The sequence below is a fragment of the Microbacterium sp. ARD31 genome, from assembly GCF_031844425.1.
Window position 1 is genome coordinate 170,699 of sequence record NZ_JAUZVE010000007.1, and the last position, 111,894, is coordinate 282,592.

General features: G+C 69.7%; 114 protein-coding genes, 4 tRNA genes and 1 pseudogene (1 of these 119 running past the window's edge). 57 read left to right on the forward strand and 62 right to left on the reverse strand.

Going from position 1 to position 111,894, the window contains the following annotated elements; genetic code table 11:
- A protein-coding gene (locus Q9S36_RS19665) for a proline/glycine betaine ABC transporter permease (RefSeq protein ID WP_311286591.1) crosses the window boundary here: on the reverse strand, positions 1-124 show its 5' end (the start). The gene continues 857 nt to the left of window position 1, outside the view; only the first 124 of its 981 coding nucleotides appear in the window; the start codon lies at positions 122-124; the stop codon falls past the left edge of the window.
- Positions 124-1,422: a glycine betaine/L-proline ABC transporter ATP-binding protein gene (locus tag Q9S36_RS19670; protein WP_217529007.1), complete on the reverse strand. Its 1,299-nt coding sequence runs from the start codon at positions 1,420-1,422 to the stop codon at positions 124-126. The genes Q9S36_RS19665 and Q9S36_RS19670 overlap by 1 nt, the downstream gene beginning before the upstream one ends.
- Before the next feature lie 365 nt (positions 1,423-1,787).
- Between Q9S36_RS19670 and Q9S36_RS19675 the strand changes: the two genes are divergently transcribed.
- The 5 genes from Q9S36_RS19675 to Q9S36_RS19695 all read left to right on the forward strand — a co-directional run bounded on the left by Q9S36_RS19675 (position 1,788) and on the right by Q9S36_RS19695 (position 6,995).
- Complete coding sequence (locus tag Q9S36_RS19675; RefSeq protein WP_311286592.1) at positions 1,788-2,957, forward strand: aminotransferase class I/II-fold pyridoxal phosphate-dependent enzyme; 1,170 nt, start codon at positions 1,788-1,790, stop codon at positions 2,955-2,957.
- An 85-nt stretch (positions 2,958-3,042) separates the two neighbouring features.
- Positions 3,043-3,426: a GntR family transcriptional regulator gene (locus Q9S36_RS19680; RefSeq protein ID WP_064002872.1), complete on the forward strand. Its 384-nt coding sequence runs from the start codon at positions 3,043-3,045 to the stop codon at positions 3,424-3,426.
- Positions 3,423-4,319 (forward strand): ABC transporter ATP-binding protein, encoded by an 897-nt coding sequence (locus tag Q9S36_RS19685; RefSeq protein WP_311286593.1) that lies wholly within the window; start codon positions 3,423-3,425, stop codon positions 4,317-4,319. Before Q9S36_RS19680 ends, Q9S36_RS19685 begins: the two co-directional genes overlap by 4 nt.
- Positions 4,316-5,011 carry a hypothetical protein gene (locus Q9S36_RS19690; protein ID WP_253035077.1) on the forward strand — a complete coding sequence of 232 codons (696 nt, stop codon included), beginning with the start codon at positions 4,316-4,318 and terminating at the stop codon, positions 5,009-5,011. The genes Q9S36_RS19685 and Q9S36_RS19690 overlap by 4 nt, the downstream gene beginning before the upstream one ends.
- Before the next feature lie 91 nt (positions 5,012-5,102).
- On the forward strand, positions 5,103-6,995 hold the full coding sequence (locus tag Q9S36_RS19695) for an amylosucrase (protein WP_311286594.1): 1,893 nt from the start codon (positions 5,103-5,105) through the stop codon (positions 6,993-6,995).
- A 344-nt stretch (positions 6,996-7,339) separates the two neighbouring features.
- Here the strand turns inward: Q9S36_RS19695 and Q9S36_RS19700 are convergent, their stop codons facing one another.
- Both Q9S36_RS19700 and Q9S36_RS19705 read right to left on the reverse strand, forming a co-directional pair.
- Positions 7,340-7,570 (reverse strand): integrase core domain-containing protein, encoded by a 231-nt coding sequence (locus Q9S36_RS19700; RefSeq protein WP_311286595.1) that lies wholly within the window; start codon positions 7,568-7,570, stop codon positions 7,340-7,342.
- Between the two features lie 117 nt (positions 7,571-7,687).
- Positions 7,688-8,482, reverse strand: a complete 795-nt coding sequence (locus tag Q9S36_RS19705) for a hypothetical protein (RefSeq protein ID WP_311286596.1) — start codon at positions 8,480-8,482, stop codon at positions 7,688-7,690.
- A gap of 352 nt (positions 8,483-8,834) precedes the next feature.
- On the opposite strand from Q9S36_RS19705, the gene Q9S36_RS19710 reads away from it, so the two are divergent.
- Positions 8,835-9,785 carry an L-lactate dehydrogenase gene (locus Q9S36_RS19710; RefSeq protein WP_311286597.1) on the forward strand — a complete coding sequence of 317 codons (951 nt, stop codon included), beginning with the start codon at positions 8,835-8,837 and terminating at the stop codon, positions 9,783-9,785.
- A 140-nt stretch (positions 9,786-9,925) separates the two neighbouring features.
- Here Q9S36_RS19710 and Q9S36_RS19715 read toward each other — a convergent pair whose 3' ends face one another.
- Positions 9,926-10,504: a hypothetical protein gene (locus tag Q9S36_RS19715; protein WP_311286598.1), complete on the reverse strand. Its 579-nt coding sequence runs from the start codon at positions 10,502-10,504 to the stop codon at positions 9,926-9,928.
- A gap of 88 nt (positions 10,505-10,592) precedes the next feature.
- Positions 10,593-12,200 carry an L-lactate permease gene (locus Q9S36_RS19720; protein WP_311286599.1) on the reverse strand — a complete coding sequence of 536 codons (1,608 nt, stop codon included), beginning with the start codon at positions 12,198-12,200 and terminating at the stop codon, positions 10,593-10,595.
- Between the two features lie 291 nt (positions 12,201-12,491).
- Here Q9S36_RS19720 and Q9S36_RS51640 point away from each other — a divergent pair, with 291 nt between their 5' ends.
- Positions 12,492-12,764 (forward strand): hypothetical protein, encoded by a 273-nt coding sequence (locus Q9S36_RS51640; protein WP_396653799.1) that lies wholly within the window; start codon positions 12,492-12,494, stop codon positions 12,762-12,764.
- A 96-nt stretch (positions 12,765-12,860) separates the two neighbouring features.
- On the opposite strand, the gene Q9S36_RS19730 is transcribed toward Q9S36_RS51640, so the two are convergent.
- From Q9S36_RS19730 to Q9S36_RS19780, 11 genes are all read right to left on the reverse strand, one after another.
- Complete coding sequence (locus Q9S36_RS19730) at positions 12,861-13,142, reverse strand: hypothetical protein (protein WP_311286600.1); 282 nt, start codon at positions 13,140-13,142, stop codon at positions 12,861-12,863.
- A 132-nt stretch (positions 13,143-13,274) separates the two neighbouring features.
- The gene (locus Q9S36_RS19735; protein ID WP_311286601.1) at positions 13,275-13,565 is read right to left on the reverse strand and encodes a chorismate mutase; all 291 of its coding nucleotides are present in this window, start codon (positions 13,563-13,565) and stop codon (positions 13,275-13,277) included.
- 137 nt (positions 13,566-13,702) lie between these two features.
- On the reverse strand, positions 13,703-14,446 hold the full coding sequence (locus tag Q9S36_RS19740; protein ID WP_311286602.1) for a helix-hairpin-helix domain-containing protein: 744 nt from the start codon (positions 14,444-14,446) through the stop codon (positions 13,703-13,705).
- The gene (locus tag Q9S36_RS19745; protein ID WP_311286603.1) at positions 14,443-14,949 is read right to left on the reverse strand and encodes a hypothetical protein; all 507 of its coding nucleotides are present in this window, start codon (positions 14,947-14,949) and stop codon (positions 14,443-14,445) included. The genes Q9S36_RS19740 and Q9S36_RS19745 overlap by 4 nt, the downstream gene beginning before the upstream one ends.
- The gene (locus tag Q9S36_RS19750; protein WP_311286604.1) at positions 14,946-15,683 is read right to left on the reverse strand and encodes a 4Fe-4S single cluster domain-containing protein; all 738 of its coding nucleotides are present in this window, start codon (positions 15,681-15,683) and stop codon (positions 14,946-14,948) included. The genes Q9S36_RS19745 and Q9S36_RS19750 overlap by 4 nt, the downstream gene beginning before the upstream one ends.
- Positions 15,680-15,886, reverse strand: a complete 207-nt coding sequence (locus Q9S36_RS19755) for a DUF2997 domain-containing protein (protein WP_064002863.1) — start codon at positions 15,884-15,886, stop codon at positions 15,680-15,682. The genes Q9S36_RS19750 and Q9S36_RS19755 overlap by 4 nt, the downstream gene beginning before the upstream one ends.
- A gap of 11 nt (positions 15,887-15,897) precedes the next feature.
- Positions 15,898-17,517 (reverse strand): AAA family ATPase, encoded by a 1,620-nt coding sequence (locus tag Q9S36_RS19760; protein ID WP_311286606.1) that lies wholly within the window; start codon positions 17,515-17,517, stop codon positions 15,898-15,900.
- A 22-nt stretch (positions 17,518-17,539) separates the two neighbouring features.
- Positions 17,540-18,298: a hypothetical protein gene (locus Q9S36_RS19765; RefSeq protein ID WP_311286607.1), complete on the reverse strand. Its 759-nt coding sequence runs from the start codon at positions 18,296-18,298 to the stop codon at positions 17,540-17,542.
- Positions 18,295-19,107 (reverse strand): hypothetical protein, encoded by an 813-nt coding sequence (locus tag Q9S36_RS19770; protein ID WP_311286608.1) that lies wholly within the window; start codon positions 19,105-19,107, stop codon positions 18,295-18,297. The genes Q9S36_RS19765 and Q9S36_RS19770 overlap by 4 nt, the downstream gene beginning before the upstream one ends.
- Before the next feature lie 37 nt (positions 19,108-19,144).
- Positions 19,145-20,257 (reverse strand): beta-propeller fold lactonase family protein, encoded by a 1,113-nt coding sequence (locus Q9S36_RS19775; RefSeq protein WP_311286609.1) that lies wholly within the window; start codon positions 20,255-20,257, stop codon positions 19,145-19,147.
- Between the two features lie 3 nt (positions 20,258-20,260).
- A complete protein-coding gene (locus tag Q9S36_RS19780; protein ID WP_253035092.1) occupies positions 20,261-21,547 on the reverse strand; it encodes an adenylosuccinate synthase in 1,287 nt (428 codons plus the stop codon).
- A 193-nt stretch (positions 21,548-21,740) separates the two neighbouring features.
- On the opposite strand from Q9S36_RS19780, the gene Q9S36_RS19785 reads away from it, so the two are divergent.
- From Q9S36_RS19785 to Q9S36_RS19800, 4 genes are all read left to right on the forward strand, one after another.
- Positions 21,741-22,724, forward strand: coding sequence for an ATP-binding cassette domain-containing protein (locus Q9S36_RS19785; protein WP_311286610.1), 984 nt, complete (start codon positions 21,741-21,743; stop codon positions 22,722-22,724).
- The gene (locus Q9S36_RS19790) at positions 22,721-23,440 is read left to right on the forward strand and encodes a methionine ABC transporter permease (RefSeq protein WP_311286611.1); all 720 of its coding nucleotides are present in this window, start codon (positions 22,721-22,723) and stop codon (positions 23,438-23,440) included. The genes Q9S36_RS19785 and Q9S36_RS19790 overlap by 4 nt, the downstream gene beginning before the upstream one ends.
- A 65-nt stretch (positions 23,441-23,505) precedes the next feature.
- Positions 23,506-24,333, forward strand: coding sequence for a MetQ/NlpA family ABC transporter substrate-binding protein (locus Q9S36_RS19795; protein WP_217528982.1), 828 nt, complete (start codon positions 23,506-23,508; stop codon positions 24,331-24,333).
- Positions 24,334-24,386: 53 nt separating this feature from the next.
- Complete coding sequence (locus Q9S36_RS19800) at positions 24,387-25,094, forward strand: Pr6Pr family membrane protein (RefSeq protein WP_311286612.1); 708 nt, start codon at positions 24,387-24,389, stop codon at positions 25,092-25,094.
- A gap of 21 nt (positions 25,095-25,115) precedes the next feature.
- Here Q9S36_RS19800 and Q9S36_RS19805 read toward each other — a convergent pair whose 3' ends face one another.
- Genes Q9S36_RS19805 through Q9S36_RS19815 form a run of 3 tightly spaced genes read right to left on the reverse strand, consistent with a single transcriptional unit; the run spans position 25,116 to position 26,762 of the window.
- A complete protein-coding gene (locus tag Q9S36_RS19805; RefSeq protein WP_311286613.1) occupies positions 25,116-25,382 on the reverse strand; it encodes a hypothetical protein in 267 nt (88 codons plus the stop codon).
- Positions 25,382-26,056 (reverse strand): glycohydrolase toxin TNT-related protein, encoded by a 675-nt coding sequence (locus tag Q9S36_RS19810; protein WP_311286614.1) that lies wholly within the window; start codon positions 26,054-26,056, stop codon positions 25,382-25,384. Before Q9S36_RS19810 ends, Q9S36_RS19805 begins: the two co-directional genes overlap by 1 nt.
- 1 nt (position 26,057) lies before the next feature.
- Positions 26,058-26,762, reverse strand: a complete 705-nt coding sequence (locus Q9S36_RS19815; RefSeq protein WP_311286615.1) for a hypothetical protein — start codon at positions 26,760-26,762, stop codon at positions 26,058-26,060.
- A gap of 399 nt (positions 26,763-27,161) precedes the next feature.
- On the opposite strand from Q9S36_RS19815, the gene argG reads away from it, so the two are divergent.
- The 4 genes from argG (at position 27,162) to Q9S36_RS19835 (ending at position 31,967) form a co-directional block, all read left to right on the forward strand.
- The gene (gene argG / locus Q9S36_RS19820; protein ID WP_217528967.1) at positions 27,162-28,604 is read left to right on the forward strand and encodes an argininosuccinate synthase; all 1,443 of its coding nucleotides are present in this window, start codon (positions 27,162-27,164) and stop codon (positions 28,602-28,604) included.
- Between the two features lie 152 nt (positions 28,605-28,756).
- On the forward strand, positions 28,757-29,368 hold the full coding sequence (locus Q9S36_RS19825; protein ID WP_311286616.1) for a helix-turn-helix domain-containing protein: 612 nt from the start codon (positions 28,757-28,759) through the stop codon (positions 29,366-29,368).
- Complete coding sequence (locus Q9S36_RS19830; RefSeq protein WP_311286617.1) at positions 29,365-30,075, forward strand: hypothetical protein; 711 nt, start codon at positions 29,365-29,367, stop codon at positions 30,073-30,075. Before Q9S36_RS19825 ends, Q9S36_RS19830 begins: the two co-directional genes overlap by 4 nt.
- Positions 30,072-31,967, forward strand: a complete 1,896-nt coding sequence (locus Q9S36_RS19835; protein WP_311286618.1) for a YhgE/Pip domain-containing protein — start codon at positions 30,072-30,074, stop codon at positions 31,965-31,967. Before Q9S36_RS19830 ends, Q9S36_RS19835 begins: the two co-directional genes overlap by 4 nt.
- Before the next feature lie 3 nt (positions 31,968-31,970).
- On the opposite strand, the gene mnhG is transcribed toward Q9S36_RS19835, so the two are convergent.
- From mnhG to Q9S36_RS19870, 7 genes are all read right to left on the reverse strand, one after another.
- Positions 31,971-32,327, reverse strand: coding sequence for a monovalent cation/H(+) antiporter subunit G (mnhG, locus tag Q9S36_RS19840; RefSeq protein WP_217528957.1), 357 nt, complete (start codon positions 32,325-32,327; stop codon positions 31,971-31,973).
- The gene (locus Q9S36_RS19845; protein WP_217528955.1) at positions 32,324-32,596 is read right to left on the reverse strand and encodes a monovalent cation/H+ antiporter complex subunit F; all 273 of its coding nucleotides are present in this window, start codon (positions 32,594-32,596) and stop codon (positions 32,324-32,326) included. The genes mnhG and Q9S36_RS19845 overlap by 4 nt, the downstream gene beginning before the upstream one ends.
- Positions 32,593-33,192 (reverse strand): Na+/H+ antiporter subunit E, encoded by a 600-nt coding sequence (locus tag Q9S36_RS19850; protein WP_311286620.1) that lies wholly within the window; start codon positions 33,190-33,192, stop codon positions 32,593-32,595. Before Q9S36_RS19850 ends, Q9S36_RS19845 begins: the two co-directional genes overlap by 4 nt.
- Positions 33,182-34,753 carry a Na+/H+ antiporter subunit D gene (locus Q9S36_RS19855; protein WP_311286621.1) on the reverse strand — a complete coding sequence of 524 codons (1,572 nt, stop codon included), beginning with the start codon at positions 34,751-34,753 and terminating at the stop codon, positions 33,182-33,184. Before Q9S36_RS19855 ends, Q9S36_RS19850 begins: the two co-directional genes overlap by 11 nt.
- Complete coding sequence (locus Q9S36_RS19860) at positions 34,750-35,271, reverse strand: Na(+)/H(+) antiporter subunit C (RefSeq protein ID WP_311286622.1); 522 nt, start codon at positions 35,269-35,271, stop codon at positions 34,750-34,752. Before Q9S36_RS19860 ends, Q9S36_RS19855 begins: the two co-directional genes overlap by 4 nt.
- Positions 35,268-38,183, reverse strand: coding sequence for a Na+/H+ antiporter subunit A (locus Q9S36_RS19865; RefSeq protein WP_311286623.1), 2,916 nt, complete (start codon positions 38,181-38,183; stop codon positions 35,268-35,270). Before Q9S36_RS19865 ends, Q9S36_RS19860 begins: the two co-directional genes overlap by 4 nt.
- Positions 38,184-38,266: 83 nt before the next feature.
- Positions 38,267-39,307, reverse strand: a complete 1,041-nt coding sequence (locus Q9S36_RS19870) for a LacI family DNA-binding transcriptional regulator (protein WP_253035707.1) — start codon at positions 39,305-39,307, stop codon at positions 38,267-38,269.
- A 65-nt stretch (positions 39,308-39,372) separates the two neighbouring features.
- Here Q9S36_RS19870 and Q9S36_RS19875 point away from each other — a divergent pair, with 65 nt between their 5' ends.
- Positions 39,373-40,587, forward strand: coding sequence for an MFS transporter (locus Q9S36_RS19875; protein WP_253035708.1), 1,215 nt, complete (start codon positions 39,373-39,375; stop codon positions 40,585-40,587).
- Between the two features lie 6 nt (positions 40,588-40,593).
- Here the strand turns inward: Q9S36_RS19875 and nucS are convergent, their stop codons facing one another.
- Positions 40,594-41,280: an endonuclease NucS gene (nucS, locus tag Q9S36_RS19880; protein ID WP_311286625.1), complete on the reverse strand. Its 687-nt coding sequence runs from the start codon at positions 41,278-41,280 to the stop codon at positions 40,594-40,596.
- Between the two features lie 300 nt (positions 41,281-41,580).
- Between nucS and Q9S36_RS19885 the strand changes: the two genes are divergently transcribed.
- A complete protein-coding gene (locus Q9S36_RS19885) occupies positions 41,581-42,258 on the forward strand; it encodes an HAD hydrolase-like protein (RefSeq protein WP_064002833.1) in 678 nt (225 codons plus the stop codon).
- Positions 42,259-42,262: 4 nt separating this feature from the next.
- On the opposite strand, the gene Q9S36_RS19890 is transcribed toward Q9S36_RS19885, so the two are convergent.
- Positions 42,263-42,469, reverse strand: a complete 207-nt coding sequence (locus tag Q9S36_RS19890; RefSeq protein WP_064002832.1) for a cold-shock protein — start codon at positions 42,467-42,469, stop codon at positions 42,263-42,265.
- A gap of 175 nt (positions 42,470-42,644) precedes the next feature.
- On the opposite strand from Q9S36_RS19890, the gene Q9S36_RS19895 reads away from it, so the two are divergent.
- From Q9S36_RS19895 to Q9S36_RS19905, 3 genes are all read left to right on the forward strand, one after another.
- Positions 42,645-44,291, forward strand: a complete 1,647-nt coding sequence (locus tag Q9S36_RS19895) for an FAD-dependent oxidoreductase (protein ID WP_311286626.1) — start codon at positions 42,645-42,647, stop codon at positions 44,289-44,291.
- Positions 44,292-44,293: 2 nt separating this feature from the next.
- Positions 44,294-44,560 (forward strand): metal-sensitive transcriptional regulator, encoded by a 267-nt coding sequence (locus tag Q9S36_RS19900; protein ID WP_311286627.1) that lies wholly within the window; start codon positions 44,294-44,296, stop codon positions 44,558-44,560.
- A gap of 73 nt (positions 44,561-44,633) precedes the next feature.
- Complete coding sequence (locus Q9S36_RS19905) at positions 44,634-45,029, forward strand: VOC family protein (RefSeq protein ID WP_311286628.1); 396 nt, start codon at positions 44,634-44,636, stop codon at positions 45,027-45,029.
- Between the two features lie 65 nt (positions 45,030-45,094).
- Here Q9S36_RS19905 and Q9S36_RS19910 read toward each other — a convergent pair whose 3' ends face one another.
- Positions 45,095-45,685, reverse strand: a complete 591-nt coding sequence (locus tag Q9S36_RS19910; protein ID WP_311286629.1) for a GNAT family N-acetyltransferase — start codon at positions 45,683-45,685, stop codon at positions 45,095-45,097.
- 332 nt (positions 45,686-46,017) lie between these two features.
- Positions 46,018-46,101, reverse strand: a tRNA-Leu gene (locus Q9S36_RS19915).
- 143 nt (positions 46,102-46,244) lie between these two features.
- Between Q9S36_RS19915 and Q9S36_RS19920 the strand changes: the two genes are divergently transcribed.
- The 7 genes from Q9S36_RS19920 to pknB all read left to right on the forward strand — a co-directional run bounded on the left by Q9S36_RS19920 (position 46,245) and on the right by pknB (position 55,181).
- Positions 46,245-46,979 (forward strand): DUF3662 and FHA domain-containing protein, encoded by a 735-nt coding sequence (locus tag Q9S36_RS19920; protein ID WP_064002828.1) that lies wholly within the window; start codon positions 46,245-46,247, stop codon positions 46,977-46,979.
- Positions 46,976-47,512 (forward strand): FHA domain-containing protein, encoded by a 537-nt coding sequence (locus Q9S36_RS19925; protein WP_311286631.1) that lies wholly within the window; start codon positions 46,976-46,978, stop codon positions 47,510-47,512. Before Q9S36_RS19920 ends, Q9S36_RS19925 begins: the two co-directional genes overlap by 4 nt.
- Positions 47,513-47,524: 12 nt before the next feature.
- Entirely contained in the window at positions 47,525-48,754 is a 1,230-nt protein-coding gene (locus Q9S36_RS19930; RefSeq protein WP_311286632.1) for a protein phosphatase 2C domain-containing protein, read from the forward strand.
- Positions 48,751-50,127, forward strand: a complete 1,377-nt coding sequence (locus Q9S36_RS19935) for an FtsW/RodA/SpoVE family cell cycle protein (protein WP_311286633.1) — start codon at positions 48,751-48,753, stop codon at positions 50,125-50,127. Before Q9S36_RS19930 ends, Q9S36_RS19935 begins: the two co-directional genes overlap by 4 nt.
- A complete protein-coding gene (locus tag Q9S36_RS19940) occupies positions 50,124-51,578 on the forward strand; it encodes a penicillin-binding transpeptidase domain-containing protein (protein WP_311286634.1) in 1,455 nt (484 codons plus the stop codon). The genes Q9S36_RS19935 and Q9S36_RS19940 overlap by 4 nt, the downstream gene beginning before the upstream one ends.
- Positions 51,575-53,395 (forward strand): protein kinase domain-containing protein, encoded by a 1,821-nt coding sequence (locus Q9S36_RS19945; RefSeq protein ID WP_311286635.1) that lies wholly within the window; start codon positions 51,575-51,577, stop codon positions 53,393-53,395. The genes Q9S36_RS19940 and Q9S36_RS19945 overlap by 4 nt, the downstream gene beginning before the upstream one ends.
- Positions 53,396-53,483: 88 nt before the next feature.
- A complete protein-coding gene (gene pknB / locus Q9S36_RS19950; protein WP_311286687.1) occupies positions 53,484-55,181 on the forward strand; it encodes a Stk1 family PASTA domain-containing Ser/Thr kinase in 1,698 nt (565 codons plus the stop codon).
- Between the two features lie 9 nt (positions 55,182-55,190).
- On the opposite strand, the gene Q9S36_RS19955 is transcribed toward pknB, so the two are convergent.
- From Q9S36_RS19955 to Q9S36_RS19965, 3 genes are read right to left on the reverse strand one after another with little or no spacing between them, the layout of a single operon-like run.
- Positions 55,191-55,829: a glutamine amidotransferase-related protein gene (locus Q9S36_RS19955; RefSeq protein ID WP_311286636.1), complete on the reverse strand. Its 639-nt coding sequence runs from the start codon at positions 55,827-55,829 to the stop codon at positions 55,191-55,193.
- A complete protein-coding gene (locus Q9S36_RS19960; RefSeq protein ID WP_311286638.1) occupies positions 55,826-55,993 on the reverse strand; it encodes a hypothetical protein in 168 nt (55 codons plus the stop codon). Before Q9S36_RS19960 ends, Q9S36_RS19955 begins: the two co-directional genes overlap by 4 nt.
- The gene (locus tag Q9S36_RS19965) at positions 55,993-56,790 is read right to left on the reverse strand and encodes a class E sortase (protein WP_311286639.1); all 798 of its coding nucleotides are present in this window, start codon (positions 56,788-56,790) and stop codon (positions 55,993-55,995) included. The genes Q9S36_RS19960 and Q9S36_RS19965 overlap by 1 nt, the downstream gene beginning before the upstream one ends.
- A gap of 55 nt (positions 56,791-56,845) precedes the next feature.
- On the opposite strand from Q9S36_RS19965, the gene Q9S36_RS19970 reads away from it, so the two are divergent.
- Positions 56,846-57,082, forward strand: a complete 237-nt coding sequence (locus tag Q9S36_RS19970; RefSeq protein WP_253035455.1) for a cell division protein CrgA — start codon at positions 56,846-56,848, stop codon at positions 57,080-57,082.
- Positions 57,083-57,160: 78 nt separating this feature from the next.
- Here Q9S36_RS19970 and Q9S36_RS19975 read toward each other — a convergent pair whose 3' ends face one another.
- Together Q9S36_RS19975 and Q9S36_RS19980 are read right to left on the reverse strand one after the other, a co-directional pair.
- Positions 57,161-58,036 carry a rhomboid family intramembrane serine protease gene (locus Q9S36_RS19975; RefSeq protein ID WP_311286640.1) on the reverse strand — a complete coding sequence of 292 codons (876 nt, stop codon included), beginning with the start codon at positions 58,034-58,036 and terminating at the stop codon, positions 57,161-57,163.
- A 7-nt stretch (positions 58,037-58,043) separates the two neighbouring features.
- The gene (locus Q9S36_RS19980) at positions 58,044-58,601 is read right to left on the reverse strand and encodes a peptidylprolyl isomerase (protein ID WP_311286641.1); all 558 of its coding nucleotides are present in this window, start codon (positions 58,599-58,601) and stop codon (positions 58,044-58,046) included.
- Between the two features lie 100 nt (positions 58,602-58,701).
- Between Q9S36_RS19980 and Q9S36_RS19985 the strand changes: the two genes are divergently transcribed.
- On the forward strand, positions 58,702-59,271 hold the full coding sequence (locus Q9S36_RS19985; protein ID WP_253035458.1) for a DNA helicase: 570 nt from the start codon (positions 58,702-58,704) through the stop codon (positions 59,269-59,271).
- Positions 59,264-59,761, forward strand: a complete 498-nt coding sequence (locus tag Q9S36_RS19990) for an aminoacyl-tRNA deacylase (protein WP_253035459.1) — start codon at positions 59,264-59,266, stop codon at positions 59,759-59,761. The genes Q9S36_RS19985 and Q9S36_RS19990 overlap by 8 nt, the downstream gene beginning before the upstream one ends.
- Here Q9S36_RS19990 and Q9S36_RS19995 read toward each other — a convergent pair.
- The 8 genes from Q9S36_RS19995 to Q9S36_RS20030 form a co-directional block, all read right to left on the reverse strand.
- A complete protein-coding gene (locus Q9S36_RS19995; protein ID WP_311286642.1) occupies positions 59,752-60,177 on the reverse strand; it encodes an NUDIX hydrolase in 426 nt (141 codons plus the stop codon). The two genes, Q9S36_RS19990 and Q9S36_RS19995, sit on opposite strands and share 10 nt — an antisense overlap.
- 235 nt (positions 60,178-60,412) lie before the next feature.
- On the reverse strand, positions 60,413-61,540 hold the full coding sequence (gene sfnG, locus Q9S36_RS20000; RefSeq protein WP_311286643.1) for a dimethylsulfone monooxygenase SfnG: 1,128 nt from the start codon (positions 61,538-61,540) through the stop codon (positions 60,413-60,415).
- 164 nt (positions 61,541-61,704) lie between these two features.
- A tRNA-Ala gene (locus tag Q9S36_RS20005) sits at positions 61,705-61,781 on the reverse strand.
- A 150-nt stretch (positions 61,782-61,931) separates the two neighbouring features.
- Positions 61,932-62,630: an HNH endonuclease gene (locus Q9S36_RS20010; protein ID WP_311286644.1), complete on the reverse strand. Its 699-nt coding sequence runs from the start codon at positions 62,628-62,630 to the stop codon at positions 61,932-61,934.
- Positions 62,631-62,979: 349 nt separating this feature from the next.
- Positions 62,980-63,663: a hypothetical protein gene (locus tag Q9S36_RS20015; RefSeq protein ID WP_311286645.1), complete on the reverse strand. Its 684-nt coding sequence runs from the start codon at positions 63,661-63,663 to the stop codon at positions 62,980-62,982.
- A 598-nt stretch (positions 63,664-64,261) separates the two neighbouring features.
- The gene (locus Q9S36_RS20020; protein ID WP_311286688.1) at positions 64,262-64,699 is read right to left on the reverse strand and encodes a helix-turn-helix domain-containing protein; all 438 of its coding nucleotides are present in this window, start codon (positions 64,697-64,699) and stop codon (positions 64,262-64,264) included.
- 35 nt (positions 64,700-64,734) lie between these two features.
- Positions 64,735-65,292, reverse strand: a complete 558-nt coding sequence (locus Q9S36_RS20025; RefSeq protein ID WP_311286646.1) for a hypothetical protein — start codon at positions 65,290-65,292, stop codon at positions 64,735-64,737.
- Between the two features lie 55 nt (positions 65,293-65,347).
- Positions 65,348-65,725, reverse strand: a complete 378-nt coding sequence (locus tag Q9S36_RS20030; RefSeq protein WP_311286647.1) for a hypothetical protein — start codon at positions 65,723-65,725, stop codon at positions 65,348-65,350.
- A gap of 187 nt (positions 65,726-65,912) precedes the next feature.
- Between Q9S36_RS20030 and xerC the strand changes: the two genes are divergently transcribed.
- The 3 genes from xerC (at position 65,913) to Q9S36_RS20045 (ending at position 68,715) form a co-directional block, all read left to right on the forward strand.
- Entirely contained in the window at positions 65,913-67,181 is a 1,269-nt protein-coding gene (gene xerC, locus Q9S36_RS20035; RefSeq protein ID WP_311286648.1) for a tyrosine-type recombinase/integrase, read from the forward strand.
- Positions 67,182-67,433: 252 nt separating this feature from the next.
- Positions 67,434-67,769: a hypothetical protein gene (locus tag Q9S36_RS20040; RefSeq protein ID WP_311286649.1), complete on the forward strand. Its 336-nt coding sequence runs from the start codon at positions 67,434-67,436 to the stop codon at positions 67,767-67,769.
- A gap of 1 nt (position 67,770) precedes the next feature.
- Positions 67,771-68,715 carry a hypothetical protein gene (locus tag Q9S36_RS20045; protein ID WP_311286650.1) on the forward strand — a complete coding sequence of 315 codons (945 nt, stop codon included), beginning with the start codon at positions 67,771-67,773 and terminating at the stop codon, positions 68,713-68,715.
- A gap of 149 nt (positions 68,716-68,864) precedes the next feature.
- Here Q9S36_RS20045 and Q9S36_RS20050 read toward each other — a convergent pair.
- Positions 68,865-68,937 (reverse strand) — tRNA-Ala (locus tag Q9S36_RS20050).
- A gap of 14 nt (positions 68,938-68,951) precedes the next feature.
- Positions 68,952-69,025: transfer RNA gene (locus Q9S36_RS20055), tRNA-Ile, on the reverse strand.
- 114 nt (positions 69,026-69,139) lie between these two features.
- Here Q9S36_RS20055 and Q9S36_RS20060 point away from each other — a divergent pair.
- Entirely contained in the window at positions 69,140-69,865 is a 726-nt protein-coding gene (locus Q9S36_RS20060; protein ID WP_311286651.1) for a VIT family protein, read from the forward strand.
- Positions 69,866-69,886: 21 nt separating this feature from the next.
- Here the strand turns inward: Q9S36_RS20060 and Q9S36_RS20065 are convergent, their stop codons facing one another.
- The 7 genes from Q9S36_RS20065 to dnaA all read right to left on the reverse strand — a co-directional run bounded on the left by Q9S36_RS20065 (position 69,887) and on the right by dnaA (position 79,768).
- Positions 69,887-70,294 (reverse strand): DUF3566 domain-containing protein, encoded by a 408-nt coding sequence (locus tag Q9S36_RS20065; RefSeq protein ID WP_064002812.1) that lies wholly within the window; start codon positions 70,292-70,294, stop codon positions 69,887-69,889.
- Entirely contained in the window at positions 70,291-72,849 is a 2,559-nt protein-coding gene (gene gyrA / locus Q9S36_RS20070) for a DNA gyrase subunit A (protein WP_253035462.1), read from the reverse strand. Before gyrA ends, Q9S36_RS20065 begins: the two co-directional genes overlap by 4 nt.
- Positions 72,850-72,900: 51 nt before the next feature.
- Positions 72,901-74,943, reverse strand: a complete 2,043-nt coding sequence (gene gyrB, locus Q9S36_RS20075; protein WP_311286652.1) for a DNA topoisomerase (ATP-hydrolyzing) subunit B — start codon at positions 74,941-74,943, stop codon at positions 72,901-72,903.
- Between the two features lie 123 nt (positions 74,944-75,066).
- Entirely contained in the window at positions 75,067-75,561 is a 495-nt protein-coding gene (locus tag Q9S36_RS20080; protein WP_064002810.1) for a DUF721 domain-containing protein, read from the reverse strand.
- Positions 75,548-76,714, reverse strand: coding sequence for a DNA replication/repair protein RecF (recF, locus tag Q9S36_RS20085; RefSeq protein WP_311286653.1), 1,167 nt, complete (start codon positions 76,712-76,714; stop codon positions 75,548-75,550). Before recF ends, Q9S36_RS20080 begins: the two co-directional genes overlap by 14 nt.
- A gap of 55 nt (positions 76,715-76,769) precedes the next feature.
- On the reverse strand, positions 76,770-77,912 hold the full coding sequence (dnaN, locus tag Q9S36_RS20090) for a DNA polymerase III subunit beta (protein WP_217528892.1): 1,143 nt from the start codon (positions 77,910-77,912) through the stop codon (positions 76,770-76,772).
- A gap of 431 nt (positions 77,913-78,343) precedes the next feature.
- A complete protein-coding gene (gene dnaA / locus Q9S36_RS20095) occupies positions 78,344-79,768 on the reverse strand; it encodes a chromosomal replication initiator protein DnaA (RefSeq protein WP_311286654.1) in 1,425 nt (474 codons plus the stop codon).
- Positions 79,769-80,071: 303 nt separating this feature from the next.
- Here dnaA and rpmH point away from each other — a divergent pair, with 303 nt between their 5' ends.
- From rpmH to Q9S36_RS20145, 10 genes are all read left to right on the forward strand, one after another.
- Complete coding sequence (gene rpmH / locus Q9S36_RS20100) at positions 80,072-80,209, forward strand: 50S ribosomal protein L34 (protein WP_064002918.1); 138 nt, start codon at positions 80,072-80,074, stop codon at positions 80,207-80,209.
- 9 nt (positions 80,210-80,218) lie between these two features.
- Entirely contained in the window at positions 80,219-80,557 is a 339-nt protein-coding gene (gene rnpA, locus Q9S36_RS20105; protein WP_217528887.1) for a ribonuclease P protein component, read from the forward strand.
- Positions 80,554-80,910, forward strand: coding sequence for a membrane protein insertion efficiency factor YidD (yidD, locus tag Q9S36_RS20110; RefSeq protein ID WP_082886155.1), 357 nt, complete (start codon positions 80,554-80,556; stop codon positions 80,908-80,910). The genes rnpA and yidD overlap by 4 nt, the downstream gene beginning before the upstream one ends.
- Before the next feature lie 6 nt (positions 80,911-80,916).
- Complete coding sequence (yidC, locus tag Q9S36_RS20115) at positions 80,917-82,011, forward strand: membrane protein insertase YidC (RefSeq protein ID WP_311286689.1); 1,095 nt, start codon at positions 80,917-80,919, stop codon at positions 82,009-82,011.
- 20 nt (positions 82,012-82,031) lie between these two features.
- A complete protein-coding gene (locus Q9S36_RS20120; protein WP_311286655.1) occupies positions 82,032-82,535 on the forward strand; it encodes a R3H domain-containing nucleic acid-binding protein in 504 nt (167 codons plus the stop codon).
- Positions 82,528-83,172 carry a 16S rRNA (guanine(527)-N(7))-methyltransferase RsmG gene (gene rsmG, locus Q9S36_RS20125; protein ID WP_311286657.1) on the forward strand — a complete coding sequence of 215 codons (645 nt, stop codon included), beginning with the start codon at positions 82,528-82,530 and terminating at the stop codon, positions 83,170-83,172. Before Q9S36_RS20120 ends, rsmG begins: the two co-directional genes overlap by 8 nt.
- 175 nt (positions 83,173-83,347) lie before the next feature.
- The gene (locus tag Q9S36_RS20130; RefSeq protein ID WP_311286658.1) at positions 83,348-84,277 is read left to right on the forward strand and encodes a ParA family protein; all 930 of its coding nucleotides are present in this window, start codon (positions 83,348-83,350) and stop codon (positions 84,275-84,277) included.
- Positions 84,277-85,263 carry a ParB/RepB/Spo0J family partition protein gene (locus Q9S36_RS20135; protein ID WP_311286659.1) on the forward strand — a complete coding sequence of 329 codons (987 nt, stop codon included), beginning with the start codon at positions 84,277-84,279 and terminating at the stop codon, positions 85,261-85,263. Before Q9S36_RS20130 ends, Q9S36_RS20135 begins: the two co-directional genes overlap by 1 nt.
- Before the next feature lie 39 nt (positions 85,264-85,302).
- Positions 85,303-85,638 (forward strand): tryptophan synthase subunit alpha, encoded by a 336-nt coding sequence (locus Q9S36_RS20140; RefSeq protein WP_311286660.1) that lies wholly within the window; start codon positions 85,303-85,305, stop codon positions 85,636-85,638.
- Between the two features lie 23 nt (positions 85,639-85,661).
- Positions 85,662-86,690: a hypothetical protein gene (locus Q9S36_RS20145; protein ID WP_311286661.1), complete on the forward strand. Its 1,029-nt coding sequence runs from the start codon at positions 85,662-85,664 to the stop codon at positions 86,688-86,690.
- A 10-nt stretch (positions 86,691-86,700) separates the two neighbouring features.
- Here the strand turns inward: Q9S36_RS20145 and trxA are convergent, their stop codons facing one another.
- From trxA to Q9S36_RS20165, 4 genes are all read right to left on the reverse strand, one after another.
- Complete coding sequence (gene trxA / locus Q9S36_RS20150; protein WP_064002800.1) at positions 86,701-87,024, reverse strand: thioredoxin; 324 nt, start codon at positions 87,022-87,024, stop codon at positions 86,701-86,703.
- Positions 87,025-87,098: 74 nt separating this feature from the next.
- Positions 87,099-88,079, reverse strand: coding sequence for a thioredoxin-disulfide reductase (trxB, locus tag Q9S36_RS20155; RefSeq protein WP_061018795.1), 981 nt, complete (start codon positions 88,077-88,079; stop codon positions 87,099-87,101).
- An 85-nt stretch (positions 88,080-88,164) separates the two neighbouring features.
- Positions 88,165-89,784: a murein biosynthesis integral membrane protein MurJ gene (gene murJ, locus Q9S36_RS20160; RefSeq protein WP_311286662.1), complete on the reverse strand. Its 1,620-nt coding sequence runs from the start codon at positions 89,782-89,784 to the stop codon at positions 88,165-88,167.
- Positions 89,784-91,853, reverse strand: a complete 2,070-nt coding sequence (locus Q9S36_RS20165) for a DUF6049 family protein (protein ID WP_311286663.1) — start codon at positions 91,851-91,853, stop codon at positions 89,784-89,786. The genes murJ and Q9S36_RS20165 overlap by 1 nt, the downstream gene beginning before the upstream one ends.
- A gap of 107 nt (positions 91,854-91,960) precedes the next feature.
- Here Q9S36_RS20165 and Q9S36_RS20170 point away from each other — a divergent pair, with 107 nt between their 5' ends.
- Positions 91,961-93,484 (forward strand): methyltransferase, encoded by a 1,524-nt coding sequence (locus Q9S36_RS20170; RefSeq protein ID WP_311286664.1) that lies wholly within the window; start codon positions 91,961-91,963, stop codon positions 93,482-93,484.
- A 38-nt stretch (positions 93,485-93,522) separates the two neighbouring features.
- The gene (locus Q9S36_RS20175; RefSeq protein WP_311286665.1) at positions 93,523-94,950 is read left to right on the forward strand and encodes a CCA tRNA nucleotidyltransferase; all 1,428 of its coding nucleotides are present in this window, start codon (positions 93,523-93,525) and stop codon (positions 94,948-94,950) included.
- A 21-nt stretch (positions 94,951-94,971) separates the two neighbouring features.
- On the opposite strand, the gene Q9S36_RS20180 is transcribed toward Q9S36_RS20175, so the two are convergent.
- Positions 94,972-95,367, reverse strand: a complete 396-nt coding sequence (locus Q9S36_RS20180; RefSeq protein WP_253036012.1) for a DUF6992 family protein — start codon at positions 95,365-95,367, stop codon at positions 94,972-94,974.
- A gap of 187 nt (positions 95,368-95,554) precedes the next feature.
- Here Q9S36_RS20180 and Q9S36_RS20185 point away from each other — a divergent pair, with 187 nt between their 5' ends.
- The 8 genes from Q9S36_RS20185 to Q9S36_RS20220 all read left to right on the forward strand — a co-directional run bounded on the left by Q9S36_RS20185 (position 95,555) and on the right by Q9S36_RS20220 (position 104,855).
- On the forward strand, positions 95,555-96,868 hold the full coding sequence (locus Q9S36_RS20185) for a GAF domain-containing protein (protein ID WP_311286666.1): 1,314 nt from the start codon (positions 95,555-95,557) through the stop codon (positions 96,866-96,868).
- 169 nt (positions 96,869-97,037) lie between these two features.
- Positions 97,038-98,585, forward strand: coding sequence for an aldehyde dehydrogenase family protein (locus Q9S36_RS20190; RefSeq protein ID WP_311286667.1), 1,548 nt, complete (start codon positions 97,038-97,040; stop codon positions 98,583-98,585).
- A gap of 11 nt (positions 98,586-98,596) precedes the next feature.
- The gene (locus Q9S36_RS20195; RefSeq protein WP_217528859.1) at positions 98,597-98,983 is read left to right on the forward strand and encodes a DUF779 domain-containing protein; all 387 of its coding nucleotides are present in this window, start codon (positions 98,597-98,599) and stop codon (positions 98,981-98,983) included.
- A gap of 66 nt (positions 98,984-99,049) precedes the next feature.
- On the forward strand, positions 99,050-100,027 hold the full coding sequence (locus Q9S36_RS20200; protein WP_311286668.1) for a glycosyltransferase family 2 protein: 978 nt from the start codon (positions 99,050-99,052) through the stop codon (positions 100,025-100,027).
- Positions 100,024-101,376: a polysialyltransferase family glycosyltransferase gene (locus tag Q9S36_RS20205; protein WP_311286669.1), complete on the forward strand. Its 1,353-nt coding sequence runs from the start codon at positions 100,024-100,026 to the stop codon at positions 101,374-101,376. Before Q9S36_RS20200 ends, Q9S36_RS20205 begins: the two co-directional genes overlap by 4 nt.
- A 1-nt stretch (position 101,377) precedes the next feature.
- Positions 101,378-102,541, forward strand: a complete 1,164-nt coding sequence (locus tag Q9S36_RS20210) for an acylneuraminate cytidylyltransferase (RefSeq protein ID WP_311286670.1) — start codon at positions 101,378-101,380, stop codon at positions 102,539-102,541.
- Between the two features lie 104 nt (positions 102,542-102,645).
- Positions 102,646-103,518, forward strand: coding sequence for an N-acetylneuraminate synthase family protein (locus Q9S36_RS20215; RefSeq protein ID WP_311286671.1), 873 nt, complete (start codon positions 102,646-102,648; stop codon positions 103,516-103,518).
- Complete coding sequence (locus Q9S36_RS20220; RefSeq protein ID WP_311286672.1) at positions 103,515-104,855, forward strand: DUF6716 putative glycosyltransferase; 1,341 nt, start codon at positions 103,515-103,517, stop codon at positions 104,853-104,855. The genes Q9S36_RS20215 and Q9S36_RS20220 overlap by 4 nt, the downstream gene beginning before the upstream one ends.
- 77 nt (positions 104,856-104,932) lie before the next feature.
- Here Q9S36_RS20220 and Q9S36_RS20225 read toward each other — a convergent pair whose 3' ends face one another.
- Positions 104,933-105,841 (reverse strand): LysR family transcriptional regulator, encoded by a 909-nt coding sequence (locus tag Q9S36_RS20225; RefSeq protein WP_311286673.1) that lies wholly within the window; start codon positions 105,839-105,841, stop codon positions 104,933-104,935.
- Between the two features lie 144 nt (positions 105,842-105,985).
- On the opposite strand from Q9S36_RS20225, the pseudogene Q9S36_RS20230 reads away from it, so the two are divergent.
- Positions 105,986-107,368, forward strand: a pseudogene (locus tag Q9S36_RS20230) (MFS transporter).
- Entirely contained in the window at positions 107,365-108,111 is a 747-nt protein-coding gene (locus tag Q9S36_RS20235) for a 3-hydroxybutyrate dehydrogenase (protein ID WP_311286674.1), read from the forward strand. Before Q9S36_RS20230 ends, Q9S36_RS20235 begins: the two are co-directional and overlap by 4 nt.
- A gap of 87 nt (positions 108,112-108,198) precedes the next feature.
- Here Q9S36_RS20235 and Q9S36_RS20240 read toward each other — a convergent pair whose 3' ends face one another.
- The 3 genes from Q9S36_RS20240 to Q9S36_RS20250 all read right to left on the reverse strand — a co-directional run bounded on the left by Q9S36_RS20240 (position 108,199) and on the right by Q9S36_RS20250 (position 110,840).
- Positions 108,199-109,317 (reverse strand): hypothetical protein, encoded by a 1,119-nt coding sequence (locus tag Q9S36_RS20240; protein WP_311286675.1) that lies wholly within the window; start codon positions 109,315-109,317, stop codon positions 108,199-108,201.
- 88 nt (positions 109,318-109,405) lie between these two features.
- Positions 109,406-110,293: a hypothetical protein gene (locus Q9S36_RS20245; protein ID WP_311286676.1), complete on the reverse strand. Its 888-nt coding sequence runs from the start codon at positions 110,291-110,293 to the stop codon at positions 109,406-109,408.
- Between the two features lie 91 nt (positions 110,294-110,384).
- Positions 110,385-110,840 carry a VOC family protein gene (locus tag Q9S36_RS20250; protein ID WP_311286677.1) on the reverse strand — a complete coding sequence of 152 codons (456 nt, stop codon included), beginning with the start codon at positions 110,838-110,840 and terminating at the stop codon, positions 110,385-110,387.
- Between the two features lie 90 nt (positions 110,841-110,930).
- On the opposite strand from Q9S36_RS20250, the gene Q9S36_RS20255 reads away from it, so the two are divergent.
- Entirely contained in the window at positions 110,931-111,878 is a 948-nt protein-coding gene (locus Q9S36_RS20255; protein WP_311286678.1) for a WYL domain-containing protein, read from the forward strand.
- Positions 111,879-111,894 lie beyond the last annotated feature (16 nt).

The window sequence follows — 111,894 nt, forward strand, 5'->3', positions numbered from 1 at the left end:
CGAGCGTGTCGACCAGCCAGCCGACCACCGTCGAGATGAACGAGAGCAGCCATCCGAGCGTGTCGCGGATCCAGTCGACGGCGGCGTCGGCCCATTCGCCGACGGGGATGCGGAAACCATCCATCAGCGCACCACCTCCGCGTCGGATGCCGGGCCTTCGCCGGCGGCACCTGCGAGGGCTGCGTCGATCTCGGCGCCCGGCACCGGGTCGAGGATGACAGGGATCTCGGTCGTCTCGGTCGTCGAGGGGCCGAGCGCGGTGAGCAGCGTGATGCGCGGGATGACGCCGACGAGGCGACCCTCGGCATCCGTCACCGCCAGCGGCAGCGGCGACTCGGCGGCGGGGACGAACAGGTCCATGAGGACGTCGTCGCGGCCGACCGCCTGCGGCACGGGGCGCAGCAGCGACGAGATGGTCGTCTCGCCGCGGCGGACGAGCTTGAGCGCGTCGCGGTCGGTGATCATGCCGAGGAGCTTGCGGCTGCGGTCGGTCACGTAGACGGCGGCCATGCGGGCGTCGCGCATCGTGCGCAGGGCGGTGCGGGGACCGGCGGCCACGGTCACCGAGACCGAGCCGGGACGCTCCATGACGTTCGCCGCCGTGAGCACGCGCGCACGGTCGACGTCCTGCACGAACTGCTCGACGTAGTCGTTGGCGGGGTCGGTGAGGATGTCCTCGGGGGTGCCGATCTGCACGATGCGCCCGTCGCGCATGACCGCGATCCGGTCACCGAGGAACATCGCCTCGTTCAGGTCGTGCGTGATGAAGATGATCGTCTTCTGCAGGGTCTGCTGCAGTTCGAGCAGCTGCTCCTGCATCTCGCGGCGGATCAGCGGGTCGAGCGCGCTGAACGCCTCATCCATCAGCAGGATGTCGGTGTCGGCGGCGAGCGCGCGGGCGATGCCGACGCGCTGCTGCATGCCGCCCGACAGAGCGGACGGCAGCTTGTCCCCCCAGCCCTCGAGGCCGACGAGGGCGAGGATCTCCTCGGCCTTGGCGAGGCGCTCGGCTTTGGGGGCGCCCTGCAGCTCGAGCGGGTAGGCGACGTTGGCGGCGACGGTGCGGTGCGGCAGCAGGGCGAAGTGCTGGAACACCATCGCGATGCGCTCACGACGGATGCCGCGGAGCTTCGCGGCCGGGATGCCGGTGATCGGCTCGCCGTGGACCAGCACCTCCCCGCCGGTCGCGTCGTGCAGGCCGTTGAGCATGCGGATGATGGTGGACTTGCCCGACCCCGACAGGCCCATGATCACGAAGATCTCGCCCTTCTCGACGCGGAAGCTCGCGTCGATCACGGCGGCGGTGCCCGCATCGCGGACGGCGTCCCGGCGTTCTCCCGCCTGCAGGCGCTTGACGGCCTGGGCGGGATTGCGTCCGAAGACTTTGAACAGATTCTTCGCTTCGACAGCGGCAGTTGTCACGTGCTTCCCTCGGCGGGCGCGCACGCGTCCGCATAGGTAGCGCCCGGGTGGCGATCACCGGCATCCGCACGAGCGAAAACGTCACTCGAGTGCAGCGCTCCGACGACGAACATCGGGCTCGTCATCCAGACCGCCGACCATACGCCCGCTCGTCATCGACACCTCAGGATGTCGGTTCGAAGGGGCGCGGACTGGTCGTCGAGGGCGCGAGGCCCTTCTTCGACGGTAACGAAGATCGTTGACCGGGATCAAATCGATCCATCGGGTTGCATGAATCGCCGACGGTCGGTATCACGCGCGCGCCGGGGCGACGACACGGCGTCGGGGATCCGCCAGAATCAGGAGAGCCCGAGAAGAGGAGCGCCATGAGCGGGTTCGCACGACGGATCGACGGCACGACGATCGAGCAGTTGCGCTCGACGGGGGCCACCAAGTGGTCGGCGGATGACGGGACGCTCGGCGCGTTCGTCGCCGAGATGGACTTCGGGATCGACCCGACGATCACGGCCGCCCTGCACCGCGCGGTGGATGCCGGGTCGTTCGGCTACATGCCGCGGGGGATCTCGGCGGATCTCTCGGCGGCGACCGCCGAATTCGTCGCGCGTCGGTACGGGTGGCAGGTGGCGGCATCCGACGTGCAGCCGATCCCCGACGTCATCATGGGTCTCGAGCTCGCGATGGAGCACTGCTCCGCCGCCGGATCGAAGATCATCGTGCCGACGCCCTCGTACATGCCGTTCCTCTTCGTGCCGCCGATGCGCGGGCGCGAGGTCATCGAGGTGCCGCTCGCCGTCCGCGACGGTCGGTACGAGTTCGACCTCGACGCGCTGCAGCGCGCCTTCGACGACGGCGGTGGCCTCCTTCTGCTCTGCAACCCCTACAACCCGGTGGGGCGCGTGATCTCGCGGGACGAGCTCGTCGCGATCTCAGAGGTCGTCGAGCGCAACGGCGGCCGCGTGTTCTCGGACGAGATCTGGGCGCCCCTCGTCTACGGCGGCGCCACCCACACCCCCTATGCGACCGTCTCCCCCGCCGCGGCGCAGCACACGATCACGGCGATGAGTGCGTCGAAGGCGTGGAACCTGCCGGGGCTCAAGTGCGCGCAGCTCGTGCTCACGAGCGACGCCGACCGCGAGACCTGGGCGAAGCTCGGCCCCTTCGCCGGTCACGGCACCAGCAACCTCGGCGCCATCGCGAACGCGACGGCCTACCGCGAGGGCGACCCGTGGCTCGCCGACCTCGTGCCCTACCTCGAACAGAACCGCGACACCCTCCTCGACCTGCTCGCCGAGGAGATCCCCGGCGCCTGGATGCCGAAGCCCGAGGGGACCTACGTCGGCTGGATCGACTTCCGCGCCGTCGGGCTCGGCGACCGCCCCGCCGACTTCTTCACCCGCGAGGCCCGCGTCACCCTCACCGAGGGGTCGATGTGCGGCGTGGCCGGCACGGGCTTCACCCGCCTGATCTTCGCGACGCCGAGGCCGATCCTCGAGCAGATCGTGCGCCGGCTCGGGCAGGCCGTCCGCTCCGCCTGATTCCGGCCGCAGACCCCTCTTGACACTCCTCGGGTTCAGTGGTTACCTACTCATGTAACTAACCAACGAACAACGCGGAGTCGGAATGGTCGATGAAGGACGCCCGCTCTTCCTGCAGATCGCGGAGAGCATCGAGGACTCGATCATCGACGGCAGCCTGTCCGAACAGGACCAGGCCCCGTCGACGAACGAGCTCGCCGCCTTCCATCGCATCAACCCAGCCACCGCGGCGAAGGGGATCACGATGCTCACGGACAAGGGTGTGCTGGTCAAGCGACGCGGCATCGGCATGTTCGTCGCCGACGGTGCGCGCGAGCTCCTGCTCACCGAGCGGCGCTCGGCCTTCGCCGACCGCTACCTCGACCCGCTGATCGCCGAAGCCCGCAAGCTCGGCCTCGGCCCCGACGACCTCGCGCGCCTGCTGGCGGAGCGCGCCACCGCATCCGGAACGAAAGGAACCGCACGATGACCGCCGTCATCGAGGTGAAGAACCTCACCAAGCGCTACCGCGACACCACCGCCGTGGACGACATCTCGTTCACCATCGAGCGCGACTCGATCTACGGACTGCTCGGCCGCAACGGCGCCGGCAAGACCACCGTCATGTCGATCCTCACGGCGCAGAACTTCCCGACCGCGGGCGAGGTCCGCGTGTTCGGCGAGTCGCCGTACGAGAACGCCGCCGTGCTCAGCCGCATGTGCTTCGTGCGGGAGAGCCAGAAGTACCCCGACGACGCGACGCCGCTGCACGCGTTCCGCATCGCGCGGCTGTTCTACCCGCACTGGGACCAGGCGCTCGCGAACAAGCTCATCCGCGAGTTCCGGCTGCCCGTGAAGGCGCGCATCAAGAAGCTGTCCCGCGGTCAGCTCTCGGCCGTCGGGGTCATCATCGGCATCGCGGCCCGCGCCGAGGTCACCTTCTTCGACGAGCCGTACCTGGGGTTGGATGCCGTCGCCCGCCAGATCTTCTATGACCGGCTGCTCGAGGACTACGCGGAGCACCCGCGCACCATCATCCTGTCGAGCCACCTGATCGACGAGGTCTCGAATCTGCTCGAGAAGGTCATCGTGATCGACGGCGGGCGGATCGTGATGGACGAGGACACCGAGTCCGTGCGCGGCCGGGCCGCCACGGTCGTCGGCGATTCGGCGGCCGTCGATGCGTTCGTCGCCGGCCGCGAGGTGATCCACCGCGAGACCCTCGGCCGCGTCACGAGCGCCACGGTGATCGGCGAGCTGACCGCTGCGGATCGCGCCGAACTGGCGGCATCCGGCCTCGACGTCACCCCCGTCTCGCTGCAGCAGCTCATCGTGCGGCAGACCCAGAACGCCGCCACCACCGACGAAGGAGCACTCCGATGAACCGCACCCTCAACGTCGTGCGCATGCAGCTGGTCAACCGCGCCACCTACATCTGGGTGCCGTTGATCATCCTCGGCGGCACGCTCCTCATCAGTCTCGCGATCTTCGGGCTCATCTCGAGCAGCGGGGCCGACGCGCAGATGTTCGGCGGCGGCGCGCAGGCACCGCTGTGGTACTTCGGCGTCGTCGGCGTGCAGGCCCTCACCCTGACGTTCCCGTTCTCGCAGGCCATGAGCGTCACCCGGCGCGAGTTCTACCTCGGCACCCTGCTGACCGCCGCCCTGACGTCGTTCGTCCTCGCCGCCCTCTTCATCGTGGGCGGGCTCATCGAGCAGGCGACCGGTGGCTGGGGCATCGGCGGCTACATGTTCTACCTGCCGTGGGTCTGGTCGCAGGGCCCCGTCGTCGCGGGACTGTTCTTCTTCGGGCTCGCGATGCTGTTCTTCGTCGTCGGGTTCTGCGCGGCGACCGTCTACAAGCGGTGGGGCAACCTCGTCCTCACGGTCGTGCTCGTCTCGCTGGGCTTCGTGCTCATCGCCGCGATGTGGCTCGTGGGGCAGCTTCGGGCGTGGGGCGATCTGTTCGCCTTCTTCGGCTCGCTGACACCCATCGCGGTGACCGGTGGGATGGTGCTGGTCGGCGCCCTGCTGGCCGCCCTCTCGTACGGGATGCTGCGACGCGCCATCGCGTGATGGAGCCCTCGTGACCGGCGCGGCCGGGGATCGCACTCGCGGTCCCCGGCCGCACTACGATGCGGAACACCGACCCGACGCTGGGAGCACCATGGCACGTTTGAGCCCCGATCCGACGACCGACTTCGAGGCCGCAAGGGCTGCGGTCAGGTCCGAACTCGGCGGACCGGATGCGTCGTTCGACGCCCGCCTGCAGGAGTCCCTGCCCGTGCTGCACGACCTGTTCCGGCAGCTCTACGGCGAGCGCGAGGACGGCCGCGAGGCGCTGGCCGCCGTCGTCGCATCGGCCGCCGCGAGCTGGCGCGACCGGCCCGACGACCTGAAGGCGCTCGACCGTCGGCGCACGGCCGACCCGGGGTGGTACTTGTCGGAGCGGATGCTGGGCGGCGTCTGCTACGTCGACCGGTACGCGGGGTCGCTCCGCGGCATCCGGGATCGCATCCCCTACTTCCGCGAACTCGGGCTCACCTATCTGCACCTCATGCCGCTGTTCGCCTCGCCCGAAGGCAACAACGACGGCGGGTACGCGGTGTCGAGCTACCGCGCCGTCGACGAGAAGCTCGGCACGATGGACGACCTCGCCGAGCTCGCCGCCGACCTGCGCGAGGCGGGGATCTCGCTCGTCGTGGACTTCATCTTCAACCACACGAGCAACGAGCACGAGTGGGCGCGGAAGGCTGTCGCGGGTGAGCCGGGGTACGAGGACTTCTACCTGATCTTCCCCGACCGGACGATGCCCGACCGGTACGAGGAGACCGTCCGCGAGATCTTCCCCGACGACCACCCGGGCGCGTTCGTGCAGCTCGATGACGGCCGGTGGATCTGGGCGACGTTCTACCACTTCCAGTGGGACCTCAACCATGCGAACCCGGCGGTGTTCCGCGCGATGGCCGGCGAGATGCTGTTCCTCGCCAACCAGGGCGTCGAGGTGCTGCGGATGGATGCCGTCGCCTTCATCTGGAAGCGGCTCGGCACGACGTGCGAGTCGCTGCCCGAAGCGCACCTGCTGCTGCGCGCCTTCAACCAGGTGCTCTCGCTCGGTGCGCCGTCGGTGCTGTTCAAGTCCGAGGCGATCGTGCACCCCGACGAGGTCATCACCTACATCTCGACCGACGAGTGCCAGCTCTCCTACAACCCGCTGCAGATGGCGCTCGGGTGGGAGGCGCTCGCCACCCGCGACGGCCGCCTCCTGCAGAAGGCGCTCGACGAGCGTCACGCCCTGCCCGCCGGCACTGCGTGGGTGAACTACGTCCGCAGTCACGACGACATCGGCTGGACCTTCGCCGACGAGGATGCCGCGGCCCTCGGCATCGACGGCTACTCCCACCGCCGGTTCCTCAACGACTTCTACGTGGGCCGCTTCCCCGGCACGTTCTCGCGCGGGGTGCCCTTCCAGGAGAACCCGAAGACCGGCGACGCCCGGGTGACGGGGACGACGGCGTCGCTCGCCGGCGTCGAGGCGGGTGACCCCGGCGGCGAGGACCGCGTCATCCTCGCGCATGCGCTCGCGCTGTCGACCGGCGGCATCCCCCTGCTCTACCTCGGTGACGAGCTGGGGCAGCTCAACGACTACAGCTACCGCGACGACCCCGCCCACGCGGGCGACAGCCGGTGGGTGCACCGACCGGCGGCCGACCCGGTCGCGTTCGCGGCGCGACACGACCCGACGACGGTGGCGGGTCGCATCCACGCCCGGCTGACGGCGCTGATTCAGGCGCGGCGGCGGACGCCGGAGTTCGCGGACATCCCGCTGACGCCGTTCCACACCCCGCATCCGTCCGTCGTCGGCTTCCAGCGCATCGGCGAGGGCGTCGTGCTCGTGCTCGCGAACGTCGGCGATGACGCGGTCGTCGTCGAGGCCGAGACGCTCTCGGGGTTCCGGGCCGACGCCACCGACGTCGTCACCGGCGAGGATGTCGACCTGTCGGGCGGGCTCGAGCTGCCGGCGCACGGGTTCCGCTGGCTGCGGGTGCGGCCGGTCTGACGCGGTTTGCGTCATCGGATGCAACGGATGCCGCGCGGCGCGCCGCGGCATCCGTTCATTCACCGGCGTGTCGCCTCGGATCCATTGCATCCGTGAACGCCGGCGGCGCAGCCGCGGGTTCAGCTATCGGGCGTCCGGGAAGTCGCGATAGTTGCTCCTTACGAATGATGGCCTCCGTGGCGTTCAATCGCACGCCCTGCGCCACGAAAGTTGCGCAAGTGTAGAGCGAACGCCGACCTCCAGAAGATCACAGGTAGACGCGCAGGGAGACTCGCGTTTCGACCGCGCCCAACCTTCTTCCGGGGGATCCTGACCCCGTTTCCCGGACGGTTCTTGTGTGTTGATCATGCCGCGATTTCGGTGGTGGTGTGAAGGGCTTCGTAATCGGCGGGGCTGAGGTCTCCGAGGCTGGTGTGCCGGCGGTGCGGGTTGTAAAAGCCCTCGATCCACTCGAACATCGCCGACGCGAGCTGGGTCTTGGAGTCCCAGGTCGTGCGGTCCAGAAGCTCGCGCTGCATTGTGGACCACAAGCTCTCGATGAGCGCGTTGTCCACGGACGACGCGACTCTGCCCATCGATCCGAGCAGCCGGCTTGCCGGAGCCGGTGGCCGAACAGCCAGCTGGTGTATTGGGCTCCGCGGTCCGCATGAACAACGGTTCCGGGCTCGGGACCGCGCCGCCACCGGGCCATCTCAAGCGCGCCGACGACGATCTCTGCGGTGATCCGGTCGCTCGGGAGCCACGACCGTCTCGAAGTCCTCGGCGGTGGTGATGCGCGGACCGCAGGGCGCGACGCGCTGTCGGCGCTCCCCCTCGGACTCGCCCTCGGCAGCCGGGATCTGGGTCAGCAGTCCGTCGGGGCCCTCCTCGAGGGTGACGCCGATCGGGCCCCAGCTCGTCTCGGCGAACATCACCGGGTCGAAGACCCGGTGAGCCCAGCGCATGGTCGCCGCCGGGTACTCATTCGCGCGGGTGATCGCCATCGCCCCACGGCTGATCTCATGGTTGTTGGCGACACTGGTCAGTCGCTGTTCGTCGACGCCCTCGAGCACACCGAGCAGCGCGTAGTCGTCGATGCGATCGGCGCCGGCCATCTCCTTGAGCTCCCACCGGAAGAATGAGCCGAGCACCGGCACGTCCGTCTTGCCCTTAGAGAGGTAGGCGACGTCGTCCCGAGCGAAGGCCTCGGGATCGATCAGGCCGCCGGCGTGCCACTCGCCGGGGGCTTCGACGCCGGCGCGGTGGCCGTCGGTGTTGGCCGTGAACTCCACCTTCCCGTCCCGGACGATGCGGTGGTCGTTGTTCTCGGGCTGACCGCCGAGCGCCGCGATCAGATCGTGCGGGTTCGCGCAGAAGGAGTCGGTGCGGAACGACAGCGGGATCTCGTCCGCCTTGCCGTTGCCGTTCGGGTCCTCCGTCGCGAACGCCTCGAGCGCATCGCGGTACTCGTCGATGGTCGTGGGCATCGGGATGCCGAGCTCGTCCACCCAGGCCTTGTTGACGAACAGGAAGTTCGGGTATTCGAGGAGTGGATCGAAGAGATGACTGCACCCTGGACGGCGCGGGTGGAGGCCGCGTTGCGCGGGAGACCTGAGGTGGAAGGAAACAGGATCTTCGTCCGGTGGCCGGTCACGGACGATTCGGAAACCATCCTCGCTACGGGAGGCATCTTCGTGATGCTGTCGGGGTCCCGCGCTGAGTAGATCTACGCCGCCTGACAATACTGCGGCGAGAACGCGGCGATGCGACTTCCGCGCGAGCTCGCCTCATCCGTTCGGTTTAGAGCTTCCCGCACGTCCGCTTGTTGTACGGTCGCTCGAGCTGCGACACACTGATGGCATGGGCGCGATCGAGAACTCAAAGGTCACCATCGTCGGCGCAGGCAGTGTCGGGTCCAGCGCGGCCTACGCCTGCTTGATTCGCGGATCCGCCCGCCACATAGCCCTCTATGACATCGCTGCAGAACGTGTAGACGCAGAAGTGCTGGACCTGGCGCACGGATCCCAGTTCACGGGCGCCAGTGACATCTCAGGCGGAAGTGACCTGTCGGTGGTGGCCGGTTCCCATGTTGTAGTCATCACCGCCGGCGCGAAGCAGAAGCCCGGGCAGACGCGAATCGAGCTCGCTGCGGTCAACGCCCGCATCGTCGCTGACCTAATGCCTCAGCTCCTGAGCGTGGCTCCGGATGCCATCTACGTCATCGTTTCGAACCCGTGTGACGTCCTCACTGTTCTGGCTCAGGAGCAATCCGGGCTGCCCGCGGAGCGGATTTTCGCATCGGGCACAGTGTTGGACACGTCCCGCTTGCGGTGGAAGCTGGCGCGACGGGCAGGCGTGTCCACCTCAAGCGTGCACGCGTACATCGTCGGCGAGCACGGCGACACCGAGTTCCCTCTCTGGTCCACCGCCACTATCGGTACTGTTCCGATCCTGAATTGGGTCGGCCCGGACGGGCATCGGTTCACGCCGGACGCGCTGGATGCGGTCGCCGTCGATGTGCGCGACGCGGCGTACACCGTCATTAAAGGCAAAGGGGCTACCAACTACGCGATCGGCCTTTCGGTCGCGCGCATCGTCGAGGCGATCCTTCAAGATGAACACGCCGTCATGCCGGTCAGCACCGTCCTCCCGGGCTTGCACGGAGTGGGCGGTGTTGCTTTGTCTGTCCCATCCATCGTGAGCGTCAAAGGTGCTCGTCCCGTCGATCAGACGGTCTTCTCTCCGAGCGAGCTGGCACTGTTCCGCCGTTCAGCGGACGCGCTGCGCGCGGTGACGGACTCCCTCCGCTGAGGGGGAGGGTGCTCTCAACCGCGCGATCACGCCTCAAAGGGTGTGGCTGAGAAGGGTTATCCGCACCTTGGCCTGACTTCCCGCGGTCGATGCGACATGCTTGCAACGCCTCGCCCCACCGCCGCTTGGTTGCGCTGCTTCTACCGCGGGCCGCCGCCGTAGGCCAGCGTGACTGTCCATCTGTCTCGCGACAGGTCGACGAGTCGGTAGTGGACCCTGCGGTCGGGAGCCCAGCCCGTACTGCTGACAGGGTCGAGGATCACGTGCTCGAGCTGTACTCGAAGTCCGCGGCCGTCAGCTTCTCTTACGGCTAAAGCTCTTGTCCAGTGCTCTCTCATTGCGCGTTCGCTGGTGTCGGGCAGCAAGTGCGAGTGTCGTCGGATCTCAGCGATGTCCGCGTCATCCAGTTGGTTGGGACGAACGTCGAGGCCTATCGGGACGGCGAGGTCCGCGAGCGCCACCACGGTGACGTCTCCCCGGCTGGCCGCCTTGATGGAGACAGGGATCTCGTCCCCGCCGACCGCCGCATACAGGTGTGACCGGTAGCCGAAGGGTCCCGGCGGTTGGCGTCGCAGTTTGATGTCACGGTGCGTGACCCCGAAACGCCGGGCGATCAGCTCACGGGTCAAGAAGTGGCGGCGCTCGTGCTCGGTGCGCTTCTCATCGTGTCCGAGAATCACGTCGATACCGTCGGGGCCGGCGAGAGGTGTCGAGTTCATGGTCCTCCAGTCCGCCGCTTACCGGCGGATGTTCGGTCTATTGGAGTTGCGTTGCGGTGTTGTGTTCCCCGAGGTGGGTGATCGACGGTCACCGCATGAGTGAGAGCAAGAACACCCAGACACACACCCATGCCAGCATGCCGAGGCTGTACTTGATAGAGGCGCGGAGGATCTCGCCCTCACGTCCACTCAGACCCACCGCACCTGCGGCGATAGCGATGGACTGGGGAGACACCACCTTCGCGACGGTGCCGCCGGCGGTGTTGGCTGCGACGAGGAGAGTCGGATCGACCCCGATTCGCTGCGCGGTGACAGTCTGGAGGTGAGCGAAGAGGGTGTTGTTGTTGACGACGGAACCGGTCACGAAAACACCGAACCACCCGATGATGGGGGCCAACAGCGGGAACAGCAGTCCCACCGCGGCCAGGGCGTTCCCGATCGTGGCCGACCCGCCGGAGAAGTTGGCGATGTTCGCGATGACGAGGATGAGCGCGATCAACACGATCGGCTTCCCGAGGTCACGCACGGTCCCCGCCAGTTGACGGCCCAAGTCGCGCGTGCTCACCCGCGGCATTGTCAGGAAGGACACGATCACGGCGATGAGGATCGCTGTGCCGGTGGCGTTGACGGGTGTGAAAGCCCAGGTCGCCGCAACGGGGGCATCGGCCCCAGATGGGACCACCACACCGGTGATCCCCGGGATCGGGACCGCGAAGGTGAGCCTGGCGAGCGGTCCATCAGCAGCGAACAGCGCCTTGAACCAGGGAATGCTCCACACGAAGATGAGACCGGTGAGGATGTAGAACGGGCTCCAAGCGACGACGACGTCACCGAAGTCCTGCCGCACCCGCTCGGGGATCTCGCTTCCGCCTTCGCGGTACACCCGGCGAGGCTGCCAGACGCGCGAGACCCCGAAAACGACCACCATTCCGATCAGCCCAGGGACGATGTCAGCAAGCTCCGGACCGAGGAAAAGCAGGATGACTGCCTGAGAGGCGGCGTAGGCAACAGCCACCGAAAGAGTAATGGGGAGTGTCTCTCTCACTCCGCGCAGGCCGTCGAGGATCATGACGAGGATGAACGGCACACTGAACGTCAGCAGTTGCAGAACCAGCACCATGTCCACGGACAGGTCACCGAGGGGAACCTCACCGATCTGCGCTCCGACGATGACCGGGATACCAATGGCCCCGTATGCGCCAGCAGCAACGTTGGCCACGAGCGACAGCATGGCCGCCTTGACGGGACCGAATCCGAGCTGCACGAGGAGTGCCGCACAGATCGCGATGGGCACACCGAATCCCGCCGCACCCTCGAGGAACGCTCCAAAGCAGAAGGTGATGAGCAGGACCTGGATCCGCTGGTCAGGGGAGATTCCGGAGATGCTCGCGCGAATGACATCGAACCGACCGCTGGCCACGGTGATTCGGTATAGCCACACCGCCATCAAGATGATGTAGGCAATCGGCCAGATCGCGGTGAGGATGCCGAGTAGCCCTGCGCCGGCAATCGATCCGAGCGGCATCCCGAACGGCCATAGGGCCACCACTATTTCGAGGATGACGGCGATCGTCGCAGCGAGCAGGCCGCTGAGCTTGAAGACGAGCAGCCCGATCAGGAAGACGACGATGGGGAGAACTGCGATGAGGGCGGACAGCCAGAGCTGTCCGGTCGGGTCAAGGGTCTGAGTCCACATCAGTGGCTCCTCTGCGTTTGAGGTCCGGGCCATGCTATCGACGCTCAAGCGCCTGGGGCGAGCCCAGAATGCCGCTGCGGACAGTTCTCCTGCACGGAGGCGGGAAGAGTCAGGACGTTCGCGCTCGCCCAGTACTTCGACCCGCCCATCCGAGTCTCGCTATCGACTGGTGATGTGTGGGGCCGGGCGACGAAGGATCCCCGCGGAAGTCTCGGTGGACAGCAGTTGGTGCAGACACGCTAGGGTCCTGGACACCGCGCAGTTGCCGGGGGTACTTGCGAGAGAGGGCACGTGCTGATGCTCGACGAGCCGGTCAACGGCCTGGATCCTGAAGGCGTGCAATGGGTGCGCCAGCTCGTCCGATCGCTAGCCGACGGCGGCATGACCGTTCTGATCTCGAGCCACCTCATGGCTGAGATGGCCCTCTCAGCCGATCACCTCGTCATCATGGGACGTGACCGGTATCCTCGACTCGTCGCATCCCGACGGCAACCAGGGGCGCCGACCAGGACATCGGACAGCCGCGACACGGAGGACGACAAGGTCGCACGCGGGCACTCGTAGCCGCCGACCACATCACTCATCTGCGACGAAGTGGATATCCCCGGCCGCATCATCAACTCTCGATACCACGGGTCGAGAGCGCGTCCATCTGACCCGTCAGTCTGCGGGGCTGTCGTAAAGCGGCCTCTCGAGCGCCGCTTCGATCAGCGCGATCGAGTAAATGTCAGTCCAGCTCGAACCGGCGAGCAGCTTGCGGATCGTCGCCTCGTCTACACCCGACTTGCGTTCCAGCGCTCGCACGCTCAGCTCCAGAGCGTTCAGAGACGCTCTCAAGTTGACTGCAAGCTTCCTGGCCGCTTCGGCGGCGATGTGTGGACTCTGCTTGTCTGGCCACCCCGGCGCTAGCTCGTTCGGGCGGTCCCTCGACGTACGGGTCATGCAGCCCTCGCTGGAGAACGAAGTCCGGACGATCGGCGCGATCTCCTGGCGCAACTCGGTCGACCTGACGCAGATAGAGCGACCCGGAGCATGTTTGAGTGTTCAAAAGCGCACGATGTTGGACGTCTTACATCAGCGCTCCTCGGCGGCCTCGGTGTGGTGGCGGATCACCTCGGCGACGACGAAGTTGAACCACTTCTCGGCGAACTCGGGGTCGAGGTCGGCCTCGAGGGCGAGACGGCGCAGACGCGCGGTCTGCTGCTCCTCGCGGGAGGGGTCGGATGCCGGCATCCCGTGCTCGGCCTTGAGGACGCCGACCTGCTTCGTGCAGCGGAATCGCTCGGCGAGCATGAAGACGAGGGCGGCGTCGATGTTGTCGATGCTGGATCGCAGGGTCCGCAGCTGGGCGTTCGGGTCGGTCATCATTCCTCCGGCGTCGAGCGTATCGCGGGCGGCGCAGCGGCTCAGCCGTGCAGGAAGTCCTTGCGCGCCGGGACGTGCTCGGGCTCGAGCCACACCTTCACGACCGCACCGACCTCGGACGTCGGCGTCTCCGGCGATCAGAGGTCTACGCGTCGACCGAAGCGACGCTCTCCCCGCGGCCTCGGCGAGCACGTCGCCGCCGCTCGTAAGCGGACGATCTCGTGCGGCTGCAGCCCCGCCGTCTCGCCGAACTGCTCGAGCGATACGAACCCGTTCTCCTTCGTCCGCGCCCGCACGGCCCGTCGCGCCTTGCTCCGGTTCATCCCGGGCAGCTCGGCGAGCTCGTCCGCGGACGCGGTCTGCACATCCACCGGCTCGACCGCCTCCCGCGGCTGCAGCAGATCCGCCGACGTCGCCCCGACGGACTCCGCCGCACGGGTCGTCTCGCGCTCGGGCGCGGGCTTCGACGCCCGCTTCGAGCCCCGGCGACTTCTCCGCGACGGACGAGCGGATGCCGCCGCGGCAGGCTCCGCCGCGCGCCGCCACACGGCGGGTCGGTTCTTGTCTTTCCCGGCGACGCGACGCTCCCACAGAGTCCGCAGCCACGCCGGGTTGAGCGCGAGTGCGACCACGATGCCGGCGAGGTGCACGATCGCGGCGACGATGTCGGTGAACCCGCCCCAGACCTCGACGCCGATCGTGAACCCCAGGACGCCGCTCGCGAGGGCCGCGACGTACGCGGCGCCGCGCTGCGAGACGGCACCGACGATGAGGAAGCCGATCCACGCGAACCCCGGCCCGAAGAACACCGGCACGAGCCAGGTGCTGACCCCCAGCATCCAGCCCCACCCGGGCACCGCCTCGCGGGTCGGACTGCTCACGCGTTCTCCCGCACGTTCAGCACCATCGTGACGGTGTCGTCCTCGTCGCGGGTTTCGGAGACGAGCTCGAACCCGGCCTGATCGGCGCGGGCGCGGATGCGCTCGGCGACCGCCTGCTGCACGTGCCGCGCGTAGGCGGCATCCAGTCGCGTCATGAGCTCGGCCGCGTCCGCCTCGGTCACCTCGTGCCCGTCGAGGCGCGACAGGTGCGCGCCCCAGACGTCGTCCTCGGTGCGGGACATGACGAGCTCGAGCCCGTCGATCGTGGCGGTCAGCTCGCCGTCGACCAGCGACGTGTCATCGGCGCCGAGGTCGGCGAGGGCCGCCGCGAGCAGGTTCGCATCCTTCATCCGCGTCTGCACGGCGATCGGCACGGCCGCGGGCGGCGCCCCCGGCTCGGTCGTCGCGTCCCGGTTCTGCGCGACCGCCCCGAGCACACCGGTGCCGCCGAGGGCGGCCGCGGCGGCGAGGGCGGCGGGGACGAGGATCAACGAGATGCTCATCGGGAGGGTTCCTTCCTGAGGGATGCCGCGCGGTCGCCGCGCACACCCAGATCGTCCAGCAGGGCGGCGAGCGCCGCATCCGTCGCCCACCCGTTCACGGCGACGGTGCCGTCGGCGGCGATGCGCACTTCGAGGGCGTCGCCGCCGCCGTCGCGCGCGATCCGCTCGACCTCGGCCGCGTAGCGCGGGGTGAGGGCGCGGATCGCCTGGTTGCGCGACCCGATCCACGGCCGCCGCGTGTCGGGGAGGTCGGCGAGGTAGGGCCCGTCGCACAGCAGGTCGGTCGCCGCGAGCAGTCGCGCGATGTCCGGGCGGTTCCGGCTCCACTCCTTCAGCCGGTCGAACGTGTAGCCCGAGAACGCCATGACGCCGAGGCCGGCGCCGCGGAACGCCTCGGCGACGACGGCGAGCGCGTCGGCCTGGTCGAAGGGCTCGCCGCCGAGGAGCGTGATCCCCTCCGCGCCGGCCGCGACGGCGGCATCCACCCATTCCGCGGCCCGTTCGGCCGGAACGTCCAGGCGGGCGCCGCGTGTCGCCCAGAGGTGCGGGTTGAAGCAGCCGGGGCACCGCACGGCGCAGCCCTGCACCCAGACCGCCGCCCGCACACCCGGACCCTCCGCCGCCGTCGCGGGCACGAACCGCGACCAGCGCAGCTCCGGCTGCCCGGGCGGGGGCGGCGTCGTGCCGAGCAGGCTCGCCCGCCCGCCGACGCCGCGCGATTCGACGAGGGTCATCGGCCCCGGTCCTCCTGCCGCAGCTCGTCCTCGGCCGTGGCGGCGACCCGCGTGTAGTCCTCGGTGAACTGCGACGAGGCCGTCTCGGCGTCGAGCAGCGCCTCGAGCTGCTCGATGTAGTCGAGGCACTCGGGCCCCGTCATACCGAACGTCTCGGCAGCGACAGATCCGTCGGCCCGCAGCTGCACGACGAGCTTCTTCATCCCGGTCCTCCTCAGTAGTCCACGGTCCGGCCGCCGCGACGCGACGACAGGATGCCGTCGGCATCGTCCGCGCCCGCGGGGGCGTCGTGCGCGTCGAGGTCTTCGGCCCCGGTCGCGCGGACGGCGCGCTGCGCGGCCCAGGCGCGGATGCGCTGGACCTCTTCGGCCTGGGTCACCGCGAGGGGGATCATCGTCTCGACGACCCGGTTCACGACGTCCGCCGTGATCGCCTGCCGGCCGCCGAAACCCTCGTACAGGGCGGCCACGACGGCCTGCTCGATCTCGGCGCCCGAGTGGTTCTCGCTCGCCGCGACGAGCGACGAGACGGCACCCCGGTCCTCGGCGACCGCGCGCAGGCCGTTCGCGGGCGTCGCGTGGGCGGCGAGCTGCAGCGACCAGATCGCCTCGCGCTCGACGGCCGTGGGCAGGTCGACGAAGAAGATCTCGTCGAACCGTCCCTTTCGCATGAACTCCGGCGGCAGGGCGTCGATGTTGTTGGCCGTCGCGACGACGAAGACCGGATGCCGCTTCTCCTGCATCCAGGTCAGGAAGGTCCCGAACACGCGGGCCGTCGTCCCGGAGTCGCCCTGCCCCGTCGTGTTCGAGAAGCCCTTCTCGATCTCGTCGACCCACAGGATGCAGGGCGCCACCGCCTCGGCGGTCGCGATCGCGGTGCGGAGGTTCTGCTCGCTCGAGCCGACGAGACCCGAGAAGATGCGTCCGATGTCGAGGCGCAGCAGCGGCAGCCCCCACGAGGCCGCCGTCGCCTTCGCCGTCAGCGACTTGCCGCAGCCCGGAACACCCGTGATGAGCACGCCCTTCGGAGCGGGCAGGCCGTACTCGTGGGCGCTCGGCAACCATGATCCGTTGCGGCGCTCGAGCCAGCGCTTGAGGTTGTTCAGGCCGCCGACGTCGTCGAGGTCGATGTTCGCGGTGACGAACTCCAGCACCCCGGACTTGCGCACCACCTGACGCTTCTCGTCGAGGACGACCCCGATGTCGTCTGCGCGGAGGCGTCCGTCGTTGACCATCGCGCGCGCGAAGGCGTTCTCGGCTTCGGCCATCGTGAGTCCGAGCGCCGCCTGGACGAGAGCCTCGCGGGCCGCGTCATCGGCGGCGACGCGGATCTCGCGGGCGTTGTTGTCGATCATCGTGTCGAGCAGGTCGCGGATCTCGTCGGCCGTCGGCAGGGGGAAGTCGAACAGGTGCGTGAGCTCGTCGAGCTCGGGCGGGATCACCCGCACGGGCGCCGTGATGACGAGCGTGCGCGAGACGTCGCCGTGCCGGAACTCGAGGGCGGTCTCGCGCACCGTGCGCACGATCGCCGGATCGCCCTGCCGGTGCTCGCCGCCGAAGTAGGCGTGCAGGTCGCAGAAGATGAACACGCTCGGGTCGGTCACGCCGGCGGCGTGCTGCAGCGCGCGGGCGGGGTTCGTCGTGTTCGAGACGCTCTTGCCGTCGGGGCCGATGAGCCCGAGCGCCGAAGTCCACGTCCACACCGCGCGGCGGTTGCGCTGCGCGTGGGCGGCGTCGGTGATCGCGGCGATCGCGCGGACCTCTTCGCCCGTCTCGAGGTACAGCAGCGGCAATCGCGCCTTGAAGGCGGCGTCCAGCGTGGCGTCGAAGGTCACGTCCGTCCCTTTCGTTCGGTGGTCATGGTGTGTCGGATGCCGGTTCGTCCAGCGTGATCGTCCATCGCCCGGCGCCCTCGTCGGTGTCGACCCGCAGGATCACGCGCCCCTGCGCGGGCCAGGATGCGCGGGTGTCGACGTCGTCGACGCCCTTCACGAGGTCGATGACCTCGCCCGGGAAGGCGGCGTCCACGGTGAAGAAGCCGTCCCCCTCGAAGGCGAAGCGGGCACTCAGCGCGTCGCCGTCGTACGACAGCAACGCCGGACCGTCGCCCGTCGCGGACCCGCCCTCGATGGGTGTCGGCGTCTCTCGACTCACGCTCGCGGTCCAGTCCGTGAGGCGCGGCGCGAACCAGAGCCGGCCGCCGGTCGCGGCCGACACGACGGCGATCTTCCGGCTCTCGCTCACCAGCCCGATGTAGTCGGGGCGTTCGTCGTCGAGACCCACGGTGGCGTCGACCTGCTGGTAGACGTTCAGGTAGTCGTCCGTGCCGCTCGTGAGCGGGCCCACGACCCAGACGTCGTCGCCCGGCGGCAGCTCGACGAAGCCGCTCGCGGCCGTGCCGCTCAGCTCGTCGCCCTCGAGCCGCGCCTCCTGCGCGTCGGGGTCGTCCCACGGTTCGTACTCGTAGCGGTTCGGGTCGGTGAGGACGAGGTCCCCCGTCCGCGGATTGACCCCGACGAAGGGCACGAGGATGAAGGCGAGCACGACCGCGACGGCCGACCCGGCCAGCCAGGTGATGGTCGAGAAGCGCCGGATCCGGGCATCCGCGGTACTCACGGCGTCGCCCCGGGTGACGGTGACGGTGACAGCGTCGGTGTCGGTGTCGGTGTCGGCGGGAACTCGAGCTTCCAGCCCACGTCGTCCCAGGATTCGACCGAGAAGACGACGAGCGGCGCGTCGGGCCACGCGATCGACTGGTCGAGGGGCGCCTCGCCGTCGAACGTCCTCTCACTGCCGTGGGGCGTCACGATCTGGATCGCGATGCTCCCCTCGCCGCGCGCGCTCAGCCGGGCGGTCGACGCCTCGCCGGCGTGGGTGAAGACGGCCGACTCGAACCCGGAAGCGACGTCGTTCGTCCACCCGAGCCCGCCCGTGGTCACCCGCGCGCGCCACGCCTCGTCGCTGAACCCGTCGACCCACAGCTCGACGTCGGGCTGCTCGACGAGCACGACGACGCGGCCGTCGGCGAGGGAGGAGAATCGCGGCGGCTCGCCGTACTCACCCTCGGTCACGATCCGGCCGCCGGGGCCTGTGACCCGCACACCGCCGAGGTAGGTCGAGTCCTGGGGCGTCAGGACGACGGGAGCGTCGACGTCGAGACCGCTGAGACGGATGACCGCACCGTCGGAACCCTCGTACACCCCGCCGCCGCGGTCGTCCGCGACGATCGGGTCCGGGCTCGTCCACGGCTCGCTCGCGTAGTCCTCGTCGACACCGACCGCACCCACGTCGAAGCCGCCCTCGTCCGCGTAGACGAGGGCGACGATGCCCGCCACGACCAGGCCCGCGATCCAGACGAAAGCGGTGAAACCGCCCAGCCGCGCGATCGCCGTCCGGCTCGCGCCCGTCTGCCCGCCCGCGCTCATGTTCCCCTCCGCCCCGACACGTTACCGGGCACGGGAGTCAGGACGAGATGGCTAGGAGCGCCGTCGGCGACGGTGCTATTGTCCGGTGCCGGACGCGGCCGGGGACCCCCGTGCGATCCTCGATCGCGAGCGAGACGACCTCGTCGGCCCGCTCACCCGCGACGAGCAGCGTGTCGCGCGCGACCACGTGGTGACGCGGCCAGACCGTGCCCGCCTCGGCGAGCGCGATCGGCTGCAGGGCCTCGCCGCCGCCGCGCACCTTGACGGTCGCGATCGTGTCGCTGCCGCGCAGCCCCGCGTAGAGGAAGACACCGTCGGCGGACATCGCGAGCTCCGCGCCCCTGTCGCCCGGGAACGCGCCGAGCTGCGCCCCGCCCACCAGGCGCCATTCGCCGGCGGCATCCGCCGCGAGCGCGAACACCTCGCCCGAGTACTCCGTCACGACGTACACGTGGCTGCTCGGGTGCGCCCGCAGGTGGCGCGGGCCGGTGCCGGTCGGCAGGGCGAGGCGCTGCACCTCGCGGCCGCCGCGCCAGAAGCGCACGAGATCGAGGCCGAGGTCCGTCGTCGCGATCACTCCGCCGGGCAGCGCGGCCGCCTGGTGCGCGTGCGACGGCCGGCCCGGCGCGGGTCTGGCCGCATCCGTCTCGTCGTCGGTGTGCGGGATGAGGTGGGCGTACTCCGCGCCGGCGGCGGCACGCAGCGCGCGGGCCGCCGCGGTGAGATCGGATGCCGGTCCGCCCTCGGCGGCGGCCGTCCACGCGCGGGCGGACCCGGGCCGCCCGTCGGGAGCGAGCGCGACGCGCACCACCGCACCGTCGCCGTAGCAGGAGACGATCAGCGCGTCCTCGAGCGCGAGCACGTGGCAGGGGCTCTCGCCCACGGCCACCTCGGGTCCGAGCGGAGCGAACGTGCGCTCCCCCGTCTGACGGTAGGCGCGAACGGTGCCGCGGCCCTCGAGCGTCGCGTAGACGACGTCGAGGGACGGGTGCCGCGCGATCCACGATGGCGACTCGGCCGCGACGACGTCGCCGCCGAAGCCGAGGGGCCCGCTCGCCAACGGCGATGCGGCGCTCCCGGCATCCAGCAGTCCGATGCCCGTCGCCGACCCGCCCATGTCGGCGGAGTACCCGCCGAGCAGGAACCGCACGGGTCAGTCGAGCAGGTCGTGGCGCACGATGACCGCGTCGCGCGCGGGCCCGACGCCGATGACCGAGATGCGCGTGCCGCTCATCTTCTCGAGGGCGAGCACGTAGTCCTGCGCGGTCTGCGGCAGGTCCTCGAAGGTGCGGGCGGTCGAGATGTCCTCGCTCCAGCCGGGGAAGTTCTCGAGGATCGGCGTCGCGTGGTGGAAGTCGGTCTGGTTGACCGGCACCTCGTCGAAACGCTGTCCGTCGACGTCGTAGGCGACGCAGACGGGGATCTCCTTCAGGCCCGTGAGGATGTCGAGCTTGGTGAGCACGAGGTCGGTGATGCCGTTGATCCGCGTCGCGTAGCGCGTGATCGGGGCGTCGTACCAGCCGACGCGGCGGGGCCGGCCGGTCGTCGTGCCGAACTCGAACCCGCGGGAGCGCAGGAAGTCGCCGTCCTCGTCGAACAGCTCGGTCGGGAACGGACCCGAGCCGACACGCGTCGTGTACGCCTTCACGATGCCGACGATGCGGTCGAGGCGGTTCGGCCCGACGCCCGATCCGGTCGATGCGCCGCCCGCCGTCGCGGAGGACGACGTGACGAACGGATACGTGCCGTGGTCGATGTCGAGCATCGTCGCCTGGCCGCCCTCGAAGACGACGACGTCGCCGGCATCGAGCGCGTCGCTCAGCAGCAGACCGGTGTCGCACACCATGGGCCGCAGGCGCTCGGCGTACGAGAGCAGGTCGTCGACGACCTCGTCGACGGTGATGGCGCGGCGGTTGAAGACCTTCACCAGCAGGTGGTTCTTCTGGTCGAGGGCGCCCTCGACCTTCTGGCGCAGGATGTTCTCGTCGAACAGGTCCTGCACCCGGATGCCGGTGCGGTTGATCTTGTCGGCGTAGGTGGGGCCGATGCCGCGACCGGTCGTGCCGATCATGCGCTTGCCGAGGAAGCGCTCGGTGACCTTGTCGAGCGTGCGGTGGTACTGCGTGATGATGTGCGCGTTGGCGCTCACCTTCAGCCGCGAGACGTCGACGCCGCGGGCCTGCAGGGCGCCGAGCTCGGCGAAGAGCACCTCGAGGTCGATGACGACACCGTTGCCGATGACGGCGTTGACGCCCGGCGACAGGATGCCGCTGGGCAGCAGGTGCAGGGCGTACTTCTCGTCGCCGATCACCACGGTGTGGCCGGCGTTGTTGCCGCCGTTGAACTTGACGACCCAGTCGGTGCGCTCACCCAGGAGGTCGGTGGCTTTGCCCTTGCCCTCGTCTCCCCATTGAACGCCGACGATCACGATGCCTGGCATGGGCTCTCCCCCGTTATCGGACGGTTACACCCCATCCTATCGGGCCGGGTCCGCGGCCCGAACCGCGGCATCCGCCCCGCAACGCGACGTCACACGATTTGTCGTCGTCGGCACGGGTTGGGTTGCATCGAGGGGACTGCGCGCGGAAACCGCGCCATCGTTCCCCCACCCCCACCATCCGAGAGGACGGCCGTTGATCGCGCTCGATCGGGTCTCGAAGCACTACGGCGGTGTCCCCGCCGTAGATGACGTCTCGCTGACCATCCCCACCGGCGAGGTGTTCGGCATCGTCGGTCAGAGCGGCGCCGGCAAGAGCACCCTCGCCCGCATCGTCAACCTCCTCGAACGGCCCGACCACGGCACCGTGACCGTGGACGACGTCGAGCTCACGGCACTGGGCGAGACGGAGCTGCGTGCGGCCCGCCGCCGGATCGGCATGGTCTTCCAGCGGTTCAACCTGCTCAGCAGCCGCACCGTGCGCGGCAACGTCGAGCTCGCCCTCGAGCTCGACGGCGGCTCCCGCGCCGCCCGTCGCGACCGCGCGCAGGAGATGCTCGACCTCGTCGGCCTCGGCTACCGCGGCGACGCGTCGATCCACGAGCTGTCGGGCGGTCAGCAGCAGCGCGTCGGCATCGCCCGCGCCCTCGCCTCGCGGCCGAGCGTGCTGCTCTCGGACGAGGCGACCAGCGCCCTCGACCCCGAGACGACGGACTCGATCCTCGAGCTGTACCGCCGCATCAACGAGGAGCTCGGACTCACGGTCCTCCTCATCACGCACGAGATGGACGTCGTGAAGTCCACCTGCCACTCGGCCGCCCTCCTCGAGCAGGGGCGCGTCGTCGAGCAGGGGCGCCTCGTCGACGTCATCCGCACGCCCGGCTCCCGCCTCACCTCGCAGCTGTTCCCGCTCGGCCCTGTGCCCGACGGCGTACCCGCCGACGCGACCGTCATCGACATCACCTTCGCGGGCGGCACCGCCGACCGGCCCGTCATCGCACGGCTCGCACGCGACCACGACGCCGACGTATCGATCCTCGGCGCCGTCGTCGAGCGCATCGCCGGAACCCAGGCCGGCCGCACCCGCCTCGAGGTGCCCGGCCACGTCGCCGCGGCCGTCATCGCGGACCTCCGCGCGCAGGGCCTGCTCATCGAGGTCCTCCAGGGGGTGGCCGCATGAACCAGCAGCTGATCGACGTCCTGCTGAAGGCCACCGGCGAGACGCTCTACATGGTCGGCGTGGCCCTGCTCGTCACGATCGTCATCGGGCTGCCGCTCGGCGTCGTGCTCGTCGGCACCGAGGCCGGCCGGTTCCTCGAGCGTCCGTTCGGGTCGCGCGCCGCGGGTGTCGCCATCAACCGGGCGCTCGACTTCATCGTCAACTTCGGCCGGTCGGTGCCGTTCATCATCCTGATGGTCGCCCTCATCCCCGTCACGCGCGCCCTCGTGGGCACCTTCATCGGATCGACCGCGGCCATCGTCCCGCTGTCGGCCGTCGCGATCCCGTTCTTCGCCCGCATGGTCGAGATCGCGGTCAAGGAGGTCGATCCCGGTCTGCTCGAGGTCGCCTCGTCCCTGGGCGCGAGCCGGTGGCAGCTGGTGACCAAGGTGCTGCTGCCCGAGGCCGCCCCCGCCGCACTCCTCGGCCTGTCGACCACGGTCACCTCGATCATCAACTTTTCGGCGATGGTCGGCACGGTCGCCGGCGGCGGACTCGGCGACGTCGCGATCCGCTACGGCTATCAGCAGTACAGCTGGATCCACATCGTCGCGGTCATCGTCATCATCTTCGCGATCGTCATGGTGCTGCAGAGCCTCGCCGCCTGGGGCGCCCGGCGCCTCGGCCGACGCAGCACCCGCCGCAGCGCGCGAGTCGCCGCGGCATCCACCGTCTAATCCGCCCCTCCCTCCTCCGGCCGTCCCGACGCCGGTCCCCCGCACCACCGACGAAAGGCATCACGATGTCCCGCACCCTCCGTTCCGCCCTCCTGGCCACCGCCGCCGCCACCGCGCTCCTGCTCAGCGGCTGCGCCTCGACGCCCTCCGCCGGTGGTGAGGGCGACGGCGACGGCCTCGGCACGCTCAAGGTCGGCGCGCTGCAGACGCCGGCCGGCGACATCCTCAACCACATCGCCGAGACGAGTGCGAAGGAGGCGGGACTCACCATCGAGTTCGTGCCCTTCACCGACTACAACACGCCCAACACCGCGCTGGCCGACGGGTCGATCGACGCGAACCTGTTCCAGAACGCGACCTTCCTCGAGACCTTCAACGAGCAGGCCGGCGGCGAACTGGTCAGCCTCGGCGAGGCATACCTGCCGAGCGCAGCGTTCTACTCCGACAAGGTGTCGAGCCTCGACGACCTCGCCGACGGCGCGAGCATCGCGATCCCCAACGACCCGACCAACGAGGGACGGGCGCTCAAGCTGCTGGCATCCGAGGGCCTCATCGAGGTCACCGACGACGTCGTCGACCTGAGCGGTGTCACCGCCAACCCCAAGGACTTCGAGTTCCGCGAGATCGAGAACGCGACGCTGCCGCAGGCGCTGCCCGATGTGGATGCCGCCTTCGTCACCATCTCGTTCGCCCTGCCCGCCGGCCTCACGAGCGACAAGGCGATCCTGCTCGAGGGCGAGGACAGCCCGTACTACAACGTCCTCGCGACGCGCCCCGAACTGAAGGACGACGCCCGCGTGCAGAAGCTCTACGAGCTGCTGACCTCGCAGGAGACCGCGGACTTCGAGAACGAGACCTGGGGCGGCCTCGTCGTCCCCGTCGTCAAGGGCTGATCTCTCCCGTTGCGCGCGGTCCGCACCGCCGGGCCGCGCGCTAGGGTTCGGTCATGCGTACCCGAACGTGGCCGACGGTGTGGTCGGTCGTCAGGCTGCTCGCCGCCGCGGTCCTCATGACCGCCGTCGTCGGGCAGTTCGTCACCACGGTCCGCTTGGCGATCGCAAACGACCGCGACGTGACGACCACGATCGCGAACTTCTTCAGCTTCTTCACGGTCCTGTCGAACCTCGTCGGGGCCATCGCCCTGCTGGCGGCGGTCATCTGGTTCTTCATGCGACCGCCGCACGAAGACCGCGAACCCCGGGGGATCGCCGTCGCCCTGGCCGCAGCCACGACCTACCTCACGATCACCGGCGTGGTCTACAACCTGCTGCTGCGTGGGTTGCCCACGGCCGACGACCACGTCGCCTGGGCCAACGAGATCCTCCACGTCGTCGCGCCGCTGTTCCTCGTGATCGACCTGCTCGTCGCGCCCACCCAGCGCGCTTTGCGGCGGCGGTCGGTCCTCGTCATCCTCGCCGTCCCGATCCTCTGGATCGTCTACACCCTGATCCGCGGACCGTTCGTGACCGACCCGGTGCGCGGCGTCGCGTTCTGGTACCCGTACCCGTTCCTGAACCCGAACGGGGTCGCCGGGTGGGGCGGTGTCTGGGCGTACGTCGCCGGGATCGCCGTCACCTTCGTCGTCGTCGGCACGATCGTCGTCGCCGTCGGGCGCCTGCGCACCCGCGGGGCGCGTTCCGCCCTCACCGTCTGAGGCGGTCGGGCGCCGCTCCGATCAGCTGCGCCAGGCCGCGAGCTTGCGCCGCAGGGGTGTCACCTGGCGCAACTTGACGAGGACGTACTCGAGCGCTGCGGATTCCGTGTCGAAGGTCTGCAGCGTACGGCCCATGACCCCGCCCCGCTCGTCCGACACCCACGCCTGCCACTGTCCGTCGGTGCGGGTGAGCAGCACGGCATTCATGTGGACGTCGCCGACGCCGTAGAGCACCGGCGCGTCGAGGGACTCCTCGCGGACGATCTCCATCAGTTCCTCGACGCTCATCAGTGGACCTCCCGGATCATGCCCAGGGTACCGAACACGTCGACACTCGTCGGCAGCAGGTCCTGCGTCGCGCCGCCGGGCGTGTTCCACTCCGGAATCGCCGCCGCTTCGCCACGGGCGACTTTCTTCAGGTCGTCCAACGTCATCCCGTAGGTGCTGAGGGCCTCATCCACGATCTCGCGACGGGCGGGGCTGAGATCGTCGTACGCGGCCTGCACGTCGGCGGGCGACCTCGTCCATTCGTACTGGTGATACGCCGCCTGGTTCTCGTAGTACGGCAGGGACCGACTCTCGTACGAGAACGGACCGTCCTCAGGGATCGGGGACACGAATCGGCCGTCCGGCGGCCCGTAGCGGTCGAATCGATCACCGGCGGCGGGGACGTGATCGTACCGGATCGGGTTGCCGTCGGCATCCAGCGTGAAGCCGTTGTGCGGCGCCGGGCTCCAGTCGATGTTGCCGTCCGGACCGAGCGTCTCGGGACGCGGGACGAGGCGGTCCGAGCCTCCCGGAGCATTCACGTCGATGTGATCCTCGCCCGTCACCCGACGGACGATGCCGTCGAAGTGGTCGTCGAGATTGTGGAACAGCATGTGCAGGCGGCCCCGCAGGTCCGTGATGCCGTGGAGCGCGGCCTCCCGCATCTCCCGAATGACGGGCTTGATACCGGACACGTCAGTCCCCTCCGAAGTTGAGAGCGGAGAACTCCGCGAAGAACGTGGTGGTGAGCGTCTCCACGTCCGACCCCTGGAGCTTCATCGTGCTGCGCGCCTCTTCGAGCGCCGCCAGATCGGTGTAGAACTCGTCGGAGTCGCCGACCTGCCCCTCGACGAGCGGTGCGTTCAGGATCGCGTCGATGACGGCGGGCAGCTGCTCCATCATCGGCTCGATGAGCGTCGGCGCCACCTGATTCAGGAGCTGTTCGACGGCGATGTCGACGGCGGCGTTGAGAAGCTTCTTCTTGATGATGAGCATCGGGCCGGCACCCGCCGCCGTCAGCGGGTTCGTCAGCATCGGGATGAGCATCATCAGTGTCGTCGTGACATCCGCGATCACCTTGATCTTGAGCGCAACGATCGCGCCCGCTCCCACATCCATCGCCGTCGCCGCCGGGGACATCAGGTCGATGAGCTTCTGCAGGTTCTGCGAGCGGTTGGCCGTCCACGCCGCCAGTGTGGACGGTCCGGTCTGGCCCCTCATGGCCGCCGCGATGTCGCCGTTCATGCGGCTGTCGACGGACTGGATGACGCCCTCGAGATCGTAGCCGAAGGTGCGCAGCAGATGGGCACCCTTGGACACCTCGTCCTCGTCGATGTCGGGCCACTCGAAGCCGAGCTTCTCGAGCACCCAGACGAGTTCATTCGGGAGCATCATTCCCATGCGACCACCTCCGACCACAGAACGTAACGGGTGCGGGGCACGCCGCGCCATGGGGACCGCTCCCCCTTGCGTCAGCGCCGCGAGGACTCGCACACGATCAGGTGGGTCGGGAGCGGGGTGTCCTCGGTGAGTCCGTCCGGCTCCTCCACGGCGAGGAGGACCTTCTACATCATGAGCTCGCCGAGGGCACGGAAGTCCTGCCGCACGGTCGTCAGCGGCGGCGACAGTCAGTGCGATGTGAGCATTCACATAAGGCGCACCGACCCGCCGAGCGGAGATCCTCGCCGACACACCGGCCCCCGGCATCCGTTCCCCCGCGTGTCGCCCCGCATCTCCGCCGCAACCGCCCGCGCGTAACCGCGCCGGGGGCCGGACCGCCCGCTCGATAGGATGGAGGCCATGTCGAAGGTCCTCCAGTCCCTGCCCGTCGGCGAGCGCGTCGGCATCGCCTTCTCGGGGGGTCTCGACACCTCGGTCGCGGTCGCCTGGATGCGCGACAAGGGCGCCGTCCCGTTCACCTACACCGGCGACCTCGGCCAGTACGACGAGGACGACATCGCATCGATCCCCGGGCGCGCGCTCCAGTACGGCGCCGAGGGTTCCCGCCTCATCGACTGCAAGCCGATGATGGTCGAAGAGGGCCTCGTCGCCCTCTCGTGCGGCGCGTTCCACATCCGCTCCGGCGGGCGCACCTACTTCAACACGACGCCGATCGGCCGCGCCGTGACGGGCACGATGCTCGTCCGCGCCATGAAGGAGGACGGCGTCGACATCTGGGGCGACGGCTCCACCTACAAAGGCAACGACATCGAGCGGTTCTACCGCTACGGATTGCTGGCGAATCCGGCCCTGCGCATCTACAAGCCGTGGCTGGATGCCGACTTCGTCACCGAGCTCGGCGGCCGCACCGAGATGAGCGAGTGGCTCGTCGCGCACGGCTTCCCCTACCGCGACTCCGTCGAGAAGGCCTACTCCACCGACGCGAACATCTGGGGCGCGACCCACGAGGCGAAGACGCTCGAGCACCTCGACGTGTCGCTCGAGATCGTCGAGCCGATCATGGGCGTCCGCTTCTGGGACCCCGAGGTCGAGATCGCGACCGAGGACGTGTCGATCACGTTCGAGGCGGGTCGCCCCGTCGCGATCAACGGTGTCGAGTACGCGGATGCCGTGGCCCTGGTCATGGAGGCGAACGCGATCGGCGGGCGCCACGGCCTCGGGATGAGCGACCAGATCGAGAACCGCATCATCGAGGCGAAGTCCCGCGGCATCTACGAGGCCCCGGGCATGGCGCTGCTGTTCATCGCGTACGAGCGCCTGGTCAACGGCATCCTCAACGAGGACACCCTCGCCACGTACCACGAGCAGGGCCGGCGTCTCGGCCGGCTCATGTACGAGGGCCGCTGGCTCGAGCCGCAGTCGTTCATGCTGCGCGAGTCGATCCAGCGCTGGGTGGGGTCCGCGATTAGCGGCACGGTCACCCTGCGTCTGCGCCGCGGCGAGGACTACACGATCCTGAACACCGAGAGCCGCAACCTGTCGTACTCGCCCGAGAAGCTCTCGATGGAGCGCGTCGGCGACGCCGCCTTCGGCCCGACCGACCGCATCGGCCAGCTGACGATGCGCAACCTCGACATCGCCGACTCGCGTGCCCGCCTCGAGCACTTCGTGTCGCTCGGCCTCATCGGCGGTGCGACCGGCGAGCTCGTGGGCGACCTCGAGCGCGGCGGCGCGGCGGCGATCACGGGTCACGCGCAGCCCTTCGATGAGCAGCGCGAGGGTCTCGCCGAGGCCTTCGACGAGGCCGGCGAGTCCGCCTCGTTCGACTTCGGCGCCGACTGAACCTCAGCCGCGGGGCGCGCGGTACGCGACCCGGGCACGGGTCTCGCCCGGGCGGCGGACGAGCCACGTCCCGGTAGTAGTTGACGAGCGAGCCGCTGTGGGTTCGCTGAATTATCTTGCACACATGTGTGCAGGATAATTACACTGGCTCCGTGACCGACTCCCCTACTCCCCGCCGCATCCGCCGTGACGCCGTCGCCAACCGCGCCGGCCTGCTCACGGCTGCGGCACAGACCCTGGCGGCCGACCCGAACGCCTCCGTCGACACGATCGCGCGTGCCGCGGGCCTCAGCCGCCGCGCCCTCTACAGCCACTTCGACGATCGCGACGCGCTCATCCGCGAGATGATCCACGCCGGCGCCGAGCGCTTCAACGCCATCGCCGACACGGTCGACGACGACGGCCCCGCGCCGCTCGCCCTCGCCCGGCTGGCCCTCGCCCTCTGGGACGGCGCCGCGCACGTGCAGTTCGCCGCCGCCCTCACCCTCGACGACTCCCACGTCGGCGAGACCGCCGCCATCCTCACGCCGGTCCGCCGCCGCGTGCTCGAGATCGTCGACCGCGGCCGCTGCGAGGGCACCCTCCGCGGCGACCTGCACGTCACGACGGTCGCGCGCCTCGTCGAAGAGGCGGCACGCACCGTCATCACGCGGCTGGATTCGAATCGGCCGGATGCCGCCGGTGTGGCCGTCCGCGCGATCCTCGGTGTTGCGGGGCTCGGGTGGCGCGAGGCCGACGCCGTGCTCGCGGAGGCTCGCGCATGAGGATCGCCCTCGACGCCGTCGCGAAGGGCAAGGACGGCGGCATCCTGCCCCCCACCTCGCTCGTCCTCGAGACGGGACGGGTCACCCTCGCCACCGCCGAGACGGAGCAGCGCCCCTCGGTGCTCGGTCTCATCGCGACGGGACGGATGCGTCCGGATGCCGGCACGGTGACCCTCGGCGGACACCGCGGCGCCCGTCGGCTCCGCCGCGTCGCCGCGCTCGTCGACGCCCCCGAGGTCAACGACCCGGCCCCCGATGTCGCCGTCGTCGGTGTCGTCGAGGAGGAGCTCATGTTCGCGGGGCGTCGCGCCGATCCCCTGTCGGCTCGGCACTGGCTCGACGACCACGGCTGGCGCGACCTCGCCCGCACACCGTTCGGCCAGGTCCCGGCGGACGACCGCATCCGCATGCTGCTCGAACTCGCGGCGCTCCGCCGCGGCATCGAGGCTCTCGTCCTCGTCTCGCCCGACCGCCACGGCGGCGATCCCGTGCACTGGCAGCGGATCGCCGAGGAGTTCGCCGCCCGCGGCTTCGCCGTGCTCGTCATCGCCGGGACGGCCGCGGCGAGCGCGCTCACTCCGAGCGCGCCCGCGGCGCCCGCGCACGTCGGTCGGCCGCGGATCCGCGCCGGCGCCGCGCTGCGCCGCGCGCGCCGCCGGCCGGCATCCGTCACCGCTCGCCCTTCGACCGGAGGCATCCGTCCGTGAAGATCCCCGCCCTGTTCGCCGCCGAGCTGCGGCGGCTCACCTCCACGCGCATGCGGGTGATCGCCCTCATCGCCCTGATCCTCGTGCCCGTCCTCTACGGCGGGCTGTACCTGTGGGCGAACCAGGACCCGTACGGCAACCTGTCGCAGGTGCCGGTCGCGCTGGTCGTCAGCGACGAGGGCGCGACGCTCAACGGTAGCGCCCGAAACCTCGGCGACGAGGTCGCGGACTCGCTGCTCGAGGACGGCAGCTTCGACTGGCACGAAGTGGATGCCGCCGGTGCCCGCCGCGGCCTCGATGACGGCGCGTTCGACTTCGCCGTGACCCTGCCCGCCGACTTCACCGCAGCCGTCGCCTCGATCTCGTCGGCGGACCCGCGTCAGGCCGAGATCGACCTGACGACGAACGACGCCAACAACTACCTCGCCTCGACGATCGGCACGCAGGCGGTCGAACGCATCCGCACCACCGTGAGCGAGAAGGTCGTCCGCGAAGCCGGCCTGACGATGCTCGACGCGCTGAACACCGTGCGCGTGAAGCTCCTCGACGCCGCCGACGGCGCCGGCACCCTGACCGACGGCCTCACGACGGCCGGCGACGGTGCCGACACCCTCGCCGACGGCGCGGGCACCCTGGCCGCGGGCACGACGAAGCTCGAGGGCGGGGCGACGAAACTCGCGTCGGGTGTCGACACGCTCGCCGACGGCCTGCGCTCGCTCTCCTCCGGGGCCGCGCAGGTCTCGGGCGGCACCGCGAAACTCCGCAGCGTCGCCGACCGCGTCGGATCGGCCGCCGACCGGGTGAGTTCCGCCGTCCCCACCCTCCGCAGCGACCTCACGAGCGCGCTGACCGACCAGGGACTCGACGACGCGCAGATCGCGAAGGTGCTGGACGTCCTCGACCCCATCGGCACCCGCGTCGACGACCTCGACACCCGGGTGCGGCAGGCCGTCTCGCAGATCGACGCGCTCGACGACGGCGCGTCCCAGGTGGCCGCCGGCAGCTCAACGCTCGCGAAGGGGGCGGCGACGGCGGCGACGGGGGCGCACACCCTCGCCGACGGCATCGCGACGGCGGATGCCGGGGCCCACGAACTCGACACCGGCGCGCACTCGCTGGCCACCGGCATCCATCGGCTCGAGGACGGTGCGGGCACGCTCCGCGACGCCCTGCGGGCGGGCGCCGAAAAGCTGCCCGACGACAGCGCCGAGACCCGCGCCGCGCAGGCGGCGACCCTCGCCGACCCGGTGGGTGTCGCCGAGGACTCGCTCACCCAGGCGCAGAACTACGGCGCCGGACTCGCCCCGTTCTTCGCCGCCCTCGCCGGGTGGATCGGCATCTACGCGCTGTTCCTCATCGTGAAGCCCGTGTCCCGTCGCGCGGTGACCGCACTCCGCTCCCCCGTCCGCGTCGCGATCGCGGGTTGGCTGACGCCGGCCGCCCTCGGCGCGGTGCAGATGGTGACGCTGTTCGGCGTGCTGTCGATCGCGCTCGGCTTCTCGTTCACGCATCCGCTGCCGACCCTCGGCATCCTGCTGCTCGCGTCGGCCACCTTCGCGGCCATCATCCTCGCGCTGAACGTGTGGCTGGGGTCGGTCGGGCAGTTCCTGGGCCTCGTGTTGATGGTGCTGCAGCTCGTGACCGCCGGCGGCACGTTCCCGTGGCAGACGCTGCCGGCGCCGCTGGCGGCCCTGCACCACGTGCTGCCGATGGGGTACGTCGTCGACGCGATGCGGCAGGTCATGTACGGCGGTGTCGCGGGCCGCGCCTGGGCGGATGCCGCGGTGCTCGCGACGTGGCTCGTCGGCGCCCTGCTGCTCGCCGTCGCCGGGGTCACGCGCATGACGTTCCGGCGGACGATGCGCGACCTGCAGCCGAGCCTGATCGGCTGAGACTCAGCCGCCCGCGCCGGGCGGGGTCTCCTTAGCGTCGGCGAGCTCGTCGACGTGCAGGGTCCGCCGGTCGATGGTGCCGTTGCGGTACGCCTGGCGCCCGACCATGTGGGCCGACAGCGGCGCCGTCGCGAACTGGATGACGAGCACGGGCACGAGGAAGGCGACGACCGCCCACGACTGCAGCTCGATCCCCACCGCGATGGCGATCAGCAGGAGCCCGAGCACCTGCGGCTTGGTCGCCGCGTGCAGGCGGGTCGGCACGTCGCGGAGGCGCAGCAGTCCGATCGCGGCCGTCAGGCACAGGAGCGCCCCCGCGAGGATGAGGACGAGCGACACGACGTGCAGGATCTCGGTCATCGCTCGGCTCCGTCCCGGCGGGCGACGAACCGCGCGATCGAGACCGACCCGAACACGCCGACGGCCGCGACGATCAGCAGCACGGGAAGCGTCCGCGTGTGGTGGTTGATCGCCATCTCGGCGCCGAGCGCGCAGATGAGGAGCGTCAGCAGGACGTCGGAGGCGACGGCGCGGTCGAGGATCGAGGGCCCGACGATGATCCGCCAGACGGTGAGCAGGGCGGCGACACCGAAGACGGCGCAGATGACGACGATGAGGGCGGTGGTCACGAGCGCTCCTCCTTCACGCGGGTGCGGATCTCGGCGCCGCCGGCGCCCGACGCGCGGATCGCCTCGAGCTGGACGGGCGAGCCGACGGCCCGCACGATCCGCGCCTCCCAGCGCTGCACCATCCGCCGCTGCGCGTCGACCTCGGCATCCGTCGCGGCGCCGAGGACGTGCAGGTAGAGGATGCGGCGGTCGCGGTCGGTCTCGAGGACGAGCGAACCGGGGATGAGGGATGCCGTGACCCCGACGTGCGCCATGATCAGGTCGTCGTCGGTCACGAGCGGCACCGCGACGACCGAGGCGCCGGGCTGCCGGCCGGGCCGGACGACCTGCCACGCCACGACGAGCGAGCCCTTCACGACGGCGCCGAGGAACTGCACGAGGAAGACGAGCAGCCACCACGGGTTGAGGCGTCCGGAGAGCTCGACCGGAGGCAGACGGAAGACGCTCGTCACGAACACGGCGACGACGGTCCCGGTCAGGAGGGCGAGTACGGTGAACTGACCCCACAGCAGCATCCAGAGTGCGATGAGCCAGAGGAAGAACGGCAGCTGCCGCCAGATGCCGGTCAGCGCGCTGCGCTTGACGTCAGTTCCCATCGTTCACCTCGTCCTGCAACTGGGTGAGGCTCACGGGGTAGGGAAGCGCCGCGCCGATGCTCGCGCAGAGGTTGTAGAGCGGCCCGGCGAAGAGGGTCAGCGCCACGGTGACGGCCACCATGCCCGCCGTAGAGGCGGTCATGATGCGCGGGATGACGCGGCGCTCGGTCTGCACACCGGCGGCGGGGGCGTCGCCCAGGTACGAGATGCGGTCGACGACACCGGACTCTTCGGTGTGGTCCTCCTCCTCGCGCCAGAACGCGAGGTTCCACGCGCGCATCAGCGCCAGGAGCGTCAGGAGCGAGGTCACGATCCCCGCGACGATGAGGGCGTACATGATCGGCGTGCCGACCTCGGCGGCCGCGTTGAACAGCGCGTACTTGCCGATGAAGCCCGAGAACGGCGGCAGACCGCCGAGGTTGATGGCGGGGATGAAGTAGAGGACGGCGAGCACCGGCGCCGCCTTCATGAGCCCCTTCACCTTGAGGATCGACGTGGACCCCGCCCGGCGCTCCACGAGCCCGACCGCGAGGAACAGGGTGGTCTGCACGACGATGTGGTGGACCATGTAGTAGATCGTGGCGCCGAGGGATTCCGGTGTCGCGATCGCAAGGCCGAAGACCATGTAACCGATGTGGCTGACGAGTGTGAACGACAGGATGCGTTTGAGCTCGGCCTGCGCGACGGCGCCGAGGATGCCGACCACCATCGTCGCGAGCGCCACGATCAGCAGCAGCTGGTTGACGTCGTTCTCTCGGAAGATCTGCGTCTCGGTGCGGATCATCGCGTAGACGCCGACCTTCGTCAGCAGGCCCGCGAACACCGCCGTGACCGGCGCCGGCGCGGTCGGGTACGAGTCGGGCAACCAGAACGACAGCGGGAAGACCGCCGCCTTGATGCTGAAGGCGAGCAGCAGCATCAGGTGAAGGACGAGCTGCACCTCGTCGGGGAGCTCCCCCATCCGGTCCGCCAGCTGGGCCATGTTCACGGTGCCGAGCGCGCCGTAGATGGCGGCGATCGCGGCGAGGAAGAGGATCGACGAGACGAGCGACACGACGATGTAGACGGCGCCGGTGCGGATGCGGGACTCGGTGGACCCGAGCGTGATGAGCACGTACGACGCGACTAGCAGGATCTCGAAGCCGACGTAGAGGTTGAAGAGGTCGCCCGCGATGAACGCGTTGAAGATGCCCGCCGCGAGGATCAGGTACGACGGGTGGAAGATCGAGACCGGGGTCTCCTCGTCGCCATCGGCCGCACCCTGGCCGACCGAGAAGAGCAGGACCGCGAGCAGCACGATGCTCGAGACGAGCACGAGCAGCGCCGCGAGGCGGTCGACGTACAGCACGATGCCGAACGGGATCGGCCATCCGCCGACCGACACCGCCAGCGGCATCCCGCTCACATCCACGTAGTACAGCAGCACGGCCGCGACGGCGGCGGCGACCGTGAGGGTCACGATCGAGACGCCCACCTGCACGCGGCGGCGGCGGCCGAAAATCAGCGCGATCCCCGCGCCGAGCAGCGGCAGGGTGACCAGGAGCGGGACGAGCGCGGTCATCGCGGGCCTCCCGGGGTGTCCGTCGGGGCGTCGTCGCGCAGTTCGGCGATGTCCTGCGCGTGGAGGATCACGATGGGCGAGGTCTCCGTCCCGATGAAGTCGGTCGTGGCGTCGTCGTCCTCGTCCGTGATCTCGTCGTCCATCGTCTCCTCGTCGCGGGCGCCGCGCTCGCGCACCTCGCGGTCGGCCTCGTCGTCGGTGACGGTGTCGGCCTGACCGAGCTGCCAGGAGCGGTAGATGAGGGCGAGCAGGAAGGACGAGATCGCGAACGTGATGACGATGGCGGTCAACGAGAGCGCCTGCGGCAGCGGGTCGCTGAAGGACTCCCCCTCGCCGGCGCTGCCGTAGAAGGGTGCGACACCCGGGACGCCCATGACGACGAGCAGGAAGAGGTTGGCGGCGTTGCCGAGCAGCAGGAAGCCGATGAGGACGCGCGTGAGGCTGCGCTCGAGCATCGCGTACACCCCGGCGGCGAACAGCACCCCCATGATGATGACGAGGACGAGCGAAACGGTCATGCGGTCACCCGCTCCCGCTGCGCCTGCGTCTGCCGGTCGACCTCGGCGCCGAGCGACCGCAGCACGTCGAGGACGAGCCCGATGACGACGAGGTAGACGCCGACGTCGAAGATCGTCGAGGTCACGAACTCGACCTCGCCGAGGAGCGGCAGTTCGGCCTTCCAGTAGGTGCTGGTCAGCGGTGCGGCGCCGAAGAACAGGGGCACGATCGCGCACGAGAGCGCGAGGACCATGCCCGCGCCGAGCAGGCGACCGGCATCGGTGGGCGCGGCGGCACCGAGCTCCCAGCGTCCGCCCGCCACGTAGCGCATCACGAGGGCCATGCCCGCGACGAGGCCGCCCGCGAAGCCGCCGCCGGGCAGGTTGTGACCGGCGAAGAGCAGGTAGACCGACACGACGATGATCGAGTGGAAGAGGATGCGGACGATCACCTCGAGCAGCAGCGATCGGTTCTCGGGCTTGACCTTCAGCCCGCCGACGAGCCAGGCCTGCCGGGTCGAGCCGGGCGCCGTCGAGCGCGGGCGCGGGCCATCGGCCGTCTCGACGAGCGGACGGCGGCTGCGACCCGTGCTGGTCGGCATCGACGGCAGGACGCGGCTGTCGGAGCGGTTCGTGACGAAGACGAGCGAGGCGACACCCGTCGCGGCGAGGATGAGCACCGAGAGCTCCCCCATCGTGTCCCAGCCGCGGAGGTCGACGAGGGTGACGTTGACCACGTTCTTGCCCTGTCCGATCTCGTAGGCCAGGTCGGGGAACGGACCCGAGACGGGGTCGGCGACGCGGGCCCCCGTGGCGATGAGGGCGATCGCCGCCATCGTGACGCCGACACCGATGCCGATGACGGCCCGGACCACCGGCAGCACCGAGGCGTTGTGGTCGCCGAGACGGGCGGGGATGCGGCGCAGCACCAGGGCGAAGGCGATGAGGGTCACGATCTCGACCAGGATCTGCGTGAGCGCGAGGTCGGGGGCACCGCTCGTCGCGAACAGCAGCACCATGCCGAGCCCCGTCACCGAGACGAGCACGACCCCGGTGTAGCGCTTACGGGCGCGGATCGCGACGAAACCGGCGAGGATCATGACCGGTGCCGCCAGCAGCTGGGCCGGGCTCTGCCACGCGTCGACCGCGATGCGCCATTCCGTACCGGCGAGCAGCGCCGTGGCCTCCGCCGCGACGAACACGACGAAGATCGTGCCCACGTAGAACGGCAGCGAGCCGCGCTGGGTGAGCGAGGTGGTCCAGACCGAGATGCGGGCGATGCCGCGCAGGGACAGGTTGTAGACGTCGTTCGCCGTGAACGGCATGACACGCGCCTTCAGCGGGCGCCGCTGGGTGAACCAGAACAGCAGCGCTCCGAGCGCGATCGAGCCGAGCGACAGGAACAGCGCCGGCTCCCACCCGTGCCAGAGTGCGAGGTGGGACTCCTTGCCGCCCTCTTCGAGCGGGATGCCGTCGGCGTACCCGGCGATCGCCGCGTCGACCAGCGGCGCCGCGACGCCGGCGACCATCGTGAGACCGCTCAGCACGACGGGGGCCACGAGGAAGCCGATCGGCGGGTCGGGCCACTCGGTGCGCTCGAGCGGGGCGCCGGCGGCATCCTTCTTCGTCCAGAACGCACCCCACACGAAACGGATGCCGTACGCCGCCGTCAGAGCCGAACCGAGGAGGATGCCGATGAGCGGGATGAGGGCCGCCGGCTCGGTGCCGCCCTCGAGGAACGAGGTGAGCGCGGCCTCTTTCGCGACGAAGCCGACGGTCGGGGCGACCCCCGCCATCGAGGCGATCGCGATGATCGAGAAGGTTGCGAGGGTGGGCGCCTGCCGACCGACACCCGAGAGCTCCGCGATGTCACGGGTGCTGAGCTGGCGGTCGATGACGCCGACGACGAGGAACAGCGCCGACTTGAAGAGGGCGTGCCCGACGAGCAGGGCGAGACCGGCGAGTGCGCTGTTGCGTTCGCCGTACCCGAGGACGACGGTCATCATGCCGAGCTGGCTGACGGTGCCGAAGGCGAGGATGCGCTTGAGGTCGGACTCCCGTAGCGCCTGGAAGCCGCCGAGCAGCATCGTGAAGACACCGAGTCCGATGACGATGGGACGCCAGGGGTCGGTGTCGGCGAAGGCCGGGGCGAAGCGGGCGATGAGGTAGATGCCCGCCTTCACCATGGCGGCGGCGTGCAGGTAGGCGCTCACCGGGGTCGGCGCGGCCATGGCGCCGGGCAGCCAGAAGTGGAACGGGAAGATGGCCGACTTGCTGAGCGCACCCACGAGCAGCATCACGATCGCGGCATCCAAGGCGACGGCCTGGCCGCCCTCGAAGATCGGGCCGGTCTCGAGCATCGTCGCGATGCTCGTCGTGCCGTAGAGGACGACGAGCATGACGACGCCGATGAGCATGACGAGCCCGCCGAGGGTCGTCACCAGGAGGGCCTGCAGCGCGGCACGACGGCTCGCGCCGCGCCGGTGGTAGAAGCCGATGAGCAGGTACGAGAGGACGCTCGTGACCTCCCAGAGCATGATGAGCACGACGATGTCGTCGGTCAGCACGAGCCCGTACATCGCCCCGGCGAAGGCGAGCAGCACCGCCGAGAACGTCGCGAGGCCCTCGGTCTTGCCGGCGAAGTACCAGCGGCAGTAGATCATCACGAGCGCGCCGACGCCGCTGACGATGAGGGACATCACCCACGACAGGACGTCCATCCGCATCGACACCTGCACCGCGAGATCCGGGATCCAGGTGTATGTCTCGAACGGGATATCCCCGGCGAGCACGGCGGGGCTCTGCCAGGCCGTGTGCACGAAGGCGGCGATCGGGACGATGGCCGCGACGAGGAAGGTGCGTGACCCGAGGCGCGCGACGAGTGCCGGAAGGAGGATGGGCACGAGCGCGAACGCGGCGAGGAGGATCAGCAACCTGGCCTCCTCTGTGCACTCGCGGGGGTCGAGGACTCCAGTCTACCGGCTGACGACCAGCCGGCGCCCGGCGGGTTCCCAGGTCAGGCGGGTACCGGACCGGTCGTGTTCCCGCGTCGGAATGTGCAGGTGAGGGTGAGTGATGCCGGGTCCCGCCCCTCGAGCATCGCGACGACGGCCTCGCCCGCGGCGCGCCCCTTCGCGATCGCGTCCTGCACGAGCGTCGTCAGGGCGTACGGCGCGAGCCCGTCGACCGTGATGCCGTCGAAACCCGTCACGCTGAGGTCCTCGGGGACACGCAAACCTGCCTCCTCGGCTGCGCGGATGACGCCGGCGGCGAGCAGGTCGCTCTGCGCGATGATCGCCGTGGGCCGCTCCCCCTGCAGCAGGACGCGACCGGCGGCGAGTCCCTCGTCGATCGAGCTCGCCCCGACGGCGTAGGCGGGCGCGTCGGGGTAGACCTGCCGCGCGCCGCGCAGGCGGTCGCGGGTGACCTCGACGGCGATTCGGCTGGGGTCGTCGATGAAGCCGCGGGGGCGCGTGGCATCCTTCGTCAGCGTGACGAGGGCCACCCGCTCGTGTCCGAGCGAGCGCACGTGCTCGGCGGCGGTGCGCTGGGCTTCGACATTGTCGAGCAGGATCTGCGGCACGTCGGGTCCGGCGTCGCCCTCGACGACGACGACAGGGATGCCGCGGCGCCCGAGGACGTCGACCGAGGACTGCAGGATCTCGTTGCACCCGAGCAGGATCGCGGCGTCGACCGGCGCCGTCGTGAGCGTGGGCGCCGACTCAACGGGTCCCTCGTCGTGGAGGAGCAGGACGCCGGCGCCGATGGGGGCGAGCGCATCGGTGAGACCGTCCATCATCGCTGCGGTGACGGGGTCGCGGAACGCGGACGCGAGGCGCTCGCGGAAGAGCACGGCGACGACGCCGGCACGTCCGGTGCGCAGGGACGCGGCCCGCGGATCGGGGCCTGTGTACCCGAGGGCCTCGGCCGCTTGCAGCACTTTGGCGCGGGTGGCGTCCGACACGGACACCTTGCCGCTGAAGACGACGGATGCCGTCGATGCCGACACCCCGGCTTCACGCGCGACGTCGGAGATCGTCGCTCGGCGGCTGCTCATCTTTCGATCGTAGCCGCACGGATCCGATTCTCGAATCGATTCGGAGATCCCGCTAGAGTGACGCCATGACGTTGCAGCTCACCGCCTCCCGCCTGTGGACCTGGCGCCTCGCCGTGTTCGCGATCTTCACCGCGAGCGGTCTGAGCATCGCGACGTGGGCGTCGCGGGTGCCCTCGATCAAGGCCGCCCTCGGCATCGAGAACTCGACGATCGGCCTGCTCCTTCTCGGCATGGGCGTCGCGTCGATCCTCGGCCTGTCGGTGTCCTCCGTCATCGCCGCCCGCATGGGGACGCGTCGCGGGATGCTGACGGTCATGCTGGTCCTTGCCGTGGGGCTGTTCCTCATCGGCCTCGGCACCGACGTCGCGCCCTCGCTCCTGCTCGTCCTCATCGGGCTCGCCCTCTTCGGGTTCGGAAACGGCGCGCTCGACGTGCTCATGAACGTCGACGGTGCGGCGATCGAGGTCGAGGTGGGCAAGACGATCCTGCCGCTGTTCCACGCCTTCTTCAGCCTGGGCACCGTCATCGGCGCCGGCATCGGCGCGCTGGTGGCCGGTGCACGCATCGGCGTCTTCCCGCACACCGCCGTGATCGCCGTCGCGATCGTCGTCCTCGCGGTCGTCGCCTTCGCGTACGTGCCGCAGCGCGACTTCGGCGCCCCGGACGCGGCACCCAGCGGGTGGCGTTCGCGGCTGGCGGCCGCGCTGTCGGCGTGGCGCGAACCGCGCACCTACGTGCTGGGCGTGGTCATGCTCGGTATGGCATTCGCCGAGGGCGGCGCGAACGACTGGATGGCCCTCGGCGTGAGCGAGGACCACGAGGGCGGGGTCGCGCTCGGCGCCGCGGCGCTCACGGTCTTCTCCGTGGCGATGACCGTCGTGCGGGTCTTCGGCGGCCCGCTCGTCGACCGCTTCGGCCGCGTCGCGACGCTGCGGGTGCTGGCGGTCACGGCCGTGGTCGGCATCCTGCTGTTCATCCTGGCGCCGAACCTGCCGCTCGTCTTCGTCGGCGCGGCGCTGTGGGGCGTAGGCGCCTCACTCGGCTTCCCGCTCGGGATGTCGGCCGCCGCGGACGACCCCGAGCACGCGGCTGCGCGGGTGAGCGCCGCCGCGACCATCGGCTACGTCGCATTCCTGTGCGGCCCGCCGATCCTGGGTGTCATCAGCACGCACATCGGCCTGCTCAACACGCTGTTCATCATCGCCGCGCTGGTCGCGGCGTCGGGGTTCGCCTCGGGCGCCGCCAAGCCCCTGCCGGGCACCCGCGGCACCAGCCACTGAGGGGCGTCAGAACAGACGCGGAGCTCCCGACTCGATGCCCTTCATCTCGTCGTAGTCGAGGGTGACGCAGCGGATGCCGCGGTCCGCCGCCAGAACCTTCGCCTGCGGCTTGATCTCCTGAGCGGCGAAGACCCCGGTGACCGGCGCGAGGTGCGGGTCGCGCCCGAGCAGTTCGAGGTAACGGGTGAGCTGCTCGACGCCGTCGATGTCGCCGCGCCGCTTGACCTCCACCGCCACGGTGCCGCCCTCGGGGTTGCGCAGCAGCAGGTCGACCGGTCCGATGGCGGTGGGGAACTCCCGGCGCACGAGCGTCAGGTTGTCGCCGATGACGCCGACCTGCTCCGCGAGCAGCCGCTGCAGATCGGCCTCGACACCGTCCTTGACGAGGCCCGGGTCGGTGCCGAGCTCGTGCGACGAGTCGTGCAGCACCTCGTAGATCCGGATGGTCAGCTCATCGCCCGACTTGGCGTGCGTCACGCGCCACTTCTCGACGACGTCGACGTCGTCCTCGCCGGGCTCGATGACCGTCAGCGTGCACGGCGGGCTCATCCAGTTGAGCGGTTGGTGCTGGATGTCGCGGTGGAACGCGACCGTGCCGTCGGCCTTCACCATGATGAGGCGGGTGGCGGGCGGCAGGTGGGTGTTGAGGCGACCGGTGTAGTCGACGGAGCAGCGGGCGATGACGAGACGCACGGCGACGAGCCTACCCGCGGGCCCGTTCGGGATCGTCCGGGAATGGGCTCCGACGCCCCGTCCGCGGCTGACGGCTCGTACCGTGGACGGCGAGCAGGTGCGCCGGTGGCGGTCCGTCTCCGGGGGGAGAACGAGATCACCACGTCACCGGGCGCCGTCGCTGCACGCGGATTCGGGCTCGCGTGCCGCTCACCGCGGTGGTGCCGTGTCGGTGACCCGGGGTCCGACTCGGCACCTCCGCGGCTCCCGGCCGATCGCGGACCACGTCGGACGCTCCGACCCGCCCCGTAGGCTGGGGTCATGACGACACGCTCCCCCTGGTCCTGCATCCTCTGGGACGTGGACGGCACCATCGTCGATGCATCGGACGGCATCCTCAGCCGGCTCGACCGCTGCCTGAGTCACTTCGGGTACCCCGCCCCGACGCGCGCGGAACTGGTCCACTGGATCGGACCGCCCATGTACGACTCGTTCCAGAAGAACGTGGGGATGACCCCGGCGCAGGCGTCCGAGGCGGTCACCTACTACCGCGCACTCGGCAAGCAGGACGGGTACACGGCCCGCACGCGGCTCTACCCGGGTGTCGGGGAGCTCATCGCGGACATCTCGGCCGCCGGCATCCCGCAGGCGACGGCGAGCTCGAAGCCGGAGGTCCAGGTCGTCGCGCTGATGGAGCACTACGGTCTGGCCGAGCACATGCAGGCGATGGCGGGCGCGACCCCGGACGAGAAGACCCTCGCCTCGAAGGCGGACATCGTGGCGGAGTCACTGCGGCGGCTGCGCTCGATGGGGGTCGACACGAGCCGACCGATCCTCATCGGGGACCGCCATCACGACATCGACGGGGGCGCGGCGAACGGCGTGCCCGTGATCTTCGTGCGGTGGGGCTTCAGTTGGCCCCACGAGTCAGAAGGAGCGCAGGCGGCGGTCGACACGATGGTCGAACTCCGCCGCCTGCTCCTCACTGAAGAGGTGTGAAACCTCAGAGGGGACGGATGTTCTCCGCCTGAAGACCCTTGGGGCCCTGTGCGATGTCGAACTCAACTCGCTGGTTCTCTTCCAGCGAGCGGTAGCCCGACGATTCGATGGCCGAGTAGTGGGCGAAGACGTCGGCGCCGCCTTCATCGGGAGCGATGAACCCGAAGCCCTTCTCCGAGTTGAACCACTTGACGGTACCGCTGACGCTCATGAACTGCCTTACTGATTGTTGCCGGCGACACGTCCGCCGGTCGTTCCCCAACCTAGCCCTCGCAGCCTGTGCAGTCACCCCCCACGTGCGAAGGTGACACAAACGTTGCCGGGCGTACACCCGGCGTCTGCCCATCCGGCGACCGCAGCGATACCCCCCGGGGTATCATCGGGACATGCGGACCATCATCATCGGAGGTGTCGCGGCAGGGATGTCGGCGGCCACCCGCCTGCGCCGTCTCGACGAACAGCGGGATATCGTCGTCTTCGAGCGCGGCGCGCACGTCTCCTTCGCGAACTGCGGACTCCCTTATTACATCGGCGGCGTGATCGCCGACCGGTCGTCGTTGCTGCTGCAGACCCCCGCATCGCTCGCCGCGCGCTTCGCGCTGCGCGTGCACGTGCGGCACGAGGTGACGGCGATCGACGCCGCGTCCAAGGTCGTCACGGTGCGCGACCTCGATGCCGGCACCGAACGGGACGAGCCGTTCGACGACCTCGTGCTCGCCATGGGAGCGGCGGCGACCAGCGGCATCCCGGGCGAGGGCGTTCCGGTCGCGACCCTGCGCAGCGTCGACGACGTCGATGCGATCACCGAGGTCCTCGCGGGGCTGCGGACGCCGCGGACGGTCGTGGCCGGTGGCGGGTTCATCGGCGTGGAAGCCGTCGAGAACCTCGCGCACCGCGGCGCGCAGGTCACCCTCGTGCAGCGCGGGGCGCAGGTGCTGAGCGCCCTCGACCCCGAGATGGCCTCGCCTGTCCACCGTGCGCTGTCGACCGCCGGAGTGGACGTCCGCACCCGGACCACCATCGAGCGCCTCGAGGCCGGCGCCGTCGTCCTGTCCGACGGCAGCCGCGTGCCCGCCGATCTCGTCGTCGACGCGCGCGGGGTGCGTCCCGACGTCCGGATCGCCGAGGCCGCGGGCATCGCACTCGGCCCGACCGGCGGCATCGCCGTCGACGACCGGCACCGCACGAACATCCCGGGCGTGTGGGCCGTGGGCGATGCGGTCGAGAAGACCGACCACCTCGACGGCGCCGCGACCCTCGTCACCATGGCGGGCCTCGCCAACCGGCACGGCCGAGCCGCGGCCGACGACATCGCCGGCGTCGCCACCGCACCCGCGACCCCCGCGCTCGGGACGACGATCGTCGGCATCCTCGGCCTCACGGTCGGGCTCGTCGGCTGGAGCGAGCGCCGGCTCGTCGCGGCGGGCCGGGCACGCCGCGTCGTGCACACCCACCCCTTCTCGCATGCGACGTACTACCCGGGTGCCGAGCAGATGGCGATGAAGCTGCTCGTCGACCCCGAGACCGACCTGATCCTGGGGGCGCAGATCGTCGGCGGAGCCGGCGTCGACAAGCGGCTCGACGTCCTCGCCGTCGCCATGACGGCCGGGCTCACGGCATCCGCTCTGTCCCAGCTCGAACTCGCGTACGCACCGCAGTACGGATCGGCGAAGGACGCGATCAACATGGCGGGGTACGTCGCCGAGAACCTCGCGACGGGAGCCGACCGCACGATCCAGTGGCACGAAGTGGATGCCGCCCGCGCGGTCGGCGCCGTCGTGGTCGACGTCCGCACAGCTGAGGAGAACGAGGCCGGTGCGATCCCCGGCGCCGTCCTCCTGCCGCTCGACGAGATCCGCGAGCGTCATTCGGAGCTGCCCGACGCGCCCCTCATCGTGCACTGCAGGGTCGGACAGCGCGGGCACACCGCGAGCCGCCTGCTGCAGCAGCTGGGGCACGATGTCCGCAACCTCGACGGCGGCTGGCTCACGTGGACCGACGGCCTCGAGGCCGCGGCGCGCGAGGAGGTCTGACGGTGTCGACGGCGCTCCGGGACGACGAGGCCGTTCGCCGCATCGCGAACCGCCTCAAGCGCGCGCAGGGTCAGCTCGCCGCCGTGATCGCCGCCGTGGAGGACGGCGGCGACTGCCGCGCGGTGGTCACACAGCTCTCTGCCGTGTCGAGCGCGATCGATCGGGCCGGGTTCGCGGTCATCGTCGCCGCCATGCAGCAGTGCCTCGGCGAGGACGACGCCGAGCTGCAGATGGCGGACCTCGAGAAGCTCTTCCTCTCGCTGAGCTGATCGGCGCGTCATCAAGGGACGGGCACCGGCATCCGCTCTGGTCACGCGGGTGACGGCGGTCTACGGTGAGCGGATGACCGGACTCACCCCGTATCTGACGTTCCCCGGCACGGCGCGCGACGCACTGACCTTCTATCAGGGGGTGTTCGGCGGCGACCTCGTGCTGAACACGTTCGCCGAGTTCGAGCGCGTCGACGGCCCCGGCGGTTTCATCGCCCACGGGATGCTGACCGGCCCGGTCGCGCTCTTCGCCTCGGACGGTGGGCCCGGGGACGAAGCGCTGGAGCTGCGCGGAGTGATGTTCGCCCTGCTGGGGGCTGCGGAGCCGGCCGTCCTCGAGACGTGGTTCGCCCGGCTGGCCGACGGAGGCCGGATCGTCGACGATCTGCAGCTGCGCGCCTGGGGCGACCACGACGGAACGGTCACCGACCGCTTCGGGGTCACCTGGCTCATCGGCTACCAGGGCTGATCCGGACGACGGGACGGAAGGCGCCGGGCCGTCTGGCAGCAGGAAGCTGGGCAGGCTTCGCAGGATCATCGGACTGGCCCAGGGGGAAGGATCTTCACGCGGCGGCTGTTCAGCGGCAGCACGCCCCACCGATACGTCGGATTGTCCTGCGGGAACCCGATGCTGACGCCTTCGAGTTGGGCGAACCGCATGTTGAGAAGCTCGCCCCGGTCGAGTGCGTGGAATCCGCTGCGTGTGTAGAACTCATATAGGCCGGGCTGTGAGTCGTCGAAGATCACCGTCACAACGGACGCGTCTGAGCCGCGGGCGTCGTCGATTCCCGCAGCGATGAGTTTCGCGCCGAGGCCGCGCCGTCGATGGGCGGGCGCTACGGCGACTTCATGGATCATCAGCATCTCGTCGGCGATGACTGACGCGACACGCATCTGCCCTCTGTAGCGCCACCGAAGCACATCCTCGGGGTTGCGGGAGGCGAACATGGCCGCCTGGATCGTGCCGTCCTCGTCTTCGGCGACCCGCAGAATGGATGGAATCCCGATCTCCGCATCCAACGAGCGAGGCGGGATCGGGTAGCCGGTCTGATCGGCGAGGTTCTCGGCGAAGAATGACCGAACTCGCTCCCGATCTTTCTCACTGCCCACTCGACGAAACTGCATCCCATTCCCTTCATCCGCAGAATCGGCCCCGGCGCGTGACCCATACTCAAGGGTCCGAAGCCTAGTCAGCGCCGCTCGGTGGCCCGCTCATGGAAAGCACAACCGCCTGCGGTCCGTCCCCCCGCCGAGTAAGTCCATGGCGTACGGGGCCGGTAACGGGGGCGACATCAGGGAACGGATCATGGCGCGAGTCGTGGTTCACTGCGCCGTGTGCAGCCTCAGGGTCCTCTTGTGGAACCTGTGCCGCGACCGTCTCGATTGTTGGCATCGCCCAGAAACGACGAAGCCGGTCGGGGTTCTCACCACCGACCGGCTCCGTGTCGCACTGTCTGTGCGCGAGGGGGGAGTTGAACCCCCACGCCCTTTCGGGCACTGGCACCTGAAGCCAGCGCGTCTGCCTATTCCGCCACTCGCGCGAACCCGTGTCGCCACGGGATCAACTTTCCGAGGATATCATGGCGCGAGCCCGCCGGAGAAACGGCCGCAGCTGTGTTCCCCAGACCCTGCCAGGGTCGACAACTAGCATGTGAGCACCGGTCCAGACTGCCTGAGGAGCCCCGTGGGACTACTTGACAGCTTCGAGAAGGGAATCGAGCGCGCCGTGAACGGCGCGTTCGCGAAGACCTTCCGCAGCGGTGTGCAGCCTGTAGAGATCGCCTCCGCACTGCGTGCCGAACTCGATGCGAAGGCCGCCGTCGTCTCGCGCGACCGCATCCTCGTGCCGAACACGCTCGTCGTCCGGCTCGCCCCCGCCGACCACGAACGCATGGGCGCCCTCGGCCGCACACTGCACGACGAACTCGTCCAGCTGGTCGAGGGCCACGCCAAGGCGCAGAAGTACAGCTTCGCAGGCCCCGTCTCGCTCGCGATCAACCCCGACGAGTCCCTGACGACCGGCACCGTCCGCGTCGACTCGCGCTCCGCCTCAGCCGAGGAGGTCTCGTGGCACGGCGTCGTCGAGATCGACGGCACGCAGCACCGCCTCACCGGCAGCCGCACCGTGATCGGCCGAGGGACGGATGCCGACATCACGATCCCCGACGCCGGCACCAGCCGTCGCCACGTCGAGATCCTGTGGGACGGTCGCCGTGCGATGGTCCGCGACCTCGGCTCGACCAACGGCACCCAGCTGAACGGGCAGAAGGTCTCGGAGGCCGCCCTCGAGCCGGACTCCGTCGTCACGATCGGCCGCACGCGCATCACGTTCCGCGTCGTCGCGCAGGCGGCATCCCGCATCCCCCCGCGGCCGCAGGATCCCGCGACCCGCTTGTTCGACCTCGGAGGCCAGGCATGAGCGAACTGACACTCCTGCTGCTGCAGATCGGATTCCTGATCCTGCTGTGGTTCTTCGTCTTCGCAGTGGTCTACTCGCTGCGCGCCGACCTGTTCGGCGTCAAGGTGCGCAAGATGCCCGAGCCGGCACCGGCCGCCGCGGGCCCCGTCGCGACGGCCCCGGCCAACGCCGAGACCTCCATCGTCTCGCCGGTCATGACGCGCCCGGCGGCACCCTCGGGCCCCCAGAAGGCGACGGTCAACACCGTGTCCCGCATCGTCATCACGAGCGGACCGAAGGCCGGACTCGAACTGCCCCTCGGTGACGAGCCCCTGACGATCGGCCGCTCCAGCGAGTCGGGCCTCGTCATCCGCGACGACTACACCTCGAGCCACCACGCCCGCCTCGTCCTCTGGGGTGAGCAGTGGATGGTGCAGGACCTGGACTCGACGAACGGCACCTGGCACGACGGCGAGCGCGTGGCATCCCCCGTCCCCGTCATCATCGGCGCTCCGATCAAGGTCGGCGCCACGACGTTCGAGCTGCGGAAGTAACGGCCCGCACCGATGGTCTTCGAGGGCTCGAGCGCCGCCATCTCGCATACCGGGAAGGTCCGCTCCAACAACCAGGACTCGGGCTTCTCGGGCTCGAACCTGTTCGTCGTCGCCGACGGCATGGGCGGGCACGCCGGCGGTGACATCGCCTCGAGCATCGCCGTCCACCACCTCGAGGGCCTCGACCACGGGTTCCCGACGCCGGCCGAAGCCGAGCGCGAGCTCCGCGAATCGATCGTCGACGCCGCCCACGTCCTCGTCGACACGGTCGCCGAGCGCCCCGAGCTCGCCGGAATGGGCACGACGGTCAGCGCCGTGCTCATGGTCGACGACTACGCCGTCATCGCCCACATTGGCGACTCCCGCGTCTACCTCTTCCGCGACGGCGTGCTGACGCAGATCACGACCGATCACACCTTCGTCCAGCGCCTCGTCGACTCGGGCCGGATCACCCCCGAAGAAGCGCGCTACCACCCGCGCCGGTCCGTCCTCATGCGCGTGCTCGGCGACATGGGCACCGATCCCGAGGTCGACGCGTTCATCATGCAGACCCAGCCGGGCGACCGGTGGCTCATTTGCTCCGACGGCCTGTGCGGCGTCGTCGACGACGCGCAGACCGCCAAGGTCCTGCGCCAGGACCTCGCCCCGGGTCGCACCGCCGACATGCTCCTGAAGCTGGCGCTGGATGCCGGTGCCCCCGACAACGTCACGATCGTCCTCGTCGACGTGGGCGGGCGGCATCCGATGTTCAGCGGCACCGCGACCGTCGTCGGGTCCGCGGCCACGCCGAAGGGCATCGAGGTCCCCGTGGCGCGCCCCGCCCGCACGGGCTGGTTCCAGACCGGACGCCAGGCGGCGAACGAGCCCAGCCACTTCGAGCCCGCGGCCGAGTACCTCGAGGAGCTCATCGAAGAGGACCGGCGCCGCGCGCGCCGGCGCCGCGTCTGGTGGTTCGTCGGCTTCATCGCGATCGTCGCGGTGCTCGCCGCGGGGGTCTTCGCCGGGTACGCCTGGACCCAGACGCGCTACTTCGTCGGCCCCGACGACGACAGCGTCGTGATCTACCGCGGCATCCAGCAGGACATCGGTCCGATCTCGCTGTCGACGCCGTACGAGGACACCGACATCCTCCTCGCGGACCTGCCCGCGTATCAGCGGCTGTCCGTGGAGCAGACCATCTCCGCCCGATCCCTCGCCGACGCCGAGGCGATCGTCGACAACCTCCGCCAGGGGACCCCATGACAGCCGCGGTAGAAACCGACACGACGGTCATCAAGGCACTCCGGAAGCTCCGGATGCCGGCGACGCAGCGCAACCGCGAGCTCGGCCTGCTCGTGTTCGCCATCATCGTCTCGACGGTCGCCGTGCTGCTCGTCCAGCTGGGCACCCGCGACGAGATCGACCCGACGTTCCTCTCGTACTGCGGATGGCTGGCGGGGCTGTCGCTGGCGCTGCACATCGTGACGCGCATCTGTGCCCGCGACGCCGACCCGTTCGTCCTGCCGATCGCGACGCTCCTCACGGGCATCGGCGTCGCGATGATCTACCGCCTCGACATCGCCGAGGACCGCGTCGGCTGGTCCTCGCTCGGGTTCCGCCAGCTCGTCTGGGCGGCGATCGCGATCGCGGGCGCCATCCTCATCGTCATCTTCCTGCGCAACTACCGGGTGCTCTTCCGGTACACGTACGTGTTCGGCCTCAGCGGCATCCTGCTACTGCTGCTCCCCTTCGTTCCGGGACTCGGCATCGAGGCGGGCGCCGACGTCTGGGTGTCGGTCGCCGGTGTCTTCTCGTTCCAGCCCGGTGAGCTCGCGAAGATCTGCCTCGCGATCTTCTTCGCCGGCTACCTCGTCCGCACCCGCGAGGCCCTCACCTCGGTCGGCACGCGCTTCCTCGGGATCACCTGGCCGCACGCCCGCCAGCTCGGGCCGCTGCTGATCGTGTGGGGTGTCTCGCTCGGGATCATCGTCCTTCAGCGCGACCTGGGTACCGGCATCCTCATCTTCGGCATGTTCATCGCGATGCTCTACGTCGCGACGGGCAAGGCGAGCTGGGCGATCCTCGGCGTCCTCCTGGCCGTCGCGGGCGCCCTGGCCGCCTCGCAGGTCCTGCCCTACGTCGCCTCCCGGTTCTCGAACTGGCTCGACGCCTTCAACCCGGACTACATCAACGGCAGCAGCTACCAGCTCGTCTCGGGCATCTTCGGCCTCGCCCACGGCGGACTCATCGGCACTGGCTGGGGCTTGGGCCGACCCGACCTGACGCCGCTCGCCCACAACGACTACATCCTCCCGAGCCTCGGTGAGGAACTCGGCCTGGTCGGCGTCTTCGCGATCCTGGCCCTGTACATGGTCTTCGTCAGCCGCGGCATCCGGATCGGCATCGCGGGTCAGGACGACTTCGGAAAGCTGCTCGCGACGGGGCTGTCGTTCACCATCGCGCTGCAGGTGTTCATCATGGTCGGCGGCGTCACCCGTCTCATCCCGCTGACGGGTCTGACGATGCCGTTCCTCGCGGCCGGCGGTTCCTCCCTCATCGCGAACTTCCTCATCATCGCGATCCTGTTGAGGATCTCGGATGCCGTCCGCTCCAGGCCCCGGGTGGTGATCGGATGACCAAGCAACTCCGTCGACTGAGCGTCGTGGTGCTCCTCATGTTCCTCAGCCTGTTCGCGGCGACGAGCGTGATCCAGGTGGCCCTTGCCGGTCAACTGAACGAGAACCCCGACAACCGGCGCACGCTGTACGACTCGTACGCGGTGCAGCGCGGCACGATCTTCGCCGGCAGCACGGCGATCGCGTCGTCCGTGCCGAGCGACGACGTCTACAGCTGGATCCGCACGTACCCGGATGCCGAGATGTGGGCGCCCGTGACCGGGTTCATCAATCCCGTCCTGCGCTCCTCGACCGGGCTCGAGTACGCGATGAACGCGGCCCTCGCCGGCACCGGCAGCCAGCAGTTCCTGACCCGACTCGACCAGATCGTGAGCGGCCAGCCGCCGCGCGGGTCGAACGTGCTCCTCTCGCTCGACCCCGCGGTGCAGAAGGTGGCGTACGACGCGCTGGACGGACTCGAGGGCGCGGTCGTCGCGATGGAGCCCGACACGGGCCGCATCCTCGCGATGGCCACCAGCCCCAGCTTCGACACCAACAAGCTCGCCTCGCACAACAGCTCGGCGGTCAACGCCGCCGATCAGGAGCTGCAGGCGGATCCGCTGCGACCGCTCACCAACCGGGTGACCCGCGAGACGGAGCCCCCCGGATCGACCTTCAAGCTCGTCGTCGCGTCGGCCGCCCTCGCCTCGGGGAAGTACACCCCCGACTCCGAGTTCGACAACCCGGCGACCTTCACGCTCCCGGGAACCAACAACGTCCTGCACAACTTCGACCGCGGCACGTGCGGACCGGGGGAGAAGACGACGCTCGAGACCGCGCTGCGGCTCAGCTGCAACATCCCCATGGCCGAGCTCGCGCTCGAGCTCGGCACCGACGCCATCCGCGAGCAGGCGCAGAAGTTCGGCTTCAACTCGGCCTTCGAGATCCCCCTCGACGTCGCCGCGTCGAGCTACCCCGAGGGCTTCGACGCGCCGCAGACCGCGCTCAGCGGCATCGGTCAGACCGACGTGCGCGCCACCCCGCTGCAGATGGCGATGGTCGCCGCCGGCATCGCGAACGACGGCGTTGTCATGAACCCGCGGATGGTCGACCGCGTCGTCGCGGCCGATCTGACGGTGCAGGAGGAGCCCGCGAACACGCAGTTCGGCGAAGCGCTGACCCCCGAGGTGGCCGAGACGATGACGACCCTGATGATCGGCAACGTCCAAAACGGTGCGGCGTCGGGTGCGAGAATAGACGGCGTCGACGTCGCCGGGAAGACCGGAACGGCGGAGCACAATCCGGGGGACCCGTACACGCTCTGGTTCACCGGTTTCGCGCCCGCAGAGGACCCGGAAGTGGTCGTCACGGTGATGGTGGAGAACGGTGGTGGGCTCGGCCAGAACGGCACGAGCAACGGGATCGCGGCCCCGATCGCGAAGAAAGTGATTGAGGCGGTGCTGAGCGAATGAGACCGACGCAGGGTGTGAGCTTCGGCGGACGGTACGAACTGGACTCGCGGATCGCGATCGGCGGCATGGGCGAGGTCTGGGAGGCCACCGACCACGTCATCGGCCGCACGGTCGCCATCAAGATCCTCAAAGACGAGTACATGGGCGACCCGGGCTTCCTCGAGCGCTTCCGCGCCGAGGCCCGTCACGCCGCGCTCGTGAACCACGAGGGCATCGCCAGCGTCTTCGACTACGGCGAGGAGAACGGCTCCGCCTTCCTCGTCATGGAGCTCGTCCCCGGCGAGGCGCTGTCGACGATCCTCGAGCGCGAGGGCGCCCTCTCGACCGACAAGACGCTCGACATCGTGGCGCAGACCGCGTCGGCGCTGCAAGCGGCCCACGCCGCGGGGCTCGTCCACCGCGACATCAAGCCCGGCAACCTGCTGATCACCCCCGACGGCCGCGTCAAGATCACCGACTTCGGCATCGCCCGCATCGCCGACCAGGTGCCGCTGACCGCGACCGGCCAGGTCATGGGAACCGTCCAGTACCTCTCGCCCGAGCAGGCGTCGGGGCACGCGGCATCCCCCTCCACCGACATCTATTCGCTCGGCATCGTCGCCTATGAACTGCTCGCGGGTCGTCGTCCGTTCACGGGTGAGTCGCAGGTCGCCATCGCGATGGCGCAGATCAACGACACCCCGCCGCCGCTGCCCGACACGGTCGCCGAGCCCGTGCAGCGCTTCGTGATGAGCATGATCGCGAAGAAGCCCGAGGACCGTCCCGCCTCGGCCTCCGCCGTCGCGCGTGCCGCCGGCGCGCTGCGTCGTGGGGACGTCGCCGGTGCCGCGGCCATCGTCCCCGCGATCGGCGGCGCCGCCGACGCGGACGCGTTCACGCAGCTGCTCACCCCGACCACGGGATCGGATGCCACGACCCGCCTCCTGCCCGCCGGCGCCGCCGCTGCGGCCGGGGCCGGTGCGGCCGCCGCCGTCGGTACGGGCACGGCCGCGCTGTCGACCGACCAGGCCTCGCCCGCGGGGACGCAGCGCAAGAAGAAGCGCAGCCCGTGGACGTGGCCGCTCGTCGCGCTCATCGTGCTGCTGACCATCGTCCTCGTGGGCTTCCTGATCACGCTGTTCATGCCGCAGGGCAACACCGCGGCTCCGAGCGACACCCCCTCGAATCCTCCGTCGAGCGCGAGCGTCCCGCCCTCCTCACCCGCGCCGACGCCCACCGAGACCGAGCCGACGACCGCGAACCCCGCGACCCTGGGGCTCGAGGGGAAGACGTGCGAGGAAGCCACCGCGATCCTCAACGACAACGGTTTCGACAACGTCGTCTGCGAGCGCGGTGCCGAGGCGGACACCGACGCGGAGGCCGGTCAGGTCTACAGCGTCGACCCGACCGGCAACGTGCGCTTCGACCGCGAGATCACGCTGCTGTACTACGCCGACGCCGCGGCGCTCGGAGTGCCCGCTGCCCCCCGCATCGAGGGTGGCAACGGCGACGGCACCGTCACCGCCGGATCGACGGTCCAGGTCATGTGGGACAGCTACACCTGCCCCGCGGGCGCTCCCACGGCGTCGAGCTACACGATGACGCTCTCGGGTGGCATCTTCGACACGAACGGCGAGTCGACGGCGAGCTTCGGCATCGACCAGCGCCCGGCGAAGATCGTCGTCGACGAGAACAGCCAGGCCCTCTCGGTGACCTACACCGTCACGTGCACGGGCGAGAGCACCGAGCGCGAGTCGGGGAGCTCCCCCGAGGCGTCCGCGTCGATCGTGCCCGCGCCCGAGGAGACCCCGCCGGCCGACGGCGAGGGCGACGGCTGACCACGACCGCTTTCAGCGGGCTTTCGAGCGGGGTCGGATAGGCTGTCCGGGTTCCATTCCGGGGAGTGATGTGTCCGTTCAGCAACGCGTGCTTTCGGGCCGCTACCGCGTCGATGACCTCATCGGCCGAGGCGGCATGGCTTCGGTGTACCGCGGGCAGGACCTCACCCTCGGGCGCGACGTCGCCATCAAGATCCTCGAGCCCGATCTCGCCGCCGACGGCGCGTTCCGCACGCGGTTCCGCCTCGAGGCGCAGTCCGCGTCGCGCATGTCGCACCCTGCGATCGTCCGGGTCTTCGACGCCGGTGAGGAGACGAGGACGGATGCCGCGGGTCAGCCGCATCCCGAACCGTACATCGTCATGGAGCTCGTCTCGGGGCGCCTGCTGAAGGACATCATCAGCGAGGGTCCCGTCCCGATCGAGGACGCCCTGCGCTACACCGACGGCATCCTCGAAGCCCTCGAGTACTCCCACCGGGCCGGCGTCGTCCACCGCGACATCAAGCCCGGCAACGTGATGGTGACGGATGCCGGTCAGGTGAAGGTCATGGACTTCGGCATCGCGCGCGCCGTGTCGGACTCGTCGTCGACGGTCGCCGAGACCACCGCGATCATCGGAACCGCGTCGTACTTCTCGCCCGAGATGGCCAAGGGCGACCCTGTGGACGCCCGCGCCGACATCTACTCGGCCGGCATCGTCCTCTACGAACTGCTGACGGGGCAGCCGCCGTTCCGCGGCGAGAACCCGATCGCGGTCGCGTATCAGCACGTGTCCGAGGCGCCCGTCCCGCCGTCCGAGGTGGTCGAGACCGTGCCGCGGTCGCTCGACGCCCTCGTGCTGCGCGCGCTCGCGAAGGACCCGTTCCAGCGGCCGCAGACCGCCGTCGCCTTCCGCGACGCCCTCGCCGCCGCGACCGGCCGCAAGGCGCCGAGCAAGCGACGCGTCGAGCACCTCAGCAACGAGCTGTACGGACCCGACCCGAAGCAGGCGGCCGAGACGGCGCGGTCGCTGCGCCAACTGACGAGCGACGACACGATGCGCCGCACGCAGGCCGGGCCACCCGTCGCGTGGGTGTGGGCCGGCATCGCGATGCTCGCCGTGCTGCTCGTGTCGGTCTTCATCTGGGTGAACACGATCCGCCCGGAGGAGGGGACCGTCACCCCGAACGCGCTCACCGTCCCCGACGTCGTGACGATGACCTGGGACCGCGCGCAGGAGGTCCTCGGCAAGGACCAGCTCGAGCCGCTGCAGGTCGGCGAGACGAGCGCCGACGTCCCCGAGGGCGCCGTGGTGCGCACCGACCCCGCGGCCGGCACCACCGTCGCACCGGGAGACCAGGTCACCGTGTACGTCTCGGAGGGTGTCGAGATGGCCGCCATCCCCACCCTCGCCAATCTGACGGTCGACGAGGTGACGACCGCCCTCGAGCAGGAGGGCCTCACGCTCGGTTCGATCACGCGACGCAACGACCCCGCCCTGGCGGCCGATGTCGTGATCAGCGGATCCGTGGACGGCGCGCCCGTGACCGCTGGCGAAGAGGTCCCCCTCGACACTGCCGTCGACCTCGTCGTCGCCACCGGCACCGTCACCGTCGAGGACTTCGCGCTGAACTACACGGTCGACAAGGCCGCCGAGATCCTCAGCTCGGACGAGTACCGCCTCGAGCCCGTCGTCCAGGAGGATGCTTCGTGCCCGGCCACCGACCCGCGGATGGTCAAAGTCCAGTCGGCGATCGGCGAGGTGCCCGTGGGCTCTGAGATCGTCCTCACGACCTGCAGCGGCTGACCCGGTCGATCACACCACGCTCCGGTGCGGCGAGAGCCCGGCGCCTCGCGCCGCGGCATCCGTCACTCCGACGCCCTCCAGCCACGTGCCCAGCAGCTGGTAGCCGCCCTCGCTCAGCACGCTCTCGGGATGGAACTGCACACCCTCGATCGGCAGCGACCGATGGGCGAGGCCCATGACCGTTCCGGACGCGGTCCACGCCGTCACGCGCAGCTCCGCCGGAACACTGCTCCGCTCGACTGTGAGCGAGTGGTACCGCGTCGCGGTGAAGGGATCCGGCAACCCGGCGAACACGCCCGCCCCCTCGTGGTGCACGGCCGACGTCCGCCCGTGCATGAGATCGGGTGCGTGAGAGACCACGCCGCCGAACGCCGCGGCGATGGCCTGGTGTCCGAGGCAGACGCCCAGCAGGGGTGTCGCCGTCCTCGCACACCGGCGGACGACCTCGATCGATGCGCCCGCGTCCTCCGGCGTGCCGGGGCCGGGAGAGATCACGACGCCGTCGGCATCGTCCATCCGGGAGAGGACGTCGGCGGCATCCGATTCGACCATCTCGACGTCGGCACCCAACTCGGCGAGGTACCCGATCAGGGTGTGGACGAAACTGTCGTGGTTGTCGACGACGAGGACACGGATGCCGCTGGTCACCCGCCGCCGCCGACGGTGGACTCCTCGTTCGGCCACAGCGTCTGGAAGACCCATGGAAACGCGTAGTAGAAGAGCAGGTACAGGATGATCGCGGCCAGCACGATCAGGATCAGCACCCGCACCCACCACGGACCGGGCAGCACACGCCAGAGAGCCGCGTACATCAGGCGCCCACCCCGCCGGTCAGCGACGCCGGCGGTCCGTCGGCGGTCGGGGTGAACTCGTCGAACACGGCGTAGGCGATGATGCGCTCCAGGGAGTTCAGTTTCGGCGCGCAGCTGGTGAGCGTCAGGTATCGGCCGTTGGCCTCGACGTCCGGCTGATTGGGGACGGGGAGCAGCACCTGCACCTGCGTCTCCTGCACGTACTCGAGCGAGCGGAACCGGTAGGTGTACCAGCCCGCCTTCGTCTGGATGACGATCGCGTCGCCGATGACCAAGCGGTCGATGGGGTCGAAGGGGGCCCCGGAGGTCCAGCGATGCGCGGCGTACGCGGTGTTCCCGACCGCGCCGGGCATCGCGGTGTCGGGGTAGTGCCCGATCTCCCCGCGATCGAGGATGTCGGGCCGCGTGATGCCGGAGGCGATCTTGAACTGCCAGTTCGCCCCGAACCGCGGCACCTTCATGATCCCGAACACGTCACCGTGCGACTGGTCGCCGAGGACGGGAATCGCCGCCGGGGACCCGGGCTCGGCCGTCGCGTCGGGCGCGGGTGTCTCGGACGGTGCCGGCTCCTCCTGCGCCTCGTTCGCCCATTCGTCGGCGAGCGCCTGCGCCGCCGCGTGCTGCTCGCTCTGCACGATGGCGTCACCGATCCAGGTGTGCCAGGAGACGTAGAGCAGCGTCAGCACGCCGAACGTGAGGAGGATCTCGCCGAGGACGCTCGCAACCGTGGCGCGACGACGAGGACGCAGGCGACGGGAACGTCGGGTGGGATGCTCCGTGGGCGAGGAGTCGGTCACGATCGGAGTTTAGCCAGCGAAGGCTGAATCCGGGCTGGCAGGTAGACTTCCCTCCATGGCACGTGGAGACAAGGACGACGACCGACTCGTCCAGACCGAGGGCGAAGCCGCCCCCAACCCCGTCTGGTTCAAGCCGATCATGCTCGGGCTGATGCTCATCGGTCTGATCTGGATCATCGTCTTCTACCTGAGCGGCCAGGCCTTCCCGATCCCCGAGATCGGACCGTGGAACCTCGCGATCGGCTTCGGCATCGCGTTCATCGGGTTCCTCATGACAACGCGCTGGCGCTGAGCCTGCGGCATCCCTCTGCCCCGGCGGGAATTACACCCGTGTGATTCATCCCCACCTGGGGATGAACCTGTGGATAACTCAGAGGTAAAGCAGACCGGGTACCGTGACCGCCAGGGCGACGAGGCCGAGGCCGATCACGACGAGCAGGAGCGCCTGCAGCTTCTGACGGTTCTGCGCGCGGGTGCGTGCGAACACGAACCCAACCAGCAGGCCGACGAGGCCACCACCGATGTGGGACTGCCACGAGACCCCGGCGCCAACGAACGAGAACACCAGGTTGATCCCGAGCAGGATCGCGATCGGCAGGATGTTCGCACCGACGTGGCGGCCGATGATGAGCATCGCCGTCAGCAGTCCCCACACGGCACCGGACGCGCCGACGACCGCCGAGCCCGGCGCGATGAGCGCCACGAGGACCGACCCGCCGATCGCACTCAGAACATAGAGGGCGAGGAAGCGGGCTTTGCCGAGCAGGGGCTCGAGGCTGCGTCCGAGCGCCCACAGCGCGAGCATGTTGAGGGCGACGTGGAACGGCAGCGGTGTCGAGTGCACGAGGGCCACCGTCACCATCCGCCAGGGCTCGAAGGGCGCACCGGTGCCCGGCACGACATACGGCGGGGCGAAGGCGAGTGCACCCGTGACCGCACCGCCGACGACGGGGATCAGCTGCACCAGGTAGACCGCGACCGTGACGATCATGATGGCGTAGGTGACGATGGGGCGGTCGCTGCGCATCTTGCGTGCGAACCGCCCCGGCATCCGCCTCACCTCGGCCGACCGCGCGCCCTTCTGCTGCTCCGCCAGGCACTCCGGGCAGATGACCCCCACCGGAAGCGGGGTCTGGCACTCGGGGCAGATGGTGCGGAGGCATCGCTGGCAGAGCACGAAGCTCTGACGGTCGGGATGCCGGTAGCAGAAGTTGTCCGGATTGGTCCGGGGGTCGGCCGAGGTCACGAAGGGATCAGGCCTCGGCGATGTCGATCGACGAGATGACGACGGGCTCGAGCGGACGGTCCTGCGCCCCGGTCGGGACGGCGCTGATGGCGTCGACCACCTTGCGGGAGGCGTCATCGGCGACCTCGCCGAAGATCGTGTGCTTGCCGTTGAGCCACGGGGTCGGGTCGGTCGTGATGAAGAACTGCGACCCGTTGGTGCCCTCGGCCTTGCCCGTGATGGCGTTGCGGCGCAGGCCCGCGTTCGCCATGGCGAGGAGGTAGGGCTTGCTGAAGGTCAGCTCGGGGCTGATCTCGTCGTCGAAGTTGTAGCCCGGTCCGCCGACGCCCTGACCGAGCGGGTCGCCGCCCTGGATCATGAAGCCCGGGATGATGCGGTGGAAGATGACGTCGGTGTAGAGGGGACCCTCGCCCGGCTTGCCGGTGGCGGGGTGCGTCCACGCCTGGGATCCGTCGGCGAGGCCGATGAAGTTCTTGACGGTGCGCGGCGCCTGGTCGCCGAACAGGTTGACGACGATGTCGCCGTGGGTGGTGTGCAGGGTTGCGACAGCGGAGTGAATCGGCATACCCATCATCCTCTCACTTGCAACCCCCCTCACAGCCTGAATGCGTCTGGCAGTATGGACCCACTACGTCCCCGGATGAACCCCGAAAAGGGAGGGCCCCGTGAGCCTCAACCGCAAGACCAAGAAGGAACTCCGCAAGCTGCAGAAGCAGGCTGCGAATCTCTGGGAGTCCCAGCAGGTGCTGGTCGGCCAGGCCGGTGAGGTCGCCCGCGAGGCGGGTCGCCAGCTCGGCAAGTACAACCACGACCACGTGGTGCCCGCCGCCAAGCACTCCTACGAGCGGTACGCCGCTCCCTACGTCGACCGCGGTGTCGAGACCGGACGCAAGGTGCTCAACGGCGCCCTCGTCCCCGCCGCGGGAGCCGTCGTCGGTACCGCCCTGTCGGTGTGGGACGTCGCCAACGACAAGCGTCTCCGTCTGGCGAAGGGCAAGGGGCTCGGCGGCTTCGACGCCGACGACTTCCGCAAGAAGGCGAAGAAGGCCGGCAAGAAGGCGACGAAGAAGCTCAGCGTCCCCGAGAAGAAGAGCGGCCCGAGCGCCGGCGGCGTCCTCGCCCTCATCCTCGGCATTGCCGCGGCCGCCGGTGTGCTCTACGCCGCGTGGCAGACGCTGCGTGCCGACGACGAGCTGTGGGTGGCGGACGACCCGCTGCGTGCACCGGATGCCTGAATCCACGCCCGTACCGTCGGAGCGCGTCGCTGAAGCGGCGCGCTCCCGGTCTTTGTCGGTGGAGTTCGTCGCCCGGCCGGCCGCGGGGAGTCTCGAGGAAGCCGCACGGCTGCTGGGTCTCGCGGCATCCGACATCGTGAAGACCCTCGTCGTCAAGCGCAGCGACGACACCTACCTGTTCGCCCTCATCCCGGGCCATCGCGCCATCTCGTGGCCGAAGCTGCGGGCCGTGGTCGGTGTGAACAAACTGCGGCTGCCCGAACCGGAGCTCGCGCTCGCGGCGACGGGGTTCGAGCGCGGCACGATCACACCGATCGGCAGCACGACGGACTGGCCCGTCTACGCGGACGAGACCATCACGGGTCGACGGATCGCGATGGGAGCCGGCGCCCACGGCTTCAGCCTCTTCGTCGACGCCGACGACCTCATCCGTGCTTACGGCGCGACGGTCGCCGACATCTCGCAGGCGATGGGCGAGCGTCAGGCCTGAGGCAGCAGCCCCGCCATCCGCAGGGCGGTGTCCACGAGACCGACCCGGGTCAGCGCCGGGACGTCGCTGAGCGGGAACCACGCCGCCTCGTCGGTCGATCCGTCCTTCTCATTGCGGAGGTCGCCGCCGACGATGTGCGCGCGGTAGAGGATGCGGAGCGCCTGGATGGGCCCTTCGCCGTGCAGCCGGTCCTTGGCGGCGATCACCTGCGAGTCGGTGCCGAGGATGCCGTCGAGTTCCACGTGGAACCCCGTCTCCTCGAAGACCTCGCGCACCGCGGCATCCTTCGGATCCTCGCCGGGATCGATGCCCCCGCCGGGCATGGTCCACGCGGGTCTCGTGGGGCTGTTCCAGTGAGCGAGCAGGATGCGGTCCCCGTCGGTGATGACGGCGTACGCGGCGACGCGGATGTCCACGCGTTCACCCTACGCGCCACCTCGACGCGGGGGGACTGCCTGGGGTGCGAGCTCCCCAACCACGCACCCCAGGCCCTGTCGCGCAGAGCCCCCAGAAACTCCGCGTCCCCCAGCGGAGTTGCTGCTCACGATGGATCCGAGCTTCGGGTGGTCGTCTCCAACGGCGACACCATTCATGGTGTCGGGTGCGGCGCAAGCGAAGCGCAACATCACCTCAAGATCAGCGCAAGATTCCTCACACCTCGGCGTGGTGACGCTGCGCAACCCCCGTCTGAGCCTCGAGTTCGCGCACCAGAGGGATGACCTTCTCGCCGAACTGCTCGAGCTCCTCCTGGAAGTGCAGGAAGCCGAGGAGGAGGAGGTCGACCCCGCGCCGGCGGTACTCGACGATGCGTCGGGCGACCTGCTCGGGTGTGCCGATGAGCTGCGTCCGGAACCCGTCGTTGTACTGGACGAGGTCCTCGAAGCTCGAGTCCGCCCACATCCCCTTGCGGTCTGCGGTCGCCGGACCCGCCTGCTGGACCGACGTCCGGAAGCCCTCCACGGCCTCGGTATCGGCCTTGGCGATGATCTCGCGCAACTGCTCGCGCGCCTCGGCCTCGGTGTCGCGCACGATCGCGAAGCCGTTCAGGCCGAACCGCACGCGGCGTCCGTGCTCCGCCGCGATGCGGGTGACCTCGTCGTACTGCTCGGTGAAGCCGTCGAAGTCCTTGCCGTTGGAGAAGTACCAGTCCGCGTAGGCGCCGCCGTTGAAACGCGCCGCCGTCGAGTTGCCGCCCTGGAAGATCTCCGGATGCGGTCGCCCGGGCACCGGGTAGGGTCCGGGCCGCAGAGTGAAGTCGTTCACCCGGTAGAAGTCGCCCGCGAACCGGACGTTCTCCTCGGTCAGCAGTTTGCGCAGGACCTGCAGGAACTCGCCCGACCGCCGGTAGCGCTCGTCGTGGTCGAGCCAGGGGAGTCCGAGCTTGGTGAACTCGTCCTTGAACCAGCCCGACACGACGTTGACGGCCGCGCGACCCTTCGAGAAGTTGTCGGCCGTGAGGAGGAACTTCGCGAGGACCGCCGGCTCCCACAGGCCCGGGTGCACCGCCGCGATGACCTTCAGCTTCTCGGTCGCAAGGAGCAGGGCGAGGCTCGTCGACGTCGACTCGTGCTGCTGCGCCGCGCCGTAGCTCGACAGGTACCGCACCTGACTGAGCGCGTACTCGAAGCCGACGCGCTCGGCCGTGCGGGCCAGTTCGATGTTGTAGTCCAGGTCGAACGAGGTCCGCTGCTGGATCGAGGACACCACCAGTCCGCCCGACACGTTGGGCACCCAATACGCGAACTTCGTGGGCTCGAAACCCGCCGTCGTCTCCGTCATCATCCGCTCCGTTCCGCCTCGCTCCGAGGACTGTGCGAACGAATCTCCGCCATGGCCGCAGGGGTGTCAAAGAAGACGACGATCCGTGTCGCGGCGTGACGGGATGTGACGACCGGGGATGCGCGAGACGCCGGACCCCGTGGGGAACCGGCGTTTCTGGAATGTGGAGCCTAGGAGATTCGAACTCCTGACATCCTGCTTGCAAAGCAGGAAAACCGCCTCGCCCGATGCCTCAGATTCCCGCGGAACCGTGCGGATCCGGGTCCTCGTTCGTACAACCAGAGACAACCGAAATAAGGCACGTACAACCCCCTAATGGCACGACTCTGGCACGAGAATGAGCCCGAAGAGCGATCGCCCGTGAGCCTCGACGCGACGCCGGAGAGGGGGCTCAGCCGCCGGGTCGGAGGAGCACCCGCACCTCGTCGGGCGTGATCCATCGTCCGCGGTGACACATGCGGTGACAGTTGGCGCAAAGGAGTGCGAGATCCTCGAGCCGGGTCGTCGTCGCCCCAGTCACATGCAGGGGACGGATGTGGTGAACCTCCACATATCCCTCCCCACGCTCGCCATAGGTGACGCCGAAGTCGAAGCCGCAGACCTCGCACGCCGTGGTGCCTCCAGCGGCGAGCACAGCGCGAATCTTCCGAGAGCGGAGGCCACGGTCACGCTCTCGCCTGCGAGCGAGATGCTCCAGGATGCCGCCCTCGCGGGCTTCGGGCTCCTCCTCGTCGTTGGCCGCTGGCAGAGTCTCGCCAGCCTCAAGGGCTGCGCGGATAGCCGCCGCGCGTGCCTGCATCCCTGCGGTGTCCTCGCGGAATGCGGCGATGATGGGAGCGTCGAGACGACCGCCTCGGGTCGGTGTGCCCTCGTAGTGCTCGTCAGCGGTGGACAGGTCGTAGGTCTTCCGCTGGATACTCGACGGGCTCCGAAAGTTCGCCGGGAGATCCTCGCCCTCGTGAAGTTGGCCGCGGCGAAGGAGAGCGGATAGGGCCTGAGCATCCGGGGATGCTGCGCGCACGCCGGTCCAGCCGTTCCCGCTCACCAGGTCAGCAGCGAGCACCAATTCGTCGTAGACCCAATCGACCATCAGACGGCCCGGTCGAGGGGGAGATCCGCAATGTCTCGGAGCCGCATGCCCACCCAACCTTTCCTCGCTCACGAGGTTACCGGCCCCCCTCCGACACTCGCCTGACCGACATGGACGGTTGGGCCTGACGATCGGCTCGTGGCCCCTGGCTCTTGCAAGATGGCGCACCTAGGGAACAAAGATAGGATTCTCCTAAGCCCGCGATGCTCTCAGAGCCGTATGCACGATCGAATCCGTCTTCGGGGCACGAGGAGGCACCAGAGCGAGGAAACTCTCTCAGATGGCCGCTGAGAGCCGTTCCGGGGGCGATCGAGGCGTCTAGCCACGTCGCCCCCGGTCGTCGGATCGCTCAGGCGTCCACAGGCGTACGCTCCAGGGCCTCCACGAGACGGGGGATCATCCCCGACTCCGGCACCGGGGCGTGCGTTGCATCGCCGTCCACGAGGAGGTCGAACGCGACCGGGTCCGCCTGGCGCAGGAGAACGAGGCCCTCGAACGGGATCTCGCCCGTCGCGCTCAGACCTTCCAGGATCGTCCGCCATGCCACGGCCGGCGCGTTCGCTCGCTCGATGACCGCGACCCGCTCAGCAGCAGGGTCCACCTCGACGAGACGATCCCACACTGCCCCCCGGACGAAGTCCACGACCTCCTCAGGCCGCGAGTCGTTCAGGACCTCGGGCATCGTTTCCAGTCCGTCGAGGATCGCAGCGAGGCGCGCGCGGTCAGCGTCCGCGATGATGCGCGGCAGATCGCGGCCCGCGTCGAGGAGAGCCCGCACCTTCGACCACTGATGAGCCTGAAGTGCGATGTCGTCGGCACTCTTCGGGGCGAGCGCGTCGAGGACGGGCTGACGGTCAGGAGCAGTGGGCTCCGCGGGCATCAGCCCTGCGAGACGCTCCCGGATCGCTTCGATCTCCCGTCGCTGGCGAGCACGGAGGCCCTCCGGCGTGAGGTGCGGGTCCCGGATGAGCGCCGTCGCGAGGAGGTCGGCGCGAGCCTGGACGGTGGACTGGATGAGCGTCGCGGTAGTCACGAGCGCCCCCTTTCGGTGTTGTCGGTGCTCACGATGTGAGCGATGGACCCCACCCGCAGGTGGGAGGTGTTGCGTCCGAGGCGGTTGCAGCCTCGGCAGGTGCCCTTCGAGTCGGTGCCCCAGACAGCCCGGACATGTCCGTGAGGGCAGAGCGTCCAGTTGCCGCCGTGGTCGAGTTGCGCGTTGTGCCGTGCGCACGCGGGGCCGTAGGCGTCGAGGTCGGTGCTGAGCCTCACCGGCTTGCCGTGGGAGTTGACGACGATGTGAGTGGGGTGGTCAAGGAGTGCCCAGCCTGACGACGGACGTTCGCATGTCGGGTGCGAGCACGGGAGGCCCACCGCAGACCCGCGGATCTTCACGAGACGGTGATGCACTCCGTCGTAGGTCACAGTCATCGCGGCCCCCTCTCTCCGTCTCGTGCGCTGATCCGGCGCGCGCCCGCTTCCATGCGGACCGCAGCCACGTACCCCTCCACGACATCCCGCTGATCCGGGGAGAGTGAGGAGAGGGCGGCGAGGTAGGCGTCGTGGAGATCCCGCTGGCGCTGCTTCGCCAGGGCCAGGGACGCGTGTTCGCGGGGTGGGCTGTAGACCATCGGTCAACCCTCCGGGCTCTCAGCGTCACCGAAGACGAGACGATCGAGGAGCCCGCCCACCTGCTCCAGGCCCTGCGCGCGGGCAGCATCGAGGTTGAGGAGTCGCGCACGGCGCTCCATCACCTTCAGGCACGTCTCGGCGGAACGCACGTCGCCGCTCACCGCGGCATGGAAGTGGCCGCGGAAGATCGCATCGAGTCGGTCGAGTTCGAGACTGCGCAGTTCGTCGGCGTCCTCCCGTGGGATCGCGGCGATGGCGTCCTTCATCCACGCGTACACGGTCGAGGGGTGCACCTTTAGCCGGGTAGCGATGGCGTCCACACCTACGCCTGCGCGGCGGAGAGCGATCGCTTCCTGGCGCCGGGTGGCACGCTCGATCGTCGTCGCACGTCGTGGACGGGGAAGGTCGCCCAGCAGGTACTCGTTGGGGTCGGGGGTCATGGCGCTCACAGCGCCTCCTCTCGGTGGTGATGTACTCATGCGGGGATCTCCCGCACGGGCCACTCGGTCACAGGCGCAGCCGAGGGTGAGGAGTCCAACTCGTCGGCCAGATCGCTGAGGCGGCGGAAGCGCTCATCGGGGCTCTCGCGCAGCGGGCGGCCCTCGCGCGCGCCCACGCGCGTACTTCCAGCGTTGTCACCAGAGGTCCTAGCCGGTCCTGGCCTAGCCTCAGCCTCAGCCTCTCCTCTCCTATGTGACTTCCCGGTCACGTAACCGGTTACTCCATCGCGCTCTCGGGCCCGCTGACGATGCGCCTGCTGCTTCAGCCGGTTGCGTTCGCGCTGGTGCTCCACATCCGCTGCAAGAGACTGCGTGCGCTCCCAGCCCTTGACCCGGTAGTCGTCACCTTCGGCCTCCCACAGCCCGACGCTCACGAGCGCCTCCGCATTCGCTACGGTCCCGCCGTTCGGATGAAGGAGCGTGAGCATGTGACGCGGGATCAGTCCGTCCGTCCCCTGCTCAGCGCTCCACATGAGAGCCCACGAGAAGACGGTCCAGAGATCGGCGCCGAGCGCGCGGACGGCGGGATCCATCAGCCATCGGCCAGGGAGTCTTGCATCGGTCATCGGTGGCTCAACCTCCTTAGCGTCAGCGTGCGGTGATAGCGAGCACGTCCTCGGTGCTCGTTCCTGTCGCCGCTGCATAAGCGCCGAGGATCGCGGCCTCGCTCGCGGGATCCGCGCCCGCAACAAGGGTGGGCGGGGTCAACGGGAATCCCATCGACTCCAGGAGAGGTGCCACGAGGACCTGCAACTTGCGACCGTCTCGCTGGACCTCAACGCGCCCCTCGTTGACGTTCGCGTAGGCCCTCGGGCGGGATACGCCGATGAGGAGTGCGTAGTCGTCAACCGAGATGGTCGGGATCGGATAGGTCCGCAGGGACGCGAGCAGGGTAGCGCGCTGGACGGTGCGTGAAAGATCGGGCATCGGAGCCTCCGGGGTCGCAAACGGATTCGTCTGGTCCACCGGACGCCTGGCCCTGTAGTGGGAAAGGACGCCTGGCCCTCTCGTTGCACCCCAAGATACACACTTCTATGCCACTACACTTCATTACACGGCAGAGGATTTTGCATCCGACCTGCGCAAAAGTGCCATCTTGTCACCCTGACTTTGGTGACAGAGTGTCACCGGCACCGCGATGAAGGAGCCCCAGATGGGTGAGCAGAAGCAGAAGAAGAATCGGGCACCGTTCGGCAGTGTCCGAAAGTTGCCGAGCGGCCGGTGGCAGGCCCGATATCCCGACCTCAGCGCTGGGCGTGTCATGACCGCTCCGAGCACATTCGCCACCAAACGAGAGGCTCTCGACCACATCGCCGGGGTCCGAGCAGACCGCATTCGGGGCACGTACCGAGATCACCGTGCCGGGTTGACGCCCTTTGGCGAGTATGCGCGTGAGTGGATCGCGAACGGCGGCACGAGGGGACAGTTTGCCCCCAAAACGAAGGCGAATAACGAGGACCTCCTGGCAGGACTCCTCCTCCCGTTCCACGACCGGGCGCTCTCAGCGATCACCCCCGCGGACGTACGCACCTGGTACACCCGCAGCCGGAAAGAGTTGGCCGATGCTGGGCGCGAGCGCGCCGCGGCATCTCACGCGCGGGCCATCGCTGACGCGCGGAAGCGGGGCCTACCGCTCCCACCCGCACCCGTCGCGCAGACCGGCGAATCCCGACTCCGCCAGGGCTACACGCTCCTCCGCTCCATCCTCGCCACCGCGGTCAAGGACGGGCTGATTGGCTCTAACCCGTGCCAGATCGGGGGCGCCGGATCTGTGAAGCACCCGGAGCGTCCCCTTCTCACGCCCGACATGCTCGGCACCATCGTGGAGGAGATGCCCGACCAGTGGGCGCTCCCCATCCGTGTCATGTTCGGTGCTCACCTGCGTCTCGGGGAACTCATCGCCCTCCAACGGGGTGACTATGCAGATGGAGTGCTGAAGGTCGAGCGTCAGACGACGCTCGTGAACGGCAAGCCCGTGACGACCAAGACGAAGACGGGGAATGTGCGCCGTGTGAAGTTGCCGCCGCGCATCGCAGCGGAGGTCGAGGCGCACCTGGCTGCATCGAAGGGGTTCGCTCGTTCCCCCATGTTCCTACGGGCCGATGGAGAGCCGATCACGAACCACGCATTCGGGCAGGCGTGGAGGAGAGCGGCACGAAGGGTTAGCCTCGGGCAGTTTCACCCGCACGACGTCCGTCACGCGGGGCTCACGATGGCGGCGCAGAGCGGAGCGACGACGCGCGAACTCATGGCGCGCGCTGGGCACTCGACAGCGCGGGCCGCGCTCATCTACCAACACGCGGCCGAAGAGCGGGACGCATTCATTGCAGCAGCGCTGGACGGGCCAGTTGGCGGCGTCAGCGCCCCCGAGGACACGGTGTCAGAGCAGCCGCAGGTGGCCGGTGTCGCGGGTCACGCCTGATAGATTCAGGCGACAATACGGAAGGCGAACGGTGTCCACCGAGGCGTTGCCGCAGAACTATCTCCAGCACCTGATTGGTGAGTACAGGCAGGCTGGATGGAGAGTGTCCGGAGTGCGTCCGATACTGAAGGCGATCTGCCCTTGCTCAGAGGTTCACATCACCTACTTACGCGCGGGGAATTTAACGCGTGAGTATGTGATGTACAAGATCCATTGGCTCTTCAACGAGTCCTGCTACAGTCGCGCTTAGAGGTGAGGAACACCATGAAAATTCGAGTTACCTCCCAGTTCACAGTCACAACGGACGACGACCTCGCTAACCATCTGGACGCGCTCATTAGATCGCTCGTCGAGATCGAGGGTCGCAACCGCGACGTTTCGGAGTCGGACGTATCCGCTGTCCTGTCACGCGGCGTCGTTGAGATGAGTACGGTCATCGCGACCGACTCATGGGAGTCTGCGGACCTTCGTGCAGAGGGAGTCTTCGAAGAGGCCATCCGTCTGGCTGGGGGTCGAATTGACGGCTCCGGCAGCGCCGACGCCGACTTGACCGCCCGAATCCGCAGCACTGAGATGGTCCCTGCCTGACGTGGGAGCAGGTGGCCGATCGGCGACCAAAGCCGTCGACCGATTCGGGGTTCGCGCTGAGCGGTGGTTCAACGAGTTCTGGCCCGACGTCGCCAACTACCTGGGGACGATCGCACTTGCCGCGGCCGGAGTTGTTGGAGTCATCTTTCCTGAGCCACCCGACAGTGAGCAGGCGACGGCCTCGACGGCCGCGCCGACGCCGTCACCTTCAACCGGCGAGGTAGAAGCCGCAGCGATCTCGTGGCCCTTCTCGGCCGTAGCAACGTGGACCGTCGCGCTGCTGGTGAGCGGCGCGATTCTGGTTCTGATCGGATACCTCGGCTCGCGAAGGCGTAGAACTACGGCCCACAAACTCTCTGGACGCGCGGAGACGGCCGAGGCTGACCTAGACGAGCACGCGGCGGGCCTTGAGTCCGTGCTTCGAGCGATGCTCGTAGGTCTCCTCCACGAACTCAACATCTACCGAGATGACACTCGCGCCTCGATCTATGCTCGCGACGGCGAGTCATTCGTTCGCCTTGCTCGGGTCTCGAAGAACCCAGTGCTAAAAGCCGGAGGACGTCCTTCTTACCCGGCCGATCAGGGAGTAATTGGGCTCGCTTGGCGTGAGGGGAAGGCGAGTCTCACAAATCTTCCCGAAGACCGCGCCGACTGGGAAGCGAAGATGGTCGAGTATGGATTGTCGGCCGAGGACGCTCAGGGCCTCCGTATGCACTGCAAGAGCATCGTCGCTCTGCGAGTTGATGGCCCCGGTCCCGAATTCGATTCTCTCGCGATCGTGGTTTACGAGAGCGAGGCGAAGCGCGGCGTCCACGGAACCACGATCGATCACACGCGAGAACTCGATGGGTGGAAGATCCTGACCGCCGCGATAGCGAACATGCGCGATTCGATCGATGCGGTCGCCCGAGTGAAGCACGCAGCCGACGACAGCAATCGACGTTGAGCGGATCGAACAGGGCAGTCAGTGATGTCATCAGCGTGCCGTCGTCAGAGGCTAATGGCACGCCGATGGCACGAGAGGTCACGCCGAGACCGAGAACATACCCCGACCAGGTGACCCGAAGAGTCGTCTGATCAGGATAATTTTTCCTGTGGAGCCTAGGAGATTCGAACTCCTGACATCCTGCTTGCAAAGCAGGCGCTCTACCAACTGAGCTAAGGCCCCCGGTGCGGTGACGGTGGGGCTACCAGGACTTGAACCTGGGACCTCTTCATTATCAGTGAAGCGCTCTAACCGCCTGAGCTATAGCCCCGTCGTTGCCGGCTCACACCTGCAACCTCCAAGACTTTACCCGAAGAGGGCGCCGTTTGACGAATCCGCGGCGGCGGCGGCCCGCGGCATCCGTTCGATCTGATTCACTGGCCTCATGAGCACGACCATCCCCCGTGAGCCCGGCCACCGCGAACCGCAGGGCGCCGGCCTCGGCCAGCGCTTGAACTGGCTGCGCGCCGGTGTCCTCGGCGCGAACGACGGCATCGTCAGCGTCGCCGCCGTCGCGGTCGGCGTCGCCGGTGCGACGAGCGACCTCGGACCGATCGTCACGGCATCGTCCGCCGCTCTCGTGGGTGGGGCGATCTCGATGGCGCTCGGCGAGTACGTCTCGGTGAGCAGCCAGCGCGACACCGAGCGCGCGCTCATCGAGAAGGAGACGCGGGAGCTCGCCGAGATGCCCGACGAGGAACTCGGCGAACTCGCCGAACTCTACGAGGCGAAGGGGCTGAGTGCGGAGACCGCGCGGAAGGTCGCCGAGGAGCTGACCGCGCACGACGCGCTGCGCGCGCACCTCGACATCGAGCTCGGCATCGACCCCGACGAGCTGACCAGCCCGTGGCAGGCTGCGGTGTCGTCGGCGATCGCCTTCACGCTCGGCGCGCTGCTGCCGTTCCTGGCGATCCTGCTGCCACCGGCGGAATGGCGGGTGCCGACGACGTTCGTCGCCGTCCTCATCGCGCTGGGTCTGACCGGTACGATCTCGGCGACCCTCGGCGGCGCCGGCAAGCGGCGGGCCGTCGTGCGTCTCGTCGTCGGTGGGGCGCTCGCCCTCGCCGTCACCTGGGCGCTGGGTCTGCTGCTCGGGACATCCGTCGCGTGAGCGGATGCCGCAGCATCCGACTCAGTTCGAGGTGAAGCCGACGAGCAGGCCGCCGGTGACCTTGACCATGAGGTTGTAGATCCCCGCGAGGACCGCACCCAGCACGGTCACGACGATGAGGTTCAGGATCGCGACGACCGCGGCGAACGCCATCACCTGGGGCAGGTTGAGGATCGAGGCGAGCGTGAAGGTGTTCTCGCCGTTGACCGCACCCAGCAGGGCGTCGACCTGGCCGACGAGACCGGTCGAGCTGATCACGAGGTAGACGAGCAGCGTCGAGACGACCGTGACGATCGCGAGGGCGACGGCCGCCAGGAAGGACAGCTTCACGGCCGACCAGAAGTCGACGTAGACGAGACGGAGGCGGACCTGCTTCGCGGTCGTCCGGCTCGAGGACTTCTTGGCCAGCTTGTCGGCTACGGAGCTCATGCGTCACTCTCTTCGGTGGTCTCGGGAGCTGCGGCGGCCTCCTCGGCCCCCGCACTCTCAGCCAGACCCCGCTCGCCGTTGCGGGCGATCGCGAGGATCCGGTCGTCGTCATCGGGGCGAGCGAAGACGACACCCATCGTGTCGCGACCCTTCGCAGGCACCTCAGCAACGGCCGAGCGTACCACCTTGCCGCTGGCAAGAACCACGAGGACCTCGTCGTCCGCGCTGACGATCAGACCGCCCGCGAGCTCGCCGCGGTCGTCGTGCAGCTTGGCGACCTTGATGCCGAGACCACCGCGGCCCTGCACGCGGTACTGGTCCACCGAGGTGCGCTTGGCGTACCCGCCCTGGGTGACGACGAAGACGAATCCCTCGTCACGGACGACGGATGCCGAGAGCAGGCTGTCGCCGTCGCGGAAGGACATGCCCTTCACACCCTCGGTCGAGCGGCCCATCGGACGCAGTGATTCGTCGTTCGCCGTGAAACGCAGCGACATGCCCAGGCGCGAGACGAGCAGGAGGTCGTCGGTCGAGTCGACGAGCATCGCGCTGACGAGCTCGTCGCCGTCCTCCTCGTCCTGACCGCGCAGGCGGATCGCGATGATGCCGCCCTGCCGGTTCGTGTCGTACTCGGTGAGCGCCGTCTTCTTGATCTTGCCGTCGCGCGTCGCGAGGACGAGGTACTCGGCCGCGGCGTAGTCGCGGATGTCGAGGATCTGCGCGACGTCCTCGCCGGGCTGCAGGGCGAGCAGATTCGCGACGTGCTGCCCCTTCGCATCCCGTCCGCCCTCGGGGAGCTCGTAGCCCTTCGCGCGGTAGACGCGCCCCTTGGTCGTGAAGAACAGGAGCCAGTGGTGCGTCGTCGAGACGAAGAAGTGCTCGACCACGTCGTCGGCGCGCAGCTGCGCACCCTTCACACCCTTGCCGCCGCGGTGCTGCGAGCGGTAGTTGTCGCTGCGTGTGCGCTTGACGTAGCCGTTGCGCGTGACGGTGACGACGATCTCCTCTTCGGGGATCAGGTCCTCCATCGACATGTCGCCGTCGTAGCCGTGCAGGATGTGCGTGCGACGCTCGTCGCCGAACTTCGCGACGATCTCGCCGAGCTCCTCGGCGATGATCCCGCTCTGGCGGTCGCGCGAGACGAGGATGTCGTTCAGGTCCGCGATCTTGAGCTCGAGCTCGGTGGCCTCGTCGACGATCTTCTGGCGCTCGAGGGCGGCCAGGCGGCGCAGCTGCATCGTCAGGATCGCGTCGGCCTGAGCGTCGTCGACGTCGAGGAGCGACTTCAGCCCTTCGCGCGCCTCGTCGACCGTGGGGGAGCGGCGGATGAGGGCGATGACCTCGTCGAGCGCGTCGAGCGCCTTGAGGTAGCCGCGCAGGATGTGCATGCGCTTCTCGGCCTCGCGCAGTCGGTACCGGGTGCGGCGGACGATGACCTCGAACTGGTGCGCGAGCCAGTAGCTGATGAACCCGTCGATCGGCAGCGTGCGCGGCACACCGTCGACGATGGCGAGCATGTTCGCGCCGAAGTTCTCCTGCAGCTGCGTGTGCTTGTACAGGTTGTTGAGGACGACCTTCGCGACGGCATCGCGCTTCAGGACGACGACGAGTCGCTGACCGGTGCGGTCGCTCGTTTCGTCGCGGATGTCGGCGATGCCGCTGAGCTTTCCCTCGCGCACGAGCGAGGTGATCTTGGCGGCGACGTTGTCGGGGTTGACCTGGTACGGGAGTTCGGTGATGACCAGGCAGGTGCGGTTCTGGATCTCCTCGACGTTCACGACGGCGCGCATCGTGATCGAGCCGCGACCCGTGCGGTACGCCTCACGGATGCCCTTCGTGCCGAGGATCTGCGCGCCGGTGGGGAAGTCGGGCCCCGGGATGCGCTCGATCAGCGCATCGAGGAGCTCTTCGCGGGAGGCATCCGGGTTCTGCAGGGCCCACATGACGCCGTCGGCCACCTCGCGGAGGTTGTGCGGCGGGATGTTGGTGGCCATGCCGACGGCGATACCGACCGAGCCGTTGACCAGGAGGTTCGGGAAGCGCGAGGGCAGGACGACGGGCTCGCGGGTGCGGCCGTCGTAGTTGTCCTCGAAGTCGACGGTGTCCTCGTCGATGTCGCGCACCATCTCGAGGGCGAGCTGAGCCATCTTGGTCTCGGTGTACCGGGGGGCCGCGGCGCCCATGTTGCCGGGGGAGCCGAAGTTCCCCTGACCGTCGGCCAGCGGGTAGCGCAACGACCACGGCTGCACGAGACGGACGAGTGCGTCGTAGATCGCGCTGTCACCGTGCGGGTGGTACTGACCCATGACCTCGCCGACGACGCGGGCGCACTTCGAGTAGCTCTTGTCGGGACGGTACCCGCCGTCGTACATGCCGTAGATGACGCGGCGGTGCACGGGCTTGAGGCCGTCTTCGACGCGCGGCAGCGCGCGACCCACGATGACGCTCATCGCGTAGTCGAGGTAGCTCCGCTGCATCTCGACCTGGAGGTCGACCTGGTCGATGTTGCCGTGCTGGTAGCCGGCGTTCGGGTCGGGACGCTCTTCGTCAGCCATGTTCTCTCAGTCTTCGTTCGTCGTCGGAGTGCCGGGGCGGATGCGGTGGACTCAGATGTCCAGGAACCGCACGTCCTTGGCGTTGCGCTGGATGAACCCGCGCCGCGCCTCGACGTCCTCGCCCATCAGCACGGAGAAGATCTCATCGGCCGCGGCCGCGTCGTCGATGGTCACCTGACGCAGCGTGCGCGTCTCGGGGTCCATCGTCGTCTCCCACAGCTCCTTGGCGTTCATCTCGCCGAGACCCTTGTAGCGCTGCACGCCGTTGTCCTTCGGGATGCGGCGTCCCGCCGCGGCCCCTTCGCGCAGCAGCGCGTCGCGCTCGGCGTCGCTGTAGACGTACTCGTGCGGCGCGTTGGACCACTTGAGCCGGTACAGCGGCGGCTGCGCGAGGTAGACGTAGCCCGCCTCGACGAGCCCGCGCATGTAGCGGAACAGCAGGGTGAGCAGGAGGGTCGTGATGTGCTGGCCGTCGACGTCGGCATCCGCCATCAGGACGACCTTGTGGTATCGGGCTTTCTCGATGTCGAAGTCCGGCCCGATGCCGGCGCCGAATGCCTGGATCATCGCCTGGATCTCGGCGTTGCCCAGGGCACGGTCGAGCCGCGCCTTCTCGACGTTGAGGATCTTGCCGCGCAGCGACAGGATCGCCTGACGCTCGGGGTCGCGGCCGGACACGGCCGAGCCGCCGGCCGAGTCGCCCTCGACGAGGAAGATCTCGCTGATCGACGGGTCCTTGCTCGTGCAGTCCTTGAGTTTCTCGGGCATGGATGCCGACTCGAACACGCTCTTGCGACGCGCCGTCTCGCGCGCCTTGCGCGCCGCCATGCGCGCGGTCGCCGCTTCGATGGCCTTCGTGATGATGAGCTTCGCCTGCTGCGGGTTGCGGTCGAGCCAGTCCATGAGCTGGTCGCCGACGACCTTCTGCACGAAGGCCTTCGCCTCGGTGTTGCCGAGCTTGGTCTTCGTCTGGCCCTCGAACTGCGGCTCGGAGAGCTTCACCGAGATGACGGCGGTCAGGCCCTCACGGATGTCCTCGCCGGCGAGGTTCTCGTCCTTGTCCTTGAGGAGGCCCTTCTCCTTGGCGTAGCGGTTGATGTACATCGTCATCGCCGCACGGAAACCCTCTTCGTGCGTGCCGCCCTCGTGCGTGTTGATCGTGTTCGCGAAGGTGAAGACGTTCTCGGTGTAGCCCGAGGTCCACTGCATCGCGAGCTCGAGCGAGATGTGACGGACCGTGTCCTCCGACTCGATCTCGATGATCTCCTCGTTGATGACCTCGGCCTTGCGGACCTTGTTGAGGTACTCGACGTAGTCGACCAGGCCACGCTCGTACAGGAAGTCGTCGTGGCGCTGCGTGGTCTCGGAACCACCCTCGGGCAGATCCACGACGTCGAGGGCCTCGGGGCGCTCGTCGGTCAGGGTGATGCGGAGACCCTTGTTGAGGAACGCCGTCTGCTGGAAGCGCGTGCGGAGGGTGTTGTAGTCGAAGTCGGTGGTCTCGAAGATCGCCGCGTCGGGCCAGAACGTGATGGTCGTGCCGGTCTTGTCGCTCTCCTCGCCCTTGACGAGCGGGCCCTCGGGCTTGCCGCCACCCGAGAACGTCTGACGCCAGATGTGCCCCTGACGCGCGATCTCGACCTCGAACCGGGTCGACAGCGCGTTCACGACGGACGATCCGACACCGTGCAGACCACCCGAGACCGCGTACCCGCCGCCGCCGAACTTGCCGCCCGCGTGGAGGACGGTCAGGACGACCTCGACCGTCGACTTGCGGGGGTCGGAGGAATGCGGGTCGACCGGGATGCCGCGGCCGTTGTCGACGACGCGCAGGCCGCCGTCGGCCAGGATCGTGACGTGGATCGTGTCGCAGTAACCGGCGAGGGCCTCGTCGACGGAGTTGTCGACGATCTCGTAGACCAGGTGGTGCAGACCGCGCTCACCGGTCGAACCGATGTACATGCCGGGGCGCTTGCGGACGGCCTCGAGGCCCTCGAGGACCTGGATCTCGTCTGCCCCGTACTCCGCGGGGATCCGGGGTGCGGCGGGCGGGTCGAGATCCTCGGGAGTGTTGTCGGGGGTATCTGACGTCATCGGTTTCGCGCGCTCCACATCCATCGTCTGGGCTTGATCCCAGTCTAGTGCCTCACGCCCTCCCTACGCGGCTGAACGCCGCTGTGGCGGCACGAAACCTTTCCTAAGCCTCCGGGACGTCGGTCAGCCGTAGGTATCGCGTGGACCCCGCCCTGGAACGGCTCTGGGGCCCCATTTCCAAGAGGGGACGTCCGGCCCCACGAAACGCACGGACTCGACGCCGGCCTCCGGGAACCGCCGGATGAGCTCGGTGACGATCGTCGCGCGCATGAGGTGGAGGTTCTTCGCCCACGCCGTCGAATCGCACTGGACGGTGAGCACGCCGTCGCTCAGGGCGACCGGATCCGCGTGACGCGCGGTCTCCTCGCCGGCGACCTCGGCCCACTGGAGCACGAGGTCCTCCTTCGCGAGCTGCGCGTCCCATCCCGACTGCCGGGTGAGGTCGGCCAGCAGGTCGCCGACGCCCTTGGGATCGCGACCCGGCGTGAACGGCTGGTTCTCGTCGTCGTCGTTGCGCCGCTTGCGGCGGCGCTTCTTCGCGGCCGACGGCTCGAGTCCGCGCAGCCGAAGGTAGGTCGCGACCGTTTCGGGGATGCCGGTGGTGTCAGACATCGGCATCCGTCACGATCGTGCCCGCCTCGACACGGACGGTCCGGACCCGGAGCGACGCCGGGACGTCGCCCTCGACCGCCGCCGTGACGATGACCTGCTCGAAATCGGCGACGACGCCCGCCAGACGGGCGCGCCGGTCGGCGTCGAGCTCGGCGAAGACGTCGTCGAGGATGACGATCGGGTCGCCGAGGCGCAACTGGTCGCGCAGCAGCTGCGCCGACGACAACCGCAGCGACAGGGCCGTCGACCAGGACTCGCCGTGCGAGGCGTACCCCTTCACGGGGAGTCCGCGCAGGCGCAGGAGGAGGTCGTCGCGGTGCGGTCCCACGAGGGTCACCCCGCGCTCGAGCTCCTGGGACCGCTTCGCCGCCAGTCCGGCGCGGAAGGATGCCGCGACCGCGTCGGCCCCGACGGCGGAACCCGTCTTCGCGACGGGTGCGGCGTCGTCCTCCGGGTCGGACCCCTCGACCGTGAGCACCCATTCGAGCTGCGGGTCGTGGTCGGCGCCGGCGATGGCCTCGTACGCGTCGCGCATCGGCTGCGCGAGATCCTCCGCCAGGCGCAGGCGGGCCAGGATGATCTCGGTGCCGAGCGAGATGAGTTTGTCGTCCCAGACGTCGAGCGTCGTGAGCTGCTCGGCCTTCAGCCCCCGCGCCCGCGCCGACTTCAGCAGCGCCGTGCGCTGCTTGAGCACGCGGTCGTAGTCGCCGAGCACGCCCGACATGCGGGGCGCGCGCTGCACGAGGAGCTGATCGGCGAACCGGCGTCGCGCGGACGGGTCGCCGCGCACGATCTGCAGGTCCTCGGGGGCGAAGAGCACGACCTGCGCGTAGCGCGGGAGCTCCGAGGTGCGCACCGGCGACCCGTTGACGCGCGCCTTGTTCGAGCCGGACCGGTTCAGCTGCGCCTCGAGTTGGATGCGGCGGTCGCCGTACCCGAGCCGGGCGCGGACGAAGGCGGCATCCGCCCCGTACCGGACCATCGGCGCATCCTGCGACACCCGGTGCGAACCCAGCGTCGCGAAATAGCCGATCGCCTCGGCGAGATTCGTCTTGCCCTGGCCGTTGCGGCCGACGAACACGTTCGGACCGGCGACCAGACTCACGTCGGCCGCCGCGTAGTTGCGGAAGTCGACGAGACTCAGGTGCTCCACGATCACCAGATCACCCTCCCTCGAGGCTCCGACACGCCTCGATGTGGACGGACGCCGGGGGTCAGCGCAGCAGGAGGTTCGGCTGCAGCAGGTACTTGAAGCTCTCGGGCGTGCCCGAGGTCTGCGGCGTGATGAGGACCGGGCTCAGCTTGTTGGCGTTCTCGCTCGAGGTGAACGTGATGCGCGTGAACTCGCTCTTCACGGCGCCGAGCGCCTCGAGCAGGTACTGCGGGTTGAGCCCGAGGGTCACCTCGTCGCCGGCGAGGGTCGCGTCGACCGACTCGGTGGCGCGGGCCTGCTCGGTGCCCGCGGCATCCATCGACACACCCTCGTCCGAGAACGTGAATCGCAGCGGCGCCGACCGGTCGAGCACGAGCGAGACGCGGCGGACGGCCTCGGCGAGCTCCGCCGTGTTGACGACCGCATAGTGCTCGGTCTGCGCGGGGAAAAGCCGCCGGACCGGGGGGAAGTTGCCCTTGATGAGCAGGGAGGTCACGGTCTTGTTGCCCGCCGTGAACGCGATGATCTCGCGGTCGCCCGAGCCGGAGAACGAGATCTGGATGTCGCCGGAGTGCGCGAAGGTCTTCCCGACCTCGGTCAGCGTGCGCGCGGGGACGAGCGCGGTCGTCGCCTCTTCGCGGGCGACGGCGCCGCTGTCGAAGTTGATCTCGCGCAGCGCGACGCGGTAGCGGTCGGTGGCGACGAGGCTGAGTTCGTTGCCGGTCACCTCGAGCTGCACACCCGTCAGGACCGGGGTGACGTCGTCGCGGGAGGCCGCGAACGCGACCTGCGCGATCGCGGTCGAGAAGTCGTCGCCCGGGACGAGGCCGGAGTCGCCCGAAACCTCGGGGATCGCGGGGTACTCGGCGACGGGCATCGCCGCGAGGGTGAACCGCGCCGAACCGCACGTCAGGAGGATCTCACCGTCGGCATCCTGCGTGATCTGGATCGGTGCGTTCGGCAGGCGGCTCGCGATCTCGGACAGCAGTCGGCCGTGGACGAGGATCGTGCCCGGCTCGTCGACCGTCGCCTCGATGCGGGTACGGGCGGATGCCTCGTAGTCGAACGCGGCGAGCGACAGACCGTCGTCGCCGGCTTCGATGAGGACACCGGCGAGGATCGGCTGCGGGTTCCGCTGCGGGAGCAGTTTCACGACGAACGACACGGCTTCGCTGAATACATCGCGGTTGACGTGGAACTTCACTGATGCTCCCTTGACGGCGAGATGGGCCCTCTCATGCTAGTGCCCACGACAGGACGCTCCGGAAGCCGCTCTGCCGAGCTCGCCGCGACCGGCCCGCACCCCGTGGGTGTGATCGGATCGGGCTTCCATTAGATAGTTCTCTGTCTTCTTGTTAACAGCTGTGGAAACTGTGGATAAGTCGGTGGATCCCTGTCGTCGAGCCGGAACCACATCCGTGTAACTTGTGCACGGACTGCGGAAAGACGCGTGAGTCCGGCGACGACGAATCGTTGCGTGTCATCCGTTCATCCACAGGCTGTCGCCGTTCGTTCACATCCGACGGCCCGTGACGCACAGTTATCCACAGGCTTTCCACACTGTGGGAAACGGCATTTTGGTGGTCCGGCCGCGGACGTGTCAAGTACGGCCGCACACCCGGGCGTGTGGGGCCGTCAGCGCGAGGAACGGCCGAGCTGAGAGGTGATCTCGGACACCTGGTTGTAGATCGAGCGACGCTCCTTCATGAGCTCGCTGATCTTCTTGTACGCGTACATCACCGTCGTGTGGTCGCGGTTGCCGAACAGCTGACCGATCTTCGGCAGCGACAGGCTCGTGCGCTCGCGGCACAGATACATGGCGATCTGCCGAGCCGTGGCGACGGACTGCGAGCGGCTCGAGCCGTACAGGTCGTCGACCGTGAGGCGGAAGTACTGGGCCGTGGCCGAGATGATGTCGGTCGGCGAGATGACGTTCGCATCGTCCTGGTCGACGATGTCGCGGAGCACCGTCTGCGCGAGCGAGATGTCGAGGTTCGAGCGGTTCAGGCTCGCGAACGCGGACACCCGGATGAGGGCGCCCTCGAGTTCGCGGATGTTGCTCGACACCTTGGTGGCGATGTACTCCAGCACGTCGTCGGGCACCTGCAGGCGCTCGGACTGCGCCTTCTTACGCAGGATCGCGATGCGCGTCTCGAGGTCGGGCGCCTGCACGTCCGTGATGAGACCCCACTCGAAGCGGCTCCGCATCCGGTCCTCGAACCCGGTGAGGTGACGCGGCGGCACGTCGCTCGTGATCACGACCTGCTTGTCGTGGTCGTGCAGCTGATTGAAGGTGTGGAAGAACGCCTCCTGCGTCTCGGCGCGACCCTGCAGGAACTGGATGTCGTCGATGAGGAGGATGTCGACGTCGCGGTACCGGGCCTGAAACGCCGACGCGCGGTTGTTCACGATCGAGTTGATGAAGTCGTTCGTGAATTCCTCACTCGAGACGTACCGGACCTTGATGCCCGTGTAGAGGTTGATCGCGTAATCGCCGATCGCGTGCAGGAGGTGGGTCTTCCCGAGGCCCGAGTCCCCGTAGATGAACAGCGGGTTGTACGCCTTGGCCGGCGCCTCGGCGACGGCGACCGCCGCCGCGTGCGCGAATCGGTTGGACTGGCCGATGACGAAGTTGTCGAACGTGTACTTCGGGTTGAGGCGGGTGTCGTTGCGGGATGCCGGTGCCGCCTGCTCGCTGTAGTCCTCGGCGTTCGGTCGGGTCGGTGCCGACTGGGTCGGCGCGAGGGCCGACTGGACCGGGACCGGCGCGGTGAGGTGGGTGTCGCCGAGTTCGGGGTTCACGACGACGCGGAAGGTGCTCGCCGACGGCTCGGCGTCGACCTGCGCAAGGGCCTCCATGATGGGTCCGCGCAGGCGCTTGTTGAACTGGCCGGCGGTGAGGTCGTTGGGGACGTCGAGGTAGAGCGTCCCGCTCATCACCCCCTGGGCGACGGCGAGGTTCACGAAGCCGTGCAGCTGCGGCGTGACGCGGTCGTCGTTCGCCAGCACGTCGAGCACGGCGCTCCAGACGGGGACATCTGGAAGTGCGTGCTCGGACATGACCCTCCCCGGGTGTGGACAATGGTGTGCACGGTACTGTGCACAACCTGTGGATAAGTATCCGGATCACGCTAGTCATCGGCGCTCCGCAAGGCAAAACCCACTGTAGAACCGGCCCGCGTGTCGTCGCCAGCAGCGTTCGGGCGTCGGTGGATAATGGCCGGTCGGCGTCCCGGTTTGGGATCTCAGGAATCTCGACGTATCCTAGGTCGGTTGACTTGTGCCTCTTGGCGCGAGTCCCCCATGTACCTGTGTCCCCGGTCTCGAGCGTTCGGGTGACCCCGCCCATCCGGAGTGATCTTCATGAGCAAGCGCACGTTCCAGCCCAACAACCGCCGCCGCGCCAAGAAGCACGGCTTCCGCGCCCGTATGCGCACCCGCGCCGGCCGCGCCATCCTCTCGGCTCGCCGCTCCAAGGGGCGCACCGAGCTCTCGGCCTGACACCACGCGGTGCTGGCGCGCGGGAACCGCATCACCCGCGGGGCGGACTACCGTTCCGTCGTCCGCGGAGGTTCCCGCTGTCCGGCGGCCCACACCGTGACCCACGTGGTCAGCACGTCTGAACAGCGCCCCCCACGCTTCGGCTTCATCGTGAGCAAGCAGGTGGGGGGCGCTGTCGTGCGCAACACGGTGCGTCGCCGGCTCAAGGCGATCTGCGCAGAGGCCCTGCCAGAGGTCCGGCCCGGGGCCGATGTGGTCATCCGCGCGTTGCCCGCTGCGGCATCCGTCGATTTCGCGACCCTGCGCACGGAGGTCATCCGCTGCCTCGAACGGAAGGCGGCCGCATGAGCTCGGCGCCTCTTCCCTCGTACACCCGCGGAACGGCGGTGATGGATGCCGCGACCCTGCCGGCGACGATCACGCTGCTCCCCCGCAACGCGGTGATCGCCCTGCTGCACGGCTACCGGGCGACCGTCTCCCAGCTGTACGGCGACGTGTGCAAGTACTATCCCTCGTGTTCGGCCTATGCGCTGGGCGCCGTGCAGCAGCACGGGGTCCTCAAGGGCTCGGCGCTCGCGGCGGCCCGTCTCGCGAGATGCCACCCGTGGGCCGCGGGCGGCATCGACGACGTCCCCGCTCACACGCACTTCCGGCACGACCTGACTTCGCACGGCTTCGTCGTGCCCCTCAGAAAGGATTGATCCGTGATGGATCGCTTCGCCTCGGCGACCCTCCCGCCGCTCCCGAACCCGACGACACCCGAACCCGGTGATCCTGACTTCTTCAGCATCATCCTGTGGCCGTTCAAGTTCGTCGTCGAGGCGATCCTCGTCTTCTGGCACTGGATCTTCACGTCGATCGGACTGGCACCGGATGCCGGCCTGACCTGGGTTTTGTCCATCATCGGGCTCGTGATCGTCGTGCGTGCCGCGCTCATCCCGCTGTTCGTGCGGCAGATCAAGAGCCAGCGCAAGATGATGGAACTCGCGCCCGAGATGCGCAAGATCCAGGAGCGGTACAAGGGCAAGCGCGACCAGCTGTCGCGCGAGGCCATGAGTCGCGAGACCATGGCGATGTACAAGAAGCACGGCACGACGCCGCTGTCGAGCTGTCTGCCACTGCTGGTGCAGATGCCGATCCTCCTCGGCATGTTCTACACGCTCAGCGAGGTGAAGCGTCACGCGGAGTGGGGTGTGGGTGGCACCGGCCTGCTGAACGCGACCCTGACGCGCGAGTTCTACAACGCCGAGCTGTTCGGTGTCGCACCGCTGCACGTCAACATGATCGACGCGATCAACACGAATCAGACGGCGACCGTCGTGATCCTGGTGATCCTCGTGATCCTGATGATCCTGTCGCAGTTCTTCACGCAGCTGCAGATCATCTCGAAGAACCTCTCCCCCGAGGCCAAGACCGGCCAGGCCTACCAGATGCAGCGGATCATGCTGTACGTCCTGCCGCTGGCCTTCATCTTCTCGGGTGTGTTCTTCCCGCTCGGCGTCGTCATGTACTGGTTCACCTCGAACAGCTGGACCATGGTCCAGCAGTTCGTCGTCATCCGGAACCTCCCGACCCCCGGGTCGGAGGCGGCCAAGGCGCGCGAAGAGCGTCTCGCGAAGAAGGGCAAGGCTCTCGACTCGAGCGGCAAGGTCATCCCCCTCGCCAAGTACGAGGCCGAGCAGCAGCGCCTGTTCGAGGAGGCCGAGCGCGCGAAGGCGCAGGCTCCCAAGCGCCAGCAGCCGGTGAGCAAGCAGCGCGCGAAGAAGCAGGCTCAGAAAGGCAAGCAGGACGGCACGTCCTGACGAGGACCGAAGGATCGACCATGACGACCACTGACCAGACGCCCGGCGCTCGCGCTGTGCCCACCGTCGACGAGCTCGAGCAGGAAGGCGACATCGCCGCCGACTTCGTCGAGGGCATCCTCGACATCGCGGACATCGACGGCGACCTGACGCTCGATGTGCGCGCCGGCCGCGCTTACGTGTCCGTCGAGAACGAGCACCCGGATGCTCTCTCGCTCCTGTCCGACCCTGAGACAGTGCAGGCGCTGCAGGAGTTGACCCGCATCGCGGTGCAGACCAAGACCGGTCGGTTCTCGCGCCTCATCCTGGATGTGGGCGGATCCCGCGACGCGCGGCGCGCGCAGCTGCAGAAGCTCGTGGAGCGCGCGCTGGAGCGTCTCGACGACGGTGCCTCGCAGGCATCCCTGCCGCCGATGTCCAGCTACGAGCGCAAGCTCGTGCATGATATCGCCGCGGAGCACGGCCTGGTGTCGGAGTCCTACGGCGAAGGCGCCGATCGCCACACCGTTCTGCGCCGTGGCTGACGTTTCACGTGAAACACCCGAGCGCGAACCGGATGCCGCGGCATCCGTCTTCGGCGATCGGATCGATCTCGCACGTCGCTTCACCGACGCGCTGATCGCCCAGGGCGAGGAGCGCGGTCTCATCGGACCACTCGAACTCCCCCGCATCTGGACCCGGCACATCCTCAACAGTGCGGTCGCTGCGCCGCTGTTCACGGCCGGATCCCGCGTCGGTGACATCGGGTCCGGCGCCGGCCTGCCGGGACTCGTGCTCGCGATCGCACGTCCTGACGTCCGCTGGGTGCTCATCGAGCCGATGGAGCGCCGCATCGCGTGGCTGACGGAGCAGACGGACGAGCTCGGGCTCGACAACGTCGAGATCCTCCGCGCACGCGGCGAGGACTGGACCGAGGGTCCGGTGTTGGATGCGGTGACCGCCCGTGCCGTGAGCGCGTTCCGCACCCTCATCCCGATCACGGCGCCGTTGGTGCGGGACGGCGGGGAGTTGGTCCTGCTCAAGGGTGCCAACGCAGCGAACGAGATCTCCGCTGCGGAGAAGGCGATCCGGAAGTTCCGGTTGTCGGATGTTCGGGTCGAACCCGTTGGCGACGGTGTCGTCACCGAGCCGACGCGCGTCATCCGCGCCACCGTGCGCTGATAACAGGCGGCGATGTTTCACGTGGAACATCGAGCGGCCTGCAACGTCGGCGAACGTTTCACGTGAAACGTGGGGAGCGCAGGTTCCCTGTTTCAAGTGAAACAACGACCGGCGCCCGAGGCTGACGGAGGCCTCGACTACAGTGGGAACGTCCTCGACACGACAGGAGTAACAGGTGCCGGATTCGGAGAACACCACCTCTCCCGCACCCTTCTCTTTCGACGACAGTCCGATCGCCCGCGAATTGGCGGATCTGACGTCGCGCAGGAAGGTCCTCGCCGAGGTGAAGGTCGAGTTCGACGGCTCCACCCGCGTCTTCACGGTGTCGAACCAGAAGGGCGGCGTGGGGAAGACCACGACGACCGTCAACCTGGCGGCGGGGCTCGCCTCCGTCGGTGCGCACGTGCTCGTCATCGATCTCGACCCGCAGGGGAACTCGTCGACGGCGCTCGGCATCCCGCACAGCGCCGACGTCGCGAGCATCTACGACGTCCTCATCGATGAGGAGCCGCTCGCGGACGTGATCCAGACGAGCCCGGAGTCGCCGAATCTGCTCTGTGCGCCGTCGACCATCCATCTCGCCGGCGCGGAGATCGAGCTCGTCTCCCAGGTCGCGCGGGAGCATCGTCTGCGGACGGCCCTGGCGACCTATCTGGCGGACACCCACGTCGATTTCGTGTTCATCGATTGCCCGCCGTCGCTCGGGCTCCTCACGATCAACGCTTTCACGGCTGCGACCGAGGTCCTCATCCCGATCCAGTGCGAGTACTACGCGCTCGAGGGACTGAGCCAGCTGCTGGGGAGTGTCTCGATGATCCAGAAGCACCTGAACCCCGCCCTGCACCTGTCGACCATCCTGCTGACGATGTACGACGGGCGGACCCGACTCGCGCAGCAGGTCGCCGACGAGGTGCGCACGCACTTCCCCGACCGGGTGCTGACCACCGTCATCCCGCGGTCGGTCCGTGTCTCCGAGGCCCCGAGCTTCGGGCAGACGGTCATCGCCTACGACGGACAGTCCGCAGGCGCCGTGGCGTACCGCGAGGCGGCGGTCGAGATCGCGCGGCGCGGTCTCGCACAGAACTCAGAAGAAGGAGCCCACTGATGGCCAAGCGAACCGGACTGGGCCGGGGCATCGGAGCCCTCATCCCCACGCAGGACTCGTCGGAGGCACGTCCCGTCGACGTGTTCTTCCCCGGAGCGTCGCTGCCCGCAGCCGACGCCGACGGATCGAACCAGGATGCCGCACCCGCGGAGACTCCGGCGGGGGAGGACGAGCTCGTCGCCGTTCCCGGAACGCGTCTGATCGAGGTCGACCCGAACGAGATCGTCCCCAACCCGCGCCAGCCGCGCACGAACTTCGACGCGGACGACCTCGCCGAGCTCGTGCACAGCGTCCGCGAGTTCGGTGTGCTGCAGCCGGTCGTCGTGCGGCGCAACGAGGACGGCGCGTACGAGCTCATCATGGGCGAGCGCCGCACGCGCGCTGCCCGCGAAGCCGGCCTGACCGCGATCCCGGCGGTCCTGCGGGAGACCGAGGACGAGCACCTGCTGCGCGACGCGCTGCTCGAGAACCTGCACCGTTCGCAGCTGAACCCGCTCGAAGAGGCGTCCGCCTACCAGCAGCTCCTCGAGGACTTCGGGATCACCCAGGAGGAGCTGGCGACGCGCATCGGGCGATCGCGTCCGAAGATCAGTAACACGATCCGGCTGCTCAAGCTCCCCGTGCCCGTGCAGCAGCGCGTCGCGGCCGGCGTGCTCAGCGCCGGCCACGCCCGCGCCATCCTCTCGGTCGATGACGCCGACCACATGCAGCGCCTGGCCGACAAGATCGTGAACGAGGATCTCTCGGTGCGCGCCGCGGAGGCAGCCGCCAAGACGATCGGTAATCGGGTGCGTCCGCTCCCCAAGGCCGGCACGCGCCGGGCGCACCTCGACGACGTCGCGGAGCGGCTGGGGGACCGGCTCAACACGAAGGTGAAGATCTCGCTGACGGCAAGGAAAGGCCAGATCAGCATTGATTTCGCGACGATCCAGGATCTCAACCGCATCCTCGGCGAGCTCGGCGAGACGGAGTTCGGCGGCTCCTGATCGGGGCCGGACGTCGGGAGGCGAGCGTAGGCTGGACGGGTGAGCGATCGCCCCAACCTCCCCCGACGCGCGAGCCTCGAGGTGCTGCGCGCGGAGGCGTCCGACGAGTTGTCGGTGCTGGTCGAGGAGCGACTGCGCGACGGTGAGGACCCCTGGGCCTTCATGGAGGATCTCCCCTCGGTCGACGAGCTGGTCGTGCTCACCCTGCGGGCGGAGAGCATCGCGGCCGACGGCGGACAGCGCCCGACTCAGGCGCGGAACTACCGTGTGCTGCGACAGATCGCCCTGGACTACCCCGCGCTGAGCGCGGCGGTCTGGCGCCTGCTCGGCAGCGAGCCGCACCGGACGTGGAACGTCTCGGTCCGAGCCTCCTGACCGTTCCACGTGAAACGTCGCCGATGGACGAACTGACGATCGCCACGATCGACATCGCCCCGTCGCGAACAGTCCTCACCATCGACGCGGTGCGCGCCGGGCTCCGAGAACGGATGATCCCCGCCGTCGTCGGCGACGAGGACGGCACCGTGATCGCACGCGTGGCCCTCACGCCCGACGGCCAGGTGGTCGTCGCGTCCGACGGCACGGTCACGAGCACCGCACCCGAGTCGGTGCTGGACGCCCTCGCGGCGGAATGGTCGGCCGACGTGTTGCTCGAATCCGACGGTCTCTTCCTCGTCGGGCGCGCACGGGATGCCGCGGACCCGCCGCCGTCGACGTCACCGATGCGTGACCTCCCGCTCCGGGTCTACGTGCTGCTAGGCGAGCGTGTTACCGGTCTCACCTCGCTCGCCCAGCAGCTCGAGGCATCCGTCACCGTCGCCGAGGTCGACGGAGCGGCCATCGTCGTGGCGCACGGGCACGTCCGGGACTCCTGGCCGCCGGCGCAGCGCCCCGTGGTCGCGCTCACCCGCACGCGGACGGGCCTCACGATGGAGGTGTTCAGCGCCGCCGGACTCGCGTCGCTGCCGGAGGACGAGCGGATGCGGGGGCGCGGCATCCCGGATCTGACGCTGTCGTGGCCGGCACGATGGGTGCCGGTGCTGCCGGAGGAGGGGTGGACGGGGGAGGTGCAGCGGATGCTGCGCACGGCCGCCGTCGAGCGGATGTCGGAACTCGCCGACGACCGGCCCGTGCTCGACGAGCTGCGGGTGACGCGGGCGGCGTTCGAGCACCTTCGCCGCTGCGACAACGATGACGACCTCCCCGGTCACCTCACCCGGGCCCTGCGTCTGCCGGCGGTCGTCGAGGACCTCGTCCGTGGCCGTGCCGACATCGCGGATCTGCCGGGTGCGCGCCGGAGCGAACGCACCGATGAGGGTCGACGCGCGTGGGAACTCGCGTCCCGTCCGTCGTGGTGGTCGCGGCTGTTGCGGCGGAGCGGAAACGACGAAGGACCCGGCGACCGGGGTCGCGCGGGTCCTTCGTGACGTGGGGTGCTCAGCCGATGTAGTCGGCGAGGTCCTGCTCGAGGGCGAACTTCGGCTTGGCGCCGATGATCGTCTTCTCGACCTGGCCCTTGTGGAAGACCTTCATCGCCGGGATCGACGTGATCTGGTACTCCATGGCGAGCTGCGGGTTCTCGTCGACGTTGAGCTTCAGAACCGTGATCTTCTCGGGGTTCTCGGTCTGGATCTCGTCGAGGATGGGGCCGACCATGCGACAGGGTCCGCACCACGCCGCCCAGAAGTCCACCAGGACGGGGCCTTCGGCGTCGATGACGTCCTGCTGCCAGGTGCTCTCACTCGTGGCCTTGGCGGTCATATGTCTGTCTCCTTAGGAATCGACACGTGGGTGTCAGAGGGGAAAACGCAGCGGATGCCGCGATTGTTCCGCGCTCAGGCGGGGGTCGGCAGCCCGTCGATCAGCGCGGCGTCCTGCGCGGGGGCACCCGCGTCGCCGCGCGCGGCGAGGTAGTGCTCGAGGTCGAGGGCTGCGACCGTGCCGCTGCCGGCCGCGGTGACGGCCTGGCGGTAGGTCGGGTCGATGACGTCGCCGGCGGCGAAGACACCGGGGACGGAGGTCTTCGAGGTGCGGCCGTCGACCCACACGGTGCCGTGCTCGGTGATGTCGAGGACGTTGTGCACGAGGTGCGTGCGGGGGTCGTAGCCGATCGCGACGAACACGCCGTCGAGGGCGAGGTCGCGCTCGGACCCGTCGACGGTGTCGCGCAGACGCACGCCGGTCACGGCATCCTCACCCAGGACGTCGATGACCTCGGCGTTCCAGACGAACTCGATCTTCTCGTTGGCCTTGGCGCGGTCCTGCATGATCTTCGAGGCGCGCAGCTCGTCGCGACGGTGGATCACGTAGACCTTCGAGGCGAACTTCGTGAGGAACGTCGCCTCCTCCATCGCCGAGTCGCCGCCGCCGACGACGGCGATGACCTTCTCGCGGAAGAAGAAGCCGTCGCACGTGGCGCAGTACGAGACGCCGCGGCCCGACAGGCGGGTCTCACCCTCGATGCCGATCTTGCGGGGCGCGGAACCGGTGGCGAACACGATCGCCTCGGCCTCGTGCGTCTCGCCGCGGCCGAGCGTGACGGTCTTGATGTCGCCCGACACGTCGAGCGACACGACGTCGTCATAGACGACCTCGGCGCCGAACTTCTCGGCCTGCTCCTGCATCTTGGTCATGAGGTCGGGGCCCATGATGCCCTCGGGGAACCCGGGGAAGTTCTCGACCTCGGTCGTGTTCATCAGCTCTCCGCCGGCCTCGACCGAGCTGGCGACGACGAGGGGCGACAGGTTCGCGCGCGCCGCGTAGATCGCCGCGGTGTAGCCCGCCGGACCCGAGCCGATGATGATGACCTTGCGCACGATGAATCCTCTCTTCGTCTGGGCGATGTTCGCGCCCGGACAGTTCAACCCATGGTAGCCGCGTGGCATTCCACGGAGGGGGGGCTCACCGGCCCGGCAGGAAGCGGCGGACGGCACGGAACGCGACGCCCAGCTCGGGAGTGCGGAACAGGGCCAGGATGCCGCCGTAGACCAGCAGTGTCACACCGCCGATGAGCGCGGCGCCGAGGAATCCGGGGAGACGCTCGGAGACCGCCCACCCCTCGACCCCGCCGAAAAGGAGGAAGACACCCCAGCCCACGGCCGCCGCAGGCACGGCCGCGAGCAGGAAGCGCAGGACTCCGCGGAACGCCGCACCGAGACCCAGCGGACCGATCTTCCGGCGCAGGAGGGTGATCGCGAGTGCGAACTGCAGGCTGTTCGCCACGGACTGCCCGAGGGCGAGCGCGAAGGCGAGCCAGGTCAGGGGCAGGATGCCGGCACCGACGAGCGCCGACGCGGCCAGAGCCGTCGCGATGACCAGCGCCGCCTGCACGAGCGTGTACACGAAGGGGGTGCGGGTGTCCTTGAGGGCGTAGAAGGTGCGCTGGATGCCGAACTGGAACGACAGCGGCAGGAGCGCGAGCAGGTACGCGCCCAGGACCCAGGCGAAGGCGACGGCGTTGTCCGGCGATGTCGTGAACAGGCGCGCCAGCGGCACGGAGGCCACGGCCATCGCGGCGAGGATGCCGACCATGAAGATGCCGACGGTCCGGGTGAGGGAGGACAGGTCGGCGGTGACCGCATCCGCCCGTCCTTCCGCGACGTGCTCGCTGAGCTTCGTGTAATACGGGGTCCCGAGGGAGAGGACGATCACGGAGAACGGGAGCATGAACAGGAGCCACGCGTTCTGCAGCGTCGCACCGGCCGCCGCGGGACCCGAGGCGGCACCCACGATGTTGATCTGGAAGGCGCCGGCGATCTGCCCGACGACGACCATGAGGAACGTCCAGCCGGCGAGGCGGCCGATCTGGCGGAGGCCGATGCCCCGCCAGCCGAAGTCGGGCCGCACGTGCAGTCCCGCACGCCGCCAGAACAGGAACAGGATGCCGGCCTGCACGACGATCCCGAGCGTCGCGGTGCCGCCCATCAGCGCGATCATGCCCGCCGTCCAGCCTGAGGCCGACTCGTAGGTGCCGAACAGCACGATGAAGACGCCGAAGCCCGCGATCGAGATCAGGTTGTTCACGATCGGCGACCAGGCGAACGGCCCGAAGATGCGGTTCGCGTTGAGGATCTCGCCCACGAGCGCGTACAGCCCGTAGAAGAGCAGCTGCGGCAGACACCAGTAGGCGAGGGCGAGGGTGAGCGTCTTCGCCGCCGGGTCGGTGAACCTCCCCGCGTAGATCTCCACGAGCACGGGCGCCGCCACGACGGCGACGATCGTGACGACCAGCAGGGCGAGGACGCCCAGGGTCAGCAGTTTCGACACGAAGGCGCTGCCGCGGTCGTCGTGCGTCTTCACGGCCTTGACGATCTGCGGGACGATCACCCCGGCGAGGAGCCCCGAGGAGATGAGCGCGAACACCGAGTTCGGCAACTGGTTCGCGATCGCGAACGAGTCCGCCGCCTTCGCGCCGACGGTGCCGACGGCGACCGTGAGCACGATGTTGCGGATGAGTCCCGTGATGCGGGACGCCATGGTGCCGGCGGCGACGGTGGCGCTCGCGCGTCCGAGGCCGGCCATCAGGGGGCCACCGGCATCCGCTTGCGCCGTCGGACCGTCCGGACGACACCGAAGACGAGGAGGGCGGACACGAGGACGGTGAGGATGACGAGGGCCACCGACTCCCATTCGGCGCGCACCGACACCTCGACGGTCTCGCTCCGCCCGATATCGACGCCGGACGGGGTGCGCAGTTGCAGGTCGACGGAGGATTCGCCGCTGCCCACGAGGGCGGAGACGGGGATCGCGACGCGGCTGGTCTGCTGGGCGCCGATCTCGACCTCGGTCGTCGACTCGATCACCAGACGCGCGTCGCCGGGCGAGGCGATCAGGTCGACACGGGCCGGCCACGGCAGGTCGTTGCGGACGGTGAAGACGAGGGGCGCGGAGGCCCCGGCGAGGGTGATGGGGCCGCCGAGGACGAGGGCGACACCGTCGGTCCACGAGGCGATGCGCTCGCGCTGCGCCTGGATCGCGGCATCCCATCCCTCGCGGTCGTCGAGCCACGCGTTGCCGAGCAGCTGCAACTCGGTCGCCCGCTCCGACGAGGTGAGCAGCGTCGGGTCGTCGAGCACACCCGAGATGCGCTGCAGACCGCCCTGCGCGGCGCGGAACCTTTCGATCACCGCGACGCGGTCCTGGTCGGCGGGGACGGAGTCGACGTCGACCGCGGCGGCGGGGGCCGCGAGGAGGCCGTCGAGATCGGTCGCCGTCCAGCCGGGGAGCCCGGTCGCCGCGTCGATCGCGCCGCGCAGGGCGGCCTGGGACCGACCATTCGCGCGGTCAACCGTGACGAGCAGGGGGTCGGCGAGGTCGCCCACGGCCGCCCGCGCCGTGAACTCCGCCAGGAGCGCTCCGCGGGCGGTGTCGGCATCGGTCGCGGAGGCGTCCTCGAGCAGGCGCGAGAGGCCGGCGTCGTAGAGGAGCAGGTCCGTGTCGGCCGAGACCGCGTGCGCCCCGGCATCCGATCGCACCACCGAGCTCGGCAAGAGCGTGACGGGCGCGTCGTCGCCGCCCATCACGGCGCCCAGGGCGGCGACGGTCTCGGCGCCGGCCGTTCCGGTCGCGGGCCAGAAGACGCTGTCGCGGTCGGCGCCGACGTCGAACAGCTCCTCGAGCGTGGGAAGGATCGGTTCCTCGGGGGTCGGCGTCGGGGTCGGGGTCGCCTCGCCGTCGACCGCGGGGGCGCCGAAGTTCGCCGGGTCGAGGTAGGCCGCGAACGAGACCGGCCGGAGGGGGGATGCCTCGCCCGCGCCGATCTGCGCGGCGAGATCGGCGTCGCCGTACTGCAGCGCGAACCGGTCGTTCGGGAGCGCGATCAGGTCGTCGAGCCACGCGACCGCGTCGGCCGGCGCCGCCGAGCCCAGGGCGCGGATCGAGGCGGTGATCGCGGGATCCACGGCGAGGATCGCCGGCGTGCCCGTCACGGCATCCACCTGCTCGCGCAGGTCGCCCCCCTCGGCGGTGAGTTCGGACAGTTGTTCGGAACTGAGGACGCCGGTGGACTGCGGCCCCGCGGTGATGGGCGCGACGACGCCGATCTGACGAGCCGGTGCGCCGGTGTCGGGGACGACGAGGACGGTCCGCGCGCGGAGACTGTCCCCGCCGGTGCCGTAGACAGCCCGGACCGGGTACACCCCCGGGTCGAGGTCGTCGATGGAGGCATCGCCCGCGTCGATCGTGAGCGCGGCGGATGCCGACTGCTCGGACGCGACCTCGGGCATCGCGATCTCGCCCACGTCGTCGAACGACGCGCCCGTCGAGCCGCTGTCGAGCCAGGACGCGATCGCCGCGGTCGACACGAGGGGATCGGAGCCGATCCCCACGGTCGCCGCGCCGGCGGGGACGGCGTCCGGGCCCGGGTTGTCGGCCGTGAGTGTGAGTGTCAGATCGCCGGATGCGGGGACCACCCCGCCCGCGCCCGGCGCGAGGGTGGCGGTGACGGTCTGGTCGGGCGCGTCGTCGACCGCGGCGAAGGCCGCCGGGGCCGGGGCGGCGAGGGCGATCACGGCCGTCGCTGCCGCCGCCGTACGCAGCCACCGGGATCGGCGAGGCGGACGTCGGCCCGGAGCAGGCGAGATGAAGGTCATGAAGAGGTCGATTCCCGTGCGATCGATGACCGCACCATCGGGAGTGATTCTAGGGTCCCCGTCCTGCGGAGCCCCTGATTGGGCCCCGAGGCCGGTTGAATGGGACGGTGAGCGACATCCGGCATCCCGACCCGTCCACGACCGCCGCGCTCCGCGCCGACCTCGCCGCCGCCGGGTATACGGCCGACGCCGTCCGCGCCGCGTGGGGACCGCTCGCCGACGACGCGATCGGCCGCGGCCTGCTCGCGCCCGCCCGGCGCGCGCTCGCGGGCCGCAGCGACGCGCTCGCGGCGCTGTGCCGCACGCTCTTCCTCGGTGATGCCGCCCCGGCCGCGGACCTCGACCGCGCGCTGCCGACCGCCGGTGTCGCGGGTCTCGTGACGCTCGGGATCGTGCGCGTCGAGGGCGGAACCGCGACACCGCTCGTGCTGCTGCGCCCGCAGGACTACACGGATGCCGCCGGCTCGGGGTGGTGGTGGATCGTGAGCGACCTCGACGAGGCGGCGCTGGGCGGCGCGCTGCCGACCGGGCACGTCCTGGGCGTCGGCGGCGCCTCGCTCACGCTCGCCGGTCTGCAGCTCGACACCCCCGCGCGACGCGTACTCGACGTCGGGACGGGATGCGGCATCCAGGCCCTGCGGGCGCGGCGGAGCGCGTCGAGCGTCGTCGCGACCGACGTGTCGGAGCGGGCGCTGCGGTTCACGCTGCTGAACGCCGCGCTCAACGACGTCGACGGGATCGAGGTGCGCCACGGCAGCCTGTTCGAGCCCGTCGCGGGCGAGGAGTTCGACCGCGTCGTCTCGAATCCCCCGTTCGTCATCACGCCGCGCGTCGCCGGGGTGCCCGAGTACGAGTACCGGGATGCCGGTTTCGCGGGCGACGACCTCGTCGCGGCGTTCGTGTCGGGCGTCGGCGAAGTGCTCGCCCCCGGCGGGACGGCGCAACTGCTCGGCAACTGGGAGTATCGCGACGGGCGGGACGGTCTCGACCGCGTGCGCGAGTGGGTCGCTGCATCCGCTCACCCGCTCGACGCATGGATCGTGGAACGAGAGCAGCTCGACCCGCTCGCGTACGCCGAACTGTGGGTGCGCGACGGCGGCACGGCGCCGGGGAGCCCCGACTACGCCCGCCTCATCGACGCGTGGCTCGCCGACTTCGCCGCGCGCGGGGTGACGGCGGTCGGCTTCGGGTACCTGCTGCTGCGACGGACGCCGATCGGAATGCCGCCCCTCGCCCGTTACGAGCGCGTCACCCAGCCGGTGCCCGGCGCCCTGGGGCCGCACCTGGGGGCCGCGCTCGCGGCGTGGGACCGCCTCGGGCTGCTCGACGACGACGGACTGGCCGAGGCGACCGCGGTCGTGGCGTCGGACGTCACCGAGGCCCGCCACCACCGCCCGGGAGCCGAGGAACCCTCGGTGATCGAGCTGCGCCAGGGCGCCGGATTCGGGCGCGTGCTGAACGTCGACCCCGCGCTGGCCGCCCTCGTCGGCGCGTGCGACGGCGACCTGCCGCTCGGCGTGCTCATCGACGCGATCGCCGACCTGCTCGAGGTGGATGCCGCCGCGCTCCGCGCCGACCTGCTGCCGCGCGTGCGCGAGCTGGCGTTCACGGGGTTCCTGCGCGTGGTGTGAGGCGCGGCGCGCGGGATGCCGTCGGTAGGCTCGTAGGCATGCTGAACATGGCCGAGGGTCTCGCGCGCCTGGGCGCGCTCGCCGAGGCTCCCGTGTCGGCCACGCTCGCCCGCGCGTTCGCGGATGCCGGGTTCGAGCTCGCGATCGTCGGCGGACCCGTCCGCGACGCGCTGCTCGGCCGCACCGTCAACGACCTCGACTACACGACGAACGCGCGACCCGACGACATCCTGCGCATCGTGAAACCGCTCGCGACGGCGACGTGGGACATCGGCCGCGCCTTCGGCACGATCGGCGCGAAGATCCGGGGCGAGCAGGTCGAGATCACGACCTACCGCGCCGACAGCTACGACGGCGCGACCCGTAAACCCACCGTCGAGTTCGGCGACACGCTCGAGCAAGACCTGGTCAGGCGCGACTTCACGGTCAACGCGATGGCGCTCCGCATCCCGGGACCGTCGCTCGTCGACCCGACCGGCGGCGTCGAGGACCTCGTCGGCGGGTCGCTGCGCACCCCCACCGATCCGGACGTCAGCTTCGGCGACGACCCGCTCCGGATGCTGCGCGCCGCCCGCTTCGCGAGCCAGCTCGGCATGGACGTGCACCCTGCGACCCTCGAGGCGATGAGCCGGCTCGCGCCGAGCCTGTCGATCGTGAGCCCCGAGCGCATCCAAGGCGAGCTCGTGAAGCTCCTGTCGACGGAGGCGCCGGACCGCGGCATCCGTCTGCTCGTCGACACCGGCCTCATGGCGCTCTTCCTGCCCGAGGTCCCGGCCCTACGGCTCGAGGTCGACGAGCACCACCACCACAAGGACGTCTACGAGCACTCGCTCACGGTGCTCGCGCAGGCGATCGACCTCGAGAAGCAGCGGCACCCGGGTCAGGCGCCCGACGTGACCCTGCGCCTCGCCGCGCTCCTGCACGACATCGGCAAGCCCGCGACCCGCAAGCTCGAGCCGGGCGGCGCGGTCAGCTTCCACCACCATGACGTCAAGGGCGCGCGGATGGCGCGCAAGCGGCTGCAGGCGCTGCGGTTCGACGGTGCGACGACGGATGCCGTGTGTCAGCTCATCGAGCAGCACCTGCGCTTCTTCGGGTACGCCGAGGGCGCGTGGACCGACTCGGCGGTGCGGCGGTACGTCCGCGACGCGGGCGATCAGCTCGAGCGGCTGCACATCCTCACGCGCGCCGACGTGACGACCCGCAACAAGCGCAAGGCGGCGCGGCTGCGAACCGCGTACGACGACATCGAGTCGCGCATCGCCGCGCTCGCCGAGCAGGAGGAGCTCGACGCGATGCGTCCCGAGCTCGACGGCAACCGGATCCAGGAGGTCCTCGGCATCCGTCCCGGTCGCGAGGTCGGGGAGGCGTACCGGTTCCTGCTGGACATCCGCCTCGACGAGGGGGTCATCGGAGCGGATGCCGCCGAGCAGCGCCTGCGCGAGTGGTGGGCCGCGCGGGGCTGAGCCCGCTTCGCCGCACGCGGCTCAGCGCAGGCGTCGCGCTGCGGTGAGGTCGATGACGAAGAGGACGGCACCCTGGATGACGATCGCGAGACCGTGTCCGCGGGCATCCGCCCGGCTCAGGCGCCCCCCGAACGAGGGCGTACGCGCCGCGAGGTGGGCGCCGGTGGCGACGTAACCGACGTCGAGCGCCGCGTTCACCAGGAGGATGCGGCGCAGCATCCGCTTCTTCGGGACGCTCCGCTGACGGCGGGTGAACGCCGCGAGACCGGCGTCGATCGCGCCCCACATCAGGTTCTGCAGGCCGAACGCGCGGGTGCGCGGGAACAGCGCGAGCGCGCCGCCGACGACGACGGATGCCGTGCCCCACCGCGTCAGGCGACGGACGACGACGGCGGCGACGGACTTCGCGGAGCTCATGCCTTCATCATGGCCCGGCGGCGGGGCCCCGGGGCCGCTCGCCTGTCACGATCTGCGGCCGGCGACGGCGTGTCGTGACAGGCGAGCGCGGGTGGTCGCCTGGCCGCGGGCCGCCCCCGCCCTGTCGTTCCCGGGCAGGTCGACTTAGACTGACCGGCACCGCTCCTTCGACGATGATCGGAGCCCCATGAGCTCGCCGTGGTCCGCCCGGGTCGAGGTCGCGCCCGCCACCTCGCGCCTGCTGATCGAGCGCGCGCACGAGGAGCTCCTCGCCGGGAACGCCGGGGATCCGCGGCTCGAGGACGTCCGACCGCTGGTCCGGGAGTCGTGGCGCCGGTCGCTGGCCTCGGATGCCGCCGCCGAAGGGCTCCCGCGCCTCGACATGACCGCCGACGAGCTCGAGGCCTACCGGCGGGCGCATCCGCTCGCCGGGGTCATGGAGATGGTGCGTTCGCTCCTGCTGCCCGGTTCCGCCGAGGAGTCGGGTGTCATCGTCGCGGTCGGGGATGCCTCGGGTCGCCTCCTGTGGGTCGAGGGCGACCGCGGGGTGCGCACCCTCACCGGCGACATGGGGTTCGTCGCCGGCGCGGACTGGGCCGAGGCATCCGTCGGCACCTCGGCGCCCGGTACGGCGCTCGCGCTCGACCGGGCGGTGCAGATCCGGCAGGCCGAGCACTTCAACCGCTTCGTGCAGCCGTGGTCGTGCACCGCGGCGCCGGTCCACGACCCCGAGACCCGGCGGCTGCTCGGAGTGATCGACGTGACCGGCGGCAGTGAGGCGGTCACGCCGCAGGCGCAGCTGCTCGTCGACGCGACGGCGCGCGCCATCGAGGGCGAGCTGCTCGTCGGACGGCTGCGCTCCCGCGCCGAGGCGCCCCGGCGCCGAGCCCCCCGCGCCGCGACCGTCCGGCACGCGACCCTGCGGGTGCTGGGGCGCGACCGGGCGCTGCTCGAGACGGAGGGGGATGCCGCGGCATCCGTCGTCGAGCTCAGCGCACGACACGCGGAGATCCTGCTCATGCTCGCCAGCCACCGGGAAGGCCTGTCGGCCGAGGCGCTCGCCGACCTCGTCTACGGCGAGCCCGCGGTCGAGACCCTGCGTCCCGAGATGGTGCGGCTGCGCAGAGTGCTCGAGAAGCAGGCACCTCAGCTCGTGCCGCTGTCGCGCCCGTACCGGCTGCCGGCGGAGCTCGAGACCGACGTGCAGCACGTCGTGTCGCTGCTCGACCGCGGGGCGCACCGCGTCGCCCTCGCCGCGTACACCGGGCCGGTGCTGCCGGACTCCGTCGCGCCCGGGGTGGAGGAGCTGCGCACGTCGGTGCGGGCCACCCTGCGCGAGACGATGATCGGCGAGGCCGGCGTCGAAGCGCTGCTCGCCTACGCCGACAGCGCCGACGGGCGGGAGGATGCCGAGGTGCTCCGCCTGTGCCTGCGCCTGCTGCCGCCGCGCTCGCCGCGTCGCCCCGGGCTCGTCGCCCGGCTCGAGGCCCTCACCGCCTGACGGGTCGTTCCCCTGTCGCAAACGGCAGGGCGCCGCGGCGTGTTGCGACAGGGGAAGGCGGGGACGGGGGGATGCCGGCCCGCAACCGGATGCAACGTTGCGCGGCGTAGCGTGCCGGCATCCGATCCGCGGCGCTGACGCCGCATCCATGTCCGTCGAAGGAGACAGCATGACCATCGTCGAAGAGGGCGTCTCGAGCGTCTACGCCGCACCCGGCCAGCGGGGCGCGGTCGCGGAGTACCGGGCGCGCTACGGCCACTACATCGGCGGCGAGTTCGTCGAGCCGGTCAAGGGCCAGTACTTCGAGAACATCACTCCCGTCACCGGCAAGCCGTTCTGCGAGGTCGGCCGCGGCACCGTCGAGGACATCGACCGCGCGGTCGACGTCGCGTGGAAGGCGTTCGCGTCGTGGAAAAAGACCACGCCCGCCGAGCGCGCCGTCATCCTCAACAAGATCGCCGACCGCATCGAGGAGAACCTCGAGAAGATCGCCGTCGCCGAGACGTGGGAGAACGGCAAGCCGGTGCGCGAGACGCTGGCCGCCGACATCCCGCTCGCCGTCGACCACTTCCGCTACTTCGCAGGTGTGCTCCGGGCTCAGGAGGGCTCGCTCAGCCAGATCGACGAGGACACCGTCGCCTACCACTTCCATGAGCCCCTCGGTGTGGTCGGCCAGATCATCCCGTGGAACTTCCCGATCCTCATGGCCACGTGGAAGCTCGCTCCCGCCCTCGCCGCGGGCAACTGCGTCGTGCTCAAGCCCGCCGAGCAGACCCCGGCATCCATCCTGTTCCTGTTCGAGATCATCGGCGACCTGCTTCCGGCGGGCGTCGTCAACATCGTGAACGGCTTCGGGATCGAGGCGGGCGCGCCCCTCGCGCAGCACAAGCGCATCCGCAAGGTCGCCTTCACCGGTGAGACCACGACCGGCCGGCTCATCATGCAGTACGCATCGCAGAACCTCATCCCCGTTACGCTCGAGCTCGGCGGCAAGAGCGCGAACGTCTTCTTCGACGACGTGGCGCGCGATCGCGACGCGTACTACGACAAGGCGCTCGAGGGCTTCACGTTCTTCGCGCTGAACCAGGGCGAGGTGTGCACGTGCCCGTCACGCGCTCTCATCCAGCGGTCGATCTACGACCAGTTCCTGGGCGACGGCCTCGACCGGGTCTCGAAGATCGTGCAGGGCAACCCGCTCGACCCGGCGACCATGATCGGTGCGCAGGCCTCCAACGACCAGCTGGAGAAGATCCTCAGCTACATCGACATCGGAAAGCAGGGCGGCGCCAAGCTGCTGGCCGGCGGTGAGCGGGTCGACCTCGGCGGCGACCTGAGCGGCGGATACTACGTCGCGCCGACGGTGTTCGAGGGCACGAACGACATGCGGATCTTCCAGGAGGAGATCTTCGGCCCGGTCGTCTCGGTGACGAGCTTCGACGACTTCGGCGACGCGATCGACATCGCCAACGACACCCTCTACGGTCTCGGTGCCGGCGTCTGGAGCCGCTCGGCTGACACCATGTACCGGGCGGGACGTGCGATCGAGGCCGGCCGTGTGTGGACGAACACGTACCACCAGTACCCCGCCCACGCGGCCTTCGGCGGGTACAAGCAGTCGGGCATCGGACGCGAGAACCACCTGAAGATGCTCGATCACTACCAGCAGACGAAGAACCTCCTCGTGTCGTACGCCGAAGGCGCGATGGGCTTCTTCTGAGCCGTCACCCCATGACCGACACCACCTACAGCAGGGTCGCCGTCTCGGACGAGGCGGCGGCCCTGCTGCGCACCCTCACCGCGCAGCACGGTCCGCTGATGTTCCATCAGTCGGGCGGATGCTGCGACGGCAGCAGCCCCATGTGCTACCCCGTGGGCATGTTCCTCACCGGCGCGGGCGACGTGAAACTCGGCGAGATCGACGCGGGCCTCGACGATCCGATCGAGGTGTACATGTCGGCATCCCAGTTCGAGTACTGGAAGTACACGCATCTCACGATCGACGTCGTCCCCGGGCGCGGCGCGGGGTTCTCGGTCGAAGGGCCGACGGGGATGCGGTTCCTCATCCGGTCCCGGATGCTGACCGACGAGGAGCTCGCCGCCTTCGGGCTCGCCTGAGCGCCCGACCACGACCGTTCACCCGGAGGCCACCTTCCGGTCACGCCCGCTTGTTTGGATCGCGGCGTGTCCTCACCGATCGTGACCGTCATCCTGCCGGCGAAAGACGCCGGTCCGTACATCGGCACGACCGTCACGACGCTCGGCCGGCAGTTCGAGGACCCGGGCCGCCTGCGCCTCGTGGTCATCGACGACGGCTCGACCGACGACACCCGCGCGCAGGTGCAGCACTTCGCGCGCGACATGCCCCACGTCGAGATCATCTCGAACGCGCAGCCCGTCGGCCTCGCTGCGGCGCGCAACCAGGGACTCGACCTCGTCGACACCGACTTCTTCTGCTTCGTCGACGGCGACGACTGGATGCACCCCGAGCGCCTCGAGAGCCTCGTCGGCTCGATGCGCCGGCTGGAATGCGACTTCGTCCGCACCGACCACGTCACCGACACCGACGGGCGTCGACGCCTCATGCGGGCACCGCACGGTCGCCGAGGCCGGGTCGTGTCGCCGCGCGACGCGATCATGCCGGCCGACGAGACGACGATGGTCGACTACCCCTATGCCTGGGCGGGCATGTTCCACCGGCGCGTGCTGGATCGGGGTCTCGCGCACTTCGAGCCGGGCCTGTTCACGGCGGAGGACCGCCCGTGGATCTGGCGCCTGCACCTGCGCGCGGAATCGTTCGCGGTCGTGGACGCCCCCGCGATCCTGTACCGCCGCGGCGTCACCACCTCGCTCACGCAGGTGCTCGACCGGCGCCAGCTCGACTTCCTCCCCGCCTTCGCCGAGGCGATCCGCGTCGTCGAGGCCGACGACGAGGCCGACCGCTTCCTCCCCAAGATCGCGACGACGACGATGTCCGTGTGCGCCTACCACCTGTTCCGCGCCCGCGCGATGTCGACCGCCGACCGCACGGCGCTGCGCACCGGCATCCGTGACCTGCTGCGCGCCATCCCGGCCGAGCAGATCGACCCGGCGCTGTCGCGGCTGTCGGACCGCCGTCGCCGCATCCTTGCGCGCCTCGTGCGCGAGGTGCGCACCGCATGACGCAGATCTTCGTCCTCAACTCCGCGTACGGACTCATGACCGCTGTCGCGGCGATGGATGCCGGGGTCATCCCGGCATCCCCGTCGGGACGCATCCTCGTCGCCGTGAACGCGGCCATCATCCCCGAAGCCGCCCCGGGCATCGGGGACGCCGCGCACCTGGCCACCCTCCGCGCGCGCTTCGACCGCGTCGTCGACCTGAACGCTCTGCTCGCCCCGGAGCGCCCGCCGCACTGGCGCGTGACCGCGAACGCGGCTCCCATCCTCGAGCGCCTGCTGCGCCAGGCGTGGGGGATCGGCGACGCGGCCGTCGAGCTGTTCCTGCAGAGCCCGCAGGTCGCGCCGTCGCGGGTGTTCATCGACGTGTTCGCCGGTGCCGACGTGTCGATCGTCGGAGACGGCCTCATGACGTACTCGCCGATCCGCAATCGCTGGCCGCACACCGTCGCGAGCCGGGTCACCGCCGTCGTCTACGCCGACACCGTGCCGGGCGTCGAGCCGCTGCTGTTCCCCGTTGCCGCTCGAGTACCCGTGCCACCCGCAGCCCTCCGCGCGGTCGTCGACGAGGTCGCCGCCGCGACGGACGACCCCGAGATCGACGCGCTCGTGCAGCTCGATCGTCCGGCCCTCGTGCTCGGGCAGTACCTCTCGGCGCTGAAGCTCATCTCGGCCGACGAGGAGCTGCGGATGCAGTGCGACATGATCGACCGTGCGCTCGAGTGGCGCCCGGGCTCGATCGTGTTCAAGCCGCATCCGTCGTCGGCCCCCGCCCTCATCGACGACCTCGCGGCGCACGCCGCCGCGCGCGGGGTGAGCTTCACCGTCTTCCGCGGCGGCACCCCCGCCGAGGTCCTCGCCGTGCGGCTGCCGTTCGTCGGCGGGGTCGCCGGCTTCTCGACGGCCCTGCCCACGCTGCAGGCGCTGACCGGCCTGCCCATCGGCGCCGTCGGCACCGATCTGCTGCTGCAGCGACTCACCCCGTTCGAGAACGGCAACCGCATCCCGGTCACGATCATCGACGCGCTCACCCGTCCGGACTCGCCCTACCCGGGAGAGCGGATGCAGCTGCTCGTCGACGCCGTCGGGTACGCCATGCAGCCGGTCATCGCCGCGCACCTGCGGCCGCGCGCCGAGGAGTTCCTCGCGTCGGCGCCCGCCGCCGAGCGTTCCCGGTATTTCGCCCGCACGCGCCTGACCTCGCTCGCGCTGCCCGGCGGCGGCACGCCCGGCCTGTTCTCGCGTGCGCTCGGGCAGCGCGACGGCGCGAGTCGCATCACCGAGGTGCAGCTCGCGCTCCGCGGCGCGCGGCGCCGGGGCAAGCGGGCCTGGAAGGCCCTGCGAGGAGGATGACGTGACGCCGAGCACCGCCCAGACGATCGCGATCATCCCCGCCCGCGGCGGGTCGAAAGGCGTGCCGGGCAAGAACGTCGCCCGGGTCGGCGGCATCCCGCTCGTTGCGCGCGCCGTCCGTGCTGCGCTGACCTCCGGCGCGATCGACCTCGTCGTCGTCTCGACCGACGACGCCGCTATCGCCGACGCCGCGCGCGCCGCCGGGGCGCGCGTCGTCGACCGCCCCGCCGACATCTCCGGCGACCAGGCCAGCTCCGAGAGCGCGCTGCTGCACGCCCTCGACACCCTCGCGGTCGAGGGGATCACCCCCCGGGTGACGGCGTTCCTGCAGGCGACGAGCCCCTTCATCCCCGCCGCCGCCCTCGGCGAGGCGGTGGCGCTCGTGCGGGGCGGCCGCGCCGACAGCGTGTTCTCAGCGCGGGAGAGCTACGAGTTCGTCTGGCGGAGGGATGCCGCCGGTGCGGCATCCGCTCTCGGTCACGACGCCGCACACCGACCGCGCCGGCAGGACCGCGACCCGCACTACGTCGAGACGGGCGCGTTCTACGTCTTCACGACCGACGGGTTCCGGGAGGCCCGGCACCGCTTCTTCGGCCGGACGGAGATCGTCGAGGTCCCCGAGGAGTCCGCGATCGAGATCGACGACCCGGCGCAACTGCGCACCGCGCAGACCCTCGCGCACCTGCTCGAGCCCGCCGAACCCCTCGCCGCGCGGGTCGTCGTGACCGACTTCGACGGCGTCCACACCGACGACTCCGCCTGGGTGGATGCCGCCGGCACCGAGCACGTGCGCGTCAGCCGCTCCGACGGCATGGGGGTCGCGCTGCTCCGGCGAGCCGGGGTGCCGGTGCTGATCCTGTCGACGGAGCGGAACGCGGTCGTCCGCGCCCGCGCCGAGAAGCTGCAGGTCGAGGCGATCCACGGCGTCGACGACAAGGCGGGCGTGCTGCGGCAGTGGGCGGCCGTCCGCGGCGTCGACCTCGCCGAGACGGCCTACCTCGGCAACGACGTCAACGACCTGCCGGCGATGGCTCTCGTCGGCTGGCCCGTCGCCGTCGCCGACGCCCGGCCCGAGGTCGTCGCCGCCGCGCGCGTCGTGCTGACGCGCCCCGGGGGCGCCGGAGCGGTGCGCGAACTGGCCGACCGCGTCCTCGCCGCACGCTGACGCACCCACCCGACAGCCAGTCGTCCGGTCCTCGCCACCCCGGGTTCATCCGTCATTCACGGTCGGAACCGACGCTGAGGGGAGTAACGACGAAAGGACTCGCCATGACGGTGACCATCGGAAACCACGTACTCGGTGGCGGACACCCCGTGTACGTCATCGCCGAGATCGGCCTCAATCACAATGGCGACGTCGAGCTCGCCAGGCGTCTGATCGACGTGGCCGCCGACGCCGGCGCGAACGCGGTCAAGTTCCAGAAGCGCACCCCCGAGATCGCGACGCCCGCGCACATGCGCGACACGCTCCGCGAGACCCCGTGGGGCACGATGACCTACCTCGAGTACCGCTACCGCGTCGAGTTCGACCGCGACCAGTACATCGAGATCGGCGACCACGCCACGATGCGCGGCCTCGACTGGTTCGCCTCGCCGTGGGACGTCCCGAGCGTCGAGTTCCTCGAAGACCTCGGCGTCGTTGCCCACAAGGTCGCCTCGGCGAGCCTCACCGACATCGAGCTGCTCGAGGCGCTGCGCGCCACCGGCAAGCCGGTCATCCTCTCGACGGGCATGTCCACGATCGAGCAGATCGACCGCGCGCTCGAGGTGCTCGGCACCGACCGCACGGTGCTCATGCACGCGACGTCGACCTACCCGATGGAGCCCGAGGAGGCGAACATCAAGATGATCGCCTCGCTCCGCGACCGCTACGCCGGCATCCCGGTCGGGTACTCCGGTCACGAGCGCGGCCTGCAGATCTCCCTCGCCGCCGTCGCCCTCGGCGCGGTCGCCGTCGAGCGCCACATCACCCTCGACCGCACCATGTGGGGCTCCGACCACGCCGCCTCGCTCGAGCCGACCGGTCTCGAGCACCTCGTCCGCGACATCCGCGTCATCGAGACGGCTCTCGGCGACGGGGTGAAGCGCATCTACGAGGGTGAGCTCGCCCCCATGGCGAAGCTGCGCCGCGTCCCGGCATGACCATGCGCGGTGACCGTCCGGGACGCCTGCGCGTCGTCGCGATCGCCGACGCCGACTCCTTCGTGAAGTGGTCGGCGGCGCTCATCGACTCCGCGCCGTCGGTGGACCCCCACCTGCTGCTCGTGAAGACGCCGCTCACGGTGAGCGTGGCGCAGGAGCATGCGGCGTTGGCGGGCACCGGCATCCGTCCCGAGGCGGTCACCCGCCTGGCCTGCGACGACATCGCGGCCTGGCTCGCGAAGGACCGGCCCGACGTCGTCGTCATCGGCGGCCGCGGCCCGTTCGTGCGGCTCGTGATGCGGCAGATCGACCGCGTCGCGCCGCGGCCCGTCGTGGTGTCGGGGCTGCCCGGCATCTCGATCCCCGCCCAGCGCGGCGCCGCGATGTACCGCAAGCACTGCGATCTCATGATCGTGCACTCGCAGCGCGAGCGACGGGCGTTCCGGCACCTGGCCCAGCGCCTCGGCCTCGAGCTGCGCCTCGGACTCGCGACCCTGCCGTTCGCGCGTCCGACGCGTCCGTCCGGGGGCGGCACCGACCTGGTCTTCGCGGCGCAGGCGATCGTTCCGCGCGAGCCCGCCGACCGGGTCGCCATCGCGGGCATCCTGCGGGCCGCGGCCCTCGCCGACCCGTCGCGGCGTGTCGTCGTGAAACTGCGCTCCCGCCCCGAGCTCGGCGAGACCGAGACGCACTACGAGCGCACCGAGCTGACCGAACTGCTGCGGGACCGGCCCGACAACCTCGTCTTCTCGCACGAGCCGATGGCGCAGGCGCTCGCGAACGCCGAGGGGCTCGTCACGGTGAGTTCGACGGCGGCGATCGAGGCCATGGCGATGGGCGTCCCCGTCATCGCCCTCGACACGTTCGGTGTCTCGAAGACCCACCTCAACACCGTGTTCAACGGCAGCGGCGTGCAGGGCAGTGCCGAGGACGTGATCGCCCGCCGGTTCCGCCACCCGAACGCGCAGTGGCTCGCCGACAACTACTTCCACGCCCCCGAGCAGTCGACCTGGTGGTCCGACGTCGAGCAGCTCGTCTCGCTGCGCCGGCGCGGCCTGCTGCCGCCGCGGTTCGTCCCGACGGCCCGCGGGGGCGCACTGCACGAGGCGTGGCAGCGAAAGGCCGTGCTCGGCCGCGAGGACCGCTCGCTTACGGGAGCCGTCGCGCTCGCCGTCGGCGCACCGCTCGTCTGGGGCATCCTCACCGCGCGCAAGGTGCTCGGCCGTCGCGGCGCGGGCAGCTGGTTCGACGACCAGACCGACATCACCGTCACCCCGGCCCGGTACCAGGACCCGATCGTCCGGCCCCGCCGCGCGGCGCTCGTCGCGATCGACTGACGCGGCGCCGGGGCTTCGCCTGTCGCAACACGCCGCGTGCGGCCGCCGTTTGTGACAGGGGAGGAGAGCGCCGCGCGTCAGCGGCGCCCGGCGAGCATCGCGGCGGCGGCCGCGGTCTCGTCGCGCAGGGCGTCCGCGAGGGCGGCGACCGCAGGGATCCGCAGCGACTCGGGCCGCACGATCATCCAGTACGGCAGCCGCTCGTCGAACTGATCGGGCAGCAGCCGCACGAGGTCGTCGTGCCGGTCGGCGACGAAGCACGGCAGCAGCCCGATGCCCGCCCCCGCCCGCGTCGCCTCGACGTGCACGAACACGTTCGTCGAGCTCAGTCCGTCGCGCATCTCGGGTACGAGGCGCCGCGGCAGGTCGAGGGCGTCGACCTGCAGGATCGCGTCGACGAAGTAAACGAGCGGATGCCGCATGAGCTCGGCGGCGTCGCGCGGCATCCCCTCCCGTTCCAGGTAGTCGCGCGAGGCGTACATCCCGAGCGTGTACGCGCCGAGCTCGACGCCCTGCGCGCGCCGGGACTGCGGGGCGCCGACGACGACCTCGATGTCGAGGCCCGGACGGTGCGCGGCGGCCCGCCGGGTCGCGGTGACGATCTCGACGCTCAGGCGCGGATGCTGCCGGCGCAGCCGCGCGACGGCGGGGGCGGCGATGAACGCGCTGAACCCGTCCGTCGCCGACATGCGCACGACACCCGCGATCGGGTCGTGGTCCTCGCCGGCGCCGGAGAGCTGCGTCAGCGCGGACTCGATCCGTCCGGCGGTGTCGACCGCCTGACGGCCGAGCGCCGTGAGCTCCCAGCCGCCGCCCGACTGCGCGACGAGGCGCCCGCCGACCGCGTCCTCGAGGGCCGCGATGCGGCGCGCGACCGTCGTGTGGTCGACGCTGAGGGCGTTCGCCGCCGTCGTGTAGCGACCCGACCGGGCGACGGCGAGCAGCACGAGCAGGTCATCGGCGCGGAGGCGACCACGGGCATCCATGTGTGCAATTCTGCACACGAAGGGTGCAGGACTGGGCATTGATCCTCATGGTGCGCGGTGCGCAGACTGTGGGGCGGACGCCACCGCGTCCCGCGTCAGAGCAGACCACCCCGGATGTCATCGACGACATCGATCGGAGAGACCATGTCAGCCCCCACCCGCGCCGCCGAACCCGCGGCATCCCCCACCCCGTCCGGCCTGCGCCGCGTCGTCGCCGCCTCGATGGCCGGCACCGTCGTCGAGTGGTACGAGTTCTTCCTCTACGCCACCGCCGCGAGCCTCGTGTTCGGCACCTACTTCTTCCCGCAGACCGGCTCGTCGCTCGACGGGATCATCGCCGCCTTCGTCACCTACGCGGTCGGCTTCATCGCGCGGCCGCTCGGCGGCGTCGTGTTCGGCCAGATCGGCGACCGCTTCGGCCGCAAGCCCACCCTGCAGGCGACGATCATCATCGTCGGCGTCGCGACCTTCCTGATGGGCTGCCTGCCCGGCTTCGTCGAGATCGGGTACTGGGCCCCCGCGCTGCTGGTCGCGCTGCGCTTCCTGCAGGGCTTCGCCGTCGGCGGCGAGTGGGGCGGCGCCGTGCTCCTCGTCGCCGAGCAGAGCCCGAACCGGTCGCGCGCGTTCTGGTCGAGCTGGCCGCAGGCCGCCGTGCCCGTCGGCAACCTGCTCGCGACGCTCGTGCTGCTCATCACCTCGTGGGTGCTGAGCTCCGAGGACTTCCTCGGCTGGGGATGGCGCATCGCCTTCTGGCTGTCGGCCGTCATCGTCCTCGTCGGCTTCTACATCCGCCGTCACGTCGAGGAGGCGCCGATCTTCCTCGAGGCCAAGGCGCAGGTCGAGGCCGAGAAGGCGGTCTCGTACGGCGTCGTCGAGGTGCTGCGTCGCTACCCGGTCGGCGTGCTGCAGGCCATGGGCGTGCGGTTCGCGGAGAACATCGTCTACTACATCGTCGTCAGCTTCTCGATCGTCTACCTGAAGACCGTCCACGAGTACGACACCAGCCAGCTGCTGCTCGCCCTGCTCATCGCGCACGTCGTGCACTTCCTCGTGATTCCGCAGGTGGGGCGCCTCGCCGACCGGTTCGGCCGCCGGCCCGTCGCCCTGACGGGCGCGATCCTCAGCGCGACGTGGGCGTTCTTCGCCTTCCCGCTGTTCGACACGCTCAACCCCGTGCTCATCGTGCTCGCGGTGACCGTCGGCTTGACGTTCCACGCGTTCCTGTACGCGCCGCAGCCGGCGATCATGGCCGAGCTGTTCCCGACCCGCATGCGCTACTCCGGCGTCTCGCTCGGCGCGCAGGTCACGGCGATCGCGGCCGGCTCGCTCGCCCCGATCCTCGCGACGCAGTGGCTGCGCGACTACGGCTCGTAGACCCCGGTCTCGATCTACATCGCGATCGCCTGCCTCATCACCGGGACCACGATCGTCCTCATGCGCGAGACGAAGGGCGCCTCGCTGCAGGCGATCGACGAAGCGGATGCCGTCCGCACGGCCGAACTGCTCCGTGAGAAGGAGCGCGCATGACCGACCTCACCGGCCGGACCGCCCTGGTCACGGGTGGCGCGAGCGGCATCGGCGCGGCGTGCGCCTCGGCGCTCGCCGCCGCCGGTGCCCGGGTGACGGTCGCGGACGTCGACGCCGACGGCGCGCAGCGGGTCGCTGCCGCCGTCGGCGGCGAGGCGTGGGCCGTGGACCTGAGCGACACGGCGGCCCTCGCCGACCTGCGGCTTGACGTCGACGTCCTCGTGAACAACGCCGGCATCCAGCACGTCCGCCCCATCGAGCAGTTCGAGCCCGAGCGATTCTCGTTCATGATGCGCCTCATGCTCGAGGCGCCGTTCCTGCTCATCCGCGCGGCGCTGCCCGCGATGTACGAGCGCGGGTTCGGCCGCATCCTGAACATGTCGAGCGTGCACGGACTCGTGGCATCCCCCTACAAGTCGGCCTACGTCGCCGCGAAGCACGGTCTCGAGGGACTGTCGAAAGCGACCGCCCTCGAGGGCGGCGCCCACGGGGTCACGAGCAACTGCATCAATCCGGGCTACGTGCGCTCGCCGCTGGTCGAGAAGCAGATCGCCGACCAGGCGAAGCTGCACGGCATCGGCGAGGACGAGGTGCTGTCGCAGGTGCTGCTCGCCGAGGCCGCGGTCAAGCGCCTCGTCGAACCCGAGGAGGTCGCCGCCCTCGCGGTCTGGCTCGCGGGACCGGATGCCGGCATGGTCAGCGGCGCGAGCTACACGATGGACGGCGGCTGGTCCGCCCGCTGACCCCCCGGCTTTCCCCTGTCACAACACGCCGCGCGCGGCTGCTGTTTGTGACAGGGGAAGGGGGATGCCGGGGCGCGGCGCGCCGGGTCAGCGGAAGATCGCGTCGAGCAGGCCGCTCTGCATCGCGAAGACGCCGAGGACGAAGAGCCCGCCGATGATGATGGCGGGCCACGAGACGCCGCCCTTCAGGCGTCGGCCCTGCGCGGCGACCCCCGGCGGCGGGCGCAGCGTGCCGAGCGGCGGGGCGAACGGCAGCGAGTCGGCCGTCGCGCCCGGCACGGCCGCGGTCTGCGTGAGCCGGTCGTCGCGCCAGCGCTCCCACTGGGCGAGCTTGTCGAGCACGGCGCCGACCGCAGAGAACAGCCACGCCCACGTGTTCGGGTCGAGGGTCGACAGGTCGCGCTTCGCGTAGAGGAACAGCCAGTCGTCCACGATCTCGACGTCGAGCTGCGCGGCGTGGTCGATGAAGCGCGCCATGATGTCGGGCGTGAAGAGGTAGAGCGCGTCCTGCTCGTACCCCTGCGGGCAGTACAGCGCGAAGTGCTGGTCGAAGTCCCCCTCGAGGCTCAGCCGCTGGTCCTTGTCGAACGCCTGCGGCAGGTTCGAGCCGAAGAGTCCGTTGTTGCCGGTCGCGTCGAGCACGATGTGCGGCAGCGGCGTCGCCAGCCGGATCGCGACGTACCCCCAGCGGTGGGTCGTCTGGTTCTTGCCCGACCCGGTCGTGTAGCGGTAGTTCGCGAACTCCACGAACCGCGGACGCTCGCCCCGCAGGATGTCGGTCGACTTGCGGGAGTGCCCGTGCGAGAAGATCATGCCCGGCAGGGGCGGAGCGGATGCCTCGGCGTACCACGTCAGCCCGTTCGCCCGAGCGAAGCGGTCAAGGCGGTAGATCCGTTCGTGCGACCCCTTGAGCCCGCGGATGATGAGCGAGACGACGCCGATCGCGAAGATCGAGATGACGAGGATGAACCCGAAGGCGAGCGGGTTTCGGTTCGCTCCGCTGAGGGAGCTCGTCAGCACCTCGACGAAGATGCTGACGACGAAGAACCCCACGAACAGGAACACTGCGACCACGACGACGACCACCCACACACCCCCGCCGGAGGGGAGCCGACCGGCGGCGAGCAGCTCCTTGCGGTGCGCAGCGACAGCTGCCCGGTCGACCGGCTCGGTGAGCGGCGTCGGGTCGAAGGTCGATGTGCTCATCGGTTCACCTCGTCGGAGTCGGACGTCAGGGCGGCGCCCTCGGGGATCTCGAGTGCTTCGAGATCAGATGCCGCGACCAGCGCGGCGATCAGTTCGCGGCCCCACCGATCACCGTCGAGTCGAAGTCGACCTCGGAGACGAGCACCCAGGCACGATCCTGCGGCCAGACCATGCTCGGGCTGAGCGCCGAGGGGTCGAAGCCGTGCTCCTCGGCGGGTCGGTCGCGCCAGGGCACGCCGAGGAACCAGTCCGGACGGGCGAGCTCGCTGACGCCGCCGCGGAAGAGGACGTGCCCCCGGTCCGGGAGCTCGAGCCGAGGACTCTCGGAGATCTCCCGCGACAGGATGCCCTCCTGCCAGGTCTTCCGACGGAAGACGTTGTTCCACGCGTCCTTCACGCTCGTCCCGAGCATCTGATTGTGATGGGCGAGAACGGGGTCGGCGGGGTCGCCCATCTGGAAGAACGCGCGGGACGGCCCCTCGCCCATGTGCCCGAGCAGCGCCCCGTGCCCCTCCCAGAGCGCGACGATCCCGTCGTCCGGCGTGGTCGTGTGCTGCGCGAGGACCGACGAGATCGCGGCGAGCAGCTCGGGCAGGAGCTGCCCGCTCTCGGGGGGATCGACCCAACGCCCGTCGGGCGTGACGAGCGTGCCGCCCGTGTCCTCCTGTTGCGTCAGGCTCGACCACTGGGCCGTGGGGTGGAACACGGCGCCGAAGATCCCCGCCGCCTCACGCCACGAGAGGTCACGCGTGACGAGGCGCTCGCTCACGCGGAGGTGCTCGTCGGCCGTGACCGCCACCCACTCCTCGATCGTGGGCAGCCGCTCACCCGGGAGCTCGGTGACGGATGCCGGGTGGAACACCCGCGCGTACGCCTCGAACCCGCGCGGCACGACGTCGTGCATCGTCCAGGTCCACGGGTCGTCGAGGCGCTCGCGCAACCAGTCGCCGGCCGAGACGTCCGCGGTCCACTCCATGACGGCCACGGTACCGGCCGGCCGCTCCCGGGAGCGGGACGGATGCTGCGAGGCACCGGCATCCGTCCCGTTCGTCGTCAGGCGACCCGGCTCACGCGGTGCGCACGTCGACGACCCAGGTCACGCCGAAGCGGTCGGTGAGCATGCCGAACCCCGCGCTCCATGCCGACGCGGCGAGCGGTTCGACGACGGTCGCACCCTCGGCGAGGGCGTCCCAGCGTGCGGAGACCTCGTCGAGGGTGTCCCCCTGCAGCGAGACGAAGAAGGTGCGGTCGGTGAGCGTCATCCCGTTCTCGCGGTGCGTCGTGCCCGCAACCGCCTCGGCGCCGGCGGCGGGCCCCGGGACGTCGTACGCCATGAGGCGGAATCCGTCCGCCGCGACGAGGATGCCGAAGACGACCGTGTCGGCGCCGGGTGCGTCGGCGGGCATCCCGAGGTCGGCGTAGGTGGTCACCATCGCCTGGCCGTCGAAGACGCGGGCGTAGAACTCGAGGGCCTCGCGCGCGGTGCCGCGGAAGTTGAGGTGGGTCGTGGTGGTGAGGGTCATGATCGTCCTTCGCTGAGTGGCTGTCTGCCTGCAGCGACTCTCCTCCGCGTAGAGGACCGTTCCTGTCCGCTTCTCGACGAGGATGGGGACATGTCGTCGCCCTCGCACCGGATGCTGAACCTGCTGTCGGTCCTGCAGTCCCGGCGCGACTGGGCGGGGCAGGAGCTCGCCGACCGCCTCGGGGTGACCGTGCGCACCGTGCGACGCGACGTCGATCGGCTGCGCGAACTCGGGTACGCGATCACGGCGGTCAAGGGTCCGTACGGCGGGTACCGCCTCGCGCCCGGTGACGAGCTGCCGCCGCTCCTGTTCGACGACGAGCAGGCGGTGGCGATCGCGGTCGCGTTGCAGTCGGCATCCGGAGTCGACATCGCGGATGCCGCGGCCCGGGCCCTCGCCACGATGCGGCAGGTCATGCCGTCGCACCTGCGCCACCGCATCGACGGCATCCGGTTCGAGGCGGACGCGGCGGGCGCGCAGGCGGCGCCGACGGTCGTGGCGGCGGTGAGCGCCGCGGCCCGCGATCACCGCACCCTCCGCATCGAGTACCGCGACGACGGTCGCGCCCGGCGGATCGAGCCGCACGCCGTCGTCGTGCGCGACGGGCGCTGGTACGTCGTCGCGTGGGAAGGGGATGCCGCGGACTGGCGCATCCTGCGGCTCGACCGCATGCGGGTCCGGCAGGGCGGCGGCGTCCCGTTCGAGCCGCGCGAGATCCCCGCGGGCGATGCGCGCACCTATCTCTCCGCGAGGTTCAAGGGTTCCGACGAGCAGGATCGCTGGCCCGTGACCGCGGACCTGATCCTGTCGACGCCCGCGCAGCGGGTCGTGCCATTCCTGGGCGACGCGGAGCTCGAGGACCTCGGCGACGGCCGCAGTCGCGTGCGCGTCGGATCCTGGTCGTGGGCGGGAGCGCTCGCGTGGGCGCTGCGCTTCGACGTCCCGTTCGAGGTCGTGGGGCCACCGGAGCTCGCCGACGCCGCGGGGACGCTGGGGCGTCGACTGAGCGATTCCGCGGTGGGGCCGGGCATCCGCTAGACTGTTGTGGTTGTCC

Coding starts and splice junctions, on each gene's coding strand:
- Q9S36_RS19675 (WP_311286592.1), top strand. CDS start 1,788: ATGAGCGGGTTCGCACGACGGATCGACGGCACGACGATCGAGCAGTTG.
- Q9S36_RS19680 (WP_064002872.1), top strand. CDS start 3,043: ATGGTCGATGAAGGACGCCCGCTCTTCCTGCAGATCGCGGAGAGCATC.
- Q9S36_RS19685 (WP_311286593.1), top strand. CDS start 3,423: ATGACCGCCGTCATCGAGGTGAAGAACCTCACCAAGCGCTACCGCGAC.
- Q9S36_RS19690 (WP_253035077.1), top strand. CDS start 4,316: ATGAACCGCACCCTCAACGTCGTGCGCATGCAGCTGGTCAACCGCGCC.
- Q9S36_RS19695 (WP_311286594.1), top strand. CDS start 5,103: ATGGCACGTTTGAGCCCCGATCCGACGACCGACTTCGAGGCCGCAAGG.
- Q9S36_RS19700 (WP_311286595.1), bottom strand. CDS start 7,570: ATGGGCAGAGTCGCGTCGTCCGTGGACAACGCGCTCATCGAGAGCTTG.
- Q9S36_RS19710 (WP_311286597.1), top strand. CDS start 8,835: ATGGGCGCGATCGAGAACTCAAAGGTCACCATCGTCGGCGCAGGCAGT.
- Q9S36_RS19715 (WP_311286598.1), bottom strand. CDS start 10,504: ATGAACTCGACACCTCTCGCCGGCCCCGACGGTATCGACGTGATTCTC.
- Q9S36_RS19720 (WP_311286599.1), bottom strand. CDS start 12,200: ATGTGGACTCAGACCCTTGACCCGACCGGACAGCTCTGGCTGTCCGCC.
- Q9S36_RS19730 (WP_311286600.1), bottom strand. CDS start 13,142: ATGACCCGTACGTCGAGGGACCGCCCGAACGAGCTAGCGCCGGGGTGG.
- Q9S36_RS19735 (WP_311286601.1), bottom strand. CDS start 13,565: ATGACCGACCCGAACGCCCAGCTGCGGACCCTGCGATCCAGCATCGAC.
- Q9S36_RS19745 (WP_311286603.1), bottom strand. CDS start 14,949: ATGAGCATCTCGTTGATCCTCGTCCCCGCCGCCCTCGCCGCCGCGGCC.
- Q9S36_RS19750 (WP_311286604.1), bottom strand. CDS start 15,683: ATGACCCTCGTCGAATCGCGCGGCGTCGGCGGGCGGGCGAGCCTGCTC.
- Q9S36_RS19755 (WP_064002863.1), bottom strand. CDS start 15,886: ATGAAGAAGCTCGTCGTGCAGCTGCGGGCCGACGGATCTGTCGCTGCC.
- Q9S36_RS19770 (WP_311286608.1), bottom strand. CDS start 19,107: ATGAGCGCGGGCGGGCAGACGGGCGCGAGCCGGACGGCGATCGCGCGG.
- Q9S36_RS19780 (WP_253035092.1), bottom strand. CDS start 21,547: ATGCCAGGCATCGTGATCGTCGGCGTTCAATGGGGAGACGAGGGCAAG.
- Q9S36_RS19790 (WP_311286611.1), top strand. CDS start 22,721: ATGAACCAGCAGCTGATCGACGTCCTGCTGAAGGCCACCGGCGAGACG.
- Q9S36_RS19795 (WP_217528982.1), top strand. CDS start 23,506: ATGTCCCGCACCCTCCGTTCCGCCCTCCTGGCCACCGCCGCCGCCACC.
- Q9S36_RS19800 (WP_311286612.1), top strand. CDS start 24,387: ATGCGTACCCGAACGTGGCCGACGGTGTGGTCGGTCGTCAGGCTGCTC.
- Q9S36_RS19805 (WP_311286613.1), bottom strand. CDS start 25,382: ATGAGCGTCGAGGAACTGATGGAGATCGTCCGCGAGGAGTCCCTCGAC.
- Q9S36_RS19815 (WP_311286615.1), bottom strand. CDS start 26,762: ATGGGAATGATGCTCCCGAATGAACTCGTCTGGGTGCTCGAGAAGCTC.
- argG (WP_217528967.1), top strand. CDS start 27,162: ATGTCGAAGGTCCTCCAGTCCCTGCCCGTCGGCGAGCGCGTCGGCATC.
- Q9S36_RS19830 (WP_311286617.1), top strand. CDS start 29,365: ATGAGGATCGCCCTCGACGCCGTCGCGAAGGGCAAGGACGGCGGCATC.
- mnhG (WP_217528957.1), bottom strand. CDS start 32,327: ATGACCGAGATCCTGCACGTCGTGTCGCTCGTCCTCATCCTCGCGGGG.
- Q9S36_RS19850 (WP_311286620.1), bottom strand. CDS start 33,192: ATGGGAACTGACGTCAAGCGCAGCGCGCTGACCGGCATCTGGCGGCAG.
- Q9S36_RS19855 (WP_311286621.1), bottom strand. CDS start 34,753: ATGACCGCGCTCGTCCCGCTCCTGGTCACCCTGCCGCTGCTCGGCGCG.
- Q9S36_RS19860 (WP_311286622.1), bottom strand. CDS start 35,271: ATGACCGTTTCGCTCGTCCTCGTCATCATCATGGGGGTGCTGTTCGCC.
- Q9S36_RS19870 (WP_253035707.1), bottom strand. CDS start 39,307: ATGAGCAGCCGCCGAGCGACGATCTCCGACGTCGCGCGTGAAGCCGGG.
- Q9S36_RS19875 (WP_253035708.1), top strand. CDS start 39,373: ATGACGTTGCAGCTCACCGCCTCCCGCCTGTGGACCTGGCGCCTCGCC.
- Q9S36_RS19885 (WP_064002833.1), top strand. CDS start 41,581: ATGACGACACGCTCCCCCTGGTCCTGCATCCTCTGGGACGTGGACGGC.
- Q9S36_RS19890 (WP_064002832.1), bottom strand. CDS start 42,469: ATGAGCGTCAGCGGTACCGTCAAGTGGTTCAACTCGGAGAAGGGCTTC.
- Q9S36_RS19895 (WP_311286626.1), top strand. CDS start 42,645: ATGCGGACCATCATCATCGGAGGTGTCGCGGCAGGGATGTCGGCGGCC.
- Q9S36_RS19905 (WP_311286628.1), top strand. CDS start 44,634: ATGACCGGACTCACCCCGTATCTGACGTTCCCCGGCACGGCGCGCGAC.
- Q9S36_RS19910 (WP_311286629.1), bottom strand. CDS start 45,685: ATGCAGTTTCGTCGAGTGGGCAGTGAGAAAGATCGGGAGCGAGTTCGG.
- Q9S36_RS19925 (WP_311286631.1), top strand. CDS start 46,976: ATGAGCGAACTGACACTCCTGCTGCTGCAGATCGGATTCCTGATCCTG.
- Q9S36_RS19930 (WP_311286632.1), top strand. CDS start 47,525: ATGGTCTTCGAGGGCTCGAGCGCCGCCATCTCGCATACCGGGAAGGTC.
- Q9S36_RS19935 (WP_311286633.1), top strand. CDS start 48,751: ATGACAGCCGCGGTAGAAACCGACACGACGGTCATCAAGGCACTCCGG.
- Q9S36_RS19940 (WP_311286634.1), top strand. CDS start 50,124: ATGACCAAGCAACTCCGTCGACTGAGCGTCGTGGTGCTCCTCATGTTC.
- Q9S36_RS19945 (WP_311286635.1), top strand. CDS start 51,575: ATGAGACCGACGCAGGGTGTGAGCTTCGGCGGACGGTACGAACTGGAC.
- Q9S36_RS19960 (WP_311286638.1), bottom strand. CDS start 55,993: ATGTACGCGGCTCTCTGGCGTGTGCTGCCCGGTCCGTGGTGGGTGCGG.
- Q9S36_RS19970 (WP_253035455.1), top strand. CDS start 56,846: ATGGCACGTGGAGACAAGGACGACGACCGACTCGTCCAGACCGAGGGC.
- Q9S36_RS19980 (WP_311286641.1), bottom strand. CDS start 58,601: ATGCCGATTCACTCCGCTGTCGCAACCCTGCACACCACCCACGGCGAC.
- Q9S36_RS19990 (WP_253035459.1), top strand. CDS start 59,264: ATGCCTGAATCCACGCCCGTACCGTCGGAGCGCGTCGCTGAAGCGGCG.
- sfnG (WP_311286643.1), bottom strand. CDS start 61,540: ATGACGGAGACGACGGCGGGTTTCGAGCCCACGAAGTTCGCGTATTGG.
- Q9S36_RS20010 (WP_311286644.1), bottom strand. CDS start 62,630: ATGGTCGATTGGGTCTACGACGAATTGGTGCTCGCTGCTGACCTGGTG.
- Q9S36_RS20020 (WP_311286688.1), bottom strand. CDS start 64,699: ATGACCCCCGACCCCAACGAGTACCTGCTGGGCGACCTTCCCCGTCCA.
- Q9S36_RS20025 (WP_311286646.1), bottom strand. CDS start 65,292: ATGGATCCCGCCGTCCGCGCGCTCGGCGCCGATCTCTGGACCGTCTTC.
- xerC (WP_311286648.1), top strand. CDS start 65,913: ATGGGTGAGCAGAAGCAGAAGAAGAATCGGGCACCGTTCGGCAGTGTC.
- Q9S36_RS20060 (WP_311286651.1), top strand. CDS start 69,140: ATGAGCACGACCATCCCCCGTGAGCCCGGCCACCGCGAACCGCAGGGC.
- Q9S36_RS20065 (WP_064002812.1), bottom strand. CDS start 70,294: ATGAGCTCCGTAGCCGACAAGCTGGCCAAGAAGTCCTCGAGCCGGACG.
- gyrA (WP_253035462.1), bottom strand. CDS start 72,849: ATGGCTGACGAAGAGCGTCCCGACCCGAACGCCGGCTACCAGCACGGC.
- gyrB (WP_311286652.1), bottom strand. CDS start 74,943: ATGACGTCAGATACCCCCGACAACACTCCCGAGGATCTCGACCCGCCC.
- Q9S36_RS20080 (WP_064002810.1), bottom strand. CDS start 75,561: ATGCCGATGTCTGACACCACCGGCATCCCCGAAACGGTCGCGACCTAC.
- dnaA (WP_311286654.1), bottom strand. CDS start 79,768: ATGTCCGAGCACGCACTTCCAGATGTCCCCGTCTGGAGCGCCGTGCTC.
- rpmH (WP_064002918.1), top strand. CDS start 80,072: ATGAGCAAGCGCACGTTCCAGCCCAACAACCGCCGCCGCGCCAAGAAG.
- yidD (WP_082886155.1), top strand. CDS start 80,554: ATGAGCTCGGCGCCTCTTCCCTCGTACACCCGCGGAACGGCGGTGATG.
- yidC (WP_311286689.1), top strand. CDS start 80,917: ATGGATCGCTTCGCCTCGGCGACCCTCCCGCCGCTCCCGAACCCGACG.
- Q9S36_RS20120 (WP_311286655.1), top strand. CDS start 82,032: ATGACGACCACTGACCAGACGCCCGGCGCTCGCGCTGTGCCCACCGTC.
- Q9S36_RS20135 (WP_311286659.1), top strand. CDS start 84,277: ATGGCCAAGCGAACCGGACTGGGCCGGGGCATCGGAGCCCTCATCCCC.
- Q9S36_RS20145 (WP_311286661.1), top strand. CDS start 85,662: ATGGACGAACTGACGATCGCCACGATCGACATCGCCCCGTCGCGAACA.
- trxA (WP_064002800.1), bottom strand. CDS start 87,024: ATGACCGCCAAGGCCACGAGTGAGAGCACCTGGCAGCAGGACGTCATC.
- murJ (WP_311286662.1), bottom strand. CDS start 89,784: ATGGCCGGCCTCGGACGCGCGAGCGCCACCGTCGCCGCCGGCACCATG.
- Q9S36_RS20165 (WP_311286663.1), bottom strand. CDS start 91,853: ATGACCTTCATCTCGCCTGCTCCGGGCCGACGTCCGCCTCGCCGATCC.
- Q9S36_RS20175 (WP_311286665.1), top strand. CDS start 93,523: ATGCTGAACATGGCCGAGGGTCTCGCGCGCCTGGGCGCGCTCGCCGAG.
- Q9S36_RS20180 (WP_253036012.1), bottom strand. CDS start 95,367: ATGAGCTCCGCGAAGTCCGTCGCCGCCGTCGTCGTCCGTCGCCTGACG.
- Q9S36_RS20185 (WP_311286666.1), top strand. CDS start 95,555: ATGAGCTCGCCGTGGTCCGCCCGGGTCGAGGTCGCGCCCGCCACCTCG.
- Q9S36_RS20190 (WP_311286667.1), top strand. CDS start 97,038: ATGACCATCGTCGAAGAGGGCGTCTCGAGCGTCTACGCCGCACCCGGC.
- Q9S36_RS20195 (WP_217528859.1), top strand. CDS start 98,597: ATGACCGACACCACCTACAGCAGGGTCGCCGTCTCGGACGAGGCGGCG.
- Q9S36_RS20205 (WP_311286669.1), top strand. CDS start 100,024: ATGACGCAGATCTTCGTCCTCAACTCCGCGTACGGACTCATGACCGCT.
- Q9S36_RS20215 (WP_311286671.1), top strand. CDS start 102,646: ATGACGGTGACCATCGGAAACCACGTACTCGGTGGCGGACACCCCGTG.
- Q9S36_RS20220 (WP_311286672.1), top strand. CDS start 103,515: ATGACCATGCGCGGTGACCGTCCGGGACGCCTGCGCGTCGTCGCGATC.
- Q9S36_RS20225 (WP_311286673.1), bottom strand. CDS start 105,841: ATGGATGCCCGTGGTCGCCTCCGCGCCGATGACCTGCTCGTGCTGCTC.
- Q9S36_RS20235 (WP_311286674.1), top strand. CDS start 107,365: ATGACCGACCTCACCGGCCGGACCGCCCTGGTCACGGGTGGCGCGAGC.
- Q9S36_RS20240 (WP_311286675.1), bottom strand. CDS start 109,317: ATGAGCACATCGACCTTCGACCCGACGCCGCTCACCGAGCCGGTCGAC.
- Q9S36_RS20245 (WP_311286676.1), bottom strand. CDS start 110,293: ATGGAGTGGACCGCGGACGTCTCGGCCGGCGACTGGTTGCGCGAGCGC.
- Q9S36_RS20250 (WP_311286677.1), bottom strand. CDS start 110,840: ATGACCCTCACCACCACGACCCACCTCAACTTCCGCGGCACCGCGCGC.
- Q9S36_RS20255 (WP_311286678.1), top strand. CDS start 110,931: ATGTCGTCGCCCTCGCACCGGATGCTGAACCTGCTGTCGGTCCTGCAG.